Source organism: Microbacterium caowuchunii (assembly GCF_008727755.1).
GTDB classification, from domain to species: Bacteria; Actinomycetota; Actinomycetes; order Actinomycetales; family Microbacteriaceae; genus Microbacterium; species Microbacterium caowuchunii.
The window spans coordinates 512915-624420 of the sequence record NZ_CP044231.1 but is presented as its reverse complement, the minus strand read 5'-3'; the positions used below and the strand labels follow the sequence as shown (position 1 = coordinate 624420).

112 protein-coding genes and 1 tRNA gene (1 of these 113 cut by a window edge) are annotated in these 111506 nt (G+C 70.4%); 39 read left to right on the top strand and 74 right to left on the bottom strand.

The features are described 5' to 3' along the window. Positions 1-49: 49 nt before the first annotated feature. Complete coding sequence (locus F6J84_RS02900) at positions 50-604, bottom strand: DUF402 domain-containing protein (RefSeq protein ID WP_150971231.1); 555 nt, start codon at positions 602-604, stop codon at positions 50-52. Between the two features lie 22 nt (positions 605-626). Here F6J84_RS02900 and F6J84_RS02895 point away from each other — a divergent pair, with 22 nt between their 5' ends. Beyond that, entirely contained in the window at positions 627-1862 is a 1236-nt protein-coding gene (locus tag F6J84_RS02895) for an isochorismate synthase (protein ID WP_150971229.1), read from the top strand. Positions 1863-2035: 173 nt separating this feature from the next. Here F6J84_RS02895 and menD read toward each other — a convergent pair whose 3' ends face one another. Next, a complete protein-coding gene (gene menD / locus F6J84_RS02890; protein ID WP_150971227.1) occupies positions 2036-3838 on the bottom strand; it encodes a 2-succinyl-5-enolpyruvyl-6-hydroxy-3-cyclohexene-1-carboxylic-acid synthase in 1803 nt (600 codons plus the stop codon). A 1-nt stretch (position 3839) separates the two neighbouring features. Continuing rightward, positions 3840-4220, bottom strand: coding sequence for a PLDc N-terminal domain-containing protein (locus F6J84_RS02885; protein ID WP_150971225.1), 381 nt, complete (start codon positions 4218-4220; stop codon positions 3840-3842). Between the two features lie 88 nt (positions 4221-4308). Between F6J84_RS02885 and F6J84_RS02880 the strand changes: the two genes are divergently transcribed. Next, the gene (locus tag F6J84_RS02880) at positions 4309-4614 is read left to right on the top strand and encodes a DUF4229 domain-containing protein (protein ID WP_420846171.1); all 306 of its coding nucleotides are present in this window, start codon (positions 4309-4311) and stop codon (positions 4612-4614) included. A gap of 93 nt (positions 4615-4707) precedes the next feature. On the opposite strand, the gene F6J84_RS02875 is transcribed toward F6J84_RS02880, so the two are convergent. From F6J84_RS02875 to F6J84_RS02860, 4 genes are read right to left on the bottom strand one after another with little or no spacing between them, the layout of a single operon-like run. Then, complete coding sequence (locus tag F6J84_RS02875) at positions 4708-5685, bottom strand: 1,4-dihydroxy-2-naphthoate polyprenyltransferase (RefSeq protein WP_150971221.1); 978 nt, start codon at positions 5683-5685, stop codon at positions 4708-4710. 11 nt (positions 5686-5696) lie between these two features. Continuing rightward, complete coding sequence (locus F6J84_RS02870; RefSeq protein ID WP_420846190.1) at positions 5697-6854, bottom strand: AMP-binding protein; 1158 nt, start codon at positions 6852-6854, stop codon at positions 5697-5699. Further along, positions 6851-7753: a 1,4-dihydroxy-2-naphthoyl-CoA synthase gene (locus F6J84_RS02865; protein ID WP_150971217.1), complete on the bottom strand. Its 903-nt coding sequence runs from the start codon at positions 7751-7753 to the stop codon at positions 6851-6853. Before F6J84_RS02865 ends, F6J84_RS02870 begins: the two co-directional genes overlap by 4 nt. Next, entirely contained in the window at positions 7750-8556 is an 807-nt protein-coding gene (locus tag F6J84_RS02860) for an LLM class F420-dependent oxidoreductase (protein ID WP_150893102.1), read from the bottom strand. The genes F6J84_RS02865 and F6J84_RS02860 overlap by 4 nt, the downstream gene beginning before the upstream one ends. 83 nt (positions 8557-8639) lie before the next feature. Between F6J84_RS02860 and F6J84_RS02855 the strand changes: the two genes are divergently transcribed. Next, the gene (locus F6J84_RS02855) at positions 8640-9620 is read left to right on the top strand and encodes an o-succinylbenzoate synthase (RefSeq protein WP_150971215.1); all 981 of its coding nucleotides are present in this window, start codon (positions 8640-8642) and stop codon (positions 9618-9620) included. A 33-nt stretch (positions 9621-9653) separates the two neighbouring features. Here F6J84_RS02855 and F6J84_RS02850 read toward each other — a convergent pair whose 3' ends face one another. Continuing rightward, a complete protein-coding gene (locus F6J84_RS02850) occupies positions 9654-10295 on the bottom strand; it encodes a TetR/AcrR family transcriptional regulator (RefSeq protein WP_150971213.1) in 642 nt (213 codons plus the stop codon). 124 nt (positions 10296-10419) lie between these two features. On the opposite strand from F6J84_RS02850, the gene F6J84_RS02845 reads away from it, so the two are divergent. Both F6J84_RS02845 and F6J84_RS02840 read left to right on the top strand, forming a co-directional pair. After that, on the top strand, positions 10420-13200 hold the full coding sequence (locus F6J84_RS02845; RefSeq protein WP_150971211.1) for an efflux RND transporter permease subunit: 2781 nt from the start codon (positions 10420-10422) through the stop codon (positions 13198-13200). Next, positions 13197-15254: a YhgE/Pip domain-containing protein gene (locus tag F6J84_RS02840; RefSeq protein ID WP_150971208.1), complete on the top strand. Its 2058-nt coding sequence runs from the start codon at positions 13197-13199 to the stop codon at positions 15252-15254. Before F6J84_RS02845 ends, F6J84_RS02840 begins: the two co-directional genes overlap by 4 nt. Positions 15255-15379: 125 nt before the next feature. On the opposite strand, the gene F6J84_RS02835 is transcribed toward F6J84_RS02840, so the two are convergent. The 8 genes from F6J84_RS02835 to F6J84_RS02800 all read right to left on the bottom strand — a co-directional run bounded on the left by F6J84_RS02835 (position 15380) and on the right by F6J84_RS02800 (position 21772). Further along, the gene (locus F6J84_RS02835) at positions 15380-15598 is read right to left on the bottom strand and encodes a hypothetical protein (RefSeq protein ID WP_150971206.1); all 219 of its coding nucleotides are present in this window, start codon (positions 15596-15598) and stop codon (positions 15380-15382) included. Between the two features lie 40 nt (positions 15599-15638). Further along, positions 15639-16670, bottom strand: a complete 1032-nt coding sequence (gene ccsB, locus F6J84_RS02830; RefSeq protein ID WP_150971204.1) for a c-type cytochrome biogenesis protein CcsB — start codon at positions 16668-16670, stop codon at positions 15639-15641. A 4-nt stretch (positions 16671-16674) separates the two neighbouring features. Continuing rightward, positions 16675-18516 (bottom strand): cytochrome c biogenesis protein ResB, encoded by a 1842-nt coding sequence (resB, locus tag F6J84_RS02825; protein WP_150971202.1) that lies wholly within the window; start codon positions 18514-18516, stop codon positions 16675-16677. Next, positions 18497-19237, bottom strand: coding sequence for a cytochrome c biogenesis CcdA family protein (locus tag F6J84_RS02820; RefSeq protein WP_150893109.1), 741 nt, complete (start codon positions 19235-19237; stop codon positions 18497-18499). Before F6J84_RS02820 ends, resB begins: the two co-directional genes overlap by 20 nt. Then, positions 19234-19845: a TlpA family protein disulfide reductase gene (locus F6J84_RS02815; protein ID WP_150971200.1), complete on the bottom strand. Its 612-nt coding sequence runs from the start codon at positions 19843-19845 to the stop codon at positions 19234-19236. The genes F6J84_RS02820 and F6J84_RS02815 overlap by 4 nt, the downstream gene beginning before the upstream one ends. Beyond that, a complete protein-coding gene (locus tag F6J84_RS02810) occupies positions 19842-20471 on the bottom strand; it encodes a histidine phosphatase family protein (protein ID WP_150971198.1) in 630 nt (209 codons plus the stop codon). The genes F6J84_RS02815 and F6J84_RS02810 overlap by 4 nt, the downstream gene beginning before the upstream one ends. 9 nt (positions 20472-20480) lie before the next feature. Further along, a complete protein-coding gene (locus F6J84_RS02805; protein WP_150971196.1) occupies positions 20481-21212 on the bottom strand; it encodes a DedA family protein in 732 nt (243 codons plus the stop codon). Positions 21213-21307: 95 nt separating this feature from the next. Then, positions 21308-21772: a hypothetical protein gene (locus F6J84_RS02800; protein WP_150971195.1), complete on the bottom strand. Its 465-nt coding sequence runs from the start codon at positions 21770-21772 to the stop codon at positions 21308-21310. Positions 21773-21827: 55 nt separating this feature from the next. Here F6J84_RS02800 and aspS point away from each other — a divergent pair, with 55 nt between their 5' ends. Continuing rightward, positions 21828-23171, top strand: coding sequence for an aspartate--tRNA(Asn) ligase (aspS, locus tag F6J84_RS02795; RefSeq protein WP_150971192.1), 1344 nt, complete (start codon positions 21828-21830; stop codon positions 23169-23171). Positions 23172-23453: 282 nt separating this feature from the next. On the opposite strand, the gene F6J84_RS02790 is transcribed toward aspS, so the two are convergent. The 10 genes from F6J84_RS02790 to F6J84_RS02745 all read right to left on the bottom strand — a co-directional run bounded on the left by F6J84_RS02790 (position 23454) and on the right by F6J84_RS02745 (position 29341). Beyond that, complete coding sequence (locus F6J84_RS02790) at positions 23454-24815, bottom strand: NtaA/DmoA family FMN-dependent monooxygenase (RefSeq protein ID WP_150971190.1); 1362 nt, start codon at positions 24813-24815, stop codon at positions 23454-23456. Positions 24816-24902: 87 nt separating this feature from the next. Further along, positions 24903-25544: a TetR/AcrR family transcriptional regulator gene (locus tag F6J84_RS02785; RefSeq protein WP_150971188.1), complete on the bottom strand. Its 642-nt coding sequence runs from the start codon at positions 25542-25544 to the stop codon at positions 24903-24905. 86 nt (positions 25545-25630) lie between these two features. Further along, positions 25631-26647: an adenosine deaminase gene (gene add, locus F6J84_RS02780; protein ID WP_150971186.1), complete on the bottom strand. Its 1017-nt coding sequence runs from the start codon at positions 26645-26647 to the stop codon at positions 25631-25633. Between the two features lie 357 nt (positions 26648-27004). After that, complete coding sequence (locus F6J84_RS02775; protein WP_150971184.1) at positions 27005-27304, bottom strand: Dabb family protein; 300 nt, start codon at positions 27302-27304, stop codon at positions 27005-27007. Beyond that, positions 27301-27582 carry a glutaredoxin family protein gene (locus F6J84_RS02770; RefSeq protein ID WP_150893119.1) on the bottom strand — a complete coding sequence of 94 codons (282 nt, stop codon included), beginning with the start codon at positions 27580-27582 and terminating at the stop codon, positions 27301-27303. The genes F6J84_RS02775 and F6J84_RS02770 overlap by 4 nt, the downstream gene beginning before the upstream one ends. Positions 27583-27616: 34 nt before the next feature. Then, positions 27617-27910: a rhodanese-like domain-containing protein gene (locus tag F6J84_RS02765; RefSeq protein ID WP_150971182.1), complete on the bottom strand. Its 294-nt coding sequence runs from the start codon at positions 27908-27910 to the stop codon at positions 27617-27619. Between the two features lie 73 nt (positions 27911-27983). After that, positions 27984-28337, bottom strand: a complete 354-nt coding sequence (locus F6J84_RS02760) for a hypothetical protein (protein ID WP_150893121.1) — start codon at positions 28335-28337, stop codon at positions 27984-27986. Between the two features lie 116 nt (positions 28338-28453). Further along, positions 28454-28552, bottom strand: a complete 99-nt coding sequence (locus F6J84_RS02755; RefSeq protein ID WP_003792170.1) for a 30S ribosomal protein bS22 — start codon at positions 28550-28552, stop codon at positions 28454-28456. Positions 28553-28634: 82 nt separating this feature from the next. Beyond that, the gene (locus F6J84_RS02750; RefSeq protein ID WP_150971179.1) at positions 28635-28826 is read right to left on the bottom strand and encodes a helix-turn-helix domain-containing protein; all 192 of its coding nucleotides are present in this window, start codon (positions 28824-28826) and stop codon (positions 28635-28637) included. A 107-nt stretch (positions 28827-28933) separates the two neighbouring features. Then, positions 28934-29341 carry an ArsR/SmtB family transcription factor gene (locus F6J84_RS02745; protein WP_150971177.1) on the bottom strand — a complete coding sequence of 136 codons (408 nt, stop codon included), beginning with the start codon at positions 29339-29341 and terminating at the stop codon, positions 28934-28936. A gap of 86 nt (positions 29342-29427) precedes the next feature. On the opposite strand from F6J84_RS02745, the gene F6J84_RS02740 reads away from it, so the two are divergent. Both F6J84_RS02740 and F6J84_RS02735 read left to right on the top strand, forming a co-directional pair. After that, positions 29428-30870 carry a TrkH family potassium uptake protein gene (locus F6J84_RS02740; protein ID WP_150971175.1) on the top strand — a complete coding sequence of 481 codons (1443 nt, stop codon included), beginning with the start codon at positions 29428-29430 and terminating at the stop codon, positions 30868-30870. After that, positions 30863-31534 (top strand): potassium channel family protein, encoded by a 672-nt coding sequence (locus tag F6J84_RS02735; protein ID WP_150971173.1) that lies wholly within the window; start codon positions 30863-30865, stop codon positions 31532-31534. The genes F6J84_RS02740 and F6J84_RS02735 overlap by 8 nt, the downstream gene beginning before the upstream one ends. 47 nt (positions 31535-31581) lie before the next feature. Here the strand turns inward: F6J84_RS02735 and proC are convergent, their stop codons facing one another. Next, positions 31582-32412, bottom strand: coding sequence for a pyrroline-5-carboxylate reductase (proC, locus tag F6J84_RS02730; protein ID WP_150971170.1), 831 nt, complete (start codon positions 32410-32412; stop codon positions 31582-31584). A gap of 89 nt (positions 32413-32501) precedes the next feature. Here proC and F6J84_RS02725 point away from each other — a divergent pair, with 89 nt between their 5' ends. The 3 genes from F6J84_RS02725 (at position 32502) to F6J84_RS02715 (ending at position 35631) form a co-directional block, all read left to right on the top strand. Continuing rightward, positions 32502-33629 (top strand): alpha/beta fold hydrolase, encoded by a 1128-nt coding sequence (locus F6J84_RS02725; RefSeq protein ID WP_150971167.1) that lies wholly within the window; start codon positions 32502-32504, stop codon positions 33627-33629. 115 nt (positions 33630-33744) lie between these two features. Beyond that, a complete protein-coding gene (locus F6J84_RS02720; RefSeq protein ID WP_150971165.1) occupies positions 33745-34701 on the top strand; it encodes a cation diffusion facilitator family transporter in 957 nt (318 codons plus the stop codon). 3 nt (positions 34702-34704) lie between these two features. Next, positions 34705-35631 carry an LLM class F420-dependent oxidoreductase gene (locus F6J84_RS02715; RefSeq protein ID WP_150971163.1) on the top strand — a complete coding sequence of 309 codons (927 nt, stop codon included), beginning with the start codon at positions 34705-34707 and terminating at the stop codon, positions 35629-35631. 20 nt (positions 35632-35651) lie between these two features. On the opposite strand, the gene tadA is transcribed toward F6J84_RS02715, so the two are convergent. Then, positions 35652-36119 carry a tRNA adenosine(34) deaminase TadA gene (gene tadA / locus F6J84_RS02710; protein WP_224785944.1) on the bottom strand — a complete coding sequence of 156 codons (468 nt, stop codon included), beginning with the start codon at positions 36117-36119 and terminating at the stop codon, positions 35652-35654. A 35-nt stretch (positions 36120-36154) separates the two neighbouring features. On the opposite strand from tadA, the gene upp reads away from it, so the two are divergent. Then, entirely contained in the window at positions 36155-36787 is a 633-nt protein-coding gene (gene upp / locus F6J84_RS02705; protein ID WP_150971161.1) for a uracil phosphoribosyltransferase, read from the top strand. A 55-nt stretch (positions 36788-36842) separates the two neighbouring features. Here upp and F6J84_RS02700 read toward each other — a convergent pair whose 3' ends face one another. Beyond that, positions 36843-40394 carry a TM0106 family RecB-like putative nuclease gene (locus tag F6J84_RS02700; protein ID WP_150971159.1) on the bottom strand — a complete coding sequence of 1184 codons (3552 nt, stop codon included), beginning with the start codon at positions 40392-40394 and terminating at the stop codon, positions 36843-36845. Positions 40395-40475: 81 nt separating this feature from the next. On the opposite strand from F6J84_RS02700, the gene F6J84_RS02695 reads away from it, so the two are divergent. Next, positions 40476-42548 carry an NAD(+) synthase gene (locus F6J84_RS02695; protein WP_150971157.1) on the top strand — a complete coding sequence of 691 codons (2073 nt, stop codon included), beginning with the start codon at positions 40476-40478 and terminating at the stop codon, positions 42546-42548. Here the strand turns inward: F6J84_RS02695 and F6J84_RS02690 are convergent. Further along, positions 42535-43149 (bottom strand): 4'-phosphopantetheinyl transferase family protein, encoded by a 615-nt coding sequence (locus tag F6J84_RS02690; protein ID WP_150971155.1) that lies wholly within the window; start codon positions 43147-43149, stop codon positions 42535-42537. The genes F6J84_RS02695 and F6J84_RS02690 overlap by 14 nt on opposite strands. Before the next feature lie 161 nt (positions 43150-43310). Here F6J84_RS02690 and F6J84_RS02685 point away from each other — a divergent pair, with 161 nt between their 5' ends. Further along, positions 43311-44261, top strand: coding sequence for an aldo/keto reductase (locus F6J84_RS02685; RefSeq protein ID WP_150971153.1), 951 nt, complete (start codon positions 43311-43313; stop codon positions 44259-44261). A gap of 65 nt (positions 44262-44326) precedes the next feature. Continuing rightward, the gene (locus tag F6J84_RS15415; protein WP_191621819.1) at positions 44327-44488 is read left to right on the top strand and encodes a hypothetical protein; all 162 of its coding nucleotides are present in this window, start codon (positions 44327-44329) and stop codon (positions 44486-44488) included. A gap of 21 nt (positions 44489-44509) precedes the next feature. On the opposite strand, the gene F6J84_RS02680 is transcribed toward F6J84_RS15415, so the two are convergent. From F6J84_RS02680 to F6J84_RS02665, 4 genes are read right to left on the bottom strand one after another with little or no spacing between them, the layout of a single operon-like run. Next, on the bottom strand, positions 44510-46024 hold the full coding sequence (locus tag F6J84_RS02680) for an MFS transporter (protein ID WP_150971151.1): 1515 nt from the start codon (positions 46022-46024) through the stop codon (positions 44510-44512). Further along, positions 46021-46206, bottom strand: a complete 186-nt coding sequence (locus F6J84_RS02675) for a hypothetical protein (RefSeq protein WP_150971149.1) — start codon at positions 46204-46206, stop codon at positions 46021-46023. The genes F6J84_RS02680 and F6J84_RS02675 overlap by 4 nt, the downstream gene beginning before the upstream one ends. 9 nt (positions 46207-46215) lie before the next feature. Next, on the bottom strand, positions 46216-49191 hold the full coding sequence (locus F6J84_RS02670; RefSeq protein ID WP_150971146.1) for an AAA family ATPase: 2976 nt from the start codon (positions 49189-49191) through the stop codon (positions 46216-46218). Further along, on the bottom strand, positions 49188-50357 hold the full coding sequence (locus tag F6J84_RS02665) for an exonuclease SbcCD subunit D (protein ID WP_150971144.1): 1170 nt from the start codon (positions 50355-50357) through the stop codon (positions 49188-49190). The genes F6J84_RS02670 and F6J84_RS02665 overlap by 4 nt, the downstream gene beginning before the upstream one ends. Positions 50358-50439: 82 nt before the next feature. Between F6J84_RS02665 and F6J84_RS02660 the strand changes: the two genes are divergently transcribed. Together F6J84_RS02660 and F6J84_RS02655 are read left to right on the top strand one after the other, a co-directional pair. Beyond that, positions 50440-50943, top strand: a complete 504-nt coding sequence (locus F6J84_RS02660; protein WP_191905735.1) for an 8-oxo-dGTP diphosphatase — start codon at positions 50440-50442, stop codon at positions 50941-50943. 10 nt (positions 50944-50953) lie between these two features. Then, entirely contained in the window at positions 50954-51733 is a 780-nt protein-coding gene (locus tag F6J84_RS02655) for an alpha/beta fold hydrolase (protein WP_150971139.1), read from the top strand. Here F6J84_RS02655 and F6J84_RS02650 read toward each other — a convergent pair whose 3' ends face one another. The 3 genes from F6J84_RS02650 to F6J84_RS02640 form a co-directional block, all read right to left on the bottom strand. Further along, complete coding sequence (locus F6J84_RS02650; RefSeq protein ID WP_150971138.1) at positions 51734-52078, bottom strand: hypothetical protein; 345 nt, start codon at positions 52076-52078, stop codon at positions 51734-51736. It abuts the gene before it with no gap. Then, positions 52075-52263, bottom strand: coding sequence for a hypothetical protein (locus F6J84_RS02645; RefSeq protein ID WP_150971136.1), 189 nt, complete (start codon positions 52261-52263; stop codon positions 52075-52077). Before F6J84_RS02645 ends, F6J84_RS02650 begins: the two co-directional genes overlap by 4 nt. 86 nt (positions 52264-52349) lie before the next feature. Continuing rightward, complete coding sequence (locus F6J84_RS02640; protein ID WP_150893143.1) at positions 52350-52670, bottom strand: GNAT family N-acetyltransferase; 321 nt, start codon at positions 52668-52670, stop codon at positions 52350-52352. A 381-nt stretch (positions 52671-53051) separates the two neighbouring features. Here F6J84_RS02640 and F6J84_RS02635 point away from each other — a divergent pair, with 381 nt between their 5' ends. The 3 genes from F6J84_RS02635 (at position 53052) to F6J84_RS02625 (ending at position 55131) form a co-directional block, all read left to right on the top strand. Continuing rightward, positions 53052-53765: a winged helix-turn-helix domain-containing protein gene (locus F6J84_RS02635; protein ID WP_150971134.1), complete on the top strand. Its 714-nt coding sequence runs from the start codon at positions 53052-53054 to the stop codon at positions 53763-53765. Positions 53766-53812: 47 nt separating this feature from the next. Further along, on the top strand, positions 53813-54805 hold the full coding sequence (locus tag F6J84_RS02630; protein WP_191905734.1) for a DNA-3-methyladenine glycosylase family protein: 993 nt from the start codon (positions 53813-53815) through the stop codon (positions 54803-54805). Positions 54806-54906: 101 nt separating this feature from the next. Further along, complete coding sequence (locus F6J84_RS02625; RefSeq protein ID WP_150971132.1) at positions 54907-55131, top strand: hypothetical protein; 225 nt, start codon at positions 54907-54909, stop codon at positions 55129-55131. Between the two features lie 10 nt (positions 55132-55141). On the opposite strand, the gene F6J84_RS02620 is transcribed toward F6J84_RS02625, so the two are convergent. Next, entirely contained in the window at positions 55142-55975 is an 834-nt protein-coding gene (locus F6J84_RS02620) for an aldo/keto reductase (protein ID WP_150971130.1), read from the bottom strand. Positions 55976-56004: 29 nt separating this feature from the next. On the opposite strand from F6J84_RS02620, the gene F6J84_RS02615 reads away from it, so the two are divergent. Further along, positions 56005-56805 carry an ABC transporter ATP-binding protein gene (locus tag F6J84_RS02615; protein ID WP_150971128.1) on the top strand — a complete coding sequence of 267 codons (801 nt, stop codon included), beginning with the start codon at positions 56005-56007 and terminating at the stop codon, positions 56803-56805. Beyond that, positions 56787-58385 carry a hypothetical protein gene (locus F6J84_RS02610; RefSeq protein ID WP_150971126.1) on the top strand — a complete coding sequence of 533 codons (1599 nt, stop codon included), beginning with the start codon at positions 56787-56789 and terminating at the stop codon, positions 58383-58385. The genes F6J84_RS02615 and F6J84_RS02610 overlap by 19 nt, the downstream gene beginning before the upstream one ends. Before the next feature lie 37 nt (positions 58386-58422). Here the strand turns inward: F6J84_RS02610 and F6J84_RS02605 are convergent, their stop codons facing one another. Further along, positions 58423-59238, bottom strand: coding sequence for a Cof-type HAD-IIB family hydrolase (locus F6J84_RS02605; protein ID WP_150971124.1), 816 nt, complete (start codon positions 59236-59238; stop codon positions 58423-58425). 57 nt (positions 59239-59295) lie between these two features. Beyond that, positions 59296-60690 (bottom strand): MFS transporter, encoded by a 1395-nt coding sequence (locus F6J84_RS02600; RefSeq protein ID WP_420846170.1) that lies wholly within the window; start codon positions 60688-60690, stop codon positions 59296-59298. A 111-nt stretch (positions 60691-60801) separates the two neighbouring features. Here F6J84_RS02600 and F6J84_RS02595 point away from each other — a divergent pair, with 111 nt between their 5' ends. Genes F6J84_RS02595 through F6J84_RS02585 form a run of 3 tightly spaced genes read left to right on the top strand, consistent with a single transcriptional unit; the run spans position 60802 to position 63601 of the window. Beyond that, on the top strand, positions 60802-62076 hold the full coding sequence (locus F6J84_RS02595) for a sensor histidine kinase (protein WP_150971122.1): 1275 nt from the start codon (positions 60802-60804) through the stop codon (positions 62074-62076). Next, a complete protein-coding gene (locus F6J84_RS02590) occupies positions 62064-62759 on the top strand; it encodes a LuxR C-terminal-related transcriptional regulator (protein WP_150971120.1) in 696 nt (231 codons plus the stop codon). The genes F6J84_RS02595 and F6J84_RS02590 overlap by 13 nt, the downstream gene beginning before the upstream one ends. Beyond that, a complete protein-coding gene (locus tag F6J84_RS02585) occupies positions 62756-63601 on the top strand; it encodes a DUF4097 family beta strand repeat-containing protein (RefSeq protein WP_150971118.1) in 846 nt (281 codons plus the stop codon). The genes F6J84_RS02590 and F6J84_RS02585 overlap by 4 nt, the downstream gene beginning before the upstream one ends. A gap of 91 nt (positions 63602-63692) precedes the next feature. On the opposite strand, the gene F6J84_RS02580 is transcribed toward F6J84_RS02585, so the two are convergent. Genes F6J84_RS02580 through F6J84_RS02565 form a run of 4 tightly spaced genes read right to left on the bottom strand, consistent with a single transcriptional unit; the run spans position 63693 to position 67604 of the window. Then, complete coding sequence (locus tag F6J84_RS02580) at positions 63693-64496, bottom strand: ABC transporter ATP-binding protein (protein WP_150971116.1); 804 nt, start codon at positions 64494-64496, stop codon at positions 63693-63695. Further along, the gene (locus F6J84_RS02575) at positions 64493-65542 is read right to left on the bottom strand and encodes a FecCD family ABC transporter permease (protein ID WP_238702574.1); all 1050 of its coding nucleotides are present in this window, start codon (positions 65540-65542) and stop codon (positions 64493-64495) included. Before F6J84_RS02575 ends, F6J84_RS02580 begins: the two co-directional genes overlap by 4 nt. After that, positions 65539-66582 carry a FecCD family ABC transporter permease gene (locus F6J84_RS02570; RefSeq protein WP_150971114.1) on the bottom strand — a complete coding sequence of 348 codons (1044 nt, stop codon included), beginning with the start codon at positions 66580-66582 and terminating at the stop codon, positions 65539-65541. The genes F6J84_RS02575 and F6J84_RS02570 overlap by 4 nt, the downstream gene beginning before the upstream one ends. Further along, on the bottom strand, positions 66579-67604 hold the full coding sequence (locus tag F6J84_RS02565; RefSeq protein ID WP_150971112.1) for an iron-siderophore ABC transporter substrate-binding protein: 1026 nt from the start codon (positions 67602-67604) through the stop codon (positions 66579-66581). Before F6J84_RS02565 ends, F6J84_RS02570 begins: the two co-directional genes overlap by 4 nt. A gap of 201 nt (positions 67605-67805) precedes the next feature. Between F6J84_RS02565 and F6J84_RS02560 the strand changes: the two genes are divergently transcribed. Next, positions 67806-69260 (top strand): aldehyde dehydrogenase family protein, encoded by a 1455-nt coding sequence (locus F6J84_RS02560; protein ID WP_150971110.1) that lies wholly within the window; start codon positions 67806-67808, stop codon positions 69258-69260. 153 nt (positions 69261-69413) lie between these two features. Here F6J84_RS02560 and F6J84_RS02555 read toward each other — a convergent pair whose 3' ends face one another. Next, complete coding sequence (locus F6J84_RS02555) at positions 69414-70316, bottom strand: hypothetical protein (protein ID WP_150971108.1); 903 nt, start codon at positions 70314-70316, stop codon at positions 69414-69416. Positions 70317-70833: 517 nt separating this feature from the next. Between F6J84_RS02555 and F6J84_RS02550 the strand changes: the two genes are divergently transcribed. Continuing rightward, positions 70834-72315, top strand: coding sequence for an HNH endonuclease signature motif containing protein (locus F6J84_RS02550; protein ID WP_150971106.1), 1482 nt, complete (start codon positions 70834-70836; stop codon positions 72313-72315). A 3-nt stretch (positions 72316-72318) separates the two neighbouring features. Here F6J84_RS02550 and F6J84_RS02545 read toward each other — a convergent pair whose 3' ends face one another. Continuing rightward, positions 72319-72843, bottom strand: a complete 525-nt coding sequence (locus F6J84_RS02545; protein WP_238702573.1) for a MarR family winged helix-turn-helix transcriptional regulator — start codon at positions 72841-72843, stop codon at positions 72319-72321. A 119-nt stretch (positions 72844-72962) separates the two neighbouring features. Here F6J84_RS02545 and F6J84_RS02540 point away from each other — a divergent pair, with 119 nt between their 5' ends. The 4 genes from F6J84_RS02540 to F6J84_RS02525 all read left to right on the top strand — a co-directional run bounded on the left by F6J84_RS02540 (position 72963) and on the right by F6J84_RS02525 (position 77086). Beyond that, complete coding sequence (locus tag F6J84_RS02540) at positions 72963-74075, top strand: LLM class flavin-dependent oxidoreductase (RefSeq protein WP_150971102.1); 1113 nt, start codon at positions 72963-72965, stop codon at positions 74073-74075. 21 nt (positions 74076-74096) lie between these two features. Beyond that, positions 74097-75179: an LLM class flavin-dependent oxidoreductase gene (locus tag F6J84_RS02535; RefSeq protein WP_150971100.1), complete on the top strand. Its 1083-nt coding sequence runs from the start codon at positions 74097-74099 to the stop codon at positions 75177-75179. After that, positions 75176-75898, top strand: coding sequence for an NADPH-dependent F420 reductase (locus F6J84_RS02530; protein ID WP_238702572.1), 723 nt, complete (start codon positions 75176-75178; stop codon positions 75896-75898). Before F6J84_RS02535 ends, F6J84_RS02530 begins: the two co-directional genes overlap by 4 nt. Before the next feature lie 66 nt (positions 75899-75964). Further along, positions 75965-77086, top strand: a complete 1122-nt coding sequence (locus F6J84_RS02525; protein ID WP_150971098.1) for an ABC transporter ATP-binding protein — start codon at positions 75965-75967, stop codon at positions 77084-77086. A 19-nt stretch (positions 77087-77105) separates the two neighbouring features. On the opposite strand, the gene glsA is transcribed toward F6J84_RS02525, so the two are convergent. Then, positions 77106-78047 (bottom strand): glutaminase A, encoded by a 942-nt coding sequence (gene glsA / locus F6J84_RS02520; RefSeq protein WP_150971096.1) that lies wholly within the window; start codon positions 78045-78047, stop codon positions 77106-77108. Positions 78048-78176: 129 nt separating this feature from the next. Here glsA and F6J84_RS02515 point away from each other — a divergent pair, with 129 nt between their 5' ends. Next, positions 78177-78836, top strand: a complete 660-nt coding sequence (locus F6J84_RS02515) for a M23 family metallopeptidase (RefSeq protein ID WP_150971094.1) — start codon at positions 78177-78179, stop codon at positions 78834-78836. 23 nt (positions 78837-78859) lie between these two features. Here the strand turns inward: F6J84_RS02515 and F6J84_RS02510 are convergent, their stop codons facing one another. Genes F6J84_RS02510 through F6J84_RS02495 form a run of 4 tightly spaced genes read right to left on the bottom strand, consistent with a single transcriptional unit; the run spans position 78860 to position 81199 of the window. Further along, positions 78860-79624 carry an ABC transporter permease gene (locus F6J84_RS02510; protein WP_150971092.1) on the bottom strand — a complete coding sequence of 255 codons (765 nt, stop codon included), beginning with the start codon at positions 79622-79624 and terminating at the stop codon, positions 78860-78862. Beyond that, positions 79621-80466 (bottom strand): ABC transporter ATP-binding protein, encoded by an 846-nt coding sequence (locus tag F6J84_RS02505; RefSeq protein WP_150971090.1) that lies wholly within the window; start codon positions 80464-80466, stop codon positions 79621-79623. Before F6J84_RS02505 ends, F6J84_RS02510 begins: the two co-directional genes overlap by 4 nt. Next, a complete protein-coding gene (locus F6J84_RS02500; protein WP_150971088.1) occupies positions 80463-80843 on the bottom strand; it encodes a DUF1048 domain-containing protein in 381 nt (126 codons plus the stop codon). The genes F6J84_RS02505 and F6J84_RS02500 overlap by 4 nt, the downstream gene beginning before the upstream one ends. 2 nt (positions 80844-80845) lie before the next feature. Continuing rightward, positions 80846-81199 carry a PadR family transcriptional regulator gene (locus F6J84_RS02495; RefSeq protein ID WP_150971086.1) on the bottom strand — a complete coding sequence of 118 codons (354 nt, stop codon included), beginning with the start codon at positions 81197-81199 and terminating at the stop codon, positions 80846-80848. Between the two features lie 408 nt (positions 81200-81607). Between F6J84_RS02495 and F6J84_RS02490 the strand changes: the two genes are divergently transcribed. Then, positions 81608-82099: a hypothetical protein gene (locus F6J84_RS02490; RefSeq protein WP_150971084.1), complete on the top strand. Its 492-nt coding sequence runs from the start codon at positions 81608-81610 to the stop codon at positions 82097-82099. 165 nt (positions 82100-82264) lie between these two features. Beyond that, a complete protein-coding gene (locus F6J84_RS02485; protein WP_150971082.1) occupies positions 82265-83695 on the top strand; it encodes an HNH endonuclease signature motif containing protein in 1431 nt (476 codons plus the stop codon). 684 nt (positions 83696-84379) lie between these two features. Here the strand turns inward: F6J84_RS02485 and F6J84_RS02480 are convergent. Both F6J84_RS02480 and F6J84_RS02475 read right to left on the bottom strand, forming a co-directional pair. Next, positions 84380-85663, bottom strand: a complete 1284-nt coding sequence (locus F6J84_RS02480) for an MFS transporter (RefSeq protein WP_238702571.1) — start codon at positions 85661-85663, stop codon at positions 84380-84382. Positions 85664-85746: 83 nt separating this feature from the next. Beyond that, complete coding sequence (locus F6J84_RS02475) at positions 85747-87540, bottom strand: DUF2207 domain-containing protein (protein WP_238702570.1); 1794 nt, start codon at positions 87538-87540, stop codon at positions 85747-85749. Positions 87541-87579: 39 nt separating this feature from the next. Between F6J84_RS02475 and F6J84_RS02470 the strand changes: the two genes are divergently transcribed. Next, on the top strand, positions 87580-88017 hold the full coding sequence (locus F6J84_RS02470; protein ID WP_150971080.1) for a MarR family winged helix-turn-helix transcriptional regulator: 438 nt from the start codon (positions 87580-87582) through the stop codon (positions 88015-88017). Between the two features lie 19 nt (positions 88018-88036). On the opposite strand, the gene F6J84_RS02465 is transcribed toward F6J84_RS02470, so the two are convergent. The 10 genes from F6J84_RS02465 to F6J84_RS02420 form a co-directional block, all read right to left on the bottom strand. Further along, positions 88037-89035 carry a DUF2804 domain-containing protein gene (locus F6J84_RS02465; RefSeq protein ID WP_238702569.1) on the bottom strand — a complete coding sequence of 333 codons (999 nt, stop codon included), beginning with the start codon at positions 89033-89035 and terminating at the stop codon, positions 88037-88039. Positions 89036-89171: 136 nt separating this feature from the next. Then, positions 89172-90671, bottom strand: coding sequence for an L-serine ammonia-lyase, iron-sulfur-dependent, subunit alpha (locus F6J84_RS02460; protein ID WP_150971076.1), 1500 nt, complete (start codon positions 90669-90671; stop codon positions 89172-89174). A gap of 176 nt (positions 90672-90847) precedes the next feature. Beyond that, positions 90848-91696 carry a fumarylacetoacetate hydrolase family protein gene (locus tag F6J84_RS02455; RefSeq protein WP_150971074.1) on the bottom strand — a complete coding sequence of 283 codons (849 nt, stop codon included), beginning with the start codon at positions 91694-91696 and terminating at the stop codon, positions 90848-90850. Between the two features lie 19 nt (positions 91697-91715). Continuing rightward, positions 91716-92603, bottom strand: coding sequence for a VOC family protein (locus tag F6J84_RS02450; RefSeq protein WP_150971072.1), 888 nt, complete (start codon positions 92601-92603; stop codon positions 91716-91718). A 42-nt stretch (positions 92604-92645) separates the two neighbouring features. Beyond that, positions 92646-93464: an ABC transporter ATP-binding protein gene (locus F6J84_RS02445; RefSeq protein WP_238702568.1), complete on the bottom strand. Its 819-nt coding sequence runs from the start codon at positions 93462-93464 to the stop codon at positions 92646-92648. Positions 93465-93477: 13 nt separating this feature from the next. Beyond that, entirely contained in the window at positions 93478-94251 is a 774-nt protein-coding gene (locus F6J84_RS02440; protein WP_150971067.1) for an ABC transporter permease, read from the bottom strand. After that, the gene (locus F6J84_RS02435; protein WP_191905733.1) at positions 94248-95036 is read right to left on the bottom strand and encodes an ABC transporter permease; all 789 of its coding nucleotides are present in this window, start codon (positions 95034-95036) and stop codon (positions 94248-94250) included. The genes F6J84_RS02440 and F6J84_RS02435 overlap by 4 nt, the downstream gene beginning before the upstream one ends. 2 nt (positions 95037-95038) lie before the next feature. Continuing rightward, a complete protein-coding gene (locus F6J84_RS02430; RefSeq protein ID WP_150971064.1) occupies positions 95039-95452 on the bottom strand; it encodes a RidA family protein in 414 nt (137 codons plus the stop codon). Positions 95453-95621: 169 nt separating this feature from the next. After that, complete coding sequence (locus F6J84_RS02425; RefSeq protein ID WP_150971062.1) at positions 95622-97061, bottom strand: amidase; 1440 nt, start codon at positions 97059-97061, stop codon at positions 95622-95624. Further along, a complete protein-coding gene (locus F6J84_RS02420; RefSeq protein ID WP_150971060.1) occupies positions 97061-98023 on the bottom strand; it encodes an ABC transporter substrate-binding protein in 963 nt (320 codons plus the stop codon). The genes F6J84_RS02425 and F6J84_RS02420 overlap by 1 nt, the downstream gene beginning before the upstream one ends. Positions 98024-98198: 175 nt before the next feature. On the opposite strand from F6J84_RS02420, the gene F6J84_RS02415 reads away from it, so the two are divergent. Next, positions 98199-98879, top strand: a complete 681-nt coding sequence (locus F6J84_RS02415; RefSeq protein WP_191905732.1) for a GntR family transcriptional regulator — start codon at positions 98199-98201, stop codon at positions 98877-98879. A gap of 286 nt (positions 98880-99165) precedes the next feature. Here the strand turns inward: F6J84_RS02415 and F6J84_RS02410 are convergent. The 7 genes from F6J84_RS02410 to F6J84_RS02380 form a co-directional block, all read right to left on the bottom strand. Beyond that, positions 99166-99238, bottom strand: a tRNA-Arg gene (locus F6J84_RS02410). 99 nt (positions 99239-99337) lie between these two features. Further along, entirely contained in the window at positions 99338-99997 is a 660-nt protein-coding gene (locus F6J84_RS02405; protein WP_238702567.1) for an asparagine synthase, read from the bottom strand. A gap of 50 nt (positions 99998-100047) precedes the next feature. Continuing rightward, positions 100048-100428, bottom strand: coding sequence for a DUF5684 domain-containing protein (locus tag F6J84_RS02400; RefSeq protein ID WP_150971056.1), 381 nt, complete (start codon positions 100426-100428; stop codon positions 100048-100050). A 76-nt stretch (positions 100429-100504) separates the two neighbouring features. Further along, the gene (locus F6J84_RS02395; protein WP_150971054.1) at positions 100505-101449 is read right to left on the bottom strand and encodes an aldose 1-epimerase family protein; all 945 of its coding nucleotides are present in this window, start codon (positions 101447-101449) and stop codon (positions 100505-100507) included. Continuing rightward, complete coding sequence (gene araA, locus F6J84_RS02390; RefSeq protein WP_150971052.1) at positions 101449-102960, bottom strand: L-arabinose isomerase; 1512 nt, start codon at positions 102958-102960, stop codon at positions 101449-101451. The genes F6J84_RS02395 and araA overlap by 1 nt, the downstream gene beginning before the upstream one ends. A 58-nt stretch (positions 102961-103018) precedes the next feature. Then, a complete protein-coding gene (locus F6J84_RS02385) occupies positions 103019-104641 on the bottom strand; it encodes a xylulokinase (RefSeq protein WP_150971050.1) in 1623 nt (540 codons plus the stop codon). Beyond that, entirely contained in the window at positions 104638-105378 is a 741-nt protein-coding gene (locus tag F6J84_RS02380; protein ID WP_150974645.1) for an L-ribulose-5-phosphate 4-epimerase, read from the bottom strand. The genes F6J84_RS02385 and F6J84_RS02380 overlap by 4 nt, the downstream gene beginning before the upstream one ends. A 183-nt stretch (positions 105379-105561) precedes the next feature. Between F6J84_RS02380 and F6J84_RS02375 the strand changes: the two genes are divergently transcribed. Then, entirely contained in the window at positions 105562-106119 is a 558-nt protein-coding gene (locus F6J84_RS02375) for a DnaJ family domain-containing protein (protein WP_150971048.1), read from the top strand. A 33-nt stretch (positions 106120-106152) separates the two neighbouring features. On the opposite strand, the gene F6J84_RS15410 is transcribed toward F6J84_RS02375, so the two are convergent. Together F6J84_RS15410 and F6J84_RS02370 are read right to left on the bottom strand one after the other, a co-directional pair. Next, positions 106153-106290: a hypothetical protein gene (locus tag F6J84_RS15410; RefSeq protein ID WP_191621823.1), complete on the bottom strand. Its 138-nt coding sequence runs from the start codon at positions 106288-106290 to the stop codon at positions 106153-106155. Positions 106291-106563: 273 nt separating this feature from the next. Next, positions 106564-107394 (bottom strand): universal stress protein, encoded by an 831-nt coding sequence (locus tag F6J84_RS02370; RefSeq protein ID WP_150971045.1) that lies wholly within the window; start codon positions 107392-107394, stop codon positions 106564-106566. 54 nt (positions 107395-107448) lie between these two features. On the opposite strand from F6J84_RS02370, the gene F6J84_RS02365 reads away from it, so the two are divergent. Then, a complete protein-coding gene (locus tag F6J84_RS02365; protein WP_150971043.1) occupies positions 107449-108480 on the top strand; it encodes a glycoside hydrolase family 6 protein in 1032 nt (343 codons plus the stop codon). A gap of 117 nt (positions 108481-108597) precedes the next feature. Next, positions 108598-109569 (top strand): response regulator transcription factor, encoded by a 972-nt coding sequence (locus tag F6J84_RS02360; protein WP_150971041.1) that lies wholly within the window; start codon positions 108598-108600, stop codon positions 109567-109569. A gap of 59 nt (positions 109570-109628) precedes the next feature. On the opposite strand, the gene F6J84_RS02355 is transcribed toward F6J84_RS02360, so the two are convergent. After that, the gene (locus tag F6J84_RS02355; RefSeq protein WP_420846168.1) at positions 109629-111119 is read right to left on the bottom strand and encodes a glycosyltransferase family 2 protein; all 1491 of its coding nucleotides are present in this window, start codon (positions 111117-111119) and stop codon (positions 109629-109631) included. 219 nt (positions 111120-111338) lie between these two features. Continuing rightward, positions 111339-111506, bottom strand: the 3' portion of a protein-coding gene (locus tag F6J84_RS02350) for a fructose 1,6-bisphosphatase (RefSeq protein ID WP_238702566.1). 558 nt of this gene lie beyond the right edge of the window; 168 of the gene's 726 nt are visible here — the last part of the coding sequence; its start codon lies off the right edge, out of view — the gene reads right to left on this strand; its stop codon occupies positions 111339-111341.

The following is a 111506-nucleotide window of genomic DNA, read 5'->3' as shown; positions in this document are numbered from 1 at the left end:
GCCGCCTCCGGCCGGTGCGGGCCGGCGCACCGTACCGCCGCGGCGGCGCTCACAGCGCGGCGAGTCGGCCGAGCCAGTGCGCGGCCGTGGCGTCGTCGAAAGGGGCCTCGAAGGCCCCCACGCGCCGTTCCAGATCCACCGCCAGCGCCTCCAGCCGGGCGACCACGTCGAGCGGATACCCGTACCGGACGCGGTGCTCGTCCCACTCGTCCTCGTCGTCGATGAACAGTCCGCGTTCGTCGAGCGCCTGGACGACGTCGAGGTCCATGTCGATGCCCTCCAGCACGTCGCGCTCCGTCTCCGACCAGCGCACGTCCCAGGCGATGTCGATGTACACACGCACCCGGGGATGCGTGGCGTTCACGGTGCAGGCGTAGGTGCCCTCCGGGGGCACCAGGGTGACGTTCGGACCGGTGGTGATGATCTCCCGCCCCGGCCGCACGGAGCGCCATCCGGCCTGCTGTCCCACCCAGTCGCCCCACCGGTCGCTGCCGAGGTAGACGCATTCGTGGATCCAGTGCGGGGCGCCGTCCCATTTCCGCCATCGGAACGTCACCGGCGTCCCGGCGGGCGGGCGGACGGATGCGGACGCGGCCTCTGTCACGCCACGAGTCTAGGCTTGTCTGGTGACCCGATCAGATCTTTCCGCCCTGCTGGTCGAGACCCGCGAGATCGATCCGATCGAAGACCTCCTCGCCTACACCGACGCCGGGCATCCGCTGGTCTGGCAGCGCCGAGGCGAGGGCATGGTCGGCTTCGGCGCCGCCCTCACCCTCACGGCGGAGGACGACATCGCCGCGACCTGGCGCGAGGTCGCCGCGGCGGCCGTCGTCGACGACCCGCTGCACATCCCGGGCACCGGTCTGGTCGGTTTCGGAGCCCTCGCCTTCGATCCGCGGTCCTCGCGTGCCAGCACCATCGTGATCCCGGAGCTCATCCTGGGCCGGCGCCACGGCCGCTCCTGGATCACCACCATCCGCACCGCCGACGGACCCGTCCCGCGGCCACAGATGACGCCGTACGGAACGCACTGGTCCGCCACCCTGGGTCCCGGCGCACTCACCCCCGAGGGGTACGTCGCCGCCGTGCGCGGCGGCCTGGAAGCGATCTCGGCCGGAGAAGTGAGCAAGGTCGTCCTCGCTCGCGACCTCGTCGGCACGGCTCCTGCCGGCGCGGACCTGCGCCGGCTCGTGCGCGCCCTCGCGTCCGGATACCCGGACACGTGGGCCTTCGCCGTCGACGGGCTGATCGGGGCGAGCCCGGAGACCCTGATCACGGTCGAGGGCGGCGTCGTCACCGCGCGTGTGCTCGCCGGCACCGCCGCCCGCGGGGCGGACCCGGATGCGGACACCGCCGCTTCCCTCGCCCTGGCCACGAGCCCGAAGGACCAGGACGAGCACCAGTTCGCCGTGCGGAGCGTGCTCGCCTCGCTGCGCCCGCATACGAGCGCCCTGCGTGCCAGCGAACAGCCGTTCACCCTGAAGCTCCCGAACGTGTGGCACCTCGCCACGGACGTCGAGGGACGCCTCTCGGACGCCGCATCCGCCCTGGACCTCGTCGCGGCACTGCATCCCACCGCCGCCGTGGCGGGCACGCCCACGCCCCGAGCACGCGAACTGATCCGGCGTCTCGAGCCCTTCGACCGCGGCCGGTACGCCGGGCCGGTCGGCTGGATCGATGCGGCGGGCTCGGGCGAATGGGCGATCGCGCTGCGGTGCGCCCAGTTCGACCCCGGGGCATCCGAGGACCCGATCCCCCTCACCGCCTACGCGGGGGCCGGGATCGTGGCCGGCAGCGATCCGGAGTCCGAGCTGTTGGAGACCCGGGTGAAGTTCCGCCCGATCGTCGACGCCCTCGCCTGACCCCGCACCCCGCACCCCGGCCCGTCGCGCCGCCCGTCCCGGCCCGTCCCGTCCCGTCGCGCCGCCCGTCCCGTCCCGCGTCTTCTTCCCGCGAGACTGCATGGTGGCCACGAGACGGACGCAGCCACGCGCTGTCTCGTGCGGAGGATGCAGTCTCGCGGGGAGGGCGGGCCTCAGCGCTGGAGGGGAACCTCGATCAGCTGGCGCCCGCCGGCGGGCGAGGTCAGCGCCTGGTCGAGCGCCGCCCGGGTGGTGATCCGCTGGTACTCCCAGCCGTAGGCGAGCGCCAGGTGCTCGAGCCGGGCGGAGTGCGGCGTGTACAGCACGCGCTCCATGGCCTCCGGACCCGCCACCTGCGCAACCTCGAGCCCGTCGAAGATCGTGCCGCCGCCGTCGTTGCCGACGATCACCTGGATGCGGGGCTCGTCCTCGGCAGCAGGGAACAGGAGCGCCCCCACGTCGTGCAGCAGAGTCAGGTCGCCCAGCAGCACGCGGGTCATGCCGGCGCGACCGCCGGACTGGCTCGCGATCGCCACCCCGAGCGCGGTGGACACCGTCCCATCGATTCCCGCGAGACCGCGGTTCGCGTGGACCGGCACCTTCTTCCCGCCGAGCACCCGGTCCGCCACCCGCACGAGCCGCGACGACCCGAAGACCAGGCGGTCGTGCGGCCACGTCGCGCGCCACACCGCGTCCACGAGCACGTCCCGATCGAGGGGTGCACGGAGGACGTCGAGCTCGGCGGAGATCGCCCCCAGGCGCTGGGCGGGGACGACGGAGGCGAGCCCCTGGGCGTCCGGCGCGGGCGGGCTGAGGTCCACGGCGGCCGCGCGCGACGCCTGCATCCACTCCCCCAGCCACTCCCGGTCCGCCGGACCGGTCCCGACGGCGATCTCGTCGACCGCGGTCGACGCGCCGTTCAGGTTGAGCGGCTCGCCGGGGCCGCGCCGGGCGATCACCTCGACGTCGGTGCGGGACAAAAGGGCCGTCACCTCACGGCTGAGCGTCGGATGCCCCAGCACCACCGCGCGCTGCACGCGTCCACCGAGGGCCGGATCCGCGAGCAGTTCCCGGTAGCCGTGGATGAGGTTCCGACCGAAACGGGCACCGCTGACGATCTCCGCGATCAGCGGCCATCCGCCCTCGTGGGCGATCCGCTCGGCGTCCGGGCCGGCTCCGGCCCCGGCGATCACGACCGTGCGCGGGCCGCGCTCCAGCACGGTCGGATCCTCCGCATCCGGGGGCACGTCGGACTCCCCGATCCCGCCGCCGCCCTGGTAGAGCGCACCGGACAGAGCGGCTTCGTCCTCTGCGGGCGCGGCGGGATCGGCCTGGTCCTGAACCGCGGGCACCGCCGCAGCCGCCGGCACCGCCCACGGCGGGAGGGCGCCGGCCAGCGGCTCCCGGAACGGCAGGTTCAGATGCACCGGGCCGGCCGGTCGCGCGCCGCATCCGAGGGCGGCATCGAGGGCCTCGTCGGCGAGACGCCGCATCATGACGCTCTGCGCCCCCGTGCCGTCCGGATCCAGCTCGTCCGGCACGGGCGCATCCGCCTCGAAGCGCGTCGCGGCGGCGAACAGTCCCGGTTGGCGGGTGGTCTGGTTCGCTCCCACGCCCCGCAGCTCGGGCGGGCGGTCCGCGGTGAGGAGGAGGAGCGGGACGGCGGAGTGGTGCGCCTCCAGCACGGCCGGCAGGAGGTTCGCGACCGCCGTCCCGGAAGTGCAGACCACGACGGCCGGGAGACCCGATTCGCGCCCGATGCCCAGCGCCGTGAAACCGGCGACGCGCTCATCGATGCGCACGTGCACGCGGAGCGCGCCCTGGTGCTCCAGTTCGGCGGCCGCGAGGGCGAGCGCCTGGGAACGGGAACCGGGGCTCAGCACGATCTCCGTGACGCCGCGCTCGAGCAGCCGTTGAAGCAGGGCCGCAGCCGCATCCGTCGCCGGTGCACGCCCGGCGGTGTCGCTGCCGCTCATCTCAGCTGGTGCGGGTGTCGTCGTCGTCCGCGGGACGATGCGGCGCTGTGGGCCCCGCATCCGGGTCCTCTTCCGCGTCGAGCTGAGCGAGCTCCTCCTCCAGACGACGGATGCGCTCGTCCTGGTCGCTGATGGACCCGATCGTGCGCAGGAACTGCGGGTCATCGTCCGGCGCACGGCGCACGGGCGCCGCGGACCGGCGGCCACGGCCGACCACGAACCAGAGCAGTCCGCCGACCACGGGCAGCAGGATGACGATGGCCATCCAGGCGCCCTTGCTGACGCCCCGGTGCCTCGTCGCCGGCTGCAGCGCGCAATCGACCACGCTGTAGACCCAGAGGACGACGGCCACCAGCGCAAGAATGAGCAGGAGCCTCGCCATGCCCCCATCCTAGGCCGACTCGCGGGGACTCGGGCGGCCACCGCCACCCACACAGCACACGCACGGCCACACAGCAGCCGACCGTAGGATGAGGGACGTGAAAGCCCGTCCCGCGATCGTCTACTCGGTGCTGCGCATCCTCGCGTTCCTGGTCCCCTTCGGCATCCTGATGCTCTTCCCGATCTTCCGGGAGCTGTACTGGCTGGCCGCCGTGTTCGCCGCCCTCATCGGTCTGAGCCTGTCGCTGCTGTTCCTGCGTCGACCGCTCGCCGAGGCGACCGCCGATCTCGGGAACCGCCGCACTCCGCGCCGCCCGGCGGCAGAGGTGGACGCGGAGGCCGAGGACAGCGCCACCGACGAACCGGGCGCCGCGTCCGCCGGCGAGCCCCGCTGAGAATCCGCCCTCGGGACGATCAGACGGCCGTTCGCCGTGAGCGCGCCTGCCCTGAAGGCACCGCGCGTCGGCCGGTGACGGTGCGGGGACGCGTCAGCCGATGAAGGCCCAGAAGAGCAGCGCGCCGTACGCGAGGGACGCGAACGACGTCAGGCTCAGCGCCACCACGAGCTCGCGCGGCTTGCCGAACGTCCACACGATGAGGATGGCGGGAAGCGCGAGCAGCAGAGCCATGAGGGCGAGCCAGGCGATCGGGTAGACCAGGGCGAGGAAGCTCGAGATGGCGAACGGCACGAGGACGAAGATCGTGAACAGCGCCTGCGTGCCGCGCTTGCCGATCAGGACGCTGAGCGTGCGCTTGCCGGCTGCCCGGTCCTGATCGATGTCGCGCAGGTTGTTGGCCAGGAGCACCGCGCAGGCGAGGAGCCCCGCCGCGACCGCGCCGAACCATGCCTCCTGCGGCACCGCCTGCACCTGGATCCACGTCGTGCCGATCGTCGCGACCAGCCCGAAGAAGACGAAGACGAACACCTCGCCCAGCGCGTTGTAGCCGTAGGGCTTCTTGCCCCCGGTGTAGAACCACGCCGCGACGATGCACACCGCCCCGATGGGGATCAGGTACCACTGCTGCGTGCGGATGGTCAGCGCCAGTCCGGCGAGCGCGGCGAGGCCGAGGAAGGCGAAGGACACCGCGAGCACGGTGCGCGGGCGCGCCTTGCCCGCGCCGGTGAGACGGGCCGGCCCCATCCGGAAGTCGTCGGTACCGCGCACACCGTCGCTGTAATCGTTGGCGTAGTTGACGCCGATCTGCAGGAGGACGGCGACCGCCAGGCAGCCGAGGGCGAGCAGCCAGTGGAACTCGTCGTCGACGAGCCGGGCGGCTCCGGTGCCGATCAGGACGGGGGTTATCGCCAGGGGCAGCGTGCGCAGTCGTGCGGCGCCGATCCAGTCGCCGAGGGTCGCACGGGTGCGGGTGCGGGGGTCACGCGGGGCCTGCGCCCGCTGCGGATTGCCGCGGGGCTGAGGTCGCTTGGATCCCGTTCCGGAACGCTTCTTGGTCTTGCCTGCCACGGGGAGCAATCTTAGGCCCCTCGGTCCGCCCCCTCCGCCGCGAGGCGGCGGAGGGCCACCCGATCGGGCTTGCCACTGGGCAGCGCGGGCAGGTCGTCGACCCGGAGGATCCGGGTCGGGCGCGCCGGGGCGCCGAGTTCCCGCGCGACCGCGCTGCGGACCGCATCCAAGAGCCCGGGATCAGCGGCGCGGTCATCCGCGCGCGCCGGGAGCACCACCACGGACGCCTGACCCCAGCGCTCGTCCGCGACACCCACGACCACGGCGTCGACGAGCCCCGGGAGCGCCCGCACCACGCGCTCCACCCGGTCGAGCGAGACGTTGACGCCGCCCGAGATGATCACGTTGTCGATGCGGCCGGTCACCCGCAGCACGCCGTCCGTGATCTCCCCCGCGTCGCCGGTGCGGTACCAGCGGGTCCCTTCGGCGTCACGCACGAACACGGCGTCGGTCCGCTCCGGTTCGCCCAGGTACCCCTCGGCGAGGACGGGGCCGGTCAGCTGCACCTCGCCGCGCTCGATCCGCATCCGCACGCCGTCCAGCGGCACGCCGTCATAGACGCACCCGCCGCTCGTCTCGGTCGAGCCGTAGGTGCGCACGACATGTACGCCGAGTTCCGCGGCCCGCACGCGCGCCGGTTCCGGGAGCGCCTGCCCGCCGATGAGGAACGCCCGGAACGACCGGAGCGCCCACAGCACCTCCGCGTCGTCCGCCGCCTCGATGAGCCGGATGAACTGCGCAGGCACGAGCGACGTGTACGTCGGCACCCGTTCGCCGCCGACGCTCGAGGCCATCAACCGCGCCGCCGACGCGAAGGACTGCGCCGTGAACCGCCCCTCCAGCACCGCCGGTTCACGCCCCGACATGAGCGAACGCACGAGCACCTGCAGCCCCGCGACGTAGCTCGGCTGCACGGCCAGGAGCCACGTCCCCTCCCCCACGCGCGCGCTCGTCGCGAACGCACTGGCCAGCAGCGCGTTGCGTGAGAGCACGACGCCCTTGGGCACACCGGTCGATCCGGAGGTCGTCACCACGGCCGCCGTCCCCGCGGGGACGTCAACCGGTTCCGTGGACCCGAGCAGCACGGCCGGTCCCGGCCCCTCGATCGCGCGGCGGAGGGCGCGCAGCACGTCGCGCGCGCTCTGCCCCTCGGGCGGGACGGCCCTCAGTAGTGCCACGGGTAGGGCGACCAGTCCGGCTCGCGCTTCTCGAGGAACGAGTCGCGCCCCTCGACCGCCTCGTCGGTGCCGTAGGCGAGACGCGTCGCCTCGCCGGCGAACACCTGCTGGCCGACGAGGCCGTCGTCGACGGCGTTGAAGGCGTACTTGAGCATCCGAATGGCGGTCGGCGACTTCGTCAGGATGGTGCGGGCCATCGCGATCGCCTCCCGCTCGAGCTCGGCGTGCGGCACGACCCGGTTCACGGTGCCGATCTCGTAGGCACGCTGAGCGGAGTACTCCTCGGCGAGGAAGAAGACCTCGCGGGCGATCTTCTGGCCGGTCTGGCGCGCCATGTACGCCGACCCGTATCCCGCGTCGAAGGATCCGACATCCGCATCCGTCTGCTTGAACCTGCCGTGCTCCGCCGAGGCGATGGAGAGGTCGCAGACGATGTGCAGCGAGTGACCACCGCCCGCCGCCCAGCCCGGGATCACCGCGATGACCACCTTCGGCATGAAGCGGATGAGGCGCTGCACTTCGAGGATGTGGAGACGCCCCGCCCGTGCGGGGTCCTGAACGGCGGTCTCGTCCTCGGAGTACTTGTACCCATCGCGGCCACGGATGCGCTGGTCCCCTCCCGAGCAGAACGCCCAGCCGCCGTCCTTCGGGCTGGGGCCGTTGCCGGTGAGCAGGACCACCCCCACCCGGGGGTTCTGCCGTGCGGCGTCCAGCGCCCGGTACAGCTCATCGACCGTGTGGGGGCGGAAGGCGTTGCGCACCTCCGGCCGGTCGAACGCGATCCGGGCGATCCGGCCATCGAGCGACAGGTGGGAGGTGATGTCGGTGAACCGCTCCGCCCCGGGCGCGACCTCCCAGACGGTCTCGTCGAAGATCTCCGAGACGCTCATGCGCGCCCTCCGTTCTTGTCGTCGCGCCAGCGCAGCCAGTTGCGCACGGCGTCGTAGTCGTAGTCGGGCCCGGAGAAGCCGAGCGTGAACAGGCGCGTCCCGGCCGCGTGGAGCGCGTCCGCATCCGCCGTCCCGCGGCCCTTCAGATCGTTGGAGACGGTCAGACCGGAGACGTCGGTGCCCTCCGTCTCCGCCCAGCGCTCGATGACGCCCAGCTTGTGGGCCACCTCGTCCGGGGACACGAAGCTGTGCCAGATGTCGGCGTGGCGTGCGACGATGCGCAGGGTCTTCTGCTCCCCCTTGCCTCCGATGAGCACCGGGATGCGGCGGGTGGGCGCGGGGTTCAGCTTCGCCCAGCGGGCGGTCACCCGGTCGAGTCCCGCGGCGAGGTCGTTCAGGCGGGATCCGGCGGTACCGAACTCGTACCCGTATTCGTCGTAGTCCCGCTGGAACCAGCCCGAGCCGGTACCGAACACGAAGCGCCCGACGCCGCCCTTGGCGCTGATGTGGTCGATCGTGCGGGCCATGTCCGCCTGCAGGTCCGGGTTGCGGTAGCTGTTGCAGTTCACCAGGGCACCGAACTCGACCCGTTCGGTCTGCTCCGCCCATGCCGCGAGCATGGTCCACGACTCGAAGTGCGCGCCGTCCGGGTCTCCGTGCAGCGGGAAGAAGTGGTCCCAGTTGAACAGCAGATCCACCCCCATGTCCTCGAGACGCAGGACCGCGTCGCGCAGCTGCTCGTAGGAGACCTGCTGGGGTTCGAGCTGGACGCCGAGGCGCACCGGGGTGTCGAGAAGAGGCATACCGCCAGCCTATGACCGGGGACGACGGTGCCGTCTGTCGCGCCGCGCCCGTTCCGCCCGGCGCCCGGGTGCAGGATGGGGGCATGGTTCCGGATCTCGCCCAGGTGCGTGCCGAGGCGCACGTCGTGGCCCTTCCCCTGCGCACGCGGTTCCGCGGGATCGAGGTGCGGGAGGCCCTCGTCTTCGAAGGACCCGAGGGATGGGCCGAGTTCTCCCCCTTCGTGGAGTACGACGATGCGGAGGCCGCCGCGTGGCTCGCCGCTGCCGTGGACTTCGCCTGGCGGGAGCAGCCGCATCCGCTGCGCGAGAGCATCCCGGTCAACGCGACGATCCCCGCCGTCGACGCCGGACGCGCCGTGGAGGTGCTGTCGCACTTCGACGGCTGCCGGACCGCGAAGGTCAAGGTGGCCGAGCGCGGCCAGACCCTCGCCGACGATGTGGCGCGGGTGCGGGCCGTCCGGGAGGCGATGGGCCCGGAGGGGCGGGTGCGCATCGATGCGAACGGCGCCTGGAACGTCGACGAGGCCGAGCACGCCCTCTACGCTCTCGCCCCGTTCGACCTGGAGTACGCCGAGCAGCCCTGCGCCACGGTCCCCGAGCTGGCGGAGCTGCGCGAGCGCGTGCGGCATGCGGACATCCCCATCGCCGCGGACGAGAGCGTGCGCAAGGCCGAGGATCCCCTGCGGGTCGCCCGCGAGGGCGCCGCCGACCTGATCGTGGTGAAGGCCGCGCCGCTCGGCGGCGTGCGTCGTGCGCTCGAGATCGTCGCGGAGGCGGGCCTGCCCGCCGTCGTCTCCAGCGCCCTGGACACCTCGGTGGGACTCGGGATGGGGCTCGCCCTGGCGGCGGCACTGCCGGACCTGGAGTTCGACTGCGGCCTCGGCACCGCGTCTCTGCTGGCGGCGGACGTGACCTCCGCTCCGTTGCGCGCGGAGGGCGGATCCATCGTGGTGCGGCGCGCGGTCCCGGAGCCGGACCTGCTGCGCGCCTTCGCGGCCTCCCCGGAACGCCGCGACTGGTGGTTCGAGCGACTCGCCCGCTGCCACGCCCTGCTGGCGCGCTGACGCCGCACACGGGCCGGTCACGACAGCGCGGCTTCAGTCGATCGGGCCGTCCGCGATGGCGGAGGCCAGCAGTGCCGTGCGCTCGGCCACGAGCCGGAGTGTCGCATCCGCGTCCAGGTCGGCGATGACCGCGTGCACGGCGGCGGAATCCCAGTTCTGGATCAGCAGCCGCGCAGCGTCGGCCGCGGGCAGCCGCAACCGCAGCCCGTACCGGGTGGCCAGGTCGGCGATGATGCCGGTCACGCGCTCGACCATCGCCTCCTGCCATTCCAGGTATGCGGATGCGAGCCGCCGGTCCCGCATCGCGTTGGTGCGGATCTCGCTCATGAGCACGATCCCGGCACGGTCCTCGCCCTCGAGGTCCAGCACGCGCATCACGATGTCGGCGGGAGAGGCCTGCGCGGCACCCTCGTCCTCGAGTTCCCGGATCCGGGAGGAGACGCGCTCGAGCTTCTGCTCGGATACGCGCTGCATCATCCCCGCGAACAGCTCCTCCTTCGTCGCGAAGTTGGAGTAGAACGCGCCGCGGGTGAAGCCGGCACGCTCGCTGATCGCCTCGACCGAGGCGCCGTCGAGGCCCGACTCCGCGAAGACCTCGGAGGCGGCGGCCATGAGCCGCGCTCGGGTGTTCTCCCTGCTGCGCGGTGATGACGTCCCGACCGGAGCCTCGGTCATGCTCGCTCCCCTCCGCGGTTCCCATCCGACGCCCAGGGTGCGGTCGGATACGGAGATTAGGATACACACCTGTATCCGATACGAATCTGTATCGACCAGCGACATCGCAGCCCCGGAGGCGCCCGTGTCCACGCTCCTGTACTCGCTCGGCCGCTGGTCGTACCGGCACCCCTGGCGGGTCCTCCTCGGCTGGGTGCTCCTGCTCGCCCTCGCGGGCGCGGGCGCCGGGCTGTTCATGAAGGGCACGGACAACAGCTTCACCATCCCGGGCACCGAATCGCAGGCGGGCCTGGAGCAGCTCAACCGCACCTTCCCGCAGGTCAGCGGGACGAACGCGCAGTTCATCGTCGTCGCCGACGATGGACAGTCGGTGACGGACCCGCCCTACCGGGACGCGATCGGCGGGGCCATCGCCGACATCGAGGACCTCGACGGCGTCCTGGCCGTCACGGACCCGTTCGACGACATGATCAGCGGCAGCGTCTCGGACGACGAGGGCGCGGCGATCGTACGGATGCAGTTCGCCGGGCAGAGCACCGAGGTGCCGGAGGAGACGGTCACGGCGCTCGAGGACATCGTCGACGACTTCGCCGGGCAGCTGCCGGACGGCTCCCAGGTGCAGTTGGGCGGCGACCTCTTCGCGCTCTCCGTGCCGGGCGTCACCGTCACCGAGCTGCTGGGGCTCGCCATCGCCCTGGTCGTGCTCATCGTGACCTTCCGGTCGTTCGTGGTCGCGGGTCTGCCCCTGCTCACCGCGGTACTCGGCGTGGGACTGTCGATGGCGCTGATCTTCGTCGCCACGGCGTTCGCCTCGGTGTCCTCCACGACGCCCCTGCTCGCGCTGATGCTGGGGCTCGCGGTCGGCATCGACTACTCGCTGTTCATCATCTCCCGGCACCAGGATCAGACCCGCGACGGGACTGACCCCGAGGAATCCGCCGCGCGAGCGACCGGCACCGCCGGCTCGGCCGTGGTCTTCGCCGGCATCACCGTGCTGATCGCGCTCATCGGACTCGGCTTCGCCGGGATCCCGTTCCTCACCACGATGGGCGTGGCCGCCGCGGTCGCCGTCGCCATCGCGGTCGCCGTCGCCGTCACCCTCACCCCCGCCCTCCTCGGGCTCGTGAAGGGACGGGTCCTCGGATGGCGACGTCGACGCCCACGGAAGGACGCCGCCCCCGCCGCGCGCTCGCGCGGGTTCGCCGCACGGTGGGTCTCCCTCGTGACGCGCCATCCGGTCGTGACGACGATCACCGTGGTCGTGACGCTCGGCGTCATGGCGATCCCCGCGCTGAACCTCGCCCTGGCCCTGCCGAACGCCGGACAGCTCCCGAAGGACGACCCCGCCCGCATCGCCTACGACCTCACGAGCGAGCACTTCGGCCCGGGCGCCAACGGTCCGCTGATCATGACCGGCACGATCGTCACCTCCAACGATCCGCTCACCCTGATGACCGACCTCGGCGAGGAGATCGAGCGGATCCCGGGCGTGAAGGAGGTGGCCCTGGCCACCCCGAACGAGACCGCCGACACCGGCATCGTGCAGATCGTCCCGGAGACCGCCCCGGACGACCCGGCGACCGCAGACCTCGTACGCGAACTCCGCGCCCAGCACGACAGGCTGCTGGACGAGTACGGCGTCGACCTCCAGGTGACCGGCTTCACGGCAGTCGCGATCGACATCTCGGACCGGCTCGGCGGGGCGCTGCTCCCCTTCGGCCTGTTCGTGGTGGGGCTCTCGCTCATCCTGCTGATGGTGGTGTTCCGCTCGGTCTGGGTGCCCATCAAGGCGGCACTGGGCTACCTGCTGTCGGTCGCTGCCGCATTCGGCGTGGTCGCCGCCGTGTTCGAATGGGGCTGGTTCGCCGACGCGCTCCACGTCGCCCGCACCGGACCCATCATCAGCTTCATGCCGATCGTGCTGATGGGCGTCCTGTTCGGCCTCGCGATGGATTACGAGGTTTTCCTCGTCTCCCGGATGCGGGAGGACTACGTGCACGCCCGCCGTGCCGCCGGCGGCCGCGTCGGGCGCCGGATGGCGATCGAGGCCGTGCGCAGCGGCTTCACCGCATCCGCCCGCGTGGTCACGGCCGCCGCCGTCATCATGTTCGCCGTCTTCGCGGCGTTCATCCCGGAGGGCGATTCCAGCCTCAAACCGATCGCCCTCGGTCTCGCCGCCGGCATCGCGATCGACGCCTTCCTGGTCCGGATGACGCTCGTGCCCGCCGTCATGGCGCTGCTGGGCACGCGCGCCTGGTGGATGCCGCGCTGGCTCGACCGTCTCCTGCCGCACTTCGACATCGAGGGCGAGGCCGTCGAGCGCGAGCTCGCCCTGGCGAACTGGGAGGGCGACGGATCCACGGTCGTCGTGGTCTCGGAGGGTCTGGCGCTCCGGGACACCGCCGATGCACCGGTCTACGGCCCGGTCGATCTCCGGGTGCGTCCGGGCGACGCGCTCGTCGTCACGGCGGACGACCCGCATGCGGCGCGCGCGCTCGCGCTGACGATCGCGGGGCGCCTCTCCCCGAGCGACGGCCGCCTGCGCGTCGCGGGCCACCTGCTCCCCGAGCGCGCCGCCTGGGTGCGCGCCCGCGTCTCCCTCGCCCTGCTCGGGTCCACGGAGGATCCCGTCGCCGAACTCCGCCGCGCTCTGGCGGGGTCGCCCGTCCTCGTCGTCCTGGAGGGCTTCGACACGCTCGAGCGCCTCCCCCGCGCCGCCCGCGATCACGCGCTGGGGATGCTGCGGGATGCCGCATCCGGGCGCTCCCTCACCGTCGTCGCCACCGTCGCCGGGACCCCCGCCGACGTCGCGGCGGCACGCACTCTCCTCATCGACGCGGGCCTGCGCGGGATCGAACCGATCTCGCTGCCGACCGCGATCACCGACACAGAGGTCCTCGCATGAGTCTTCCCGTGGAACGCACCCGGTCCCGCCGGCCCATCACCTGGGTCACCCTCGTCGGCGTGCTGCTGCTACCGGTCATCATCGGCGCCATCCTCGTCGCCGCCCTGTACAACCCCACCGAGCGCCTCGGCAACATGAGCGCCGCCATCGTGAACCAGGACGAGGCGGTCGAGATCGACGGACAGCTCGTCCCGCTCGGCCGACAGCTCACCGGCGGTCTGGTCGCCGGGTCGGCTGAGCTCGACAGCAACATCGACTGGACGATCTCCAACGAGGAGGATGCGGCGTCCGGGCTCGCGGACGGCACCTACAGCGCGATCGTCACCATCCCGAGCGACTTCTCCGCGGCGGCGACCTCCACAGCGCCCGGATCGGTCCCGCAGCGCGCGACGATCGAGGTGGAGACGGCACCGGACGGCAGGATCGTCGATGACGCCATCACCGCGCAGATCGCGCAGACCGCCGCCGCGGTGTTCGGCAGCGAGCTCTCCAAGACGTACCTGCAGAACGTGTTCCTCGGCTTCACGACTCTGCAGGAGCAGCTGGGCGAGGCGGCGTCCGGCGCGGGCGAACTCGCCGACGGCGCCGGTGAGGCGGCCGCCGGTGCGGGAGCCCTCGCAGACGGCGCCGCGCAATTGGGCGACGGGGCCGGGCAGCTCGCCGGAGGCGCCCGGGGCGTCGCCGACGGCGCCGGGCAGCTCGCCGCCGGTGCCGGAGCGCTGGCCGGCGGCGCCGCCTCCGCGGCGAGCGGCCTGAACGACTGGGCGAACGGGGCCGACGAGCTCGCCTCCGGAAGCCGTGGCATCGCCGACGGACTGAACGCCGCAGCCGGGGCGATCCCCCCGGAGGTGGTCGATGCCGCCACCCGGTTCGCCGCGAACACGACCGCCATCAACGCCGCGTTGACGGAGGCGGCGGACGACCTCGCCCGCTTCGCTGCGGAATGCGACCCGGCGACCTCCTCACCGGAGTTCTGCGCCGCGCTCGCGACTGCGGCGGAAGACGCGCAGGCGGAGCTCCCGAACGCCACCGCCCTGGTGGACCAGGCGGGCGTCGTCGCCGCAGGAGTGGGCGGCCTGACGGCCGGCCTGCAGGAGCTCTCGGCCGGTTCCACCCGGATCGCAGACGGCGTCAGCGCGCTCGCCTCGGGTGCACGCGACGCCGCGAACGGGGTGGCCGGCCTCTCCGACGGAGCCGCGCAGCTCGCTGCGGGCGCCTCCGCGCTCGATTCGGGAGCGGACCAGCTCGCAGCGGGGACCGGCTCCCTCGCCGCCGGCGCCGGGGAGCTGTCGACGGGGGTGGACGCCTTCGGCACCGGGATCGGCCAGCTCGCCGACGGCACGCGGTCGCTCGCCGACGGTCTCGGTACGGCGGTCGAGGAGATCCCGGGCTACACCGACGACGAAGCGACGGATCTCGCCGCGGTGGTCGCCGATCCGGTGTCCACGGCGGGCCTCGGCACGAACCTGTTCGGCGCATCCGCCATCCCGCTGCTGGCCATGCTCGTGCTCTGGTTCGGCGGGCTGAGCACGTTCGTCGTCCTGCAGGCGGTGTCGCGCCGCGCGCTGTCCAGCCGCCGGCCGTCCGCGCTGCTGATGCTGCGCTCATTCCTGCCCGCCGCGGGCATCGGCGCCCTGCAGGGCCTGCTGGTGGCCGGGATCGTCCAGCTCGCGGCGTCGTACGACTGGGCGGAATGGTCGCTGTTCGCGGCGCTCTGCGTCGTGGCCGGTGTCGCGTTCGCGGCGGTCAACCAGGCCCTCGTGGCCGTCTTCGGCGGCGCGGGCCGGTGGATCGCGGCCGTAGCCGGAGCGCTCGCCCTCGCCACCGGCGTGGTGTCGACCGTGCCGACGGTACTGACCGAGGCGGCCGCGTTCCTGCCCACGGCTCCGGCGTACTCGGCGATGCTGGGCGCGCTCACCTCGTCCGGCGGCATCGCCGCGGGTGTGGCCGGGATGCTGGTTTGGACCGTCCTCTCGCTCGTCGCGACGACGCTCATGGTGGCGCGTCGCCGCACCGTGTCCGCGCGCGCGGCACTGTCCGCATCCGCGCTCTGACGAACCCCGCGCCGCGGGCGCCGGAGCGGCGGATGGCCGGCCCGGCCGGGTCACCTACTTCGCAGTTCCGCACGGCCTCCGCACGATCCGCCCGGGATTCTCCGTAGTCTGTGCGATCCTGCGCGTCAGCTCTCCGCGCGCGGACCGCGAGGCCGGGCCCGCGCGCGGGTCGTGCGAGACGTGCCGACCGGGATCATCGGAAGGGCGAGGCCGGCGAAGGCGAGCAACGGCCAGAAGCTGCCCGTGACGACGGCCAGCACGATGCCGAGGATGGCGAGACCGATCGCGAGCACCCAGGTGACCGCCCGCAACCACATCGGGACTCCCGCACGAGAGCCGTTCATGCCCTGAACCCTCACCGCACGCACGCCCGGCACGGAAGGGTCAGCTCAGACCGCTGTAGACGTGCAGGCCCTTGAAGAACATGTTCACGATCGTGAAGTTGAACATGACCGCGGCGAAGCCGATGATCGACAACCAAGCCGACCGGCTCCCGCGCCACCCGCGGGTCGCGCGGGCGTGGATGTAGCCGGCGTAGAGCACCCAGATGACGAAGGTCCAGACCTCCTTGGTGTCGAAGCCCCAGTAGCGGCCCCAGGCGTCGTTGGCCCAGATCGAGCCGGCGATGAGGGTGAACGTCCAGGAGATGAACCCGATGATCGCGAAGCGGTACGCCAGCGACTCCAGGTTGTCCGCGCTCGGCAGGGTCCGGAGGAACCCGGGTCCCGAGCTCTTTCCTGCGCCGACGCCGTCCGCGGCCATCGCCGCCTTGCGCTCGCGGCGGGCCTGCATGAGCTGCAGCACCGACAGCGCGAAGGCGAGGGCGAACAGCGCCGTCGCGAGCGATGCGACGAACACGTGCACGACCAGCCAGACGCTCTTCAGCGGATCGGACAGCGGCGTGATCTGCACGTAGAAGCCGAGGGTCGCGCCGCCGAGCAGGAGCACGACGAGGCCGGTGATGAACGAGCCGAGGAACCTCAGGTCGTACCGGAACAGCACCACCAGGTACACCGCGACGATGAGCATCGTGCCGGTCAGGGCGAACTCGTACATGTTCGACCACGGCACCCGCTCCGCGGCGATGCCCCGGGTGATGTCGCCGGCGAGGTGGAACAGGAACCCGAGCCAGGTGAGGGAGGTGCCGATCCGCGCCCACAGCGGACGGGAGCGCTCGCGGCCGCGCGCGGACAGGGATGCGGCGGCGGCCTCCTCGCTCGCGCGCACCTGCGCGATCGTCTCACCGCCGGCGCCGACGAGCTCTCGCTCGCGCACCCGGGAGTCCTGCCCGTCGACGGCCAGCGCGGAGCGCCGAGCCAGATCGATGGAGTATGCGAGGAACGCGAGCGCGTAGATCGCGATGGCCGTCCACACCAGGAGCACGGAGACCTGGTCGAGGGAGAGCTGATCCGTCATGCCGTCAGTCTACTTTCGGAGAGGATTCGGGGGCAGGGCCGGGCGCAGCCGCGGACTCCGCTGAGGTGGGCAGGGAGGTCGCGCCGAGTTCCTTCTGCAGGTCCTGGGCGTGACGGGCGGCGAGCTGGTCGATCGCCACGGCGAGTTGCGGGTCCTCCCCACGCGCCAGCGCGGCGTACTCGACGCGCAGCGTGCCGGCATCCGGAGTGATCCGCACCCACATGCGCCGGCGCGGCACGAACAGCGCCAGCAGCAGTCCGCCCAGCGCCAGCACCGCGAACAGCAGTACCCAGGGCGCCCCCACGTCGCGGTGAATGGAGAGGGAGACGAAACGCTTGACGGCGTCGGTGTAGTCCCCGCCGGCGGCGTCGGTGGACGCATCCACCGTTCCGTCGGTGGGCGTGACGGTCGGGTCGGCGGCGTTCTCGAAGGTGATCGAGCCGAGTCCGTCCGGAAGTTCGGCGCTCTGGCCGGGGAGCAGCTGGATGGAGTCCACCCCGGTCTTGCCGCCCGTGAGCTGGGTCATGCCCGTCGGGTCGAGGGTGTACACCGAGCGCGGCGTGCCGTCGTCGATGCCGAGGTCTCCCGCGTAGACGTTGAGGGTCAGTACGGGGAAGACGAGATCCGGGTACACCGACGTGAACGCACCGGAGTCGAGTTCCTGCATCGTGGGATAGAAGAACCCCACGAGCCCGACCTGCTCCGGGAGTCCGTCCGCGATCTTGACGACGCCGAGCGAGGTCATGTTGTTGTCCTGCGGGAGGAACGGCACGTTGTCGTGGAAGATCACGGTGCCCTCGGCGTCTCGCACCGTGATGGTGGGCGCGTAACCGTTCCCCATCAGGTAGATGCGGTCGCCGGCGATGTCGAGCGGGTGGTTGACCCGCACCTCGCCCTGCTGGGGTTCCTCGCCCGGCAACTGCGTGGTGACGTGCGCGACGAAGTCGCCCGCCTGCCCCGGGGCGGCGGAGCCGGCCGGCTGGTAGGTCAGGTCGAAGCGGTCCAGCACGATCGAGTACGGCGGCAGGTTGTCCGGGTCGACGAACCGGCCCGGATTGAACGACGAGTAGTCGGTCAGCGCGTTGACGAAGCTCTGACCCTGCACGATCGCCCGCTGACCCGTGTAGGTGAGCGCTCCGCCCACACCGACGGCGATGAGCACCCCGACCAGGGCGATGTGGAAGATGAGGTTTCCGGTCTCACGGAGATACCCCCGTTCCGCCGACACGGAGAGCGACCCACGCCCGTCATAACGGTGGACGCGGTAGCGCGCCCCGCGCAGCTGGGTGCCGGCGATCTCGATCGCGCGCTCCGCCTCCGCGGCGGCATCCGCCCCCTCGGGCAGGACGAAGGTGCGCTCGCGGTGGTCGTCGAGACGCGAGAGCCGGGCGGGCGTGCGCGGAGGAAGGGCGCGCAGAGCCTTCCAGTGGTGCTTGGCGCGCGGGATCACGCACCCGATCAGCGAGATGAACAGCAGGATGTAGATCGACGAGAACCACACCGAGGAGTAGACGTCGAACAGCTGGATCCCGTCGAGGATGGGGAACAGGTCCGGGTTGTCGGTGCGGTACTGCGTGACGCCGTTGGGGTCGGCGGACCGCTGCGGGAAGATCGATCCCGGGATCGCCGCGATCGCCAGCAGGAGCAGCAGCACGAGCGCCGTGCGCATGCTGGTCAGCTGACGCCATCCCCAGCGCAGCCACTCGACCAGGCCCAGCCTGGGACCGGTGACCGTGCCGTCATCACCCCCGAAGGTGTCGGGACCGGGCGCGGACGACTGCCCGTCCACGTGGTCGGTCGGCCGAAGCGGATCGGTCGTCCGGTCGTCAGAGCGGAGCCGGGACATTGAGGAACACCCCCTGCAGATAGGACATGAGGGATCCCCACACGCCTGAGACCATGAGCACGCCGAGTGCGATGAGCAGCACGCCGCCGATGATGTTGACGGCGCGGATGTGGCGCCGCAGGAACCCGACGGAACGGGACGCCCAGCCGAACCCCGCGGCGACGAGCAGGAACGGCACGCCGAGACCGAGCGAGTACGCGAGACCGAGGATGGCCGCCCGCCCCGGGTCGCCGAGGTTCCAGGAGACCGCGATGATCGCACCGAGGGTCGGTCCGATGCACGGCGCCCAGCCGATGCCGAGGGCGAGCCCCAGCAGCGGAGCGCCCACGAGCCCGACGTTTCCGCGAACGGCGGGCTTCAGCGTCCGCTGCGCGAAGCCGAACAGCCCCACGAAGACGAGACCGAGCAGCACCACGACGAGACCGAGCAGCCGCGTGATGAGGTCCTGGTACTCGATGAAGAAGCGGCCGAGGGTCCCGCCGAGGACCACCGCGGCCATGAACACCACCGTGAACCCGGCGATGAACAGCAGCACGCCGAGCATGAGCCGGCCGCGTCCGTTCTCCCCTCGACGAGCGCTGGACTCGACCTGGCCGCCGAGGAACCCGAGGTACCCGGGCACGAGCGGCAGGACGCAGGGAGAGAGGAACGACACGAGCCCGGCGGCGAGGGCGAGCGGGATCGCGATCCAGAGCGCCCCCTCGGCGACGATCCCGTTCACGAGGACTCCGCGAGCGCGTCGCGGACGAGCGTGGTGAGGATCGACGGCTCGGAGAGTTCTCCCACGATGCGGGCGGCCACCCGGCCTTGCTTGTCCAGGACGAGGGTCGTGGGCGTGGCGCTGAGCGGGGTCGCGGTGGCGAACGCGAGCTTGAGCTCGCTGTCGTCCACGGCGAGCAGGCTCGGGTAGGTGACCCCGTTGTCCCGGCCGAAGGCGGCGACCGTGGCGGCCTGGTCGTATGTGTTCACCCCGAGGAAGCGCACCGGCTCGTCGGCGACGGCCTGGTAGGCCTCCTCGAGACGCGGCGCCTCGACGATGCACGGTCCGCACGCGGCGTACCAGAAGTTGACGACGACGACCTCGCCGGCGACGTCGTCGCTGGTCACGGTCTCACCCGTCTCCGTGACGCCGGAGAACACCACCGGATCGGTGCGGTCCCGCTCGGCGATCTCCACGACCTGGAGGCCGTCCGCGCCGATGAAGCCCTTGTTCGACCCCTCGCGGTACTGGTCGGCCAGCGGGTCGCTCGAGCAGGCCCCGAGCGTCAGCGCGAGGACGGCTGCCGCGGTCACGGATGCGGCACGGGTCAGGAATGTCCGGGTGTTCATACCGCTCCCACATCGATGGCGCCGGCGGCGGTCGCCGGCTCGGCGTAGCCCACTTCACGCCAGCCCCCCGGCCCGCCTTCGAAGCTCGTCACGCTCGAGAGCGCGCATCGCCGACGACGCGGGTCGTGCCGGAGCCGCTCGCCCGCCACGGCGAGGTGGGTGATCCAGATGGGCAGCTGATGACTCACGATCACGACGTCACCGGCGGGAACCGCATCCCAGGCACGTCCCATGGCCCGCTGCATGCGCTCCACGACCTGCGCGTACGGCTCGCCCCAGCTGGGGACCTCCGGCCGGCGCAGGTGGTGCCAGTTCAGCGGGTTCATCATGGCGCGCTTCATCCGGCGCCCCTCGAAGACGTTCGTGGGTTCGATCACGTCCTCGTCGATCACGGGCGGGATGCCGAAGATCTCGGTGAACGGCTCCGCGGACTCGCGGGTGCGCTGCAGGGGCGAGCACACCAACGCGGTGACCGGGCGGTCGAGCCCGTGTACGTACTCGGCGGCCTGCCGGGCCATCCGTCGCCCGGCGACGCTCAGACGGAACTCCGGAAGCCGGCCGTAGAGCACGCGCGTGGGATTGTGGACCTCCCCGTGGCGCACGAGGTGGAGGCGATCGGCGGGCACCCGGCAAGTCTACGTGGGAGGGTTCTCCGGATTGCCTGAACGCGGGCCGTGAAGGCTGTTCAGCGCGGGGCCCTCCGCAGCACGACGGCGGTCGCGGAGGATTCCGCGGATGCGCACCGTGAGGAACCAGGCGAGTGCGCCGGCCACGGCGACGATCACGAGCAGCTGGAACGCCTCTGCGTACCGCTCGACGACGGGCCAGGCCTCGCCGAGCAGGAACCCGGCGAGGACGAAGATCGTGTTCCAGATGAGGCTGCCCGCCGCGGTGAGCAGCCCGAACTTCCACAGCGGCATGCGGGTGATCCCGGCGGGGATCGAGATCAGGCTGCGGAACAACGGGATCATCCGGCCGAAGAACACGGCCTTCCCCCCGTGCCGCACGAACCAGGCGACGGTGCGGTCGATGTCCTCGGGATGCAGCAGCGGCACCCGGGCCGCGATGCGCCGCAGCCGGTCCACCCCCAGCCATGCCCCGATGCCGTACAGCATGAACGCGCCGACCACCGATCCGAGGGTGGTCCACAGCAGCGCCTCGGTCAGCGTGAACGAGCCCCGGCTGGCGGCGAGACCCGCCATGGGCAGGATGGCCTCGCTCGGCAGCGGCGGGAAGAGGTTCTCCAGCGCGATGGCGATGCCGGCGCCGATGGGGCCGATCACCTCCATGAGCGTGACGATGGTCTCCATCAGGGAGGTCAGCCAGGACCCCTCGGACGTGTGCACGGGGACGGCGGCGGCGGTCATCGGGTGTCCTTGAGGGCTCGGTGATCGCGCACCCCGACGGGGCGGCGTTTCCGCGACGCTACCGAGCGAAGGTTAACCGCCCCTGGGAGCGGACCTCAGATCGCGGCCCACACCAGCACGGCGCCTGTCCCCCAGAGCACGGCCGCCACGAGAAGACCGAGGAGCGGCACCCAGTACCCACGACGACGGGCGACCAGCAGCGCGACGGTGGCCGCCAGGCACAGCACGAGCACCATCCAGGGGGTCGTCAACGCCGTCCAGACCCCGGCGTCGCGCTCGGCGCCCTCGCAGACTCGGCCGCCCCGCCCGCAGGATGCACCCGCGAGCGCGAGGAAGACGGCTGCGGCGGATCCGAGCGTCGCCGCGGCGGCGAGGAGCACGAGCAGCACCGAGCTCAGAGCGACATCCCAGGCCTTGCGCCTCCGGGCGGCCTGCGGCATCCGCGTGGCGGGTGCCGGCACCGGATCGCGCGGGGACGTGGGCGGATGGGTGCCGACGCGGTACGCCTCGGGGGGCATCGTGTACACACCCGCGTTCTCGTCCGGGACCGATCCGTTCACCTCGTCATCGTAGGGGCCGCGGCGTCCGCGCCTCGCGCACGTAGACTGATCCCTCGTGAGCGAACGAGCACTGGTAGAGCAGCTGAAGACCCTTCCCGCGGGCACCGTCACGGTGTCCGGGTGGGTCGAGACCGTCCGGGACCAGAAGAAGGTGCAGTTCGTCATCCTCCGGGACGAGACCGGTGCCGTGCAGCTGGTGAACCCGGCGACGCGGGAGATCGGCGAGGATGCGGACGATGCCGCCAAAGCCGCGCTCGCCCTGACCGAGACCATCTCGGCTCTCGCGACCGGAACCTTCCTGACCGTGACGGGCGAGCTGAAGCACGACGAGCGGGTCAAGCTCGGCGGTGTGGAGATCAAGATCCACTCCCTGGACATCGCCGCCGCGGCCAACCCGGAGACGCCCATCGCCGCCGACTCGAGCGTCGACAAGCGGATGGACTGGCGCTTCCTGGACCTGCGTCAGCGCCGCAACAACCTGATCTTCCGCGTGCAGACCACCCTCGAGCACGCCATGCGCACGTACTGGATCGAGCGCGACTACATCGAGGTGCACTCGCCCAAGCTGATGGCCTCGCCCTCGGAGTCCAACGCCGAGCTGTTCTCGCTCGAGTACTTCGGTGACCAGACCGCCTACCTCGCGCAGAGCCCGCAGTTCTTCAAGCAGATGGCGCAGGTCGCCGGCTTCGGCAAGATCTTCGAGATCGCCCCCGCGTTCCGTGCCGACCCGTCCTTCACCAGCCGGCACGCGACCGAGTTCACCTCGATCGACGCGGAGATCAGCTGGATCGATTCCCACGAGGACGTCGCCCGGATGCAGGAGGAGCTCATCCAGTTCGCCTTCCAGGCGGTCAAGGACAAGCACGGCGCCGAGATCGAGGAGCTCTTCGGGCTCGAGGTCCAGGTGCCCAGCATCCCGTTCCCCCGCATCCCGCTCGCGGAGGCCCGCGATATCGTGGCCTCCCGGGGATACGAGATCCCCCGCACCGACGGGGACCTCGACCCGGAGGGCGAGCGCCAGATCGCCGCGCACGTGCAGGAGACCTACGGCCACCAGTTCGTGTTCATCACGGACTACCACCCCGAGATCCGCGCGTTCTACCACATGCGCGATGAGGAGACCGGTCTGACGAAGAGCTACGACCTGCTCTTCAAGGGAGTCGAGATCACCACCGGCGCCCAGCGCGAGCACCGCGTCGACGTGCTCATCGAGCAGGCCAAGGAGAAGGGTCTCGACCCCGAGCACCTCGACTTCTACTTCGACTTCTTCCGGTTCGGCGCCCCGCCGCACGGCGGGTTCGGCATGGGCCTCGCCCGTGTGCTGATGCTGATGCTGGGCGAGTCCTCCATCCGCGAGGTCACCTACCTGTTCCGCGGGCCGACGCGCCTCGCGCCGTAGCCGCGACCGAAGGGCCGGGAGGATGCAGCATCCTCCCGGCCCTTTCGTCTGCCCCGTGCCCCCCCTGCCCCGGCGCCCCGCAGCACCCGCCCGCAGCGCCCGCCGCACAGCCCGCCGCACAACGGCGGAGAAGCCGCCCGACACCCCGACCCGGGACCCCCGAACCCCGGGTGTCGCCCACGATCCGTGCCGTTGTGCCGCACCACGAACGGGCGGATGCGGCGACGCACGCAGCGCGGGCGGGGCGGGGCGGATGCGGCGGCCCGAGCGGGCGGGAACCGCTCAGAGGGCGGCGGGCACCGAACGGTAGGCGGCCCCGGGGTGCTCGGGCGCGAGGTGGGGGCCCCCGCCCCCGAGACGTTCCCGGAGCGTCATCGCCGGCTGCTCGATCGGGGCGACCAGCCCGCGCCGGCGCATCTCGGGCATCACGAGTGCGGTGAAGCTCTCGAAGGTCCCGGTGTGGTCGGGCTGGACGAGGAACCCGTCCGCATCGATCCGCTCGATGACCGCGGCCGCCTCGTCCACCACCTGCTCGGGCGTACCGATGTACGGCTCCCCCATCACGCTGTTGCGCTGGAACTCCTCGAGGATCTCCCGCACCGTCGGGGCGCTCGGGCCGAGGAACCGCTCCACGTTCGTGCGCCCGGTCTGGGTGAGGCCCGCCTCCGGATCCAGCGGCTTCTCGGGATCCATGCCGGACAGGTCCAGTCCGGTGTAGAAGGCGTAGAGGGCCGCGGCCTCCTCGAGCGACCGGGTGGACGACTGCCTCGCCCGGATGCGCAGCGCCTCCTCCTCCGTCTCCGCGACGTAGAAGGTACCGGCGACCAGGCACTTGATCGAGCGCGGATCCCGCCCGTACGCCTCCGCCCGACGTCGGATGTCGGCGATCTGCTCCGCCATCGCCTCGGGCTCGGCCGCGAGGAAGACCGCCTCCGCGTATCGGGCGGCGAGGTCGCGTCCGGGCGCTGAGGTGCCCGCCTGGAAGAGCGTGGGGGTGCGCTGGGGCCCCGGGGGGATCGTGAGGACGCCCTTGGCGTCGAAGTGCGGTCCGTGGTGCTCGATCTCCCGCACCCGCTCCGGATCGGCGAACATCGGGCGCTCGCGGTCCACGACGAGCCCGCCCTCGTCCCAGCATCCCTCCCAGAGCTTGAGCGAGAGGTCGACGTGATCCGCGGCGATCTCGTACCGCTTGTCATGCTCGATGAGCGGGATGCCGAAGAGCCTCGCCGACGCGTTCTGCCCGGCTCCGGTGACGATGTTCCACCCGATCCGGCCGCGGGTGATGTGGTCCAGCGTCGCCATCTTGCGCGCCACCATCGGGGGCTTCTCCACCGTCGTCGAGAGGGTCACGACGAGACCGAGCTTCTCCGTGACCGTCGCGAGCGCCGGCAGCACCGCCATCGGATCGCCCTTCGGGAACTGCGCGGCCGTCCGCAGGGCCGCATCGGGGATGGCGTCATCGACGACGGGGTAGCCGTAGTCGTCGGCGAAGAAGAGAAAGTCGACCCCGGCCGCCTCGAGGCTCCGCGCCATCCTGACCCAGTGGTCGACGTCGAGGAAGCTCGTCGAGGTGTTCTCCGGGAGCCGCCACGCCCCCATGAGTCCCATGGATTGGAACATCCCGATCTTCCAGGGTGACGGCATGTGCGACCTCCGCGTGTTTTCTGAACTGAACGGTTCACACACTACGGAGGCCGTGTTTCCGTGGCGTCACGACGCCGAGACGTTCGGTTACGGAGCGAGCACCGACGGGAAATACGCGAGCAGCCCGCGGATGCCGGCGCGATACGCGGCGCGCAGGAGTCCCGGGTCCGCCCCCGCCAGCAGAGCGAACTGGAGGCCGCGCCACGTGGCGACGATCTGCGTCGCGGCCACGCGCGCATCATTCGCTTCCAGCCCCTCCGCCGCGAGGATCGCCGCCAGGTCCTCCGCCCAGAACCGGGTGGACCGATCGATGTGGGTCCGCCACTCCTCCCGATCGCGCATGGCCATGCCGAAGCGCTGGAAGAAGAGCTCGAGGTAGGGACGGTTCTCCTCCGCAGCGAGGTCCTCCCAGGCCTGATCGAGCCGATCGAGTAGCGGCCCCGGCGCGGCGATCCGCTCGAACAGGGTCACGAGCCGCGGGAACCGCTCGAGGGCGAGGACGGATGCCTCGTAGAGCACCTGCGCCTTCGAACCGAAGTAGTAGAGCATCATCCGGTTGTTCGAGCCCACCCCGCGCGCGAGGGCGCTGAGACTCAGGTCGATCGCCCCGTCGCGCAGGATGAGGTCGACGACGAGATCCAGCAGGCGCTCCCGTTCCGGGCTCGAGGTCGCCCGTCGCTCGGCGAGTTCACGATGATGCTGCGCCTGCTGCGTGCCGGAATCGACCATCCTGCTCCCCTGTCGGCCTGTGCCCGCGTCCTCGACGGACGACGGCGCGCCCGACTATTCTCCGCCACGCCGCGCCGGCGCCGCGCTCAGGACAGCCAGGAGTCGATGCGGTGCTTCGCCGCGCTCTTCACCGCATCCGACGCGAGGGTCGTCTCGATCGAGGTCCAGGCGCAGGCGGCGAGCTGCTCGTCCGTGAGTCCGAGGACGTCGCGGCACACCTGGTACTCGGCGAGGATGTTCGGGCCGAACAGGATGGGGTCGTCGGCGTTGATGGAGCATCGCACCCCCGCGGCGAGGAGGGTGGGAAGCGGATGCTGCTCCAGCACCTCGACGACATCTAGGAGGACGTTCGAGGTGGGGCACACGTCGAGCGGGATTCCGCGGGCGGCGAGCTCCGCCACGAGGGTGTCGTCCTCGATCGCCCGCACACCGTGGAGGACACGGTCCGCGCCGAGGAGGTCGAGGGCCTCCCGCACGGACTCCGGCCCCACCAGCTCCCCCGCGTGCGGCGCGGACTGCAGACCCGCGGCCTTCGCGATGGCGAACGCGTCGACGAAGTCCCGGCACGGGTAGCCACGCTCGTCGTTCGCGAGTCCCAGGGACACGACGCCCCTGCCCGCATACGCCGCGGCGAGCGTGGCCACCTCGATGGACTCCTCGACGCTCTCGGTGCGGTCCACGGTCGACATCAGCCCGTACGCGACACCGTGCGCGCGGGAAGCGGCGTCGGCGTAGGCGATGAGCTGCTCGAGCGCGGCGGCCGCCCCGCCGTACACGTCGGCGTAGAACGTGGGGGTGATCCCGAGTTCGACGTAGACGACCCCGTCCGCTGCCTGATCCTCGAACACCTCGTCGAACAGTCGCGCGAGGTTCGCCGGCACCTGGAGGACGGCCAGGAGCGCCTGGTAGCACTCGCCGAACTCGGTGAAGCCGCTGAACCCGCTCGTGCGGGGCGGTTCGAGCCCGAGCGCCGCGCACATCTCCGTCAGGGTGCCCGGCCGCATCGCCGCCTCGAGGTGCAGATGCAGGTGGCCCTTCGGCAGGAGGGCGAGGTCGCGGACGGCTCCGCCCAGGGCCGGAGGGGCGGTTTCAGTGGATGTCATGTCGTTCTTCTCTCGGGTGGGCGCCGTGCGCCGAGCACCGGACCCCCGGACCGGGTGGGAGGGGTGCGTGTGAATCGATCGATTCACACGCTATGGCCGCCCTGTTTCGACCCCATGACGCGGCAGTGCGCACCGTGTTACGTTCCGGCGCGACCTCCGACCGCCTCCGCCCCGCCCTGCGCGCGCAGAGTATTCCGGCCCGCGACGGGGGTGTCGAGCCGCCTCCGCCGTCCGCACCGAGGCCTTAGTGTGGGACACCACACCGAGGAGGACCATGCTCGATCCCTGGGTCCGGTTCGCCTCCTGATCGCCGTCTGGATCGCGTGCCGATGGTCGTGGATCCGGATGCGGGGACGCTCAGAGCTCGTAGTCGACCGCGACCCGGTCGGCGACCACGGAACGCACGTACCCCACGACCGCTTGGTGGGCGGGGTGGTTCTGGTAGGCGTCGAGTGCATCGGCATCGGCGAAGTCGGCCACGAGGGCGACGTCCCAGTTGCCACCGCCGAGCACGTCCGGCCCGACGTTGATGTCGATGATCGCGGGCACCACGTCACGCAGGGCATTCAGGTCATCGGCGATGCGCTGGGCCTGCTCGGCGCGCTCCGCCGCGTCATCCGTCGCGAGCTTCCAGGCGACGATGTGCCGGAGTGTCACCGGGCGACCCCCTTCACGCCGGCTGCCGCCATGACGGCCTCGCGGAGCCGTTCCGGCGCGACGCGCCAGTGCGCATGCACGCGGTCGTCGATGAGGACCACCGGGATCTTCTCCCACCATTCGGCGTAGAGGGCGTCGTCCTCGAGGATGGACTTCTCCACCACTTCCACGCGGTCCGCCGCGTCCTCCGGCATCTCTGCGAGTACATGCTCGACCACACCTCGCGCGACGTCGCAGAGGTGACAGCCGTCCTTGCCGATGAGCGTGATCGTGGTCACATTCTCATCCTAGAGCGCTGCGAGGGGGGCGGGGTCAGCGCTCCACGAGGTAGCCGGACGCGATCCACTCGCCCGTGCCGCCATCGACGTTCGTCGCGTCGTAGCCGCGCGCCTCCAATGCCTCGACCACACGGCCGGAGCGCCCGCCGGCCTGGCAGATCACGTCGAACGCACCATCCGGCAGCTCGTCGAGCCGGTCGCCGATGCTCGACATGGGGAGGTTGACCGCGCCGGGGACGTGACCTGCGGCGAACTCGTCGGGCTCGCGCACATCGATGAGGGGCACTCCGTCGCGCTCGTGCAACTGCTGGACGCTGATCGACTTCATGCGTCCAGGCTAACCGCAAAAGCGGCGCGCTCTCCCGGAGGAGGGCACGCCGCTTTCGCAGGCGAGCGGGCGCTCAGCGCCAGACGGTGGCGAGCAGGACGTTCACGACCGTCAGTGCTCCGATCGCGGGCAGCACCCAGGTCGCCACGGCCTCGCGCTTCCGGTTCACGAGCGCGATGACGATGATCGCGATCAGCACCGCAAGCTTCACCGTGATCTTGACGTTGTTGACATCGTTGCCCAGCGGGTACTGGAGACCGACCAGGGCGATGCCGGTCACGAGCATGGTCCAGGCGCCGTGCATCATGCCCGGCAGGATCCGTGCGGTGCGCGTGCGGATCGGGGCGATCTGGTACAGCACGCCACCGAGCAGGGCGACGACGCCGAGGATGTGCAGAGCGAGGACGACGTTCTTCAGGATCTCCATACCGGCCAGCTTACCGACAACACGTCGGTAACTTTACCGCGGCGTCCTCGCCGAGAACGGCGCCCATGAACACGAAGCGCCCGTCCACAGGGACAGGCGCTCGGTGTTCGATGCCGCTACTTCTTGTTGCGGCGCTGGTGGCGAGTCTTACGAAGCAGCTTGCGGTGCTTCTTCTTCGCCATGCGCTTGCGGCGCTTCTTGATGACAGAACCCACGGAAAACCTCACAGATCAGCGGTCTGGGCACAGGGTCGCCTACGCCCGGGAACGAGGCATCGAAAAAATGCCTCGGATCAGTCTAGCCGACGTCGGCCGCCGGCCGCTGCACGAGTGCTGTCACAGCCGACTCCGGCACCCGGTAGCTCCGCCCGAACCGCACGGCCGGCAGTTCGCCCGCGTGGACGAGCCGGTACACCGTCATGTTCGATACGCGCATGAGCTGCGCCACCTCGGCGACGGTGAGAAAGCGCACGTCGGACAGATCGGCCATGTGCATCCTCCGAGCGGTTGGGACTGCCGCAACTCTAGAACCCGCGACGGGCCCCTGTAAACAGCCGTGACGGAGGAGGCGGGTGTGGGTGCCGGCACACCGGGCGGTCAGCGGCCCGGGATCTTCCCGAACGCCGCGGTCATGGCGCGCCCGACCGAGGCGGCCGCCCGGCCGACGACTTCCGCCGCGTGCGCGGCGGGTTCGGGGAGCGTCGAGACGAATGCGGCATGCGCATCCGATTCGTCCTCGAGGAACGGGATGAGCCACTCGTCCACCTCGTCCAGCGGAGCCGGGGAGAGCGAGTAGTAGCGATGCTGGCCCTCCTCGCGCACGGAGACCAGTTCCGAGTCGCGGAGCACCTTGAGGTGCTTGGACACCGTCGGCTGGCTGACGCCGAGTTCATGCACGATGTGCGAGACGCTGGTGCCCTGTTCTCCGGATGCCGAACGATCCAACAACAGACGCAGGATGTCGCGTCGGGTCGCGTCCGCGATCACGCCGAAGATGTCCGCCATGAGCCTTAGGTTAGTCGGGCTCGCAGCGGAGTACCATGACACGGATTCGGGTCTATGACTTCGAGCGCATGTGAAAGGGGCCCCGGATGACGTCGAACCGCGCGGCGTCCCCCGCGCGGCAGAGATGGGCGGCGACGGTCGAACGCGTCCGGGATGCCGGGCGCACCTTCGCGACCTCCTCCCCTGCCCGCTTCGCGGTGCTCGTGTTCTCCTCGTTGATCCTGCTGTTCACGGCGCTGCTGTCGCTCCCGGCGGCGGCCGCCGACGGTCGCCACACGCCTCTCGCGGATGCCCTGTTCACGGCCGTCTCCACGATCTGCGTGACGGGGCTCTCCACCGTCAACATGGGCGAGCACTGGTCCCCGCTGGGCCAGGTGATCATCTACATCGGTGTCAACGTGGGCGCCCTGGGCGTCCTGACCCTCGCCTCCATCCTCGGCATGGCCATCTCGAAGCGGCTCGGCCTCCGCGCCAAACTGCTCGCGGCCGGAGACAGCAATCCGCTGCGCGCCCACGGCGGACCGGTCAACGAAGGCCAGACCATCCGGCTGGGGGAAGTCGCCCAACTGCTGCGCACGGTCGCACTCTCCACCCTCGTCATCGAGGCCGGTCTCGCGGTCCTGCTGTACCCGTCCCTGCTGCTGGGCGGTGTCGACCCGCTGACCGCCCTCTGGGAGGCGCCGTACTTCGCGGCCATGGCGTTCACCAACACCGGTTTCGTCCCCAACGCCGACGGCCTCGCGCCCTTCGCGCACGACTACGTTTTCATGACGGTACTGATGGCCGGGGTCTTCCTCGGTTCGATCGGCTTCCCGGTCATCTTCACCCTCTGGCGCCACCAGTGGCACGTCCGCCGCTGGTCGCTGCACACCAAGCTGACGCTGATCACCACCGTCATCCTGTTCTTCGCGGGTGCGATCGTGTTCGTCATCCTCGAGTACGACAACCCTCTGACGTTCGGCAGCCTGGATGCCTGGGACACCACATTCCAGTCACTCTTCCTGTCCGCGATGACCCGTTCGGGCGGGTTCTCCGTCGTCGAGATCGGGGATCTGCACGGGTCCTCACTCCTGGCCGGATCCATGCTCATGTTCGTCGGCGGCGGTTCCGCCTCCACCGCCGGCGGCATCAAGGTGACGACCCTCGCCGTGCTCGCCCTCGCGGTGTGGTCGGAGGCCAAGGGGCGGCCGGCGGTGCAGGTGTTCGGCCGCCGCATCCCCAGCGACGTGCAGCGGGTCGCGCTCTCGGTCGTGGCCTGGGGTTCGACGATCGTCGCCGTCTCGACCATCACGATCGCCCAGATCACCAAGGCGCCGGTGGACCAGATCCTGTTCGAGGTCGTCTCCGGATTCGCGACCGTCGGCTTGTCCACCGGCCTGACCCAGGAGCTCCCGGACTCTGCCGTCTATGTGCTGGCGGCCACCATGTTCATGGGTCGCGTTGGTACAGTGACCCTGGCCGCCGCCGTGGCCGCATCGTCGCGTTCGCAGTTGTACTCGATGCCCGTCGAAAGGCCGATCGTTGGTTGAGAAAGTCCGCAGCGACGCACCCGTCCTGGTCATCGGCCTCGGCCGGTTCGGTGCCGCATGCGCCGGTGAGCTCGACAGGCTCGACCGCGAGGTGCTCGCGATCGACGAGAGCCTCGACCTGGTGCAGAAGTGGTCGGAACGGGTCACCCACACGGTGCAGGCCGACGCCCGCAACCTGGAAGCTCTGAAGCAGATCGGCGCCCAGGACTTCCAGGTGGCCGTCGTCGCGGTGGGCTCCTCGATCGAGGCCTCCGTGCTGATCACGGCCAACCTCGTCGACCTCAAGGTCCCGCAGATCTGGGCGAAGGCCGTCACGCAGTCGCACGGCAAGATCCTGGCGCGCGTGGGCGCCAACCACGTCATCTACCCCGAGCGCGAGGCCGGCGAGCGCGTCGCGCACCTGGTCAGCGGACGGATGCTGGACTTCATCCGGTTCGACGACGACTTCGCCCTGGCGAAGATGTACCCGCCGCGATTCATCCGCGGCGTCGGTCTGAACGAGTCGGGCGTCCGGACGAAGTACCGCGTGACCGTGGTGGGCGTGAAGAGCCCGGGGAAGCCCTTCCGCTACGCCGAAGCGAACACCGTCGTCACCAACCACGATCTGATCATCGTGTCGGGCACCAACAGCGACATCGAACGCTTCGCCTCGCTGGATCGCTGAGCACCCGCCCACCGGGGCCGGCCCGCACCAGCCCCGGCGCGGCGCGCTCAAGAGCCCGCGGCGAGCTCCTTCGCCCTGGCCAGGGCGGCATCCGTCGCCTCGGCGAACACGACGTCGAGGTCCGCGGCCTGCAGGACGGCGATCGCCCGCTCGGTCGTCCCCTTGGGGCTCGTGACCCGGCGGCGGAGCTCGGCGGGATCCTCACCGGATGCCTCGAGCAGGGCGGCGGCACCGATGAACGTCTGCTCGGCCATCGTCCGGGCGTCGGACTCGTCGAAGCCCTTGCCGATCGCGGCCTTCGTCAGCTCCTCGATGAGCAGGAAGACGTAGGCAGGACCGGACCCGGAGATCGTCGACAGCGCATCGATCCGGTCCTCGGGTACCTCGAGCACCGTGCCCACCGTCTCGAAGACCTCGCGCACCCGGGCGACGTCAGCCGCCGTGGCGTTCGTGCCGGGTGAGATCCCGGTGACGGCCTTGCCCACGATCGCGGGCGTGTTGGGCATCGAGCGCAGCACGACGGCTTCGGGACCGAGGATGCGCTCGAACGTGGAGATCGTCACGCCGGCGGCGAGGCTGACCACGATCGCGCCGGCACGCAGGTGCGGCGCGATCTCGGTGAGCAGATCCGGGACCATCGCGGGCTTCACCCCGATCAGGACGACCTCGGCGGATGCCGCCGCGCGGGCGTTGCCGTCGGCGTCGTCGGCCAGCGCGATGCTGGTGACGCCGGCGAGCCCCTCGAGCGCGGCGGCCTTCTCCCTCGTGCGGTTGGTCACCGTGACCGTGGACGCCCGGGCGGAGGACACGACACCGTGCAGGATGGCGCCGCCCATGGAGCCGGCACCGAGGATCGCGATCGAGGGGAGTGAGCTCATCCCTCCAACCTATGCCCGGACGCCGCCGCACCCCGCGGTCTATCATCGGAGACGCCAGGGCGCTGGAGCCCGTCTCAGGAGGATCCGACATGACCGTACCCACGACCGACCTGCTCGACGGCCTCACGGCCCGTCTTGTGGAGACGCCGCGCCTGAGCGTCAACATCCTCGAACGCGAGGGCGACGACCCGGCCACCCCGCAGGAGCAGACCGTCGTGCTGGTCCACGGGGAGGTCGCCTCGGCGGCCTTCTGGGAGGAGTTCATGCAGGACCTCCCGAGCGACCTGCGCGTGATCGCGGTGGACCTGCGCGGCTTCGGCGGCACGGAGAGCCTGCCGGTGGACGCCACCCGCGGTGTCCGGGACTTCAGCGATGACCTGCACGCGACCCTCGAAGCCCTCGGGATCCCGGCGGCGCACCTGGTCGGATGGTCCCTGGGCGGGGCCGTGGTCATGCAGTACGCGCTCGATCACCCCGTACTCTCCCTCACCCTCCAGGCCCCCATCTCGCCGTATGGATTCGGCGGCACGCGCCGCGACGGCAGCCGCCTGACGCACGATGACGCCGGATGCGGTGCGGGCGCGGCCAATGCGGACTTCGTCCACCGGCTGAACGACGGGGACACCTCCGCGGACGCGCAGGCGTCCCCGCGGAACGTCTTCCGCGCCTCCTACGTCTCGTCTGCGTACACGAGCGAGCACGAGGACCGCTGGGTGTCCGCGATGCTCACCACCTCCACGGCGGCCGGGAACTACCCCGGGGACAGCATCCCGAGCGAGAACTGGCCCGGCTACGCCCCCGGCACGACCGGTGTGCTGAATGCGCTCGCGCCGAAGTACTTCGACGTCTCGGCGATCGTCGACCTCGATCCTCGCCCCCCGGTGCTCTGGGTGCACGGCAGCGTCGACGCGATCGTGTCGGACACGTCGTTCTTCGACCCGAACCACCTCGGCGCGTTGGAGATCCTGCCGGGATGGCCCGGGGAGGAGATCGCCCCGGCGCAGCCGATGGTGTCGCAGACGCGCGACGTGCTCGACGCGTACGCCGCGCGAGGAGGGAGCGTCCGGGAACTCCTGCTCGACGGCGTGGGCCACACCCCCCATCTGGAGAGCCCCGCCGAGGTCCGGCGCGCGCTGCTCGAGGTCATCGGCTACATCGGCCGGATGCAGGACCCGGCACCGCCGACCGAGACCATCATCCTGCGTTCCGCGGACTGACCCCGGCGCTCCGCGTCACCTGTCCCGCCTCCGCGTCACCCGTCCCGCATAAGCGCACGGACACGCCCGTGTCCAGCGCCCTCGATACCGTGCCCCGCTCCCTAAACTCCTCACCATGAGTGCATCCGGCGGTAACAAGGCGATCCTGGCCGCCTTCCTGGCGAACATGGGCATCGCGATCGCGAAGTTCGTCGCCTGGTTGCTGTCCGGGTCGGCATCCATGCTCGCCGAGGCCATCCACTCGGTCGCCGACTCCGGCAATCAGCTGCTGCTGATGCTGGGCGGCCGCCGGGCACGACGTGCCGCTGACGAGGAGCATCCCTTCGGATACGGGCGCGAACGCTACGTCTACGCGTTCGTGGTGGCCATCATCCTGTTCTCGGTGGGCGGCCTGTTCTCGATCTACGAAGGCGTCGACAAGCTGACCCACCCCCATGAGCTCGAGAACGTGTGGATCCCGATCGGGGTCCTCATCATCGCGATCGGCCTGGAGTCGTTCTCGCTGCGCACCGCGGTCAAGGAATCGAACCTCGTGCGGAAACCCGGCGAGAGCTGGGTCGCGTTCGTGCGGCACGCCAAGGCTCCGGAGCTGCCCGTCGTGCTGCTGGAGGACATCGCCGCGCTGCTCGGACTCGTACTGGCCCTCCTCGGTGTCGGGCTGACGGCCATCACCGGCAACTCCACCTTCGACGCCATCGGCACCCTCGCCATCGGTGTACTCCTCATCCTCGTGGCCGTCACGCTCGGGATCGAGACCAAGAGCCTCCTGGTCGGCGAGGGCGCGACCCGGGCGGACGCCGCGGCGATCACCGCGGCGATCGGCGGGGCCGCGGGGGTCCGCCTCATCCACATGAAGACGCTGTATCTCGGTCCCGACGAGCTCCTGGTCGCCGCCAAGCTCGGATTCGACGCGGACAAGCCGCTCGCGGACGTCGCAGCGGACATCAACGAGGTGGAGAACCGGATCCGATCGGCCGTCCCGGTGGCGCGGGTGATCTACCTCGAACCGGACCTCTATCGTGCGGATGCGGCCGCCCCCTCCGCGGCCGCTCGCCCGACGAGCGGCCACTGAGCCGTGCAGTACTGCATCTTCACGGAACCGCAGCAGGGCTTCTCGTACGACGACCAGCTCGCCTTCGCGCAGCTGGCCGAGCGCCTCGGCTTCACCGGCTTCTTCCGCTCCGACCACTACCTGCGCATGGGACCCGGTGACCCGCTCCCGGGACCCACGGACGCGTGGACCGCACTGGCCGGCCTGGCTCGGGAGACCTCGCGCATCCGGCTCGGCACGCTGGTCTCGTCGGTGACCTATCGCACCCCCGGCATCCTCGCGATCCAGGTGGCCCAGGTCGACGCCATGTCGGCCGGGAGGGTCGAGCTCGGGCTCGGCACGGGCTGGTTCGAGGCCGAGCACCGCGCATACGGGATCCCGTTCCCCGAGAAGCGCTTCGCGCTCCTGGAGGAGCAGCTCGCGATCGTGACGGGCCTCTGGCGCACGCCCGTCGGCGAGACGTTCCGGTTCGACGGTGCGCATTACCGGCTGGAGGACGCCCCCGCGCTTCCCAAGCCCGTGCAGTCGCGCGTCCCGATCATCGTCGGCGGAGCGGGCCCCCGCCGGACGCCGGCGATCGCCGCGCGGTTCGCGACCGAGTTCAACATCGGCTTCCAACCGGAGGACGTCATCGCGGAGAAGTTCACCGTCGTCCGGGACGCCTGCCGGTCCATCGACCGGGACCCCGACGACCTCCTCCTCTCCGTCGCCCTGCCGACGATCGCCGCCGGATCACGCCGCGACCTGGAGCGCCGCGCTGGAGCGGTGGGAATCGACCCGGAGACCGCCGGGGGCACCGACATCCTCGGCGACGCCGCCGCGATCTCCGCCAAGGTCGAGCGCCTGCGGGCATTGGGCGCCCAGCGCATCTACTTCCAGCTCATGGACATGCGCGACCTCGCCCAGCTGGAGTACCTCGGTACCGAGGTGCTGCCGCTGCTGCCCCGCTGACGCGGATCCTCGTCGGGCCCTCAGCGACGCGCGTCGAAGAACGCGCGGAGGACGGCGGACGCCTCCTCGTCGCGGACCCCCGCGACGACCTCGACTCGGTACGGCAGGCGCCGATCCCGAACCACGTCGTACATCGAGCCGGCCGCGCCGGCCTTGTCGTCCCAGGCCCCGAACACGAGCCGCGGGACGCGGGACTGCAGCACCGCCCCCGCGCACATCACGCAGGGCTCGAGAGTGACCACCAGCGTGCAGCCGTCCAGGTTCCATGATCCGGTCGCCTCCGCTGCCCGGCGGAGCGCGACGACCTCCGCGTGCGCGGTGGGGTCGCCGGTGGCCTCCCGCTCATTGCGGCCCTCTCCGATGACACGTCCGGATGCGTCGATCACCACGGCACCGACCGGCACATCACCGGCCGCTCCCGCTTCCTCCGCGAGCACCAGCGCCCGGCGCATGGCGGCGTCGTCGGACGTGGTCACGGGCAGGGTCATCACATCAGGCTAACCGTGTGCCGTAGCCTGGAACCATGCGCCTGCACGTCGCGGACCACCCGCTCATCACCCACAAGCTCACGGTCCTCCGCGACAAGTCGACTCCTTCCCCGGTATTCCGGCAGCTGACGGAAGAGCTGGTCACCCTCCTCGCCTACGAGGCGACCAGGAACGTGCAGGTGGAGTCGGTCGAGATCGAGACCCCCGTCACCGCCACGACCGGGGTTCGGATCAGCGAGCCGCGTCCGCTCGTCGTGCCGATCCTCCGCGCCGGACTCGGGATGCTCGAGGGCATGGTGAAGCTCCTCCCCACCGCCGAGGTCGGCTTCCTCGGGATGCTGCGCAACGAGGAGACACTCGAACCCGCCACCTACGCGGAGCGCCTGCCGGACGACCTGAGCGACCGCCAGTGCTTCGTCCTGGACCCGATGCTCGCAACCGGAGGCTCCCTCGGCGCGGCCGTGGAGTTCCTCTTCGCCCGTGGCGCTCAGGACGTCACCGCGATCTGCTTGCTCGGCGCCCCCGAGGGGGTGGCTTCGATGAAGCGCAAGGTCGGCGACCGCGACGTCACGCTCGTCCTCGGAGCGCTCGATGAGCGCCTCACCGACAAGGGCTACATCTTCCCCGGACTCGGCGACGCCGGCGACCGCCTCTACGGCACCGTCTGAGCGCGCGGCCGACGGCCGCCACCCCGCACGTCGGCCCCGGTTCGTCGACCGCGTCTCAGCCGTCCTCGCCGACCAGCCGCGCGAAGGCGCTCAACCGTGCCACGCCCTCCGGCGTGCGCGGCAGGTCGTCCAGCAGGCCCGGGGAGTAGACGACGAAGGCGGCGTACTGCGCGCGTGACACGGCGACGTTGAGTCGATTCTGCAGCAGCAGGAACTCGAGCCCGCGCGGCGCGTCTCGCCCGGACGACGCGGCGAGGGAGACGATCGCCACAACCGCCTCCTGCCCCTGGAAGCGGTCGACCGTGCCCACCCGCACCCCGGTCAGCCCCGCCGCCGCCAGCGCTTCCTCGACCTCCACCTGCTGCGCGTTGTACGGGGTGACGACGATGATGTCGTCGAGGGTCAGCTCACGGGACGGCAGGGTCTCGATGACCCCGTCGCGCTCGTCCGACGACGTCCACGTCCGTCCCTGCATGTCACGGACGATGCGCACGACTTCCGACGCCTCCTCGGCGGAGGAGACCGCGTTGCCGGTGTGCACGACGGGCACCGGATGCACGCCCGCGGCCACACCGGTCAGGTGGCGTTCCGCGGTACACGGCGCGGAGGCGAGCTCCCCGGCGTAGGACAACAGTGATACCGGCCGCGCCACGGCCGGATGCATCCGCCAGGAACGCGAGAGGAACGTGCCGAAGGAGCGGGGCAGCACGGCCGCACCGTCCATCACCCACCCGAGCGCCGAGGTGTCCACCGGCTCCGGATGCGTGCCCTGACTGACCTGCGGGAGTTGCTGCGGGTCCCCGAGCAGGAGCAGACGCTGGGCCGACACGGACACGGCGATCGTCGAGGCCAGCGAGAACTGCCCGGCCTCGTCGATCACCAGGAGATCGAGGCTGCCCCGGGGGATCCGGCCCTGGTGACTGAAGTCCCATGCGGTCCCGCCCACCACGAACCCGCCCGGCCGGGCTTCCGTGAAGGCCGCCAGGCCGTTCTTCTCGATCGCGGTGAACGACACCGACGGCGCGGCTTCGGGATCCTTCAGCGCCTTGCCGACGAACGCCTTCGGCACACCGGCCGCGACGACCCGGTCGAGCATGTGCTCCACGACCGCGTGCGACTGTGCGACCACGCCGACGCGGTACCCGTGCTCACGCACGAGGCGCGCGATGACGTGCGAGCCGACGTACGTCTTGCCGGTCCCGGGAGGTCCTTGCACGGCGAGGTAACTGCGATCCAGGGCCAGGATGCTGCGGGTGACGGCGGCCACGTCGTCACCGTCCGAGACCGCGAGACCCCGCCCGCCGGTCCGCGGCGGCACCCGCCGCAGGATGTCGGTCGCCGCATCCTCGGGGAACCCGGGTGCCGCATCGAGCACGGTGTCCGCCCACGCGTCGATGGCGGTCTGCTGGTTACCGGCCGACGGCGGAGCGGACGGCGTCAGGGCGATCGGCAGGTCCCGCCATGTCTCCCCGTCCGCGGCGAGCTCCTCCACGATCACACCGTCCTCGAGCACCTCGATCACTCGCACGGTGCGCGCCGCGTGGATCCAGCGCGGTGAGGGGACCACGGGGAACGGAGCGGGAAGCGGATAGAGCAGGAACGGCTGCCCGCCCACGCTCAGACGGGTCCCGGGGGCGAGGTCGCCGTGCAGCTCGATCCGGCGGCGGAGCGATCTGGCCCTCCCCTCCCCCGCACGCCAGTCCTCCACGACGCGGCAGCGCGCCGCGTCCAGGACGATGACGTCCCTGGTGTCCTCCCAGACGGAGATGGGCTCGCGCAGCCGCAGGAAGTGCGACGCCCAGAAGGTCTTCGCCTCCCGGGGGTAGTAGTCGATCGCAGCGGCGGCGAGCCGGAGAGCCACGGTGTCGGCGTCCGTCTCCTCGTCGCCGCCCGCCGCGATCACCTGCGCGGCCGTCTCCTCGGCGCGGCGGGAGAGGGCGACCGAGCGCGGCGACGCCTCGTAGGTGAACTCTCCGGCGGACGGATCCGCGGCGGGGAACAGACCCGCCTCGCGGGCGCGGTCGACGAGCCAGTCGCGCAGCCGCAGGGTCGAGACGCAGTCGTCCCGGTTGTACTCGGCGAGGTCGTCGAGGATGGCTTTCGCCGCGGCCTCGTCACCCGCGTCGCGCAGCAGACGCGCTTCGACGTAACGGACGATCGAGTCGTCCCCGCGCTGCACGTCACTCGTGCGCAGATCGTCGCCCATGTACAGCGGCTCGAGCTTCTTGATCGAGTAGGACCGCGACCCGACCCGGAGGGCGCGGCGGACCACCGGGTACAGATCCACGAACACGCCGTCCCGCAGCATCCGGTCGATCTCCGCCTCGCGGGTCCCGTAGCGGCTCGCCATCGCCAGGAGATGGGTGGGCTCGTAGGGCGCGTAGTGGTAGATATGCATGCCGGAGAACTGCCGACGCCGCATCTCGATGATGTCGACGAAGGTCTCGAACGTCGTCTTCTCGTCCGCGAAGCTGTGCGCCCACAGCGCGGTGTACTGCTCGCGGGAGTCCACCCAGCCGAACAGGTAATCGATGCCCCAGTCCGTCCCGGACCCCTCGGTGTACAGGGGGTCTCCCTCGAAATCGAAGAAGAGATCGCCCGGATCGCGCCGCGGCAGGGCACCGAGCGCCTGCGGCAGCACGACCTCGTAGGTGGGAGCAGCCGTCGGGGTCGCCCCGTCCGCGGTCGGCACGCCGGCCGGGCTCGCCAGCTGCAACCGGGCCTGCGTGCGCAGGGACCCGAAGACGTCGGCGCTCATGCGCTCGGGCGGTTCCGTCGCCTCGGCGAGCTCGTCGATCGTGCGGATGCCCGCGTGACGCAGACGCTCCCGCTGCACCGGACGCATCCCGGCCACGAGCAGCAGGTCGCGGGAGGCCACGACCTCGAGCTCGCAGGTGGGGCACCGCCCGCACGCGATGACCTGCAGGCCCCGGTCGTCACCCCAGGCGATGGGCTCGCCGGCGGCACCGGCAGGGAGGTCGCGGTCGGCGACCAGGGCGGCGAGACGCCGCCGGCGCAGCGCGTAGACGGGCGACAGGTCGTCGACCCGGTGCACGCTCACGCTGCCGTCGCCGAGCAGTAGTTCGACGACCCCGGCCCTGGGCACCCCCAGGCGATCCAGCTGATCGGCGTATGCCGCGAGCTGCATGAGCGCCGTCACCCGCGCATGCCGGGCGAGCTTGGTGTCCTGCACCACCCAGGCCCGGTTCTCGTCGCGCACGAGGAAGTCGGCGAAGCCGACGAAGTCCGAGGTCTGGAAGGCCGCCTGATAGACGACGTCGGTATCGGAGTCGGCGAGCGCCGCGACGGTGTCCGCGACGGCCGCCGCCATTCCCGCCGCATCACCCGAACGCGCCTCGCGGATCTCCGTCACGCGCGCGCCGTACGTCGCACGGTAGCGCTCCAGGACGGCCACCTCGTGCTGGGTGCCCAGGCGTGCGGCACGCTCCAGCATCAGGTCTTCCGGGTCGGGAACTGCGGGCAGGCGCCCCAGGCGCGCGTCGATCTGGCGCATCCATGCGAACTCGCACTCCGCCGCGGCCTTCAGATCACTCGCACTCCAGACGATCCTGCCCGGCTCGCCCTCGTGGGGCTCGATGTAACGCATGCATTCCCTTCCTCCTCGACACTAGCCGCGGCCCCCGACAACCCCCCGGACTGCCGACGGCAGACCTGACAGACTGGGCGGATGAGCACCGGTCTGCCCTTCGAGAGCTCCTATCGCCATGGATTCGCCCGGATCGCCGCCTGCACGGTGCCGGTCAGCATCGCCGACCCCGCCACCAACGCGGAGTCGGTCCTCGCCGAAGCGCGCCGGTGCCACGAGGACGGGGTCGCCGTCGCCCTGTTCCCGGAACTCGGCCTGAGCGGGTACTCGATCGAGGACCTCGTCCTGCAGGACCCGGTGCTGGACGCGGTGGAACGCGCCGTGGAGCACCTCGTCGAGGCATCCGTGGACCTCCTTCCGATGCTCGTGGTCGGCGCTCCCCTGCGTCACCGCAGCCGGCTGTACAACTGCGCCGTCGTCATCCATCGGGGTGAGCTCCTCGGCGTCGCCCCGAAGTCGGCGATACCCACGTACCGGGAGTTCTACGAACGCCGCTGGTACGCACCGGGCGACGACCAGGCCGGCCAGGACATCCGGGTCGGGTCCCTGTACGCACCGTTCGGCCCGGACCTGCTGTTCGAGGCGCTCGACGTCGACGGGCTCGTCGTGCACGCCGAGGTGTGCGAGGACTTCTGGGTGCCGATCCCGCCCTCGGCGGAGGCCGCGCTCGCGGGCGCGACGGTGCTGCTCAACCTCAGCGGCAGCCCGATCACGATCGCCCGCGCCGACGACCGCGGACTGCTCGCTGCATCCCAGTCCCTCCGTTGTCTCGCGGCCTATGCCTACGCCGCGGGCGGCACGGGCGAGTCGACGAACGACGTGTCCTGGGACGGCCAGACGATGATCTACGAGGGGGGCCGGCTCCTCGCCACGACCGAGCGGTTCCCGGACGGGCCACGCCGCTCCGTTGCGGACGTGGACCTCGACCGGCTGCGTCAGGACCGGTTGCGTCAGGGCACGTTCGACGACAATCGCCGCACGCACGCGGATCGGGTCAACGCCTTCCGCACGGTGCACTTCCGGGTGGACCCGCCCGCCCGCGACATCGGCCTGCGCCGGGAGCTCGACCGCTTCCCCTTCGTTCCGGACGACCCGGCGCGCCTGGCCCAGGACTGCTACGAGGCGTTCAACATCCAGGTCTCCGGGCTCGAGCAGCGGCTGACCGCCATCGGGCAGCCGCGGCCCGTCATCGGGGTCTCCGGTGGCCTCGACTCGACCCACGCCCTCCTCGTCGTCGCGCGTGCCATGGACCGGCTCGGCTGTCCGCGCAGCGACATCCTCGCCTACACGATGCCCGGGTTCGCGACGAGCGACCACACCCGCAACAATGCGGTGGAGTTGGCGCAGGCGATCGGAGCGACGATCGAGACGATCGACATCCGCCCCGCGGCGACGGAGATCCTCTCCGGCATCGGCCACCCGGCCGCGAACGGCGAGAAGGTCTACGACGTCACCTTCGAGAACGTGCAGGCGGGGGTCCGCACGGACTTCCTCTTCCGGCTCGCCAACCACCGGAACGGCATCGTGATCGGCACCTCGGACCTGTCCGAGCTGGCGCTGGGATGGGCGACGTACGGCGTCGGCGACCACATGAGCCACTACTCCGTGAACACGGGCGTGCCGAAGACCCTCATCCAGCACCTCATCCGCTGGGTGATCTCCGCACGGGAGGGGGTGGACGAACGCACGATCGACGTCCTCCAGTCCGTCCTGGACACCGAGATCAGCCCGGAGCTCGTCCCCGCGGGCGAGGACGGCAAAGTGCAGTCCACCCAGGACACCATCGGCCCCTACGCGCTGCACGACTTCACGCTGTTCCACGTCCTGCGATTCGGGATGCGGCCCTCGAAGATCGCCTTCCTCGCAGCCCAGGCGTGGCGGGATCCGGATGTCGGCGCCTGGCCCGCGGGATTCCCGGAGGACGAGCGCTACACCTACGATCTGGAGACCATCGCGCGCTGGCTGCGGGTGTTCCTGCGTCGTTACTTCGGGTTCGCGCAATTCAAGCGCAGCGCTCTGCCCAACGGACCGAAGGTCACCCCGGCGGGGTCGCTGTCGCCACGCGGCGACTGGCGGGCGCCGAGCGACGGCAACGCCCGGGCCTGGCTCGCCGAACTCGACGCCGCCCTGCCCGAGACGGTCACCTCCGCTTGAGCGCTCCGTCCGGCCGGGAATCCTCGGCGTTCCCGGCGGCGTAGGCCAGGGTGATGACGTAAGCGTTCCGGGAGAGATCGACGATGTGGTAACGGGTCGGCCGGTCGGGGGTCCAGCCGCGTGTCCCGCCCTGGTCCAGCACCACGAGCTCCGGGCGCACCCGCATCCCCCGCCCGTCAGCCGCCAGCACCGCCTGGACCCTCGTCCAGTGGTTGAGGTAGTCCAGGTCGGTCGACCCCTCCCAGAGGCGACTGTGGGACCGGATGGCGGCGCGCAGATCGGCGTCCGGATGCATGTCCCGTAGGTCGATCCCCACCCGGATGCCGTGGTCACTGACGGCGACGACGGTGGCGGCGCGGAACTCGGCCACGGTCACGACGAGGGGCAGTTCCTTCCCGTCCACCGAGGCGATCAGACGGGTGTGGTGGCCGAAGGTCGTGGGAGGCTCGCGCTCCAGGCGCACGGAGGCCGGATCGATGCCCAGGCGGGCGCCGATGATGCCGCGCGCCAGGATGCGCTTTCGATCGTGCGGGGTCACCGCGGGATCCCACCCGAGACGCGCATCGATGCCGGCGGGGGCTTTCAGGACGACGGGTTCCATCGGGACCTCCGGGGCTCTGCGGTGGGGGGAGACCGCGTGTCACCAGCCTACGGCCGGCACCCTCCGCGGGCCATCCCGCCACCGTGCGGAAGGGGCTCCCCGGACGGGCCCACTGCCTGCTTGACTGGGACCGCAGAGCCCCCTCCACGCAGAAGGACATCATGACCCGCATCGGACGCAGCGACCTCGACGTCTTCCCGCTCTCCCTGGGCGGCAACGTGTTCGGCTGGACGGCCGACCGGGAAGAGTCCTTCCGCATCCTAGACGCGTTCCACGGCGGAGGGGGCGACTTCATCGACACCGCCGATTCCTACAGCGCCTGGGTCCCCGGTCACCGGGGCGGCGAGAGCGAGACCATCATCGGGGAATGGCTCGCCGCGCGCCGGCCGCGCAACGTCGTCGTCGCCACGAAGGTGAGCCGGCACCCGGAGTTCCCCGGTCTCTCCCCGCGGAACGTGCGCGCAGCGGCGGAGGCCTCGCTCACGCGGCTGGGCGTGGACACGATCGATCTGTACTACGCACACTACGACGACCCCGACGTGCCCATGGAGGAGATCGTCGCCGGTTTCGACGACCTCGTCCGTGACGGGCTCGTCCGCTACGTCGCGCTCTCCAACTTCACCGCGGACCGCATCCGATCGTGGGTCGAGCTCGCCCAAGCGGGTGGCGCCGACCTCCCCGTCGCCATCCAGCCGCACTACAACCTCGTCCACCGCAACGTGGTGGAGGAGACGATCATCCCCCTGGCCGAGGAGTTCGGCCTGTCCCTCGTGCCCTATTACGGCCTCGCGATGGGGTTCCTGACCGGGAAGTACCGTTCCACGGTCGCCGACGAGCAGTCCTCCCCCCGCGCACGGGGAGCCGCGAAGTACGCGACGACGGAGGGCCTGCGGATCATCGACGCGCTCGAACGGATCGGCGCAGCGCACGATGCATCCATCGCCGCCACGGCGCTGGCATGGCTGCGCGCACAGCCGACGGTGGCCGCACCCATCGCCAGTGCGTCGAAGGTCGAGCAGGTGGAGGACCTGCTCGCGAGCGCCCGCATCGAGCTCACCGGCGAACAGCTCGCCGAGCTGGACCGCGTCTCGGCGTGGTCGCCCTCGTCCTGATCGCCGCCTGACGGCTCTGCACCCGGCGCGCGGGGGTGCGGCGCGGCTCCGCTACGCTCGGACACGTGAGTTTCCTCGGTGGTGGACCCGGTGATCCGACCGGCGGCCCCGGCGACGGCCCCAAGAAGCCGTCGCCCGCGCGCGTCGGGGTCTGGCTGGTCGTGGGCGCCGTAGGGGTCTACATGCTCGCCTCGGGCATCATCGGGATCGTCTCCAACGGCGGCTGAGCCGCAGCGGTCACACCCGGGTCAGGATGCGGCGTGGGCCAGCTTGTCCGACCGTCGGCGCGCCGACAGGTCGATGAGCGCCACCACGAACGCGAGGGCGAGGGCGATGCCGGCGATGAGCATCCCGAACCCGTAGGCGTCGTGATAGACGACCGCGTCGGGGACCTCGCCCTGTTCCCGGTAGATCGTGGCGTAGAAGAGCGCCAGGGCGATCGCGATGCCGACGGCGGTTCCGATGCGCTGCGCCAGCTGTCCGACCGAGCCGGCGAGGCCGCCCTGGCGGACCGGGATGTCGGCGAGGGTCAGGGTCTGGTTCGGCGAGATGACCAGCCCTCCGCCGACTCCCGCGACGACCATCACGGCCGCCATGACGTAGGGCGTCGCCTCGTCCGGGACGTAGATCGCGGTCGCCACGAGCCCGGTGACCCCGACGAGGACGAGTCCCAGCCCCCAGACGACGATCGCCCGCCCGAATCGGTTGACGAGGATGCCGCCGAACCAGCTCGAGAGCGCGCTGGCGAGGGCGAAGCCGATCGTCACCATCCCGGCGAACACCGGCTCGATGTGGAGTCCGCCCTGCAGGTAGAGCGTGGTGAGCAGGAACATGGGCGGAGCCGCGGCGAAGTACATCGCCTGCAGCAGAGTGCCGTTGCGATAGGACTCGACCCGGAACAGTTGCAGCGGGATCAGCGGGTCCTTGCCGAGGCTCGCGTAGCGGCGCTCCCAGGCGACGAAACCGGCTGCCACGAGCACGAACAGCACGAGGAGCCACCACCGCCGAGGATCGTCGTCGCGTGCTCCGGTCGTGAACAGGAACGGCAACATGAGCGCCACGACCGCGACTCCGAAGAGGACGACACCGACCGGATCCAGGGCCAGCGGGCGACGCGAGCGCGTCCGCGTGTTCGGCAGCATCCAGGCGGCGAGCGCGATCGCGATCACCCCGAGGGGCAGGTTCATCCAGAAGATCCAGCGCCACCCGTCCGCAGGTCCGCCCAGGGCGATGAGCAGTCCCCCGAGAGTCGGGCCGAACGCGGTGGCCACCCCGATGGTCGCGCCGAAGAGCCCGAAGGCTCGGCCGCGCTCCTTGCCCTGGAACAGTTGCTGGATCAGCCCCAGCACCTGCGGCATCTGCGTGCCCGCAGCCATGCCCTGCACGAGCCGGGCGACCAGGAGGACGGTCGCATTGGGGGCGACGGCGCAGGCGGCGCTGGCCAGCGTGAAGACGGTGAGGCCGATGATGAAGAGCGCCCGCCGGGACCGCTGATCGCCGATGCGGCCCATCGGGACGAGGAAGAGCCCGAAGGTCAGCACGTAGCCGGACACGATGAGCTGGAGCTCCGTCGCGCCCGCCCCGAAGGCCGCCTCGATCGAGGGCAGCGCGACGTTGACCTTGCTGAGGTCGAGGATCGTGATCGCGGCGACCGTGACGCACACCCAGAAGGCGCGCCACCGGCGGGCGGGCGTCAGCGCGATGTCGGACGTGACCGGGTGTGCCCCGGTCACCCGATCGGGAGCGGTGCCCCCGTCCGTCATCGGCGATCGTCCCTTCCGCCGACGAACACCCGCATCACGACGTACACGATGACGGCGACGATGGCCACCAGGATGAGCTTGACGACGAAGGCGACCAGCGAGAACAGCACGTTCACCAGGAACCAGGCGATCACGATCGCTCCGATGACGGCCAGGATCGTCCACACAGAGTTCTTCGTCATCCCCCCACCCTAGGACCGCCGGATCACGCTGGGCCCCTGCGGCGTCGCTTCCACGATGAGTCTCGCGGGAAGCTGCTCCTTCATCGCCTCCACGTGACTGATCACACCCACGGTGCGCCCGCCGGCGCGCAACTCGTCGAGCGCACGCATCGCGAGTTCGAGCGTCTCGGGGTCCAGCGAGCCGAACCCCTCGTCGACGAACAGGGTGTCCAGCCGGATACCGCCGGCGCGGCTGGTGACGACCTCGGCGAGCCCCAGGGCGAGGGCCAGCGAGGCGAGGAACGTCTCACCTCCGGAGAGGGACTGGGGCGAGCGGGACTGCCCGGTGTGGGCGTCCATGACCGCGATGCCGAGCCCCGAGGCCGCGCCCCGCGCGGCCAGGGAGTCGGTGTGCTGCAGGGTGTACCGGCCCGACGACATCTCCCCCAGCCGCACGTTCGCCGCGGCGACGATCTCTTCGAGCTCCGCAGCCAGCACGAACGTCTCCAGGGTCATGCGTTTGGTGTTGGGCGCCTTGCCCTGCAGCGTGTCGGCGAGGCGCACGACCGCGGTGGCGTCGGCGTCCAGAGCCGCGACATCGGCGTACGCGGCGTCCGCGCGCTCGACGAGGTCTCGCAACCTCTCGGCGGTGGAGCGGGCGACGCTCACCGCCGTGATCGCCGACGAGCGCGCGGCGGCGGCAGCCGCGCGTGCCGTGTCGGCGTCGGTCGGATCGACGAGTTCGTCCGGTGCTCCGACGAGTTCGAGCTGCAGGTCGAGCAGCCGGGCCTTCTCGACGGCCGTCTCCTGTTCGTGCGCGGCGATGCGTTCGCGCAGCTCCTTCGCTGCGCCCGGTGCGAGGAGTGCCGCCCGGCACTCTTCGGCCGTCCGGAACGACGAGGCCGCGAGTGCTTCCGCGAGGGCGGCGTCCGCCGTCGCGGCTGCCGTCGCCGCGGCGAGCCGGAGGCGCTGCGCGTCGCGGAGGCTCCGTGTGCGCTCCCGCCGGGCCGTGGCCTCGCTCACCCGGTCGGCGACGCTGGCATGCGCGCCCCGGGCGGCGGCGACCGTCTCCCGCAGGCGCTGCGCGGTCGCGGCGACACCGGCGGCGGCGGCCCCGATCCGTGCGGCCTCCGCGGCGAGGGCGTCGTGCTCGCGCGCGAGCTGATCGTCGAGCTGTGCCAGCGCCTCCCGCCGCTCACGCAGCTCGGCGCTCCGGCGCTCGGCGGCGAGCGCATCGGCGAGCACGGTCTCGGCGTTCTCGAGACGCGCCTCGAGCTCCGCGGCGGCCTCTCCCCCCGCTCGCGCCGTCAGCGCGGCATGCTCCGCACGCAGCCGGCGTGCCTCCTCGGCGGAGGTCCGCTCGGCAGCCACCGCACGTTCCCGGCGCGCCTCGGCGTCGGCGATCATCTCGTCGGTCACCGGATCGCCGGTCGGGCGTGCCGGGTCCGGATGCGTGGGGGAACCGCACACCGCGCAGGCCTCGCCCTCGACGAGGGCGGAGGCGAGCTCCCCGGCGTGATCGGCCAGTCGGCGGCGCAGGTGGTCCGTGAGCGCGGCCCCCGCCTCTCCCGCCGCCACCACCGCATCGGCGTACGCGGACTCCGCGGCCGTGACACGTGGCGCGAGCGCGTCGGCGGCACGGGCGGCCTCGAGCCGGGTCCGCATCGTGTCACGGACGACGAGAGCGGCCGGCGCGCCGCCGGCGACGGATCGCACCCGGTCGGATTCCTCGGTGATGCGCTCCCGCTCCGCCGGGAGCGCGGCCCGGCGTTCCGCGAGCCCGGCGAGCGCCGTCTCCTCCTCCGCGAGGCGCCGTGCGAGGTCCGCGTGCTCCGCCTCGGCGGCGGCGAGTTCGGCTTCGGCGGCGCGGGCGACCTGCCAGCGCGCGAGGTCGCCGGTGATCTCCTCGTCGATGCGGTCGAGGTCCGCATCGACGGCCTCACCGGACGCCACCCAGGCGTCCCGGGCGACGCCCTCCGCGCGTGCGGCCTCGTCGAGCGCCTCCCGGGCGCGGGCGGCGGCGTCCAGGGGAGCACGCAGCGCCTCCGCCTCGGACGCCCGCTCCGCCCGCAGACGATCGATCGCGATCTCCGGCTCCGCCGCCTCCAGTTCGGCCAGACGCGCCTCCGCCGACATGCGCGCGGTCTGCTTCACGCGTATCGCGCTCACCCGGGTGAACTCCGCCGCGGCCCCCTCTGCTGCGCTCTCCGCCGCCCGCCGCTCCTGCTCGAGTGACTCCACCCGGTACTCGGCACGCTGCACGGCCAGCACCGCCGCCTCCAGGCGTGCACCCAGATCCGCCTCCGGGGGCGGGGCGTGATCGCCCTGCAGGTCCGCCTCCCCGATCAGGCGCTCCGCCTCGGCCATCAGCGCATCGACACCGACCCGCCGGTCCCGGAGCACCTGCGTCGCCTCCTTGCGGCGGGCGTCGACCGCATCCGCGTACTCCTGGTACCTGCGGGTCCCGAACAGCGTCCGCAGCAGAGTCTGACGCTCGTCGTTCTTCGCGAGCAGGAAACGGGAGAACTTGTTCTGCGCGAGGAGGATGACCTGCTGGAACTGCTGCAGGTTCACGCCCAGCACACCGTCCAGGACCTCGGCGACGTCGCGCGGCTTGCCGGCCCGTCCGACCCACTCGTCACCCACCCGCTCGAACAGCTCGGCACGGGCGGCCTCCACCGTCATGCCGTCGCCGCGCAGCTTGGGACGCTCGTACTCCGGCGCGCGCACCACGCGCCATCGCTTCTCGCCCACCGTGAACTCGAGCCGTACCTCGGTCGGATCCTGCGGGCGACAGTGATCACTGCGCAGGCGCTTGTCCGGGCCGTCGTATCGCGGCACGTTGCCGTACAGGGCGAAGCACACGCCGTCGAGGACACTGGATTTGCCGGCGCCGGTCCGCCCGGAGATCAGGAAGATGCCGTCGGCCTCGAAAGCGTCGAAGTCGACCGTCTGCGTATCGCGGAAGGGGCCGAAGCCGGTGAGCTCCAGGCGGTGGAGTCTCACGAGCGCGCCTCGGCGAGCACCTTCTGGATCGGGCGGTCGTCGGCGATGAGGTCGGCGATGAGGTCGCGTTCCCGCTCCGTCGCCCCCTCGCCCTCCCGCACGTGCACGAGGAAGGCGTCCAGCAGCTCGCGGTCGCTGCGGGCCGCGCGGACGCGCTCGACGTAGCTGAGGGTTCCCGGCGCACCGACCCGCTCCGGGACGTGACTGACCGTGGCGCAGTGCGGGAACCGCTCCTGCAGGCGGCGCATCACGTCGCGCTGCGGCAGCGTGTCGGTGTACTCCGCGCAGACCCAGTCGGCCTCGGCGTCGGAGAAGCGCTCGTCGGTCAGGAGCTCCTCCAGCGGCGCGCGCAGCACCCGGAGCGGACGCGGCACGGGCAGATCGAGCCAGGTGACGTCGGCGAGGCCCGTGGCGTCCAGCTCGACGAGCCATGAGCCGCGCAGCCGCCCCTTCTCACCGAAGCTGTAGTGCAGCGGCGCCCCCGCGTAGCGCACCCGCTCGGAGAGACGCTGCCGTCCGTGGATGTGGCCGAGCGCGACGTAGTCGGGACCGTCGAAGACCGAGAGCGGCACCACGTCGAGGTTGCCCTGCCGGATCTCGCGCTCCACGCCCGGGGTCGCCTCGATCCCGGCGGCGAAGCAGTGCGCGACGGCGACGGAACGACCGCCGCGCACGGCCTGGTCCGCACGCACGAGGTCCATGGCGTGTGCGAGCGTCTGCGCCTGGGTGCGCAACTCGACCTCGCTCCACAGGTGACGCACCCGGGCGGGCTCGAGATACGGGATGCCGTACACGTGCACGGGGCCGTGGGCGTCGGTGAGGGTCAGCGGCGTGCCCACCGACAGCGGGTCGGTGATCACGTGGATGCCGTCGCGCAGGAGCCCGGCCTGGAATCCGAGCCGGGCGGCGGAGTCGTGGTTGCCGCTGGTCACGACGACCCGCGCGCCGGTGTCGGCGAGGCCGCGCAGGGTGTCGCTGAGCAGCGTGTAGCACTCGGCGGCCGGGGTCGCGGAATCGAAGACGTCGCCGGCGACGATCACCGCGTCGACCTCGTGCTCGCGCACCTGCTCGACGAGGACCGCGAGCACTCCGCGCAGCGCCTCGAGCGTCGAGTACCCGTGGAAGGTACGCCCGATGTGCCAGTCGGAGGTGTGCAGGATCCGCATGCTGACAAGGCTAGGCGGCACCTCCGACACGGCGTCCAGCCGCGCCACAGAGTCGAAACATAGCGGGCGTAGGGTGCCCGTCATGGCTCTTCCCGACGTCTGCGTCGTCTACATCCTGCGCGAGGGCGCCGCGGGGACGGAGGTGCTGCTGGGATACAAGCGCACCGGCCTCGGCCTCGGCCGGGTGGTGGGCATCGGCGGCAAGGTGGAACCGGGTGAGGGCATCCTGGCGGCCGCCGTCCGCGAGGTGCGCGAGGAGACCGAGCTGAGCATCGCACCGGGGGATCTGGAGCCGGCCGGAGTGTTCGACTACCTCTTCCCTTCCCGCCCGGCGTGGTCGCAGCGCTCGCACGTGTTCCTGTGCCGGCGGTACCGGGGCCGGCCCGTCGAGACCGAGGAGATCGTGCCCGCCTGGTTCCCGGTGTCGGAGATCCCGCTCGACCGGATGTGGGACGACACCCGCAGATGGCTCCCACAGGTCCTCCGCGGCGAGCGGGCCGGGGCCACCTATGTGTTCGGCGACGACCTCGCGACCGTCGCCTCCGAGACGGCGGGACTGCCCGGAGGGACGACCGGGATCCGCTAACGTCGCGGGGATGCCCCGACACACACCGCCCCAGCCGGCAGCGGACGCCCCGCCCCTCTCCTTCTCCTTCGCCGGGGCGACGCTCGTCGCCGACGAGCGGGGCGCTCCCCCGCGCACCTTCCTGCTCGTGCACGGGATCGGGATGGGACGGACCGTCTTCGAGGGGCTCGCCGAGCATCTCGGCGGGCACGGTCGGATCGTGCGGGTGGATCTTCCCGGCTACGGCGAAGCGCCGGAACCGGTGCGCACCCTCACCATCGAGCGCACCGCGGACCTGCTCGCCGCATTCATCCGTGAGCGCGGCTACCCGGGTGAGCCCGGTGGCCTCGTTCTGGTCGGGCACTCCATGGGCACGCAGGTGGTCGCCGAGGTCGCCGCGCGGCACCCGGGTCTCGCGGACCGCGTCGTGCTGATCGCCCCCACGGTCGACCCCCGGGCCCGGTCCGCCGGCCGCCAGTGGGTGCGCCTGCTGCAGGACCTGGCAGTGGAGAGCCCCCGGGTGATCGCAATCGGTGCGCGCGAGTACCTGCGCGCCGGCCCGAACCTGCGCGGGAAGATGCGGGCCATGCTCGCCCACCGGCCCGAGGAGGCCTATCCGCGGATCACGGTGCCGACCCTGGTGCTGCGCGGCGGACAGGACACGGTCTGCCCGCCGGCGTGGTGCCGGGAGGTCGTGACCCTCCTCCCCGACGGCTGCCTGAGCGAGATCGACGCCCATGGGCACGAGACGATGATCCGGGATGCGGAACCTGCCGCATCCCGGATCATCCGGTTCGCCGAAGGGTGCTGATCAGTCCTGGGTGACCTGCCGGCCGAGGTCCTCGATCAGCCGCTCGTCGGCCGAGATCCCCGCGTCGAGGAGGCGCTGCCGGAGGACATCCACGATGCGCTCGTGCGACTGCCCGCCGACGTCCACCCTCGTCTGCGCGACGATGCCGTCGATCTTCTCCTGGATGCTGGGCTGGTCCATGTCCATCGCCGGGGCGTCCTGCGTCTCGCCGGGCCGCACCGGGGCCTCCCGCGCCTCCGGGTCGGGATCCGGGTCGGAACGGTTCGGATCCGAGTACGTGGGCTCCGGGATCGGGTCGCCGGAGTCCGTCCCGTCACCGGCCACGTCCTCCTCCCGCGCGCTCACCGGTCGTCTCCCACCGCGAGGTCGGGGTCCAGGTCCTTGCCGGGCTCATCCGAGGCGATGAGATCCGGGGAATCGATCGCGGCGGCGTTCTGCTCGGCGGTCTCGCCGTCCGCGGCATCGGAGCTCTCCCATCCACCGGGCGGGTCGGCGTCGATGACGCCCTCGGGAAGGTCACGGTCGTCCATGGGCACGTCCTTTCGTCGCCTCCAGCTTGCGCGGGCGGTGCCCCCGGGCGCAGGGGATTGACGATGCCTGACGGCGGGGCTAGATATCAGCGGGGCTGCGGGGCGCCGGGCGCCGGGCGCCGCTCCTCGAGGATCCCCGCCCGCTCCGGGTGCTCCGCGAACCAGTCCGCCACGTACCAGCACACCGGCAGCACGCGGCGGTCCCCACGCTCCTCGAGCAGGGCCACCGCGCGGTCCACGACGATCGCGGCGTACCCGTGCCCGCGGAAGGTGGGGATCGTGAAGGCGCGGGTCATCGCCACGGTACGGCCATCGTCGCGGTAGTCCAGCACGCTCACGAGGTCGTCCCCGCGATGGAGCGTGTAGCGCGACGCGTCCTCGTCATCGGTGAATCGCAGATCGGTCACCCGCCCAGCGTAGGCCGTGTACAGACGCCGGGGGCCGCCGTCACACTTCGTCACAGAGCGTCCGGCACGCGCCGGCGAATTGACGCGACACGCCCGGCTCCGCGATAATCGGGCCCATGACTGACAACGCACGTCTTATGTCCGCCTTGGAGGCGAGCGGGACTGCCGGCACCATGATGGCCGGTCGCGTTGTTCTGTGTTGTCGAATGTGCCGCTGAACCGGTGATCCCGTCAGACTCGCCAGCTGGATCTGAATCGCTGCGAGTCACCGGCGCCTCTCCCGGGGGGATGCGCCGCGCACCCGGTCCCACCATGGACCGCGACCAACAACACGAAGAGTCGGGCACAGCGCGCCGGCTCCCTCTCGCAAGGACTTCTCGCATGTCGACCACCGCTCTCCTCGACCGCACCCCCCGATCCCCTCGTCCGGCGCTGCGCATCGTCGACGACGCCCCCGCCGCGTCGACCCCGCCCGCCGACCGCAGCATCCCCGCCGGCACCGCTCCGCGCGGCTTCGGGCTCTACGTAGGGTTCGACGAGGCCAAGGCCGCTGCCTCGGGCGTCTCGCTGGCCACCATCGTGGAGGCGCTCCGGCGCACCCTGCACGAGGTCGCCCCGGAGGCGGAGACCTACGCGACGGTCGCCCTCGCCCCCGTCGGGGCGGGCGGGCGGGACGTCGACGTCGTCCGCCTCGCGCTGCACGAGCCCTCGGCCGTCGCCCGCACCAAGCCCGAGATCGAGGTCGACGAGCGCGCCGAGGCCGGCGTCGTCGTGGACATCTCCCGCAAGCGCGTGCTCATCGACGGCGAGTCCGCCTCCTTCACCTTCAAGGAGTTCGAGCTGCTCCAGTACCTCGTCCTCCGCGAGGGGCGCACGATCGAGCGGGCCGAGCTCGTCGGCTCGCTGTGGCAGATCGGCGAAGAGGGCGCGCCCGGCGAGCGCACGATCGATGTGCACGTGCGCCGGCTGCGCGCGAAACTCGGCCGCTTCGAGGACATCGTGCGTACGGTGCGCGGGGTCGGCTACCGCTTCGACCGTCATGCGGACGTCGCCATCCGGTACGGTCACGGCACGCCCTCGCCCGACCGGTTCTGACGCAGCGCACCCAGCCGATGTCGGAGGACGCCGCGTAGGGTGATGCGGTGATCTCCCCCCGCCCCGCCACCGCGCAGCGGGACCCCGCGCGCGCATCCGGGACGCGGCACGACGTCACTCCCCCGCGCCCGGCGCTCGAGACGACCTACACCCCGCGGCACCCGCTGGATCTGCACCGCACGGTGGTCTTCCAGCGCCACGGGGCGAACGACCCCACCCTGGTGGTCGAGGGAAGCGTCATCTGGCGCGCGAGCCGCACCCCGCGGGGAGTCGCCACGCTCGCCCTCCGCTCAGTCGGTGGCACGGTGCGAGTGGCTGCGTGGGGCGCCGGGGCCGAGTGGGCCGTCGCGCACGTCCCCGCCCTCTGCGGCGCCGAGGACGACCCGAGCGGGTTCGACGCGACGCGTCACCCGCTGATCGCCTCTGCCGCGCACCGCAACCCGGGGCTCCGGCTCGGCCGCACCGACGAGGTCTTCGATGCCCTCGCGAGCGCGATCTTCGAGCAGAAGGTCACCGCCCTCCAGGCGTTCTCCGCCTGGCGACGCGTCGTGACCTGGTTCGGGGAACGTGCGCCCGGACCGACGCCCCGTCCCATGTTCGCCCCTCCCTCCCTCGAAGGCTGGCGCCGCATCCCTTCCTGGTCCTGGCACCGCGCGGGGCTGGAGCCGCCGCAGTCCCGCACGGTCGTGGAGGTCGCGGCCCGCGCTGAATCGCTCGTCCGCGTCCTGGATGCGGCCGCGGACGGCCTCGCGCGGGAGGCGGTTCTGACGAGCCTGCGCGGGATCGGTCCGTGGACGTCGGCGGAGACCCGCATCCGGGCATACGGGGACCCGGACGCGGTCAGCGTGGGCGATTACCACCTGGCGCATCAGGTCGGCCATGCCCTTGCCGGCGCACGCACGGACGATGCCGGGATGCTGGAGCTGCTCGCCCCGTGGTCGGGTCAGCGTCAACGCGTCATCCGGCTCCTCGCAGCCAGCGGCGTGAGCGAACCGCGACGGGGGCCGCGCCTGCATCCCGAGGACCACCGCCGCCGCTGACGGTGTCCTTGGCTCGCCGATCCGGCATGGTCACCGACCGGTTCGGCACGGGATGATCGCCGCCGAGGCGTGGGACCGCTCCATCCCCCTACGCTGTGAGCATGACGACACCCGGAACCGGCTGGCCCCGCGGCCGCACCACCTGGATCCTCGGCACGGTCCTGCTCTTCGCCGCAGGGGTCCTCATCGGCATCCTGCTCGGCAGCGTCTGGATCGGACTGCTGATCGCGGCCGCGGTCTCCATGGGCTGGCTGCTCGCCTACGAGTCGTGGCGGGGGCGGAACGTCGGGATCTACGATCGCGACGACGACGGCGCCCAGCTCTGAGCCGCCCCGACTAGAACTCCTCGTGCGTGTCCGGGTCCCCACCCCACAGCCGGCCGCGTTCGAGCGCCGACAGCGCCGCGACCTCCTCGTCGGCGAGCGCGAAACCGAAGATCTCGGCGTTCTCGCGCTGGCGTGACGCATCGGCCGACTTCGGGATCGGCGTGCTGCCCAGCTGCACGTGCCACCGCAGCACGACCTGCGTCGGCGAGACCCGGTGGCGTCCGGCGATCTCCTGCACGACGGGCTCGGTGAGCAGCTCGCTGCGGCGGGCGAGCGGGCTCCAGCTCTCGGTACGGATGTCGTTGCGGGCGTGGAAGGCGCGCAACTCCTGCTGAGGGAAGTAGGGGTGCAGTTCGACCTGGTTGATCGCCGGCACGACCCCGGTCTCGTCGATGAGCCGGGTCAGCAGCGGGATCGTGAAGTTGGAGACGCCGATGGTGCGCACGAGCCCTTCGTCACGCAGGGCGATCATGGCGCGCCACGTGTCGACGAAGCGGTCGACCCGGGGGTTGGGCCAGTGGATCAGATACACGTCGATGCGGTCGAGTCCCAGGCGCTGCAGGGATCCCCTCGCGCTCGCGATGGTCTCGTCGTAGCCGTGATCGCGGCCGGGGATCTTCGTGGCCACGAGCAGGTCGTCGCGGTCGAGTCCGCTGCGGCGCACCGCCTCGCCGACTTCGTGCTCGTTCTCGTAGTTCACGGCGGAGTCGAGCAGGCGGTATCCGGTCTCGATCGCGGACACGACCGATGCGATCCCGGATTCCCCGGTGAGCCGGTAGGTGCCGAGCCCCAGCTCGGGGAAGGCGGTCTGGTCGTTCAGGGTGACGGTGGGGATGTTGACCATGCCCCCATCCTGCTCCCTAGGATGGTGCGGTGACGACCCCGGACAGCACCCTTCCCCATTCCCGTCCCGCCGCCACCGAACCCGCTCTGCGTCTGACCGGACTGGTCAAGCGCTTCGGGGAGAAGGTCGCGGTCGACGGGATCGATCTGACCGTCCCGGCCGGATCGTTCTACGGCCTGGTCGGCCCTAACGGGGCGGGGAAGACGACGACCCTGTCGATGGCGACCGGCCTGCTGCGGCCGGATGGCGGATCGGCCGTGCTGCACGGCGTGGACGTGTGGACGGATCCGGTGACCGCGAAGGCGATGATCGGCAACCTCGCCGACGGGGTGCGCCTGTTCGACCGGCTCACCGGCGAGCAGCTGATCACTTACACCGGCATGATGTTCGGGCTGCCGCGCGAGGAGATCACGGCCCGCACCGCCGACCTGCTCGCGCTGATGGATCTCCGCGAGGCGGCGGGCACGCCCGTGGTCGACTACTCGGCCGGTATGACGAAGAAGGTCTCGCTGGCCTGCGCCCTGGTGCACGCGCCCCGCATCCTCGTCCTCGACGAACCCTTCGAGTCGGTGGACCCGGTGTCCGCCGCGAACATCGAGGACGTCCTGCGCGGGTACGCGGGCAGCGGCGGGACCGTCATCGTCTCCAGCCATTCCATGGACCTCGTGCAGCGCATGTGCGACCACGTGGCGGTCATCGCCGCCGGACGGGTCCTGGCCGCCGGCACCGTGGACGAGGTCCGCGGCGGGCAGACCCTGCAGGACCGTTTCGTCGAACTCGTCGGCGGACGCCACCACTCGGAGGGCCCGCAGTGGTTGCGACTCTCCTGAGGATCCGGTTCCGCGTCCTCGGCAACACGCTCGCATCCAGCCCCTGGCAGCTGGTCGGCTTCATCCTGGGCACCCTCGGAATGACAGGCATGCTCTTGTTCGCCTGGGTCGGATTGTTCTTCCTGGGGTTCACCGGGCCGGAGGTGACCGCCACCGTCGTCACGATCGCCGGCGCCCTGCTGCTGCTCGGCTGGACGCTCGGACCGGTGTTCGTCGCCGGCGTCGACACGACGCTCGACCCGGTCAAGCTCGCGCCGTTCCCGATCACGACCCGCCAGATGATGCGGGCGCTGACGGCCGCCGGGCTCACCGGGGTGCCGGGCATCGTGACAGTGGCGGGGACCCTGGGTCTCCTGCTCGTGTTCATCCGCTGGCCGGCCGCCTCGGCGGTCGCGCTCCTGTGCATCCCCGTCGGGGTGCTCACCTGCGTGGTCGCCTCGCGTCTGGTCGCCGCGCTCACGAGCGGAATGGGCGGCAACCGCCGCACACGCGAGCTCGTGGGGGCTGTCCTCTTCCTCGTCGTCCTCCTCGCCGGTCCGATCTCGATCGGCATCGTGGAACTCATCGAAGCCGGGGTGTCGTCATCGTCCGATCCGCTCGGGCGCATCCAGGGCGTGGTCGGAGCCCTCTCGTGGACCCCTCTGGCGGCGGCCTGGGCGGTCCCCGGAGACGTGGCCGTCGGGGCGATCCTGCCTGCGGCGGCGAAGTTCCTGATCGCGGTCGGGACGCTCCTCGTGCTCTGGTGGCTCTGGCGTCGGGCGCTCGAGGCGGCGCTCACCTCTCCCGCGCGGGCGCGCAGCGCACGGGCCAAGGCCGGCAAACTGGGCTGGTTCGGACGAATGCCGACCGGGCCGACCGGCGCGACCTGGGCACGCGCCCAGACGTACTGGCTGCACGACGGGCGGTACCTCCGTCAGCTCCTGGTCGTGCCCATCTTCCCGGCGCTCATGATCTTCTACTCGGGCGGCAGCACCTCGAACCCGCTGCTGTGGTTCTCCGGCGTCCTGGTGGCGTACATCCTGGCGGCCGTCTCCTACGTCGACGTGTCCTACGACGGCACGGCGTTCGCCGGAGTCCTGGCCACGGGCATCCGCGGCCGCGCCGACCGCGCCGGCCGCATCCTCGCCGCCGGATCCATCGGGGTGCCGCTGTTCCTCGCGGTCGCGGTGCTCACGCTGGCGATCGCCGGCGAATGGCGGTTGCTGCCCGCCGTGACGGGCGCGGGTCTCGGGCTCCTCCTCGCCGGCTACGGGGTCTGTGCGATCAGCTCCGCGCTCCTGGTCGTGCCGGTCGCCGCGCCCGGCTCCAGTCCGTTCGCCCGCGTCCCCGGCAGCGGAGCGATCACCACTCTGGCGATGCTCGCGGTCTGGGTGATCGTCGCCGTGCTCGGGTCCCCCGCGCTGGTGCTCGCCTTCCTCGCCGCGGCGACCGGCGACGCCCTGTACGGATGGCTGGCGCTCGTGGTGGGCGTGCTCCTCGGCTCGGCGGTGCTCGCGGCCGGGACGGTGATCGGAGGGCGGATCTTCGATCGGAACGCTCCGGCCCTGCTGGCCCGGCTCCGCACCTTCAAGGCGTCCTGAACCGCGCGGCGGGGAGCCACGGCGGGCCGAGCGGCGCTCAGCCGCCGAGGAGACCCTCGATCACCCGGATGACGCCGTGCTCCCGATTGGAGGGCGCACGGTGCCGAGCGCGGGCGACGACATCCGCGTGGGCGTTGGCCATCGCATAGGAGTGCTCGGCCGCGTCCATCATCTCCAGGTCGTTGAGGTAGTCGCCGAAGGCCATGGTCTGGGCGGCCGTGATACCGAGCGCTTCCTGCAGGCGCCGCAGCGCGCGGCCCTTGTTGACACCGGGATTCATGATGTCCACCCAGTGGGCGCCCGAGACGACCACCTGGTGGGACGCGGCGAATCGGGCGAGGGCGGGGGCCGTCGTCGTCTCCGCATCCGCGAAGTCGAACACCGCGATCTTCAGGATGTCGTCCTCCACCTCGTCGAGGTCGGCCACCTCGTCCAGCCGGGCGTAGTACCGATCTGCCTCGGCCCGGAACGCCTCGTCCGTGCGCTCGATGTAGGCGGAGCGCTTGCCGCAGAGCACGACGCCCACGTCGTGGGTGAGCGTCCGGGCGAGGGCGACCACCTCCCGTACGACGGATCGGTCCATGACGTCGGAGCTGAGCTCCTCGTCGTCGCGCACCACGTAGGTCCCGTTCTCGGCGATGAACACCATGTCGTCCCCGTGCCCGCCGAACTCACGGCGAAGCGTCGCGTACTGCCGCCCGCTGGAGGGCGCGAAGACGATCCCGCGCTCGCGCAGTCGGTCCAGGAGAGGCCACAGGTCCTCCGGCACCCGGCCGTGCTCGTCGAGCAGGGTCCCGTCCATGTCGACGGCGATCAGTCGGATGTCGAGGGAGGTCAGGACGGGAGCGCTCATCCCTCCATCCTCTCCCGATTCCCCCCGCCACCCGGCCCGCGGCTCCGGCCGGCGCGCTCACGCCGGGAGCGGACCGTCGGCCAGCGGAGCCGGTGTCTGCGCGTACGACGCGGACAGCCGCCGATACGGGGCGGACAGGAGCGCGAGCACGACGACGACGAGCATCACGAGACTCGCGGCGGTGAACACGAGCGCGATCCCGCGCGCCTCGCCCTCCCCGAGCAGCCACCCCCAGGTGCGCTGTCCGTCGGCGGTGTTCATATAGGGAATGAGCCAGAACTGCGCGAGCGGGCCGATCAGGAAGGCCGACACCGGCGACGCCGCCGCCTCGATGCTCGCGGCGAAACCGAACACGCGCCCCTGGGTCTCGAAGGGCACCACCCGCTGGATGATCGTCTGCTCGGCAGCCTCGGCGATCGGCATCAGGCACATGAAGACGAACAGGCCCGCCGCGTAGAGCCACCACCACTCCCGGAGCCCGAACGTCAGTCCCAGGACGGACACCCCGACATTGACCCACAAAAGGGTGCGGACCGGGTTCTCGCCCAGCCCGAACTTCGCCACGAGAGCGCCGCCGACGATGAACCCGATGCTCGTGACACCGAGGACGACACCCCACAGCTCCACGGAGAACAGGGTGAGCCCGTAGGGGTCCATCAACGCCATGAAGACGCCGCCGATGAGGTTGTTGAACGTCGTGAAGACGATCAACGGCATGAGACCCGGTACGGACCGGATGGCCGGGATCGCGCCCCGGAAACTGATCTTCGCGCGGGCCGCCCCCGGGGCGCGCACGACACCGGGCTCCGGGATGGACACGAACAGGATGTGGACGAACGCGACGGCCGTCGCGGCGATCGCGATGAGCACGGTCGGCCCCATCCCGAGCAGCCCGATCGACAGCCCGGAGAAGACGCTCGTCACCAGGAAGGCGAGCCCCTGCACGGTGCCCACGAGTCCGTTGGCGCGGTCCCGCCGGTCCGCGGGCACGAGCAGCGTCACCGTGGTGGACAACGCGATGTTGCGCAGGTTCTCGACCACGCCGCCGATCAGGATGACCCCCGCGAACAACCAGAACCACGGCCGCCCCCAGTCGACGAGGGTGGCCTCGGGGAAGGCCAGGTAGAGCGCCCCGGCGAGCAGGTACGTCGCGAGCGTGACGGCGCTCGAGAGGACCATCACCGCCTTCTTCTTCATGTGGTCGACGATGGCGCCGAACACGACACCGAAGACCGCGACCAGCAGCATGTAGCTCCCGCCGATGATCGAGGTCGCCAGCACGGAGCGGGTCTCGAGGTACGCCCAGAACGTCAGAGCGAACCACAGATAGCTCGTCGTGACGTTCGCGACGAGCGTGTTCAGCAGCACCTGGTAGAAGTTGCGCAGAGTGGTGCGGTCGGGACGGATGGCGTGGTCGGTCATGGCGCGGTCCTCCGGGAGTGCGACAATCATCGCCCCGACCTCCCCCATCCGTCGAGGAGGTCCGCGGATTCGGGTTTTCCCGAAACCGGATGTCGGGATGGCTCGGGTGTGCGGCCCCGGCCGCGGTCCTACCGTGGAGATATGACTTCCGCCGCCCTCCCGTCCCCGACTCGCACGTGGACGTTCTCCCCCGGCCCCGTGGCCGGGGCCATCGCCCAGCTCGCCGCCCTTGCGCTCGTCGGGCCCGTCGTCTTCACCGTTCTGTTCACCCTCCTCGCGACCGGGGTCGGCCTCATCCCCCTGCTCGGGATCGGCCTCGTCCTGCTCGTCGGCGTCGTGTACGCGCTCTTCGGCGTCGCCTGGCTCGAGGTCGCCCGCGTCGACGGCCTCTACGACCTCGGGCTCCCCGCGCTCCGCCCCCGCGCGCGCCCCCGTCCCGGGTTCGGCGGGTTCCTGCTCGTGCTGTGGCAGCAGTTCATCGACCCGCAGATGTGGCGGGCCGTCGCCAACTTCTCGATCGCCACGGTGCTCGGCTTCATCGTGCTGCCGCTGGTCTCGGTGTTCGCCGCATCCGTGGCGCTCGCCTTCGCCCCGCTCTACGCCGGCGGCGAGGGGACCGTGGAGGTGTGGCTGACCGGCTTCGAGGTCGTCGTCGCCTGGGCTCCCCTGATCGGGATCCTCGGTGCGCTCGTATCGCTCGCGGCGATCGTGGGACTCGGGATGCTGCACGGCGTGCTCTCCCGCGCGATCATGGTGCCCTCCCGCGAGGCGCAGTACGCCGAGGCCGCCCGCACCTCCGACGCCCAGCGCGCCGGGGCCCTGCGCGCCTCCGACCTGGAACGGACCCGGATCGAACGCGATCTGCACGACGGCGTCCAGCCCCGCCTGGTCTCGGTCGGCATGACGCTCGGGCTCGCTCAGCAGAAGATCGACGAGGACCCCGCGGCCGCGAAATCGCTGATCGAGGAGGCGCACACCTCCACCAAGGCGGCCATCACCGAGCTGCGCCAGCTCGCCCGCGGCATCCACGCGTCCGTCCTCGACGACCGCGGGCTCGACGCCGCGTTGTCCGCCCTGGCGGCCCGCTCCCACGTGCCCGTGCACCTCGACGTCCGTCTGAACGGCAGATGCTCGCGCGAGGCGGAGACGGCCGTGTACTTCGCGATCGCCGAGTCCCTCACCAACGCCGCCAAGCACTCACGCGCCGCGGAATGCCGCGTCGTGGTCCGCCTCCGGGACGAGAACGTCCTGTGGGCACGGATCGAGGACAACGGCATCGGCGGGGCCCGGGTCCTGCCCGGTGGCGGGCTCGACGGCATCTCCAACCGGGTGCTCGCCGCCGGCGGCACCTTCCGGCTGGACAGCCCGCAAGGCGGTCCCACGGCACTGGAGGTGAGCGTCCCGTGCGCATCCTGATCTGCGAGGACTCGGTCCTGCTGCGCGAAGGCCTCGTCCGTCTCCTGGAGGACGCCGGCCACCAGGTGGTCGCGGCCCTCCCGGATGCCACCGCCCTCGACGAGACCGTCGCCGAAGTCGCACCGGAGCTCTGCATCCTCGATGTGCGCCTCCCGCCGACGTTCACCGACGAGGGCATCCGAGCCGCCCTGCGCCTGCGCTCTGCCCACCCGGACCTGCCCGTGCTCGTCCTCTCGCAGTACGTCGAGGAGCGCTACGCCAGCGAAATCGTGATCGGACGCGGCGGAGCCCTCGGCTACCTCCTCAAGGACCGCGTCGCGGACGTGCGCGACTTCCTGGAGACGATCGAACGGATCGGCTCCGGCGCGACGGTCCTCGATCCCGAGGTGGTGGCGCAACTGCTCAACCGACGCACCCGCGACGAGCGGATGCAGCGGCTCACCCAGCGGGAGGCGACCGTGCTCGCCCTCATCGCGGAGGGGAAGTCGAACCAGGCGATCGCCGGGACGCTGTTCCTCTCCGAGGCATCCGTCGAGAAGCACATCACCGCCATCTTCCAGAAGCTCGAGCTCGAGCCCGACGAATCCGGCAACCGCCGCGTCCTCGCCGCCCTCGCGCACGTCGAACACGGCTCGTCTCCCGCGGACGCGCCCCACCCGCCCCAGACAGGAGCAGCACGATGACCACCCTCACTCCCCCGCCCGAGACGTCCCCCGTGGCCGAGGTCCCGGCTCCGCGGCCCCCGCGCAACGGTTCCGCCCGCGTCATCGCCATCCTCACGATCGCCCTCGGCGCGGCGCTCATCCTCGGCGCCGTCACGGCGGGGATCGTCCGCACCGTGGCCGCCTCCGCCACCACGTCGGAGACCCGCACGCTGGCGGTGGACGGCGTCTCCGACCTCGACATCGTGGCGAGCGCGGTCGACCTCACGGTCGTCTTCGCGGACGTCGACGAGGCGACGCTCGACATCGTCGAAGGCCGGGGCGGATGGCGCTTCGAACGAGAGGACGACGAGCTGCGGGTGGAGAGCCCGCGCGGACCCTGGTTCGGCGGCTTCTGGTTCGGCGGGAACGGACGGGCGACCCTGACTCTCCCCACCGAGTTGGACGGCGCGGACGCGGCCATGCGCCTGTCGGCCGGATCCCTCACCGCGGGCGGCTCGTTCGGCGACCTCGACCTCGAGGTGTCGGCCGGCGACCTCAGCGTGACCGGCGAGGCGCGCTCCCTCTCGACCGACCTCAACGCGGGCAGCGCGGAACTGCGTCTGGACGGCGTGACGGAGGCGGACTTCTCCCTGTCGGCCGGCCGCGTGGACGCCCGGCTGGCGGGGACCGTCCCCCGGTCCGTGCAGATCGACGTGAGCGCGGGATCCCTGTCCCTGGGGCTGCCGTCGGGCGATTACGACGTGCGCTCCGATGTGAGCGCGGGGAACCTCGACAACAGGCTCGAGCGCGGTTCCGGGGCCCGGGGCACGATCGACGTCACCCTCTCCGCCGGCGAGGTGCGGCTGGGCTCCGCCCGCTGACCCGGACCGGGACGCGTCCACGACGCGGGATGCCGCATCCCGCGTCGTGGACGTCGGTCGTTCTGCGCCGCCGCCCGGACGGGCGCGGCGCTCAGGCGATCCGGTGGTGGCGGCCGATCGGGAGCATGAGCGGCTTACCGGACACCGGATCGACGATCACCCTGCTGTCCAGACCGAACACCGCGCGCACGCAGTCCTCCGTCAGCACCCGCTCCGGCGCTCCCGCGGCGTGGATCGCACCGTCCTGGATCGCCACGAGGTGATCGGCGTACCGGGCCGCGAGATTCAGATCGTGGAGCACCATCACGATGGTGGTCCCCCGAGAGCGGTTCAAATCGGTCAGCAGATCGAGCACCTCGACCTGGTGGCTCACGTCGAGGAACGTGGTCGGCTCGTCCAGCAGCAGCACATCGGTGCGCTGTGCGAGCGCCATCGCGATCCACACGCGCTGGCGCTGTCCCCCGGAGAGCTCGTCCACCGCGCGGTCGGCGAGCCCGGTGGTGTCCGTGGCGGCCAGCGCGTCGGCCACCGCGACGTCGTCCTCGCGGGTCCACCGCGAGAGGATCCCTTGATGGGGATGTCTCCCGCGGCCGACCAGGTCGGCGACGGTGATCCCCTCGGGCGCGATCGGCGACTGCGGCAGCAGGCCGAGCGTCCGGGCGAGTTCCTTCGCCGGCATCCGGTGCACGTCCGCCCCGTCGAGCAGCACGTGACCGCCCTTCGGCGCGAGCAGACGCGACATGGAACGCAGCAACGTGGACTTGCCGCAGGCGTTGGCACCGACGACGGCGGTGATGCGTCCGGGCGGAACGACGAGGTCGAGGTCGCTGATCACCGTGCGATCGGCGTACCCGAGGGCGAGCCGTTCGGCGACGAGCGTGTGGTCGGCGGTCATAGCGAGCCTCCCGCGCGGTTGGTACGGATGATGAGGTAGACGAGGTAGGGGGCGCCCAGCACGCCGGTGACGATCCCGACCGGGTAGCGCAGCCCCAGCAGGTGCTGGCCGACCAGATCCCCGGCGAGCACGAGCAGCGCGCCGACGAGAGCGGCGGGGATGAGCGGGGAGCCGTGGGGGCCGACGATGCGGGCGGCGATCGGCCCCGCGAGGAACGCGACGAAGGCGATCGGACCGGTCGCCGCGGTCGCGAAGGCGATGAGGCCCACGGCCGCGACGATGACGATGAGACGGGTGCGCTCCACCCGCACGCCCAGCGCACCCGCCGTGTCGTCGCCGAGTTGCAGCACGGAGAGGTCGCGCGTACGCGCGAGCAGCACCGGTCCGAGCACCAGCAGCGCGATGAGCACGGGCCAGGTCTGCTCCCAGCCGACACCGTTGAGGCTCCCGGTCAGCCAGCGCGCGGCCTCCTGGAGGTCCCACTGGCCCGCCTGCGAGAGGACGTACTGCGTCACGCTCTCGAGCATGGCCGCCATGCCGATCCCGATGAGGATGAGGCGAGTGCCGGCACCCCCGCGGTGCGACGCGAGCAGGTGGATGAGCAGGGCGACGCTGAGGCCCGCGACGATCGCGAGCGCGGACACGGCCGCTCCGCTGAGCCCCAGCATGACGATCGCGAACGCGGCGGCGGCGCTCGAGCCGGCGCTGATCCCGATGATGTCGGGGCTGGCGAGCGGGTTGCGCAGCATCGTCTGGAACGTGACGCCGGCCAGCCCGAAGCACAGTCCGACGAGCACCGCCAGAACGGCCCGGGGCAGTCGCAGCCTGCCCACCGTGAAGGTCGCCCCGGCGATGTCCTGACCGAGGATCACCCCGACGACGTCGCTCGGGGGGTAGAACGTGTTGCCCACCATCAGGCTCGTCGCGAAGAGGACCGCGATCAGCCCGACCAACGTCGCCATGACGCGACGCCGGCGCCGGGCACGCCGGATGCGGCCCGCGGCCACGTCGTCGGTGCGCGCCGTAGCGACCCCCGGCGCGCTCACAGCGACCTGACCTTCCGCGACCGCACGATCCAGATGAAGAAGGGCGCGCCGATCAGCGAGGTGATGATGCCCACGTCGATCTCGCTGGGCCGGGCGACGATGCGGCCGACGATGTCGGAGGCGACGAGCAGGCCCGCGCCGGTCAGCGCCGAGAAGGGCAGCAGCCAGCGGTGATCGATGCCCACGAGCAGGCGGCAGGCATGCGGGACGAGCAGGCCGACGAAGGCGATCGGTCCGGCCACCGCCGTCGCCGCACCGCACAGCAGAACCGCACCGAGCGCGGCGACCGCCCGGACGACCGCGACCCGTTCGCCGAGCCCGGCGGCGAGGTCGTCGCCGAGGGCCAGGGAGTTCAGGCTCCGCGCCGAGAGCAGGCTGATCACGAAACCCGCGACGACGAACGGCAGGACGAGCATCGTGGTGTCCCAGGTCGCACCCCCCACACCGCCGATGAGCCAGGAACGGACGGACCCGGCGATGTCGCCGCGGGGCAGCCAGACCGCCGTGACGAACGAGGCCAGCGCGGCGGAGGTGGCGGCGCCGGCGAGGGCCAGCTTCAACGGAGTGGCACCGCCACGGCCGAGGGAACCGACCGTGTAGACGAAGACCGCGGCGAGCGCGGCACCCAGGATGGCTACCCAGACGAAACCCGAGGCGCTGGCCAGACCGAACCAGGCGATCCCGATGACGACGGCCAGGGCCGCTCCGAGGTTCACCCCCAGGATGCCGGGGTCCGCGAGCGGATTGCGGGTCACGCCCTGCATCACGGCGCCCGATACGCCGAGCGCCGCTCCGACGATCAGGGCGAGGACGGTACGGGGCACGCGGGTGACCACCGCCGCCTGTCCCAGGTTCTCGGTACCGCCCAGCACCCCGGCGATCGCATCCGTCCAGGACACCTCCCGGGAACCCACGAGGATGGACGCGACGCAGAGCAGCACCAGGAGGACGACGACCGCGCCGAGCCACAGCAGGCGCACGCGGTTCGGGCGCCGCACGATGGCGACGCCCGAACCGGACCGGGGGGAGGTCGTGGTCACTTCACCTTGTCGGCGGCAGCCGCGAGAAGCGCGAGGTAGTCGTCGAGCACCCACGAGATGGCCAGCGGAGTCGGGTTCGCAGCGGTGCCGAGGGGGCCCGCGCCGTCCAGCGAGACGATCGCACCATTGGCCACAGCGGGCATCTGCGCCAGCAGCGGGCTCGACTCGAGGGTGCTGATGAGCGTGTCGTCACCGTAGGTCACGATCAGATCCACGTCGGCGAACTGATCGATCTGTTCGGCGCTGATCGTTCCGGAGAACTTCTCGTTCTCCGCCGATGCGTCCGCGACGCTCTGGGGCGTCGTGAGCCCGAGGTCGGTGAAGAACGCGGCGCGGGTGTCATGCGCGGTGTAGAAGCTGACCTCGCTGAGATCGCTCGGGTCGACGTGGGTGAGGAACATCGTGGAGGTCCCCTCCAGCTGCGGGTACTCGGCGACCGCATCCGAGATCTGCGACTCGATGTCGGTCACGAGCACCGCACCCTCGGCGGCCATGCCCATGCCGGCGGCGTTCAGCTCGATCGTGTCCCGCCAGGAGGTGGCCCACGGCTGCTCCGGGTAGGCGATCACCGGGGCGATCTCGCTCAGGGTGTCGTAGTCCTCCTGGGTCAGGCCCGAGTAGGCGGCGAGGATCACGTCGGGCGCGGTGTCCGCGACGGCCTCGAAATCGATTCCATCGGTCTCGTCGAACAGCACCGGGGTCGCCCCGCCGAGCTCCTCGAGCTTCTCCTCCACCCAGGGCAGCATGCCGTCGCCGTCGTCGTCGCCGAAGTTGGCCGCGGCCATGCCGACCGGCACGATACCCAGGGCGAGCGGGACCTCGTGGTTCGCCCACTGCACGGTCGCCACGCGCTCCGGCTTCTCGGTGAGCGTGGTGGTGCCGAGCGCGTGCTCGATCGTGATCGGGTACTCGTCGCCGGCTCCGGCGGCGGCGGCATCCGTGTCGGACGATCCGGCGCAGGCGCTGAGCAGGAGTGCGGCGACGGCCGTGGCGGCGACGGCCGCGAAGCGACGTGAACGCATGAGTGGGCTCCAGGTGTGTGCGGTGGGGATGTCTCACCTGTTCCGGATTCCACGCGGGAGCATCCGTGGTTAGGTGAGGCTTACCTGACCACCGTAGACCGCGGCAGTGTCGCGGCGCAAACCGCCCCGCCCTCCCCCGCCACGGCCCACGGTGGGCCACCGTGGTGGCAAGATGTCGGCACGACGACGACGGGAGAGACGATGACGTTCTTCGCGCAGGACCTCTGGAATGGGCGGGGCTATTCGGGCGGCTGGGTGCACTTCCACGAGACCGTGGGGGTGACCTCACCCTCGACCGGCGCCGCACTGGCCGAGATCGGCATCGGCAGTCCGGAGGACATGGCCGACGCGGTGGACCGCGCCGACACCGCCCAGCCTTCCTGGGCGGCGGTATCGGCGGAGGAACGCGCCACCGTGATGCGGCGCGCCGCCGCGCTCGTCGAGGAGCATGCCGACGTGCTCATCGGCTGGCTCGTCACCGAGGCGGGATCGGCCCAGGGGAAGGCTGCGTTCGAAGTCGGACTCGTCGCCGCCGAGCTGCACCAGGCCGCGGCGACCGCGCTCATGCCCTACGGGCAGCTGCTCACGTCCGCCCAGCCGCGGCTGAGCATGGCACGTCGCCGTCCGGTCGGCGTGGTCGGGGTGATCTCGCCCTTCAACTTCCCGGCGATCCTGGCCGCACGCTCGGTGTTCCCCGCGCTCGCGCTCGGGAACGCGGTCGTCCTCAAACCCGATCCGCGCACCGCGATCTCCGGCGGGCTCTTCCTCGCCGCCATCCTGGAGGAGGCCGGGCTTCCCGAAGGGGTGTTCGCCGTCGTCCCGGGCGGCGTGGAGGCCGCCGGGGTCCTCGTCGACCACCCCGCGGTGCCCGTGATCTCGTTCACCGGGTCGACCAGCGCCGGTCGCGCCATCGGCGAACGAGCGGGTCGACACCTCAAGCGTGCGCACCTGGAGCTCGGCGGCAACAACGCCATGATCGTGATGCCCGATGTGGACGTGGCGGCAGCCGCATCCGCCGGCGCGTGGGGGTCTTTCCTGCATCAGGGACAGATCTGCATGACGACCGGGCGCCACGTCGTGCACGCGGACGTCTACGACGAGTACACGACACTGCTGGCACAGAAGGCCCGCGCCCTCGTCGCCGCAGACCCCTCCACCGGTGCGCCGCTCGGGCCCGTCATCGACGCGCATCAGCGCGACCGCGTCCATGATCTCGTCACCGCAAGCGTGGAAGCCGGGGCGAATCTGCTGGCCGGAGGGAATTACACCGGCCTCTTCTACCAGCCGACCGTGCTCGCAGACGTCCGCACCGACCATCCCGCTTTCACCGAGGAGGTCTTCGGCCCGGTGGCACCCATCCTGCGCTTCGAGGATGCAGACGAGGCCGCCGACATCGTGAACGGCAGCGAGTACGGGCTGTCGGTCTCGATCCTGGCCGGAGACGCCTTCGCGGCACTGGAGTTCGGCGATCATCTGCGCTGCGGCATCCTGCACATCAACGATCAGACGGTGGACGACGAGGCGCAGGCCCCCTTCGGCGGCACGGGTTTCTCCGGCAACGGCGCCCGCTTCGGCGGCCATGAGGCCAACATCGAGGCGTTCACCGACACCCAGTGGGTGACGGTGCAGTCCCGCATCCGGCCGTATCCATTCTGAGTTCACCGCCCGGGGACGCTCGGTCTTCGGGATCCGCGATCTCGGTCGCGGCGCCGGGACGAACGGACGCGGAGAAGACGAGGACCCCGGCCCGCGTTCGGGCGCGGGCCGGGGTCCAGAGTGGCCCTCGCACCCCGGCGAGGGCGGAGCCGGTCATTCTCGGGCGAATCGACGGATTCCCATGAGCAGCAGACCGAGGGCGAGCGCTCCTGCGCCGCCGAACAGGACGGGGAGTCCGGCGTTCGTGCCCGTCACGGCCAGAGCCGTCGGCTGGGCGGGCGCGGCCTTCTCAGCCGCCGCCGTCGTCTTCGTCTTCGTGATCACCGCAGGAGTTGCCGTGCACTCGACTGCGGGGTGCTGGATCTCCTCGGTGACGGCCGGAATCGCCGGCTTACCGGGGACTCCGGGGATACCGGGGACGTACTCCTGGTCCACGACCTTGACCTCTTCCGTCACGGCCGGGTGCTCGACGGTGTGCGTCTCCGCCTCGTGATGCACGGTCTTGGTGACCGCTTCGAGGTAGAACCAGTCGCCGTTGCCCGCGTTGCCGTGGGAACGGAAGTACGCGCCCGCGACACCGATGCCGTGCGGGTCACCCTGCACGTTCGCCTGCCAGTCGCCGCTCGGGAAGGTCGGAGCGCTGTCGGAGGTGTGCGGACCGCCGGTCCACGAGTAGTGCTGCCAGTGATCGAACACCTCCTCGTCCCAGGCCTCCTTGTCGATGACCGTCTCGGTCCACGCCTCCTGGATGACGACGATTTCGATGTGGCTGATCTCGGGGATTTCGGGAACCGCCGGGATGGCGGGAACGGCCGGCACCTCCGGGGTGATGACGACCGTCTCGGTCCAGGCCTCGCTCGGAACGCACACGGCGTTCACCCCGACGTTCGCGGCGGGGGCATCGAGCGTGATCTCGGCGCCCTCCGCGACGTTCGCGGCTGATGCAGTGAGCGTGAACCCGGCGCCGTCCGCAGCGTTCGCGGCGGATGCGCCGAGCATGAGCGGGCTCGCGCCGATGAGGAGTGCCGCAGCGGCACTCGCAACGAGCTTCCTCATGGGATCTCCTTTCGAACCGGTGGCTGCGGAGGCTCTGGGCGGCAATGCCGCATCTCCTGCGGCGACCGCTTCGCCTCCGGTGGCTCGGCCCACCACGCACACCGGCCGGTAGTGCGCCCAGGGAGACCTCGACGTCCTCGGTCATCCCGTGCACGCTCACCTCCTCCTGTGCGGGCGGCTGCCGCGATCCATCCCAGCCGCTGAGGGCAGGCGCATTGACGTCCCCGACGGGAATGGAGCACGTCTGCTCGGGGGAAACCCGCACCCCGCCCGCACGCGCTGAGTATCGATGGCGCGGGTCCTGAGCACTGGCGGTGGCGGTGGCGGTGGCGGTGTCGGTGTCGCGCTTGGTCGATGGCGGTGTCGGTGACGCGCTTGGTCGATTGCGGTTTCGGTGACCCGTTCTGTCCTCCTCCACAGGGGACGATTTCGCGAGTTATCCACGGGTTTGAATCAGCTCCTGATCTGGGGCTTCATCGGGGCGGGGAATGTCGGTGGCCCTCACCAGAATGGGGGTATGACATCGAGACTCCCCTTCGGCACCAGCGACGCGGACGCCGCTGTGCTGGCCGGGTTGGTGTCGACATCGCGGCAGGTGCTGGCGCAGAAGAACGCCGGTGATGCGGGCGAGGTCCGGTTCCTCGCCGACGCCGGTACGTTCGCGCTCCGGCAGGCCGGGAAGAACTCCGTGCAGGCCAAGGAGATGGCACTGCGGTCCGTCGCAGCGGAGATCGCGGCGGCGTGGCACGACTCGGACCGGTCCGTGCTCTCCCGGATGAACCGGGCGATGACCCTCGTCGACCACTACCCGGAAACGATGGCCGCATTCGAGCAGGGCCGGATCCTCCGCCGGCACGTCGACCTGGTCGTGGAATGCGGCGCCCCGTTGGATACGGAAGCGCGGGCGTTGTTGGATGCGGCCGCGGTCGTGCAGTGCGAGCAGAACTCCCCCAACCGGGCGAGACCCCTGCTGCAGATGCTCGCGGAATCGCTGCAGCCCCGCACACTCACCGACCGGCACCAAGACGCGAGGGAACACCGCCGCGTCCGCATCCTCCCGTTGGACGACGGCATGGCCGAACTGATCGTCACCCTCCCGGCCACGCTGGCACACGCGATCCTGGACCGGCTCACCCGACAGGCCACCGCGGTGAAGGACGTCCGGGAACGCGCGCGGGTGACAGCAGGAGAGCAGCGGGAGAATGCGGCTGCGGTCGCGGCACAGGACGGTCTGGGCGGGGTGGATGACGATCCCTCACCGGCGGAAGTCCTCGCATCGGATGAGCGGACCACCGATCAGATCCGCGCGGACCTGCTCGCGGACATGCTCCTCACCACCACCCCTGGTGCGGACCCCCACCTCCCCGGCGACGGGGCCGACGGGTTGGGGGCGATCCGGGCCGTCGTGCAGGTCACCGTCCCCGTGCTCACCCTCCTCGGGCAAAGCGACCTCCCCGCCGACCTCGCCGGGATGTCCCCCATCGACCCGGCCACCGCTCGCACCCTCGCCGGGAACAGCACGGGGCTGGACCGGATCCTCACCCACCCGATCACCGGGGCCGTGCTCACCACCGACCGATACCAGCCCACCGCCGACCTGAAACGATTCCTCCGCGGCAGAGACCACCGCTGCCGATTCCCCGGCTGCCGGATGCCCGCCATCCGCTCCGACATCGACCACACCCGCGACCACGCCCACGGCGGACCCACCGACGCCGGAAACCTCGCCCACCTCTGCCGCGGACACCACACCCTCAAACACGCCACACCCTGGAAAGTCAGACAACTCCCCCACGGGATCCTGGAATGGACCTCCCCCGCCGGACACACCTACACCGACCACCCACCCGGACCCGCCCTCCCCGGCGCCACCGCGGCATCCCTCGTCGGCACCGGCACGCCACCAGACGCCCGCGGACCACGCGACGCCGACAGGCCATCCGTCGCCGGCAGACCACCCGTCACCTTCACGCCCGACGGCGACCCGCCGCCCTTCTGACGGTCAGCCTGCGCCGGCTCCTGCCTGAGCTTCCAGCCCGGCCGGTTCCCGCGGGGGCCCGGCCGGTTCCCGCCGGGGTCCGGTCGGTTCGAGCTGAAGATGCCGGCGCAGGGCGGAATCGATCTCATCGAGGCTCGCCAGGAGGTCGGGGGTCAGCGCGTCGAGGAACAACTCCCGCACGGCGCGCAGGTGCGGGACGGATCCCGCCCGGAACGTCTCGCGACCGTGCTCCGTCGCGGTCACGTCGATCCCGTGCACGTCGTCGGGGCAGGGCTCCCGACAGATCAGCCGGCGTTTCTCCATCCGACCCAGATGATGCGACAGCCGACTGCGCTCCCACCCGATGAGGGTCGCCAGCTCCGACGACCGCAGCGTGTACCGGGGCGCCTCCGTGAGGGCGAGCAGCACCTGGTAGTCGCCCGCCGACAGGGACGACTCGCTCTGCATCCGACTCCCGAGGCGCGTGCGCAGGACCTCCGCCGTCTCGACGTAGTCCCGCCAGATCCGCAGCTGCTCACCGGTGGGCATGGTCCTGCGCGTCTCGCCCATTTCGCTCGTCTCCGTCCGAGGGAATTGATACGTCAACGTCGATGTTACTCATTGACACGTCAATCCGGACGGACCGGAGACGGGACGGGACACGGACCATGGCCATTCGGATCGAGGATGTCGAGTTCGGCCTCGACTCATTCGGTGACGTCGCCACGGACGGCGGACGGGTGATGTCGGATGCGGAGACGCTCCGCCTGCTCGTCGACGAAGCGCGACTCGCGGAGCACGTCGGTCTCGATTCTTTCAGCGTCGGTGAGCATTACCGGGACGGAATGGTCGACTCGGCCACTCCGGTCATCCTGGCGGCGATCGGACAGGCGACCTCGACGATCGGTCTCGGCACGTCGGTGACCGTCCTGTCGACGCAGGATCCGGTACGGCTGTACCAGCAGTTCGCGACCGTCGACGGACTCTCCGGCGGGCGCGCGCATCTGGTTCTGGGCCGCGCCTCGGCCACGGAATCGTTCCCGCTGTTCGGCTACGACATCGCCGAGTACGAGCAGCTGTTCGAGGAGAAGCTCGACCTGTTCCTCCGGCTGATGCGCGAGGATCGCGTGACCTGGACAGGCGGATACCGCGCTCCCCTGCTGGACGTCCGCCTGCACCCGCGGATGCCGGAGGGCGGCATCCCCGCCTGGATCGGCATCGGCGGCAGCCCCGACTCCGTCATCCGCGCCGCCCGCCACGGTCTGCCCCTCATGATGGCGATCATCGGCGGTCGCCCTGAGCGCTTCGCCGGGCACGCCGAGCTGTACCTGCGTGCACTGGAGCGGTTCGGTCACCCCGAGCTCCCCATCGGGCAGCACTCCCTCGGCTTCATCGCCGACACGGATGAGGAGGCGAAGGACACGCACTGGCGGTATTGGGAGCCCGTCGTCGAGGCGCTCGGCAGGGAGCGCGGGTTCTACCCGCCGACGCTGGAGCGCTACCGGCAGGAGGTCGACTCGGGTGCGCTGTACGTCGGATCACCGCAGACGGTGGCCCGAAGGATCGCGGCGGTCGTGCGCGCCAACCACCTGTCCCGATTCGACCTGAAGTACGACGTGCTGCACCTGCCGCGCGACGCCCGCGAGACCAGCATCCGTCTCTTCGGCGAGCGGGTCGTTCCGCTCGTGCGCGAACTGCTCCACGACGATCCCGGTGAGTGGCGGCTCACTGGCCGCGCACCGGCGGAGATCGTCAAGGGCGGCACCGCCGTCCACGCCTGAGACCCACGAAAGGAAGACATCATGATCGACCCCACCCGCTTCGAGTTCGGCATGGACACGTTCGGAGACCTGCCCCGCGACGATCACGGCGCCGTCGTGTCCTACGGCGAGGCCATCCGCGCCACGCTCGCCGAGGCCGTCCTCGGCGACGACATCGGCATCGACGCGATCGCCATCGGCGAACACCACCGCCCCGAGTTCGCGATCTCCTCGCCGGAGACGGTGCTCGCCGGCATCGCCACCGTCACGAACCGCATCCGCCTCGGTTCCGGGGTGACCGTGCTCTCCTCCGACGACCCCGTGCGTGTGTTCGAGCGCTTCGCCACGGTCGACGCCCTCTCGCGCGGGCGCGCCGAAGTGATCCTCGGCCGCGGGTCCTTCACCGAGTCGTTCCCTCTGTTCGGATACGACCTCTCCGACTACGAGGTGCTCTTCGACGAGAAGATCGACCTGTTCCACGCCCTGCTCGACGAGAAGCCGGTCACCTGGGAGGGGACGACGCGCGCGGCCCTGCACGAGGCTGATGTGTTCCCCAAGACCGAGTCCGGACACTTGCGCACCTGGGTCGGCGTCGGCGGGACGCCGCAGTCCGTGATCCGCACCGCGCACTACGGATTCCGGTTGATGCTCGCCATCATCGGCGGGGCGCCCGCCCGATTCGCGCCGTACGTGGACCTCTACCGCCGAGCCGCGGATCAACTGGGCACCACCGCACATCCCGTGGGGATGCACTCCCCCGGCTTCATCGCCGAGACGGATGCGGAGGCGAAGGAGCTCTTCTACCCCGGCTACAAGGTGATCCGGGACCGGATCGGGGCCGAGCGCGGCTGGGCGCCGCTGCAGCCCGCGGAGTTCGAGGCCGACGTCGCGCACGGCTCGCTCTACGTCGGTTCACCCGAGACCGTCGCCCGCAAGATGGCCGACGCCATCCGGACGCTCGATGTCGGCCGGTTCGATCTCATCTACACGGCAGGCGGCGCCCTGGCGGCGAGCACCCGGCTGCGTGCGGTCGAGCTGTACGGCACGAAGGTGATCCCGATGGTCCGCGAGCTGCTCGCCGAGACGCCCCGGCCGGCCATGACCGGAGCGGCGTTCCGGCGATGAACGAGAGGAACGACATGCACCCGCGAGCCGGCACGACCGTCGGCATCCTCGGAGCCGGCAAGGTCGGCACCGTGCTGGCGCGCCTGGCGGTGTCCGCGGGGTACCGGGTCCTCATCGCAGGCTCCGGCGACCCTGACCGGATCGCCCTGACGATCGACGTGCTCGCGCCCGGCGCGACGGCCGTCCGCCCCGCGGAGGCCGCCCGGGAGGCCGACATCGTCGTTCTCGCCCTCCCGCTGGGCAAGCACCGGCTCGTCCCGGTCGGAGAGCTCGCGGGCAAGCTCATCGTGGACGCCATGAACTACTGGTGGGAGACCGACGGCATCCGCGACGACCTCGACGATCCTCGCACCTCGACGAGCGAGATCGTGCAGGACTTCCTCGCGCGCTCGCGGGTCGTGAAAGCACTCAACCACATGGGCTACCACGACCTCCAGGAGGAGGCACGTCCGGCCGGAACACCCGGCCGGAAGGCCATCGCGATCGCGGGCGACCACGCTCGCGACCTCGTCCGCATCGCAGACTTCATCGACGCGCTGGGCTTCGACCCCGTCGTCGTCGGACCGCTCGCCGCGGGCGTCGTCCTGCAGCCCGGTCACCCCACCTTCGGCGCGGATCTCCCCGCCGGAGACCTGCGCCGGCTCATCGACGCGATCTCAGCCGCGGCGCGGACCGACGCCGAGTCGGAACGCGTCGACCTGACCGCGCCCCCGGCCTGAGCGCCGGGCCCCTCCCTCACCACGACATCCCGGCCGCCAACCGGCGCCGGCGAAAGGAAAGAAGAAATGGCAAGTGTGACGTTCGACCGTGCGACGCGGGTCTATCCCGGCGTCGCACGCCCTGCGGTCGACGAACTCGACCTGCACGTCGACGACGGCGAGTTCCTCGTCCTGGTCGGCCCCTCGGGCTCAGGGAAGTCCACCTCCCTGCGCATGCTCGCGGGTCTCGAGGAGGTGGGCGCCGGGCGCATCCTGATCGGTGACCGCGACGTGACCGACGTGCCCCCGAAGGACCGCGACATCGCGATGGTCTTCCAGAACTACGCGCTCTACCCGCACATGACCGTCGCCGAGAACATGGGCTTCGCGCTCAAGATCGCCGACGTCGGCAAAGAAGAACGCGCCACCCGCGTCCTCGAAGCCGCCAAGCTCCTCGACCTCGAGCAGTACCTCACCCGCAAACCCAAGGCCCTCTCCGGTGGTCAGCGTCAGCGCGTCGCGATGGGCCGCGCCATCGTCCGCCAGCCCCAGGTGTTCCTCATGGACGAACCCCTGTCGAACCTCGACGCGAAGCTGCGCGTGCAGACCCGCACCCAGATCGCGTCCCTGCAGCGGCGCCTCGGCGTCACCACCGTCTACGTCACCCACGACCAGACCGAAGCCCTCACCATGGGCGACCGCATCGCCGTCCTCAAGGACGGCCTCCTCCAGCAGGTCGGCACCCCCCGCGACCTCTACGAACGTCCCAAGAACGTCTTCGTCGCCGGCTTCATCGGCTCCCCCGCCATGAACCTGTTCGCCGCGGACGTGAACGAACAGGGGGTTCGCTTCGGCACCGGAACGGTTCCCGTCGACCGCGTCGCGCTCGCACCCGCCGGCCGCCGCGTCACCCTGGGCGTCCGGCCGGAGGACGTGATCATCGGGGAGGCGAGGGATGCGGGTCTCACCGTGACCGTGGACCTCGTCGAGGAGCTCGGCGCCGACGGCTATCTCTATGGACACGCGGAGGTCGATGGTGAGCGCGTCGACATCATCGCGCGCGTGGACGGACGGATCCACCCCGATGCGGGTGACACGGTCTCCGCGATCCCCCGACCCGGACGCATCCACCTGTTCGACGTGGACAGCGGGGAACGGCTGGACTCCGCCCTCGCGGAGCGGCTCGTCGGTGCGCCCGCATCCACCTAGTTGCGATCGATGCGCTCGGTCAGTGGCCCGTCGCGGAACCGAAGACGTGCAGGCCGAGGTCGTCGCTCAGTCGCTGACTGGCCGCGCGGCCGCGGACGCTCGTGCCCTGCTCGTCCAGCGGCGGGCTGACCGCGGCCGCGCCGAGCCGACCAGGGGCGGCCAGCACGATGGCCCCCGAGACGCTCGACTTGGCAGGGATCCCCACGGCCCGCATCCATCGCCCGGAGCCGTCGTACACGCCGCACGTCGCCATCACCGACACGACGTCGCGGGCCACCCGGCCGGGGATCACCTGCTCGCCGGTCACGGGGTTGCGCCCGCCCAGCGCGAGGGTCGCGCCCATCACCGCGAGGGACTCGGCATCCACCAGCACGGCGCACGCACGGGCGTAGACGGCGACGGCGTCATCGGCGCTGACGTTCAGAGTGCCTTCGGCGCGCATGAGGTGGGCGAGGGCGTGATTCCGGTCCCCGAGGAGGTGCTCGTCACGCGCCACCCCCTCGTCGACGTCGAGCGCGCGGCCGGCGAAGGCCGAGAGCCCCTCGAGGATGCGCTCGTCACGCGCCTGGACGTCGTCGCCGTGCACGAGCGCTGCCGTCAGGAGCGCACCGGCGTTGACCATGGGGTTCGGCGGCCGACCCGTGCTGCTTTCCAGCTTGATCGCGTCGAAGGCCTCGCCGGTGGGCTCGATCCCGATGCGGTCCAGAGCCGCGCCGTCCGTGTCGAGCAGCGCGAGCGCGAACAGGAAGGGCTTCACCGCGGACTGCACACTGAAAGCCATCCGAGCCTGCGTGCTTCCGCGCACCTCGCCATCGGGCAGCGCCAGCGCGATCGCGCAGAACTCGTCGTCGGCGGCGGCGAGCTGCGGGATGCTGTCGTCGACCTCACCCCCGCGTTCCTCGAACACCGCGGCTCGCAACCGCTCCATGTCGTACGTGCGGGGGTCGCGGCGGCTGCTCATGCCCCTACCCTGACACGGCTATCGAACGCGCCGGACGGGGTGGACGGACACGACGATGGGGCCTCTTGCTCTCGTAACCTCCCGCTTATAGATTCTTCGCACTCATAGATTCTTCGCACGGAAGTTGCGATGCCCGATCCCCTCGTCCTCGAACCGCCGTTCCGCGGACGCTGGCTGACACAGAACAGCCCGGCCCACCGCATCCCGAGCCACGGCACCCATCTGTTCGGCCTCACGTATGCCGTCGACTTCGTCGCCGTGGATGCGCGCGGCCGCTCCGCTCAGCCCTCGTGGCGCAGCCGACTATCGGTCGAATCGCCGGAGCACTTCACGGGCTTCGGCCAACCGATCCTCGCGCCCGCCACAGGCGTCGTCTTCTCGACGCTCGACGGCGAGGACGATCATGTCGCGCGGCGGTCGGTCATCGCGCTCCTCTCCTACGCTACGACCCAGCAGATGCGCATACGGTCAGGTCCTGCCGCGATCGCGGGAAATCACGTCGTCATGTCCCTCGGCGAGGGCGGGCCGTTCCTGACGATCGCGCATCTGCGCCGGGGCAGCGTGCGGGTGCGGGCGGGCGATGCCGTCTCGGTGGGCGACCAGGTCGGCGAGTGCGGAAACTCGGGCAACAGCACGGAGCCGCACGTGCACCTTCACGCCACCGATTCGGCGGACTGGTCGCTCGCGCGGGGCCTACCCATCTCATTCCGTGATTATCGACTCGCAGGGTCGAGCACGCTCGTGACGCAGGGAATGCCCGGCGAGGGCGAGATCATCGACGTCGGGTGAGGCATCCGAGGGGAGGTCTCCCCTCAGCTGATCTTCCTGCGGTAGATGGCGATAGCGAAGGTGTAGGCGACGACGAGGATGCCGACCAGCCAGGCCAGGGCGATCCAGATGCCGGACCCGACCGGCACCTGCGCGAACAGCGCGCGGATCGTGTTCACGATCGACGTCACCGGCTGGTGCTCGGCGAACCAGGCGACCGGGGCAGGCATCGTCTCCGTGGGCACGAACGCCGAGCTGATGAACGGCAGGAAGATCAGCGGGTAGCTGAATGCGCTCGCCCCATCCACCGTCTTCGCCGAGAGTCCGGCGATGACAGCGAGCCAGGTCAGCGCGAGCGTGAACAGGATGAGGATGCCTGCGAGGGCACACCATGCCCCGACCGAGGCGCCCGTACGGAACCCCATCAGCAGCGCGACACCGACGACGAGGACGATCGAGGCCAGGTTCGCGACCAGTGAGGTGAGCACGTGTGCCCAAAGGACGCTCGAGCGCGCGATCGGCATCGACTGGAAGCGATCGAAGATCCCGCCCTGCATGTCCAGGAACAGCCGGTATGCCGTGTACGCCACGCCCGACGCGATCGTGATGAGCAGGATGCCCGGGAGCATGTAGTTGATGTAGGACTCGTCGGATCCTGTGTCGATCGCGCCGCCGAGCACGTAGACGAAGAGCAGCATCAGCGCGACCGGCGTGACCGCGGTGGTGAGGATGGTGTCAGGGCTGCGGAGGATGTGACGCAGCGAACGGCCGGTCAGGACACCGGTGTCGCCGACGACGTGGGTGGTCATCGCGGTTCCCTTCCTGTGGACGCCGCGGTGCCGCCCGCGGTGCCGGATTCTCCGGTGTCTCCGGCGTCTCCGGCGTCTCCGACGTCTCCGACGAGGGAGAGGTACACCTCCTCGAGGGAGGGCTGCTTCTCGACGTACTCGACCTCGGCCGGTGGCAGGAGCTCCTTGAGCTGGGCGAGGGTGCCCGTCTGGATGATCGCGCCCTTGTGCAGGATGGCGATCCGGTCGGCCAGTTGCTCGGCCTCGTCGAGGTACTGCGTCGTCAGCAGCACGGTCGTACCGCCCTGGGCGAGCGTCTGAACCGTCTGCCATACCTCGAGGCGGGCCTGCGGATCGAGCCCGGTCGTCGGCTCGTCGAGGAAGATGATGGGCGGGTTGCCGATCAGGCTCATCGCGATGTCGAGCCGTCGGCGCATACCACCCGAATACGTGCCGGCTCTGCGGTTGCCCGCATCAGTGAGCGAGAACCGATCGAGCAGCTCGTCGGCGATCGCAGCGGGACTCTTCAGGTGGCGGAGCTGGGCGATCAGGATGAGGTTCTCCCTGCCGGTGAGAACCTCATCCACCGCGGCGAACTGGCCGGTCAGGCTGATCGACTCGCGCACGTAGTTCGGCGCTGCGGCCACATCGAAGCCATTCACAACGGCGCTGCCCGAATCGGCTTTCAGCAGCGTCGCCAGGATCCGCACCAGCGTCGTCTTGCCCGCACCGTTGGAGCCGAGGAGGGCGAAGATGGTGCCCGCCTCTACGTCCAGGTCTATGCCCTGCAGCACGTGGAGGTCCGTGAAGGACTTCGTGATGCCCCGCACCCGGATCGCGGGCTCGTGGGTCCGGGCGGTCATGCCTTCGTCTCGTCTTCCCGATCGCCGACGGCGGCGTCGATCGACTTGGCGAGACGGGCACGCTCCTTGTCGATCCATTCCTTGCGCGCGTAAGCGCGGATGAAGGACTCGGCGAACTCCACGGGTTCATCGCCCACGATGTCCCGCACGGGCGTGCCATCCAGTGCGGCGCGCTCCCACAGGTCGGCGTGGTCGCCGATCATCACGGTGAGGGATTCGCCGTCGGTGTATCCGCCGGCGTACATGAAGTATCGATTCAGTGCCTTCGCGGTGCTGCGGTACGGCTCGGGCAGCGCCTCGATCCGGGCGATCGCCTCCTTGTACTGCTTCTTCTGCTCGAGCGACCCGGTGAGGGCCTCGATCCACTTGGCGGCCATGCCTACTCTCCCTCTCCTTCGTGGTGCGTGTGTGTGTGACGGTGGAGCTGTTCGATCCGGCCCGCGAGGAAGCCCCACGTGTGCCAGAACTCGCGGAGCTGTGCCCGCCCCTGGGCGTTGAGGGAGTAGACCTTGCGCGGCGGCCCCTTCTCCGACGGGACTTTCTCCACGTCCGCGAAGCCGCGTTGCTCGATTCGGACCAGCAGCGCATAGACCGTTCCCTCCGCGATCTCAGAGAATCCTTCCTCTCGCAACCGCGCCGTGATCTCGTAGCCGTACGCGGGCTGCGTGGCCAGGATCGCCAGCACGATTCCCTCGAGGGTGCCCTTGAGCATTTCGGTCATCTGGTTGCCCATCGGATCCCCTCTCCTCTGATGTACCTAGTGGTATTGACTACTGGTAGTAGGTAACACTAGGTACCGGCCATTTGCAACACCGATGCCGAAGCTTCTTCCCGAGAAGGGCGTTGCTCGACGGCCGAGCGGTGCAACCCCTGCCGTCCGCCGACGACGAGGCGCAACGAGACCGGAAGAAAATCACGAAAAGATAACGATGAACCCTTCCCTCCGTTACCTCGCCGTTATAGAGTGCTCGCACGGAAGTTGTTTGCTGTGGCAGCTTTCGACATGTGATTGCAGGACACTCTTGGTGCAAAGGGACAAGGGCCGGCCGGAAGCCTCTCCGACCGGCCCTTCACCATTCCTGCACCACGGACGCGCGGTCATCCACGTCCGCAGACCTTCCGGCGGGGTACTGTCACCGCCATGACCGACTACGAGTCCGCTGCGCTGGCCGCGCAGTGGGTGGGCTCCGTCTCGAGCGCCCTCGCCGTCGTGGTGGCGGCGGTCTTCGGGTACCTGACCCTCCAGAACAACCGCCGGGCACGGGATGCACAGCAACGCGCGAGCCTTGCCGCAGCATCCGACGGCGTAGAGAGCCGGCAGGGCCTCGTCTCCGGCGCGAGAGCGGGCGGATCGACGCTCAGGGTCGTGCACCGGTCCGGGGAGACGTGGGCTCTCGTGAACAGCGGGCCGAGCACGGTGCACCTGGTGCGGATGGAGGGCCTCACCGATCTGGACAAACGCCGCTTGCGTGAGGTGCCACCCGAACCGACGCCGCTGGAGGCGGGCCAGTCGACGGAGTTCGTGCTGACCTCGCGGTACACGATGTCGGGCCCCGCCAACGTGGTGGCCTGGTTCAGCGATCGCCCTGGCGGGACCGCTGTCCGCACGGTGCTCCAGGTTCCCGCGCCCTGAGGGGACGTTGCACCGCCGGAGCGCGCCGCTCGAGCTACCGGATACGCCTGTCGTCTCATCCTCCCCAGGGGGTAGTTTCGCGACTTGTCCACGGGTTTTCATTCGGCCGCTGATCTGGGCTTCATCGGGGCGGGGAATGTCGGTGGCCCTCACCAGAATGGGGGTATGACGACCTCGAGACTCCCCTTCGGCACCAGCGACGCGGACGCCGCTGTGCTGGCGGGGCTGGTGTCCACCTCGCGGCAGGTGCTGGCGCAGAAGAACGCCGGTGATGCGGGCGAGGTCCGGTTCCTCGCCGACGCGGGAGCGTTCGCGCTGCGCCAAGCCGGGAAGAACTCCGTGCAGGCGAAGGAAATGGCACTGCGGTCCGTCGCAGCGGAGATCGCGGCGGCGTGGCACGACTCGGACCGGTCCGTGCTCGCCCGGATGAACCGGGCGATGACCCTCATCGACCACTACCCGGAAACGATGGCCGCATTCGAGGAGGGCCGGATCCTCCGCCAGCACGTCGACCTGGTCGTGGAATGCGGCGCACCCCTGGATACGGAAGCGCGGGCGTTGTTGGATGCGGCCGCGGTCGTGCAGTGCGAGCAGAACTCCCCCAACCGGGCGAGACCCCTGCTGCAGATGCTCGCGGAATCGCTGCAGCCCCGCACGCTCACCGACCGGCACCGGGACGCGAGGGAACACCGCCGCGTCCGGATCCTCCCTCTCGAAGACGGGATGGCGGAACTGATCGTCACCCTCCCGGCCACGCTGGCGCACGCGATCCTGGACCGGCTCACCCGACAGGCCACCGCGGTGAAGGACGTCCGGGAACGCGCGCGGGTGGCAGCAGGGTCGGGTGCCGGTGCGGCGGGTGCGGGCGCGGAGCAGGAGAGTCTGGGCGGAGTGGAGGAGGAGCTCTCACCCGCGGAGGTCCTCGCGTCGGATGAGCGGACCACCGATCAGATCCGCGCGGACCTGCTCGCCGACATGCTCCTCACCACGACCCCTGGTGCGGACCCATACCTTCCCGGCGACGGGAACGGCGGACTCGGCGCGATCCGCGCGGTCGTGCAGGTCACCGTCCCCGTCCTCACCCTCCTCGGGCGAAGCGACCTCCCCGCCGACCTCACCGGAACCTCCCCCATCGACCCGGCCACCGCTCGCACCCTCGCCGGGAACAGTGCGGGGTTGGACCGGATCCTCACCCATCCGATCACCGGAGCCGTGCTCACCACCGACCGATACCAACCCACCGCCGACCTGAAACGATTCCTCCGCGGCAGAGACCACCGCTGCCGATTCCCCGGCTGCCGCATGCCCGCCATCCGCTCCGACATCGACCACACCCGCGACCACGCCCACGGCGGACCCACCGACGCCGGCAACCTCGCCCACCTCTGCCGCGGACACCACACCCTCAAACACGCCACACCCTGGCGGGTCAGACAACTCCCCGCCGGGATCCTGGAATGGACCTCCCCCGCCGGACACACCTACACCGACCACCCACCCGGACCCGCCCTCCCCGGCACCACCGCGGCATCCCTCGTCGGCACCGGCAGACCGCCGGTCACCTTCACCCCCGACGGCGACCCGCCACCGTTCTGACCATGGCCGTCCGATGACAGCGACTTTGACCGGGAGGCAGATGTGCCTGCTGCGAATTCCCAGGAGTGACCTGGACCGCGCTCGCCCGCGCGGCGACCGAAGCACAACTGGCGTCAGCGCTTGCTGACTCTCCAGGCCTTGTCTACGGCGGCTACTCAGCGGGCGCATGCCTCACCTCAGTCGACCTCCACGGAATCGACCCGATCGACGACCCATCGGCTCAGCCCGCTGGCTACCACACGGCGATGCGAGCTGAGGCCCTGAACCTTATTGGTACACGAATCATCCCCACGCCTCCTCAACGGGGCGCACGCGGCAGCCGCGTATCTCCGCGAACAAGATCTCGACTTCACCGAACTCGCGGACGGTGACGACCACCTGATCGGCATGCGGTAGCGCATAAGGCAGTCGGCAGCACCAGAACGTTCTGAGGACAGCACGACGCCCGAAACTTCCACCCCACGGGAGATAACGGAAAGATAACGCCGAAGTCTTCCCTTGCGTTATGTGTTCGTTATACAGTGTGGGCACGGTAGTTGTTTTGCTGTGGCGGCTACCGACATGTGATTGCAGGACTCTCTTGGTGCAAAGGGAAAAGGGCCGGTCGGAAGCCTCTCCGACCGGCCCTCTCCGCATCCACCATGGTGTGCGTCTGCGTCCGCCATGGGTGTGCGCCTGCGTCCATCACGGGTGCGCGCGACGGCGGCGACGGGATTCGACGGCGATCCCGACCAGGCCGACGAGCCACAGCACGCACACCGAGGCCATGGCCCAGCGCAGTTCCACGCGGGTGTAGGCGGCGGGGTCCGCGCCCTGGAGATCCAGCACCAACCCGATGAGGTACACGGCCACGAGCGCCGCGATGAACCCGCCCATGTTGACCACGCCTGTCGCCGTCGACAGCCGCGAGAGCGGATTGTCCCGGCGGGCCACGTCGAACGCCAGCATGGACGCGGCCGCCCCGCTGGAGATCATCAGCACCCACACCACGAGCAGCCACAACGGCGCCGGTCCGGGGATGAGCAGAACGGCCCCGAGGGCAGCGGCTTGCAGCAGGACCGACACCACCGCGATCGTCGCCCGCCCACCAGGATGCGCACCGGAGATCAGGCCCATCAGCGGAGCGAACACCACACCACCGAGGACGAACACGACGAAGACCACGCTCGCGGTCTCGCGGGAGAGCCCCTCGCCCGCGGTGAGGAAGGGGATCCCCCACAACAGCGAGAACGCCGTCCCCGCGAACGGCGTCACGAAATGGATCCAGAACGCCAGCCGGGTCCCCGGCTCCCGCACCGCGTCCCGCAACAGCGCGAACTGCGACGGGCTGCCCGCCGAACGCGCGGGACGGCGATCGCGCTCCCGGATGAGGGCGGCGTCCAGCAGCGCGAACACGACGAACGTCGCCGCCAGGACGCCGAAGGCGAACTCCCACGACGCGACGTGCACCAGGAGCGTCAGGACCACGACGCTCAGCACCTGACCGAGCTGCCCGATCTGCGCCGTGATCTGCTGCAGGAAGGGCACCCGCCGGGCCGGGAACCAGAGGGCGAGCAGCCGCAGGATGCTGGGGAAGATCAGCGCGTCCCCGGCCCCGGTCAGCACCCGCGCGGCGATCGCGGTGGTGGCGTCCCCCGCGAACGCGAGCCACACCGAACCGCCCGCCATGATCAGCATGCCCGCCGTCACCACGATCCGCGCCCCGAACCGGTCGAGCAGAAGCCCCGCGGGAACCTGGAGAGCCCCGTACACCGCCAACTGCAGCGTCGCGAACAGGGCGAGGGTCGCCGACCCCGCATCGAAGCGGACGGCGACGTCGGTGCCGAGCCCGGCGAGGGAACTCCGCCCGACGATCGCGACGAGATAGGTCAGCGTGCCCAGCACCCAGACGATCCAGGGCAATGCCCCGCGCACCCGCTGCGGCGCGACCGTCGAAACCGTTCCGGTCGCCGCCCCGAAGTCCGTCACCCTGTGCTCCCGGCCGCGTCCCCGCGTAGGCGGAGCGCAGGCACGAGGTTCATCGCACCGACTCTACCCGCGCTCCGATGGGCTCAGACCGCTCCGCCGCCCCCACCGCCGCCACCGCCGCCCGCGTACCCGCCGCCCTTGGACCCGCCCGACGAGCTCGACGAGGAACTGGCCTCGGCGGAGAGCTTGCCGATGCTGGAGGAGAATGCCGCCGCGTTGAACATGGCCGTCCCCACGTACCAGCCGGGCGTGCGCCCGTCGTCGTAGAACGTCGCCAGTCGCTCCGCCCACGCCTTCTCCTGGCCGAACACCACGGCATAGGGAAGCAGGGGTTCGTAGATCGCGAGCATCTGCGTCGGGTCGTTCGTGTCGACGGCCACCCGCTCGGCTCCGCGGGGGGACTGCAGCATCCGGATGCGGTCCGCCTCCGCCCAGGCGATGAACTCCTTCAGCCCGGCCAGATGATCGCGCATCTCCGCGCCCGCCGCGCTCAACGGACGGTGCGCGAGGAGGAGCGCCGCAGCGACGGCCGCGACACCGACCACCAGGATGAGCAGGATCGGGACCGCCTCCCCCACGTACTCCGAGATCGCGGTGAACCCGAAGACCGCGGTTCCCGCGACCCCGGCCCCGAGCGCGACCAGCGGCCACGTCCGCGTCCCCTTCGGGACCGCCCGGTAGACGCCGCGGCGACGGAGCTCCTTGCCCGCCCACGCGATGATCTTCTGCGACGCGGACGCCAGCTTGTCGTTCGATGACTCGAAGACATAGACGGCGCCCGGCTGGGCGTCTTCATCGAACAGCGCGTCGAGCAGCTTGCGCCCGTCCAGGTCCGCCCGGGACCGATCCACCAGGACGGCTCGGAGCTTGGTGCCGCCGAAGAACCCCGGCTCCCCCTCTTCGATGCGGATGCTGCCGACCACGGCCTGCTCCAGCACCTCCGCCGCGATCGCCTTGCCCGACTTGCCGAGCAGCACCGCACTCGTGAGAGCGTCGATGCCGGTCGGCGGCGTGTACTCGGCGATGATCACGGACCGGCCGGGGGCATTGCGCAGAACGCCCGCGCGCAGGACGACGGCCCACGCCAGCGCGCCCAGGGCGACGAGGACGGACACCGCCTGCAGCCACCCCCAGACCGACGCGAAGTATCCCGTGTCGTACAGGACGAAGGTGCCGGGAGCGAAGCCGATCGCCACCGAGACGGTCTCGTGCGGACGGACGTCCTGGGCGTTCGCGGTGAAGGTGTCCCCCTCCGCGGAGATGTCGCACGGGGTGCTCTCGCCGTACGCGCCCACGTAGCACGCCGCGTCACCGGTCAGCGCGCCGGCCAGCGACTCGTCGACGTGCACCGTCGCCGTGATCTCGGGGAACGATTCCGGCCAATCGACGCCGTTCACGTCCCAGTAGAACTCGTCGCCGGTGTCCTCGAACGTCCACGTGACGTTCTCGAGCTCGTACGTGAAGACGTACACCTCCCGCCCGTGCACGAACCCGCTCACCCGCGAGGTCATGGAGAACGCCTCGTCCTCCGAGTCGGTCTCGGCCGGACGGGCCCGACCCTCCCCATCGGTGATGGAGACGAGCTCCGGATGCAGGGGCTGACCGTTGTACACGTCGGGGATCGTCCGGCGCATCCCGTGGTTCTCGTCGGACGTCGGGAAGTCCACGGTGAACGTCTCCACGACCCGCAACCGGCTGGTGCCGTCCTCTGCACGACTGAGCGTGTAATCCACGTCGAGGGATTCGATCGTGAACTCGTCCGCGGCCGCCCGGGCCACGGACGGACCGGGCAGGGCCAGCAGCAGCATCAGGATCGCGGCGAACGCGACGCCCAGAATCGGCCCGGTCGGAGAACGCCGCATCCATCCCCAGCTCATGCCCACAGCCTAGAGGGAGCGGGCCACTACGCTATCGACATGACCGACCGGCGGCTTGCCATCGACGCCTGGGAGAGCCTCTTCCGTGCCCAGCACGAGATCTTCGAGGACATCTCCCGAGACTTCGACGACAGCGGGCTCCTGCAGGCCGAGTACGACGTCCTGCTGACGGTCTCCCGCGCGCCCGACATGACTGCGCGCCTACGCGACATCACGCGCAACATGCTCATCAGCCAGCCGAGCGTGTCCCGCTTGGTCGATCGGATGGTCACCCGCGGACTGGTGTCCAAATGCGCCGACCCCGAGGACGGACGCGGCACCCTCGTGCGGGCCACGGAGGAGGGCAATCGGGTCTTCCGCTCCGTCGCCGCCGTGCACGGTCGGTCGATCGCCGAACGCATGAAATCCCTCGACGACGCCGAACTGCGCACCCTCCTGCGGCTCACCGCGAAGCTCCGGCCCACGCAGGAGGACTGACCGGCTCGGCCTCTCGGGCTCACCAGCGGTTGTGCACCTCTTCCGCCCAGCCCACGACGCCCTCGAACGGCACGGTCTCGCCCTCCGCGCTGCGGAAGGTGCCGCTCCACTGACCGAAGCACTGGTCCGTGGCACTGGAGAGCACGGCCAGGTTCGTCCGGGTCACCTTGTTGAAGAACGGGACGAACGTCGCATCGAGCCCGCCGCCGTGCACCCGCCAGGGTTCGCGCCAGCGCGCGATGTCGTACTCCCACACCACCTCGCCGTGGATCTTGTGCAGGCGCCCGTCGACGAAGAACGCGTTCTCCGAGACCCCGGTCCCGGCCGTCCATTCCCCGCCGACCTGGATGCCGATGACCCGCCCGTGGGAGACCCCCGAGCCCGCTCCCCAGTTCCATCCGATGTCGTACGGCCAGCGCCCCCGCCCATGATCGAGCACCGCCCACGACTCGCCGGCGGGGACCTCGTGGGTCCGGCCCGCTGTCGTGACCGTGCCGTGGGCGGGACGGGCGACGTCCTTGACGGTGTACTGGAAGCGGGTGTCGCTCCAGGGGACGACGACGGCGAGACGCTCGTGCCCCGGCGGGAGCGCCGCGATCACGTCGAACTCGGCATCCGCGATGCGGGCGCGCAGGCGCGTCCCCCCGGGGACCTCCTCGATGTCGATCGCCAGCCCCTTGGCGCGCGCCCGTGCGGGCCCGTCGCCGAGGGAGCCGGGCAGCTCGACACCGCGGGCCGGCAGCACGGTCGCGCCCTGCTGCCACACCCGCTCGGTCCGCCGGTCGAACACCCACACCTCGTGCACGGCCGCGTAGTCGATGGACGACACGGTCAGGGCGAGGATATGCGTGGGCGTGACGACGTTCCAGTACTCCCAGCGCTTGTTGCGCCCCCACGGCCGCCCGGGGATGCCCGTCGTGTCGACGATCGGCTGCCGGGCCCAGCCGACGGCGGCACGGTTCAGGCGGCCGGTGGGCGCGGTGAGCGCGACGGGGACTGTCAGCTCGGGTTCGGTCACGGATCCTCCTGGCCACGGGGCGGGCGCGGCGGAACGGGCGGTCATCGGCATCCTCGCTGACGGTCCCTCGGGTCGGGGTCAGTCGATCCTATGGGGCCCGCGACCGCCGCTGCCACACGGCCGGCCCGGTGCCGATTCAGCACTCGATGACGTTGACGGCGAGTCCGCCCTCGCTGGTCTCCTTGTACTTGTGCGACATGTCGATCCCGGTCTGCCGCATCGTCTCGACCACCGTGTCGAGCGACACGTAGTGGGAGCCGTCCCCGCGGAGGGCGAGGCGTGCAGCAGTGACCGCCGTCGCCGCCGCGATGGCGTTGCGCTCGATGCACGGGATCTGCACCAGGCCACCGACCGGGTCGCAGGTCAGCCCCAGGTGGTGTTCCATGGCGATCTCGGCGGCGTTCTCGATCTGACGGTTGGTCCCGCCCATCACGGCGGTGAGCCCTCCGGCCGCCATCGCGCACGCGGAACCGACCTCGGCCTGGCATCCGCCCTCCGCACCGGAGATGGACGCGTTGGCCTTGAACAGGGATCCCAGCGCCGTGGCGGTCAGCAGGTAGCGGCGGATCCCGCGGCGGCGGTTCGCCTCGGCGACGACGGCCTGATCGAGTTCGTCGGGGAGCACGGGGCCGAGCTGCCGGTGCGCTCCGAACCCGAGCAGGGCGCTTCCGACGAGCTCTCCGTGCGGCGTGACCGCGTTGCCGACGCCGAGTCCGGAGTCGGCGAGGAAGCGCCACCAGTACATCGCCACGGCCGGGACGATCCCGGCTGCTCCGTTGGTGGGCGCCGTGACCACGCGGCCGCCGGCCGCGTTCTCCTCGTTGACGGCCAGCGCGAACGCGCCCAGCCACTCGCCCGGGAGTTCCCGACCGTTCTCGCGCTCGGCCTGCTCCAGCTGCACACGGATGGCGGCGGCGCGGCGCTTGACCCGCAACATCCCGGGGAGTTCCCCGTCCGCGGCGAGTCCCGCCTCGACGCAGGCGCTCATGGCATCCCAGACCCGATCGAGTCCCTCCGCCACCTCGACCTCGCTGCGCAGCGCCTCCTCGTTGCGCCGTGCCGCCTCCGCGATCGTGATGCCCAGCTCGTCGCACAGGGCCAGCAGCCCCGCGGCGTCGCTGAACTCGAGCGGGAACGCGTGCGTCGCGACCGCGGCGGGCGCCCCGTCCCGCTTGATGAACCCGCCCCCGACGGAGTAGTAGGTCTCCTCGGCGAGGATCGCGCCCGCCGCATCCGTAGCCGTCAACGTCATCGCGTTGGGATGGCCGGGCAATCGGGTGCGCGGTGCGAAGGTGATGTCGTCCTTGCTGAAGCGGATACGGTGCGTGCCGGCCAGGGCCAGCTCGCCGCCGTCTGGCCACTCCGTCCAGGCGTACCGCACCTCGGCCGGGTCGACGGTCTCCGGGGCCGCGCCGCGGAGCCCTGCCACCACCGCATCCGGCGTGCCGTGACCGATACCGGTTGCGCCGAGCGAGCCGTAGAGCACGCACGCGACCCGATGGGTGGCCGTCAACGAAACCGCTTCCCGCAGACGCATCGCGAAATCGAGGGCCGCCCGCATGGGGCCGACGGTATGGGAGCTCGAGGGTCCTACTCCGATGGAGAAGAGCTCGAACGCGGAGACATATGCGCTCACACCGACACCGTACGCCGCCTGACGCCGACGCGGGCAGCCTGCATCCTGCCGTGTCGGGGGGCCGCCACGGAGCGACCCGTGGCCTGAGCGACGGCCACGGCCTCCCGCGGGGGTCTGCCCGGATACGGAAGAACCCCGGCCACGAGGACCGGGGTTCTTCCGTCGATGGCCGAGTGTCAGCCGCTGACGACCTCGTTGCGCAGGACACCGAGACCGGTGATCTCCACCTCGACGACGTCGCCGACCGAGAGCAGCCCCTGGGGCTCCATGAAGAGGCCGACGCCGCCGGGAGTGCCGGTGACGATGACGTCACCGGCCGCAAGCGGCGTGAATGTCGACACGAACTCGATCAGGCTCGGGATGTCGAAGACCAGATCGTCCAGAGTCGCGTTCTGGCGGACTTCGCCGTTCACGCGGGTCTGCAGGGTCACCTGGTCCAGCGGCGCCAGCGCGCCGGCCTCGATCAGCCAGGGCCCGAACGCGCCGGTGGCGGGAAAGTTCTTGCCGGGCACCCACTGCGTGCTCGCCCGCTGCCAGTCGCGCACGCTGAAGTCGTTGTACGCGGCGTATCCGGCGACGTACTCCATCGCCCGATCCGCGCTCACCTTATAGGCCGGCTTACCGATGACCAGAGCCATCTCACCCTCGTAGTCGAACTGCGACGACTCGGCGGGGTACACCGCGGGGGCGAGGTGCCCCATCTGGGAGTCCGCGAACCGGGTGAAGATCGTGGGCGCCTTCGGAGCCGGCTTCCCGGTCTCCTCCTGATGCGTCCGGTAGTTCACGCCCACGCAGATGATCTTTGCCGGAGCCGGGATCACCGGAAGGTACTCGATGTCCGCGACGTCGTAGGACGGTGCTGCGGTCAGATCCAGGTCACGCCGACCGAACGACCCGTTCTCGATCGCGTCGACGATGTCAGCCGCGAGCGCGAGGCCGGTAGGCCCCAGGTCGTACACGCGGTCGTTGTCCAGCACACCCCAGGTGTCGCCGTTGTTGGGCGCACGGAACGAAACGTACTTCATTGCTTCTCTCTCTCTCGGCCTAGTGTCCTGCGGGGCGCTCGACGGGGAAGATCCCGAAGTCGCGGAAGTCCATCGGACGGTAATCCATCCACCGGTTCACCCAGCCGAAGTCCTCGCCACCGGGCCAGACATTGGGTTCGCGGGCGTCGTCATAGATCTGCTCCATGTCGGCATACAGCTCCACGACGGCACCGCTGGGCTCTTCGTAGTACGCGGCGATGTTGTGGCCGGCGCCATGACGCACGGGACCCCACAGCAGCTTCTGCCCCATCTGGTCCACGCGGTCGGCCATACGGCCGAGGTCCGCGATCGACTGCGTCTGCCACGCGTGGTGGTGGAACGACCCGCGACCCTTGATCAGCGCGACGCCGTGGTGGTCGGAGTTGCAGCGCAGGAAGTAGCCGAACTCCGTGCCGATGACGTCCGAGACCCGGAACTCCAGGATGTCGACGAAGAAGTCCTTCATCCGCACGACGTCGCTCGGGTGCATGTTGATGTGGCCATAGCGCTCCGGCCCAGCGGGCCGCGCCGGATTCCAGGTGCGCACCATGTCCACGTAGATCTCGAAGATGTAGCCCTCGGGACCGACGAAGGAGAATGCCTCCCCGATGCCGATCCCCAGCGGCTGGTCCGAGAGGATCGTCATCCCGGCGTCCTTCACACGCTGCCGGATCACATTCAGTGCATCGACATCGCGCGCCCGGAAGGAAAGATGGTCGATGCCGTCGCGCTCCCCCGCGATGTACACGATCTCGTGGTGCATGTCGGATGCGGCGAAGTACGCCGCGTTACCGACCCGCGAGACTTCGCGAAGACCCAGCAGGGTCTTCGTGGCCGCGATCTGTTCATCGAGCCTCGTCGTCTGGATGGTGATGAAGCCCATCTCAGCGATCAAACCCCAAGACATAGGGTCGCCTTTCTGATTGGTCGTTTCAACCGAAATGATCGGTCAGGATTGCTTCGACGCCGCGCTGGCCGACTGCTGGTAGTGCTTCGCTTCCTGGATCAACGCGTAAACGCGCGTCCGGAGTTCGGCGAAGCGTGGCAGGGCACGCGTTTCGAGCTGGTTGCGGTCCTCCGGCAGGTCGACGACGACGTCGTCGGCCAGCACGGTGGGGGCACCGGAGAGGACCAGCACGCGCTCACCCAGGTAGACGGATTCGTCGATGTCGTGGGTGACGAAGAGGACGGTGACGCCGAGGTCCTTCCAGATGCGTCGGATCAGGTCCTCGAGCTCCGCACGAGTCTGCGCATCGACGGCCGCGAACGGTTCGTCCATCAGCAGGATCTCCGGCTTGTATGCGAGGGCGCGAGCGATCGCGACGCGCTGTTGCATACCGCCGGAAAGCTGCCACGGATACTTCCGACCCGCGTGCTCGAGGCCCACGGCGTGCAGCGCCTCGGACACGGCCTTGTTCCGCTCCGCGGTGCGCACGCCGGCCACCTTGAGCGGCAGGCCGACATTGCCCTCCACCCGCATCCAGGGAAACAGCGAACGGCCGTACTCCTGGAACACGACCGCCATCTTCCGCGGTGCGCCGGAGATCACCGTCCCGGACAGGCGCACCTCGCCCCGCGTGGGTGCCATCAGACCGGAGATGCACTTGAGGAGAGTCGTCTTGCCCGAGCCGGAGGGACCGACCAGGCAGACCAGTTCCCCGGCCCGCAATTCGAAGCTCAGGTCGCGGATGGCTTCGTAGTCGCCCGAGGACGATGCGTAGGTCTTGTTCAGACCCGAAACCTGAAGGAGCGGCGGACGCGAATCCATCGCGCCAGGATTTTCAACTGCCATTAGTGACCTCTCGCAGTCCGAAGTACCAATTGAGGATTCGTCGCTCGAGGAAGCCGAAGACGACGAAGAGGAGAACGCCGATGAGGCCGAGCAGGAGGATTCCTGCCCACATGTCTGCGATTGCGAACATCCGCTGGAACTGGATGATGCTGTAGCCGATGCCCGACGACGAGGCGAACATCTCCGAGATGACCATCAGGATGAGGCCGACCGAGAGGCTCTGCCGGACGCCGGCGATGATCCGCGGCGACGCCGAGGGCAGGACGAGGTACCGCATCCGGCTCCATCCGGAGATCCGGTAGGTGCGCGCGGTGGCGGTCATCACCTCATCCACCGACCGGACGCCCTCCACTGTGTTCAGCAGGATCGGCCAGAGGCAGCCGATGAAGATGAGTACGACCTTCAGCAGGTCCGTCGGGCCGAGGAACAGCATCAGGATCGGCAGGAGCACCGCTGCCGGGATCGCCCGGAAGAACTCCAGGAGGGGCTCCAGGAAATCGCGCAGGGCCGGTGTGGTGCCGATCAGTACACCGAGTGCGACGCCGCCGATGACAGCGAGCAGCAGACCCGCGACGAGACGCGCCACGCTGGGCACGACGTCGACGAAGAAGCGCTCGCCGAACCAGGTCGCGAAGAAGCGCTCGAGGATCTCACCCGGCGGCGGGACGAAGAAGTTCCCACCGTCGCCGGCGACGACCCACCAGATGCCGACCGCGACGACCGGAAGCGCAAGCGCGAAGAAGACGCTCTTCAGAAAGTTCATGCGTTCACCTCAGATCGAATCGACGGGTGCCACGCGAGCGACTTGCGCTCGACGAGTCGCATCACGATGTTCGTCGCCGTGCCGAGGAGACCGGCGACCACGACCAGGGCATACATGCGGGCGATGGCTCCACCGGACTGCGACACCGCGATCTCGAAGCCGAGACCGGGTGACCCGATGATCAGCTCGGCGGTGATGGCGAGGACCAGTCCGACCGTGCTGGAGAGCCTCAGGCCCGTCATCAGGTAGGGAAGAGTCGTCGGCCAGACGAGGTAACGGAAGCGTGCCAGGACACCGAAGCGGTACGACCGAGCCGTCTGCTCGGCCACCGCGTCGACATCCGCGACACCGTAGAGAACCTGGACATAGACGGGCCAGATGCACCCGTAGACGACGAGCATGATCGTCGCTTCGATCTGGAGACCGAACAGCAGGACCGCGAGCGGGATCAGCGCGACGGCGGGAACGGGGCGCAGGAGCTCGACGAGCGTATTGGTCAGCCGCCGCAACAACCTGCTGGAACCGATCACGAAACCGAGGACCACAGCACTGACTGCCGCGATCGCGAGACCGAGCAGCCATGCGGTGGCGGTTTCGCCGAGCGACGCCCAGAATCCTGCGTCGATGAGGAGTTCACCGAACGCGCCCACCACCTGCCAGGGCGTCGGAAGATGACGGGGGTCGGCGAGCCCGGTCACTGAGGCGAGCGCCCACAGTGCAACGAAGCTCGCGACCCCCGCAACCCCTAGCAAGTTGCGGCGACGCAACCCAAGGGATCTGGTCATCGTCAGGCGGATTCGCCCTGGACCGCCGGCAGCGCGGCGATAGCGTTGATCTCGATGAGGTAGTCCTTGTGGACGAACTTCGAGATCTCGATCATCGTCGAGGCGGGCGGGTCGCTCTTGAAGTACTCACGACGGACCTCGTGGATCGCCTTGAAGTCCTCCATGTTGCGGACGAACACGTCCACGCGGGCGATGTCGTCGAGCGTGCCACCGGCAGCCTCGACGACGGCCTTCAGGTTCTGGCACACCTGGTGAGTCTGGGCGGCGACGTCGCCGACCCCGGTGATTCCACCCTCGGAGTTCTTGGCCGTCATTCCGGAAATGAACAGCAGTCGCGGCGAATCGGTAATGATCGCATGCGAAAAGTGCCCGATCGGCTCAACTAGCTGGTCACTGACAAGACGCGTCTTCGGCATCCTTCATCCTTTCCACGGCTGGGATAACCCAGATTATCTACTGTTTCTATAATAGTCGATTTTCGGAGGATTTCATAGTTTTCTTGCCCTGCCCGGATAAGCACACGAACGGGGCAGGGGCGGCGAAGAGTCCTTCCGGTGCGCCTGGCGCCGGACTGCGCCAGGCGACCTACGCCCGCCGCGGATCGATCGGCTGCCGCGACACGAGCCCGGCGCGCGCGATCGCGTCGTGTGCCGCGTCGGCGACGCGCAGAACGGCGGCATCGGCGTGCAGCCGGCCCACGATCTGCAAGCCCACCGGAAGCCCGCGCTCACCCGTGCCGCACGGCACGGTGATGGCCGGGTTGCCCGTTTGATTGAACGGATAGCACAGGTAGCTGCGCGCGAAGGCGTCGTCACTGAGCTCCACGTCGGTGATCTCGGCGGGCTCCGAATGCAGCGGCCACGCCGTCACCGGCATGGTGGCCGTGATCAGGAAGTCGATCCCGCTGTCGAAGAGATCGTTCAACGCGTCGGTCATCGCTCCGCGGTCGGCGAGATATCGCGCCATGTCCACACCCGAGAAGCGTTCTCCCGCCCTGATCATGGCGGCGAGCGTCGAGTCGATCGACTCCGGGTCCTTCTCCAGCAGCCCGCTGAACGAGGCAGCCATGGCGGTGGCCCACCGGGCCTCGTGCATCCTGGCCGGGTTCGACCATCCGGGCCCACCCGACACCAACGTCCAACCCTCGTTCCGGAGCACGTCCAGAGCGGCATCCAGGGCAGCACGGACGCCGGGGGAGATCCGGCCGTAACCGAGATCGTGGGAGACCGCGAACGTCACATCTCGGCCTGGCGCCGTCGGCGCGCCGAGCGCGTAGCCGCCGGCGGGCACCGGGATGTTCGACATGGGGTCGCGGTGGTGCGGGCGTGCCAGGACATCCATCGCCATGGCGACGTCACCCACCTCACGCGCGAGGATCCCGCTGTGGATCGTCGAGCCGTGGTAGAAGCGCTGGGGCCACACCGGGATGGCCCCGATCGAGGCCTTGAAGCCGACCACTCCGCTCAGCGCACCGGGAATGCGCACCGAGCCTGCGGCGTCCGATCCGATGTGAATCGGACCGAAGCCCACCGCCGCCGCGGCAGCGGAACCGGCGGACGATCCGCCGGGCGTCCGGGACAGGTCGTGGGGGTTGGCCGTGATGGGCCCGACCAGATTCTCGGACGAATCGAGGTGCCCGTACGCCGGCGTCGTGGTCTTGCCCAGCATCACCGCCCCCGACTCGCGGACGCGACCGGCGACGACGGAGTCGCGGGTGGGGATGTTGTCGCTGAGTCCGCGGTACCCGAAGGTCGTACGCACCCCGGCTGTTTCATCCAGGTCCTTCACCGTGATGGGCACACCGTCCAGGCAGGACAGCGGCTCTGACCGGCGCCAGCGCCGATCAGCGTCACGCGCCTGCTCGAGTGCGAGCTCCCGGGTCACCGTGAAGAACGCACCGACGGAGGCCTCGTGCTCTTCGATCCTGTCGAAGACGGCGCGCGCGACCTCCGTCGGCGTGAACTGCTGCGCACGATAGCCGTCTACGATTTCTCGGGCGGACAGCGCCCACAGCAGTTCGCTCATCAGTAGACCGTGATCTCCGGCACGGACTTGATGAGCCCCTGCGTGACCATCATCTCGGCGATACCGTCGAGCATCGAAACGTCGAGTTCGCCGCTCATGTACTCGAAGGGCAGGGTGGCTGCGACCTCTTCGGGCATCTTCAGCAGGGACGGCAGCAGTGCACGCACCGCGTCCTGGTCCTCCTGCACGAAGGCGAGACCCTCATCCATGGCCGCCTTGAAGGCAGCGAGCGCCTCGGGACGCTCCTGGGCGAACTTCCCGCCGGTGAAGGTGACGAGCGTCATCTGTCCGGGCAGCGAGTCCTGGAACGGGTACGAGATGACCTTGTTCCCCTCCGCCGTCAGCGAGGCGAGGAAGGGCTGCACGACGAACGCAGCCTCCACGTTTCCGGCAGCCAGCTGACCGCCGACATCCGGGAAGCCGACCTCGACCATGTTGATCGCGGAGCCGTCCCCGCCAGCCAGCTCGGTCGCCTCGCGGATCGTCACCTCGGCGTGCCCCTTGAGGGTGTTGACCGCCACGGTGGCACCGGTCAGGTCCTTCACGGAGGTGATGGGCGAGTCGGCCGGCGCGATAACGGCGACGACATCCTCACCCTCGGGCAGCGAGTAGCCGAAGCCACCGGTGAATCCGACGTCCAGCCCCTGCTCCTGCGCCAGGATGACCGAGACCGGGTTGCCGATCGCGATGTCGAGGCTTCCGCTGGACAGCGCGGGAAGTGCGGCGGCGCCGCCCTGTGCGGTCTGCGTCTCGATCTCGAGACCGTGCTCCGCGAAGATGCCCTCATCCTCGATCGCCTGCATGATCGCGAGCATCGCCGTGGGTAGCACCCCGACGGAGACCTTGTGCGTGACATCCGCGTCCGACGACGACGCTTGCTCCGACGAACCGGCACATCCGGTCAGTGCCAGGGCGGCGACGGCGGCAAGCGTGATGCTGCCGGTGTAGAACTTTCGCTTCATTGGGAGTCCTCTCTCGGAACGACAAAATCGATTATTACGCTATAGCCGACTATCGCGTCAATAGTGTCTCATCGATTTCGCGCACGTTACGCAGCACGCAGGACGCGAGCGATCCGGGGATGAAGGCAATCTTGGCACTATGCACGACTATGGATCGCAGAGTATATTCTTAAGAATGCGTACCTCTCCGCGTCACAACGGCGAACGCGTCCGAGACCAGATCCGGATCGGCCTGCTGAACGGTCAGTGGGAACCCGGCACCAAGATCCAGCCCGCAGCGCTCGCTGCCGACTACGGCACCAGCACGACAGTGGTGCGCGAGGCTCTCACCCGTCTGACCGGTGAGGGCCTGCTCTTCGTCGAACCGAACCGTGGTTTCTTCGTGCAGGACCTCACCCGGACCCAGTTGCGCGACCTCACCGAACTGCGCTGCCGCGTCGAAGAGCTCGCCGTCAGCCTCGCCATCGAGCGCGGCGATCTCACCTGGGAGTCGGAGTTGATCGCCAGCCACCACACCTTGGCGCACACAGAACGACGCGACCCCGCCGATCCCCAGCATGTATCCCCCGCCTGGGCGGAGGCGCATCGGCACTTCCACGCGGTCCTCCTCGAGCCGTGCGGACTCCCCCTGATGCTCAATCTCTCGGGCCAGCTGGCGGACGCCACCGAGCTCTACCGACAGTGGGCCGCACCCACCTCGGCTGCGTCGAACCGAAACGTCGAGAAGGAGCACCAGGACATTCTGGATGCGGCGGTGGCCCGGGACGCGGAGCGCGCCGCCGCGTTGCTGCGCCTCCATTACGAGAAGACGCTCGAGGTCATCACCAGCTCGGGCGTCCCCAAAAGCGACGCCTAGCCTGCGCGGAGCCGACAACGCCCCTCCGGGACGGAGGGGCGTTCGCCTTTCGCTGACGCCTCTCCGGAACGTGCCCCGGACACCCCCGGCCTGCGGGCCGAAAACGCAACATCAACGCTGCCAGTTCGCCCCTGCAGATGAACGTGACCCGCCACCTGACCCGCAATCTCCGAACCAACGCCTGGTTGATCGTCCGCTACGGCAACCCACGCAGGGCACAATCCGGAAAAGGAGAAAGCCCCGGTCGCGGGACCGGGGCTTTCTCTACTACTGTCTCAACACAGTGTGCGCCCGAAGGGACTCGAACCCCTAACCTTCTGATCCGTAGTCAGATGCTCTATCCATTGAGCTACGGGCGCTCGTGCCGCGTCCGAACCGGCGCGCGGGCACTAGAAAAGCGTACCCCACACCCGGCGTCGGTGCGAAATCGAGCCAGCCCGCGGCGCGCCTTCGGGCGGTCACGCGCCGTCGACGGCGTCGTCCTGCGTGGGCTCCATGCTCTCGCGTTCCCCGGACCGCCGCCGGTGCGCGGCGAGCCTCGGCAGGTCCACCAGGCGCAGGCTCTGCATCCGGGCCTGTCGCATCTTCTCGTAGTCCGGTTCGAGGTCGGGTCGGGCCGCCTCGATCCGCAGGTTGCTGTCGATGTTGCGGGCCACCTCGGCCCACGCGGCTTCCCTGGCCGCTTCGACCAGCGTGCGCAGCTCCGCGTCGTCCTCGGCGCGCTGGCGCAGTTCCTTCGCGATCCGCTCGGACTGCTTGCGCCGGCGGCGCAGGTTCCGCACGTCACGGCTGCGGTAGTCGTGCGTCCCGCCGGAATCGCTGAACCGTCGCCGGGCGAGCTTCCGCTCCCGCTCCGCACGCTGCGCGTCCGCCTCCGCCTCATCGGCGAGCGCGAGCAGGGTCGCACGCGCGTCGGGCACGAACCGATCGGCGTCGAACCCCTCCCCCGCCGAGAGGATGTCGACGAGGATGTGGTTCTTCAGCGTCAACCGCGTGGCGGCCGCCGCGATGTACACGCCCTCCGCGACGACATCCGCGAGCTTGGGCCGGAGCAGTCGCTTCGCGGACATGGCGCCGTCCGGGCTCGGCCCGGCGGTTCCGTCCTGTTCAGATGCCACGACACCCCCTCCCTCGACTCTACCCGGGGAGGGGGCGTGTCATGCGTGGGTCAGACCGGCTTGGAATAGGTGGCGCGGCCATAGCCGATGATGAAATAGCCGATCACCGGGATCAGCCACAGCAGGAAGAAGCTGAACGCCCCGCCCTTGCCGAACCCGCGCCCCACGCGCACGGCGACGACGATCGAGAAGATCCACCCGACGATCGGGATGATGTACAGCAGGGTCATCCACGCGGAGTAGCCGGCGATCTTCACCAGGATGAAGACGTTGACGATCGGGATGATCGCGAGGATGCCGGGCCATCCGGCCTTGCTGAACACGCGCCACAGTGCGATCGCGATCAGGACGTAGACGATGATGCCGAAGATCGTCCCGGTGGTGCTCAGGCCGGACAGATCGGCTTGATCCGTGATGGAGGTGAAGGTCATGGTCGTCATCGTAGGGCGGCCGACACCCCCGTCCCGGCCATATGACGCCGGTCACACGGCGGGGGTCGGGCACCCCTCAGAGCGCGGCGATCCGCCAGCTCGCCTCGACGGTGGCACCGGGTTCCACCGTGAGCAGTCCGGTGTCGAACGGATAGCGCGCCGCGTTGAAGGCGTCCGGCGCGCACGTCATGGGTTCGACCGCGAGCCCGGCACGGGTACCGGGGCGCCCGTCGGGCAGGTCGGCGGTGTGCACCTGCACCCAGCCGCACGCTACGTCCCAGCACATCTCCACACCGGAGCCGGATGCATCCGTCAGGCGCACGGACGCATGGCCGTCCTCGCCGCGGGCGAGGTCGGTGAACGCGTGGTCCAGTTCCACCGCACCGATGCGTCGCGCGGCACGGAAGTCGAAGCGCGCCGCGTCGTCCGCATCCACCGCCCGCAACGCGGTCGGAGCGAGCCGGTCCTCTGTCACGTGCAGCACCTGGGATGCGGGAAGCTCCAGCGTCCACTCGTCCAGGGCGCTCTCCCCCGCCACGAGGTAGGGATGCGGGCCGGTACCGAATGGTGCGGCGGTGTCCGCCTCATTCGTCGCCCGCACGGTCTGGGTGAGCCCCTGCGCGTCCAGCTCGTACCGCGTCTCGATCCGCACCCGCCATGGATAGCCGGTCTGCGCCTGGATGTCGGCGCGGACCGTGACGTGGTCGGGCCCCTTGTCGATCGCCTCGTAGTCGAGCCAGGCGGCGAGCCCGTGCAGCGCGTGCCCGCGCTCGGGTTCGGTCAACGCCAGACGCTGCTCCACCCCATCGAACACGTATCGCCCATCGACCACCCGGTTCGGCCACGGCGCGAGGGTCACACCGCGGAAGGCGGGGCGCACCTCGTCCGGGGCGAAGGGGACGACGAGGTCCCGGCCGTCGAAGGTCAGGGATCGCAACGACGCCCCGACGCTCGCGATACAGGCCTCGTACCTGCCGGCACGCAGCAGGTGCTGCGTGCCGGACAGCGCGACACCGGCCATCAGAGGCCCTGCGCCAGCCGGTAGTACGCCTGGTTCCAGCGCAGTTCGCGCTGGAAGTCGCGGACGTTCGTGGACTCGTCGATCACGAGCAGCTCCGTTCCCGCGATCTCGGCGAAGTCGCGGAAGACCTCGATGCCGACGGATGTCGTCATGACCGTGTGGTGGGCGGCACCGGCGGCGAGCCAGCAGGCCGCCGACGTGGCGAAGTCCGGCGCCGGCTTCCATACCGCCCGGCCGACGGGCAGGTTGGGCAGATCGGGCGCGTCCACGTTCTCGACGACGTTCGCGACCAGCCGGAACCGATCGCGCATATCGCTCATGGCCACCACGACCGCGGGGCCGGGGTCGGCGGTGAAGACCAGGCGCACCGGGTCGGCCTTGCCTCCGATACCGAGCGGATGGATCTCCAGGCGCGGCTTCGTGGTCGTGAGGGACGGCGCGACCTCGAGCATGTGCGCGCCGAGGATCTTCTCGTCGCCCGCGACGAGGTCGTAGGTGTAGTCCTCCATCAGGCTCGCGCCACCGGGAAGCCCAGCACCCATCACGTTCGCGACCCGGACGAGGATCGCCGTCTTCCAGTCGCCCTCTGCGCCGAAGCCGTAGCCCTCCGCCATGAGCCGCTGCACGGCCAGGCCGGGCAGCTGTGTCAGCGATCCGAGGTCCTCGAAGCTCGTGGTGAACGCGCCGAAGCCGCCCTCCTCGAGGAAGGAGCGCAGGCCCAGCTCGATGGCCGCGCCGTCGCGCAGCGAGCCGTGCCGCTCGGCGCCTCGGCGAAGCTCCGGCGCCACGTCGTAGAGCTCTTCGTACTCCGCCACGAGCGCATCGATGTCGGACGCGGATGCGGCCGCTACGGCCTCCGCCAGCTCGTTCACACCCCAGGTGTTCACCTGCACGCCGAAGCGGAGCTCCGCCTCGGTCTTGTCGCCCTCGGTCACCGCGACGTACCGCATGTTGTCACCGAAACGCGCGAGCTTGAGCGTGCGGGCGGCCGCCCAGCCCGCCGCGGCCCGCTGCCAGTCCTCGATCTGGGCGCGGACGGCGGGGTTCGAGACGTGCCCGACGACCGTCTTGCGCGCCACGCCCAGGCGCGTCTGGATGTACCCGAACTCACGGTCGCCGTGCGCGGCCTGGTTGAGGTTCATGAAGTCGAAGTCGATGTCCCCCCAGGGCAGCTCGACGTTGGCCTGGGTGTGCAGGTGCAGCAGGGGCTTGCGCAGGGCGTCGAGCCCGGCGATCCACATCTTGGCCGGGCTGAAGGTGTGCATCCAGGCGATGATCCCGATGACGTCGTCGCGGGCGTTCGCCTCCAGGGCGAGTCGCCGGATGGCGTCGGAGTCCTTCAGCACGGGCTTCCAGACGACCTCGACGGGCAGCCCGTCGAGGCCGGCGACGACGGCCTGGGACTGCTCGGCGACCTGGCGGAGCGTCTCCTCCCCGTACAGGTTCTGACTTCCCGTGACGAACCACACCTCGTAGCGATCGAGGGATGTGGACAGTGGCGTACTGCTCATGGGCGTTCCTTCTTTCCTCGCGCGTGCGCGCACGCGCGCGACAGCATGGTCGTGGTGATCACAGGGCGGTGACGGCGGCGGCTTCCACCGCGAGACCGGCCCGGTAACGGTCGAGATAGGCGGCGAAACCGGCGACGTCGTCCGGATCGGGCGCGATGGTCGGGATGTCCTGACCGGCGAACACACGCTCGGTCAGGTAGTCGTCGAGTTCCGTGGTGGGCGCGGCCGAGAGGTAGGAGGCGAGAACCGCGATTCCCCATGCCCCGCCTTCCGAGGCAGTCGCCGCGACGGCGACCGGCGCGTCCAGGGCACCGGCGAGGAACCGCTGCGCGACACCCGCGGTACGGAACATGCCCCCGTGCGCATACATCCGATCGATCTCCACGCCCTCGTCCACGAGCGCACCCATGCCCAGCGCGAGCGTACCGAAGACACCGTAGAGCTGCGCGCGCATGACGTTGCCCAGGGTGAACCGGCTGTCTGGGGTGCGGACGAACAGGGGTCGTCCCTCGCTCAACCCGGCGATGGGCTCGCCGGAGAGGTGGTTGTAGGCCAGGAGCCCACCCGCATCGGACTCACCGGCGAGCGCCTCCCGGAAGAGGGTCGCGAACACCACGTCCGCCGCGAGCGGCGTTCCGGCCGCCTCGGCGAACCGGACGAACATCTCCACCCATGCCGCGAGCTCACTCGCGCCGTTGTTGCAGTGCACCATCGCGACCGGGTCCCCTGCCGGGGTGGTCACGAGGTCCAGTTCGTCGTGCACGCGTTCCAGCGGCCGCTCCAGCACGACCATCGCGAAGATGCTCGTGCCCGCGCTGACGTTGCCGGTGCGCGGCGCCACGGCGCAGGTCGCCACCATCCCGGTCCCGGCGTCGCCCTCGGGCGGGCAGAACGGGATGCCGGGGCGGAGGCCGCCGGTCGGGTCGAGCAGCGACGCGCCCGCCGCGGACAGTTCTCCGGCCGGCGCTCCCGCGATCAGGATCTCGGGAAGCAGCTCGGCCAGGCGCATGCCGGGCGCGCGATCGGCCACCAGGGCGTCGAACCTCGCGACTGCCTCCGTGTCGTAGTCCTTCGTCTCGGCGTCGACCGGGAACATCCCGACCGCGTCCCCGATCCCGAGCACCCGACGCCCGGTGAGCTGCCAGTGCACGTAGCCGGCGAGCGTCGTGAGGAAGCGGACGTCGGGCACATGCGCCTCGTCGTCGAGGACGGCCTGGTACAGGTGGGCGATCGACCAGCGGAGCGGGATGTTCGTGCCGAACAACTCCGTGAGCTCCCTGGCTGCCGGGCCCGTGCTGGTGTTCCGCCAGGTGCGGAACGGGACGAGCAGCTCGCCGTCCGCATCGAACGGCAGGTATCCGTGCATCATCGCGGACACGCCCATGGCGCCGAAGACGACGGGTTCGACGTCCCACCGTTCGCGCACGTCCCGGACGAGGTCCGCGTAGGCAGCCCGCAGACCCGACCAGACGTCCTCCAGGGCATAGGTCCAGACACGGTCGACGAACAGGTTCTCCCAGTCGTGCGCACCCACGGCCAGGACCGTCGCGGGGTCGTCGTCGGCGATGAGACAGGCCTTGATCCGGGTCGAGCCGAGCTCGATCCCGAGCGAGGTGCGCCCCTCGCGGATGGCTGCACGAACCGCCTCGTCCGGCATATCCGCCTGCGCGTCTGCGATCATCGCCGCTCATCCCCGCTCTGTCCGTAGACGTTCTGGTACCGGTCGTAGAGCCGGTCGATGGCCTCCTGCGGAAGCGGGATGAGAGGTCCTGCCTCACGGGCGATGTGCACCGTGCGGGCGACGTCCTCCACCATGACAGCGGCCTTCACCGCGTCCGTGGCCGACACCCCGATCGTGAAGGGTCCGTGGTTCTGCATGAGCACGGCCCGGGATCGGTGCCCCCTGAGCGTCTCCACGATGCCCCGCCCGATCGAGTCGTCGCCGATGGTCGCGAAGGGACCGACCGGAACGGGACCGCCGAACTCGTCGGCCATCGCCGTGATCACGCAGGGGATCTCCTCGCCGCGCGCAGCCCAGGCCACCGCATATGTGGAGTGGGTGTGCACGACTCCGCCGACCTCGGGCATGTGCCGGTACACGTACGCATGCGCGGCGGTGTCACTCGAAGGGCTGCGCTCGCTGCCGGGCGTGCCCGGGACGACGATGCCGTCGAGGTCGCAGAGGATCATGTCCTGCGCACGCAGGTCCGCGTAGGAGACACCGGACGGTTTGATGACGAACAGATCCGCTCCGGGGACGCGCCCGGACACGTTCCCGCCGGTCCAGACGACGAGACCATACCGCACCAGCTCCGCGTGCAGGCGCGCGACCTCCGCGCGCACCTCGCCGATCGCGGCATCGATCTCCGCGCCGAAGGAGGACCCCTCCGGATGCGGCGCGGCAGGGTCGGGAGTCATCACGCGGTCCTCCATCGGGTCTCGTGGTCGGGGCGCGGAGCTCCCGGTGGTCGTCGCAATGTTACCGGTCACATTCATGTCCTGCAATGAATCCCGTACCGCTGGATGCGCAGGCGGGGCTCCCGTGGTCGGCGGGTGGCGTGATGGACTTGCACCGTGGCGCACGCGTGAAGGAGGCATGCGATGGACGACGATCCCCGCCTGGCCGCGGCTCACTACCGGGTGGCACGGGATGATCCCTCGGCAGCGGAGTCCGAGGCCGGCACGCAGGAGGAGCAGGAACGCACGCCGACGGCTGCCGACCGGGCCGCGTACGTCGAGACCGCCATCCAGCAGGCCATCCGACGCGGGGAGTTCGACGACCTGCCGGGAGCCGGGAAGCCCCTCGAAGGCCTCGGCGACCGCCATGATCCGGACTGGTGGATCAAGCGCAAGATCGAGCGGGAACAGTTGCGCGGACTGGGTCCGCCGGCGTTGACTCTGCGGGTCGAGGACCGGGAGCTCGAGCAGCGCCTGGACGCCCTCTCCCGGGAAACCGACGTGCGGGAGGCGCTCGAGGACTTCAACCGTCGCGTGCGCCTCGCCCGAATGCAGCTGCTCGGCGGGCCGCCCGTGGTCACCCCGCTTCGGGACGTGGATTCGGAGATCGAAGCATGGCGGCGTCGGCGGGACGAGCGCTCGCGACGCGACGAGGCGGAGGCTCCTCCACGGCGGCGTGGATGGCGCCAGCGGAAGGGATGACGGCCTCGTGGGCGCCAGCCCCGGAACCTCGGCTCAGAGGATCGCGTTCAGGTAGCTGATGATCGACGCGTATACGAGCGCGCCCACGCCGCCGGCCAGAAGGATCACCCCGAAATAGACCAGCCATCTCGTGGACTTCTCTTCCGGGTTGCGTTGCCCCTGACGCGCCATACGCAGCATCGTAGTGATAGTTGCCGGTCGTCATGCGCACACCGCGCGCACTGTGCCTCAGGGTCGTCGCGCTGTCAAGCCCCCGAGGAGACGATCGCGTTGGCCGATACTTGATTCAGCAGAACCGCGCATCCGCGGGTGTTCGGGTCACCCCGGTGAGCGAAGGCACGGCGAGGCGGAAGCCCCGTGTGCGAAGAGCCCCCTTCCGGTCCCCCCGCCGGTACGGGGGCTCTTCCTCGTCCGGCACGCTGTGCGCCGACGGCGCACAGCGTGTCACCGCACGATCGCCGTGGCGCTGACGAGGTGACCGACGACCTCTTCGCTCACCGAGCCGAGCAGGAAACGGGCGAACGCGCCGCGCCCGTGCGATCCCACGACCGTGAGTCGCGCCGATCGCGCCTGCTCGCCGATGACGAAGGCGGGCTCCCCCTCCGAGACGACCACGCGGACCTCCAGCTGCGGGTGGTCCGCCCGCACCCGCTCGGCGACCCGATCGACGCCCGCGCGGGCGATGCTCTCCAGGTCGGCGAGATAGAGGTCGGGATACATGCCGAAGTCGCCCGGCACCGCCACCGGCATCCACGCCGATACGAGCGTGAGCGGCTCGCCGGCGCGGTCGGCCTCTGCCGCGGCGAAGTCGATCGCGGCATCCGAGACGTCGGAGCCGTCCACACCGACGACGATCCCGGCGCGGGCTACACCGTCGTCCTCCGGCACCACCACGACGGGGCAGTGCGCCCCGGCGGCGATCCGCCGCCCGTGCTGACCGCGGTGCCCCTGGCCCCGGGGTTCTCCCCCGATGACGAGCAGCTCCGCTTCGGCCGAGGCCTCCACCAGCCGCTCCACGGGATTCCCGGAGTCGACACGGACCTGGACGTCCACTCCTGCGGCGCTCAGCTCCGCGGCGTCGCGCTCGAGCCGCGCTCGGGCCGCTGCCACGACGCGCGCCACGACCTCATCCTCGCCGACGGCGCCGACGGCTCCGCCGACCACAGCCAGCAGCAACAGGCTCCGCCCGGTCTCGCGCGCCCGCCGCGCGGCCCACTCCCGCGCGCTGCGCGAGGAAGCCGCATCCGTCACTCCGACGATGATCGTTCCCGACATGGTCGTGTCCTTCCCGTCTCCGCTCACAGTAGCGCCCCACGATAGAGTCCTTCCGTGGCAACATCCCCCGCGCCGGCATCGGCTCCACGCCGGCGACGTCGCGGATTCCCGCGCTGGGCGCCGGCGGCACTTCTCGGATCGGCCGTCGTGATCGTGCTGGTGCTCATCGGATGGGTGGGATGGCTCGTGACGACAGGACTGCAGGCCCTCGGGGCCGAACCGCCGGGCGTCGGGACCACCATCGTCGCCCCGGAGGAGTCGAAGGCTGCCAAGGCAGCCGCATCCGGCACGCTCAGCACGATGGAGCAGGCGGCCGCCGAGTACCTCGCCGGCCGGCCCACCGCCTACTGGCTGACGCCGGAGGTCGATCCCGTCGGCGAAGTGGGTGCGCGGGTACTGGCGCTCGCCGCCGAAGCCCGCGAGCAGTCGGCTGCCCTCGCGCTCGTCGTGTACGGCCTGCCTGAACGGGACTGCGGCAACCACTCCGCCGGCGGGCTCGACGACGACGACTACGACGTCTGGACCGCGCAGATCGGTCAGGCACTGGACAGCATCAAAGACGTGCAGAAGATCGTGGTGCTCGAACCCGACAGCCTCGCCCTGGCACCCGAGTGCGGGAACGTCGCGGAGCGGACGGCCCAGTTGCACGACGCGGTCGATCGCCTCGCCGGCGTCGACACGTGGATCTACCTCGACGGCGGGCACTCGAGCTGGTTGAGTGCCGGCGAGATGGCCGATCTGATCCGCCGAGTGGATGCATCCGACGCGCGCGGCTTCGCCCTCAACGTCTCGAACTACAACCCCACGTCCGCCGAGTTCGCCTATGCGCACGAGATCGCGCAGATCCTCGGTGGCGGCCACGCACTCATCGACACCTCCCGCAACGGCGCAGGCGCCACGTCGGACTGGTGCAACCCTCCGGGGCGACTGGTGGGCGATGCCGGCGGGACGTACGGCGACGACGTGGTCGACACCAACCTCTGGATCAAACCGCCCGGCGAGAGTGACGGCGAATGCAACGGCGGCCCGCCCGCAGGCGCCTGGTGGCCGGCGGCATCGGTCGAGCTGACCCGGGACGTGCGCTGATCCCACGTCCGCGACACGGACGCGCCTCGGCGGGCGATGTATGAAAGAATCGGCAGCGCGCGACACTCCCACACCGGGATGTGTCGCGCTCGAGTCAGGGATGGGGACCTCGGGTACATGAGCGACGCTGCGGGTGGGCAGAAGACGGCCGTCATCGTCGAGGACGATCCGGATGTGCGCCACCTCCTGGCCGAGGTCCTCGAAGCGGCGGGATTCTCGACCGTCTCGGTGGGCAACGGCATCGACGGCGTGCGGGCGGTCCTCGCCTATCAGCCCCTGATCACCACGCTCGATGTGAACATGCCCGGCATCGACGGCTTCGAGGCGGCACGCCGCATTCGCGAGAAGTCGAACACGTTCATCATCATGCTGACCGGTCTCGCCGACGAGGCCGACGTCGTCCTGGGTCTCGGCGCCGGCGCGGACGAGTACATCGTGAAGCCCTTCCGGCCCCGCGAGTTCCGCGCCCGCGTGGAGGCACTGCTCCGCCGACCGCGTCCGGAGTCCGGCGTCCACGTGAACCCACGCCAGGAGAGCGTCGGACCCTCGTTCCCCGGGGCCCGACCGCAGACCCAGTCCATCCCGGTCCAGCAGGACCCCCGCGCCGCGGTGACCCCCGGGTACCCGGACATGCGCGATCACCCGGCTGTCGCCGCGAGGCCGGACCCCGCGGCCCGTCACATGGCGCCGGTCGTGGTCGCCCACACGGCGGGCAACGGGCTGGTCCCGGCCGCCCAGGCCCCCGGCGGCGGCTACTGGATGACCCACCGCGACCTCCAGCTGAACCCGGAGACGCGCACCGTCCTGACCGGCGGTCAGGACGTGGAGCTCACCCGCACGGAGTTCGATCTGCTCGCGACACTGCTGGAGTCCAAGCGCCGCGTCCGCAGCAAGGCCGATCTGACGCTGGTGCTGCGCGGCGAGTCCTACGTCACCTCGTATTACGTGGGCGAGGCGGACAAGCGCGCGGTCGAGGCGCACATGACGAACCTCCGCCGGAAGCTCGGCGACAACCCGACGAACCCGCGCTACATCGAGACAGTGCGCGGCGTCGGCTACCGGCTGACGACGGAGCTCGCCGCCCCCTGAGCGCCGTGAACGAGAAGGACCCCCGACACGATCGTCGGGGGTCCTTCTCGTTCACGGGATCAGACCTTGTAGCCCTGGTACCGGCGGAAGAGCTTCGTCGCCATGAACAGCGTCTGCAGCACGGTCACGACTCCCACGATGGGCCAGCCGATCCAGAGGATGGTGGACTGCACGACCGGACCGAGCATCGTCCAGATGACCGCCATGGCGATGAGCACCAGGATCAGGATGATGAACGGGGCCCAGTGCCCGATGGATCCGCCGCCGCGCTCGGCCCTCGCCTGCATCGCCCAGTTGTCGACCTTCTTCCGCGACAGGAAACGGGTCCACGACCGTACGAAGTGGCTGAGGCGGATCCACATGAAGATCTCGGCGGGGAAGACCAGCGCGGCGAAGAGCACGTCGCGCTGGGTGCAGTTCTCCATGGTGCGTGCGATGCGCACGTTCAGCAGGATCGCCACGACGGGCGGGATCAGCCAGAGCGGCGAGAACACGAACGCCCCCAGCGAGAGCGATCCCGCCAGCAGGATCAGGAAGGCCACCCGCACGAACAGGTTGGTCAGCATGCCGAAGTTCTCGAACCAGCGCAGCCGCAGGTTCGGGTGGAACGGCTGCCCCTTGGTGTCACCGCGCTGTCCGGGCCACATGAGCTCGATCGCCCCGTAGGTCCACTTCACCTGCTGGGCGTCGTACCCCTTGATGGTGGTCATCCCGCCGACGTTGGCGCGGGCGTAGGGGCTGATCTTGGTCAGGTAACCGGCACTCTTGATCTGCAGTGACAGCAGGGAGTCCTCGACCTCGCTGTCCTTCACCCACGGCGTGCTCTGGTGGTTCGCCTTCATCGCGTCCCGCAGCGCGTTGGTCGAGAAGATCGAGAACTGACCGCCCAGCACGGCCATGTTGCGGCCGCGCAGCAGGTTCTGCAGGTTGAAGGCGGCGAACTGGGTGCGTTGGCCGGCGATGAGCCACTTCGCCACGAGACCCTGGATGGGGCGATCGTCGATCGAGTAGATGGCGGAGATCCCGCCGATACGGGAGTCGCTGACCGCCTCGGTCTCGAGGTACTCGACCGCACGCGGGTCGGCGATGGTGTCTCCGTCGACGCCCAGCAGGTAGTCGCATCCCTCCACGAGGGAATAGCCGTAGTTGAGGGCGCCCACCTTCTTGTCCGGGTTCTTGCCGATGTCGTGCACGAACACCTCGGTGAACTGCTCGCCGAGGTCGGTCATGACCTCGTGCGGACCGGCGTACTCGGAGGCGATCTTCACCGTGTTGTCGGAGGTGTTGTTGACCACCACATGGATGACGTCCGGGACACGCGTCTGGCGCAGCAGCCCTTCGAGGACGTCCGCGATGGACTCCTCCTCGTTGTACGCCGGGATGATGCAGCCGATCGTGGAGCGGTGGACCGTCGCGCTCTCCAGCACCGACATGAAGTCCTGATCGAAGTGCGTCTCGGCTCCGGGCATCATGTCGTCGTAGCCGAAGTCGGCGGCGGCCTCGATCTCACGCGAAGAGCTCCGGGGGTACGCCATCCGAGAGTCGGTCATTTCGCCCATTTCCATCCGGGAGGGGTTCCGCCCCTCGTCCCGGCGCCGCAGTGGCGCCTGAATCCAGACTCGCGCAGCCACCGCAAGAGCTCCGCCGGTATCGGCGGCACGAAGCGCAAGGTTTGCGCAAGATTGCGCGAGGACGGCCGTTCCGGCGGCGACTCGGTGCCGGATGGGCGAATCAGTCCGGGAAAGGCGACTCAGTCCTGGAAAGGCGACTCAGTCCTGGAAGATCGCGATCGGGACGTACTGGTAGACCGTCTGCTGCTGGAAGGACGTGTCCGTGTTGGCCGTCCCCTCCACGGTGATGGTCATGGCGAACTCGAGCGTCATCCCGAAGGTGTCCGCAGGCAGCTGGCGGATCGTCTGCTCGGGCACGAGCAGACC

What these genes read in the sequence shown, in the direction of transcription:
- F6J84_RS02545 (WP_238702573.1), bottom strand. Translation starts at nt 72,843, where the DNA reads ATGCCCACCGGTGAGCAGCTGCGGATCTGGCGGGACTACGTCGAGACG.
- F6J84_RS02515 (WP_150971094.1), top strand. Translation starts at nt 78,177, where the DNA reads ATGCCCGATCCCCTCGTCCTCGAACCGCCGTTCCGCGGACGCTGGCTG.
- F6J84_RS02580 (WP_150971116.1), bottom strand. Translation starts at nt 64,496, where the DNA reads ATGACCGCCGACCACACGCTCGTCGCCGAACGGCTCGCCCTCGGGTAC.
- F6J84_RS02680 (WP_150971151.1), bottom strand. Translation starts at nt 46,024, where the DNA reads ATGACGGACGGGGGCACCGCTCCCGATCGGGTGACCGGGGCACACCCG.
- F6J84_RS02885 (WP_150971225.1), bottom strand. Translation starts at nt 4,220, where the DNA reads ATGGCGAGGCTCCTGCTCATTCTTGCGCTGGTGGCCGTCGTCCTCTGG.
- menD (WP_150971227.1), bottom strand. Translation starts at nt 3,838, where the DNA reads ATGAGCGGCAGCGACACCGCCGGGCGTGCACCGGCGACGGATGCGGCT.
- F6J84_RS02495 (WP_150971086.1), bottom strand. Translation starts at nt 81,199, where the DNA reads ATGGGCAACCAGATGACCGAAATGCTCAAGGGCACCCTCGAGGGAATC.
- F6J84_RS02645 (WP_150971136.1), bottom strand. Translation starts at nt 52,263, where the DNA reads ATGGACGACCGTGACCTTCCCGAGGGCGTCATCGACGCCGACCCGCCC.
- F6J84_RS02865 (WP_150971217.1), bottom strand. Translation starts at nt 7,753, where the DNA reads ATGAGCGTCTCGGAGATCTTCGACGAGACCGTCTGGGAGGTCGCGCCC.
- upp (WP_150971161.1), top strand. Translation starts at nt 36,155, where the DNA reads ATGCGCCTGCACGTCGCGGACCACCCGCTCATCACCCACAAGCTCACG.
- F6J84_RS02840 (WP_150971208.1), top strand. Translation starts at nt 13,197, where the DNA reads ATGAGTCTTCCCGTGGAACGCACCCGGTCCCGCCGGCCCATCACCTGG.
- F6J84_RS02535 (WP_150971100.1), top strand. Translation starts at nt 74,097, where the DNA reads ATGATCGACCCCACCCGCTTCGAGTTCGGCATGGACACGTTCGGAGAC.
- F6J84_RS02375 (WP_150971048.1), top strand. Translation starts at nt 105,562, where the DNA reads ATGGACGACGATCCCCGCCTGGCCGCGGCTCACTACCGGGTGGCACGG.
- F6J84_RS02690 (WP_150971155.1), bottom strand. Translation starts at nt 43,149, where the DNA reads ATGGAACCCGTCGTCCTGAAAGCCCCCGCCGGCATCGATGCGCGTCTC.
- F6J84_RS02505 (WP_150971090.1), bottom strand. Translation starts at nt 80,466, where the DNA reads ATGACCGCCCGGACCCACGAGCCCGCGATCCGGGTGCGGGGCATCACG.
- F6J84_RS02665 (WP_150971144.1), bottom strand. Translation starts at nt 50,357, where the DNA reads ATGCGGATCCTGCACACCTCCGACTGGCACATCGGGCGTACCTTCCAC.
- F6J84_RS02420 (WP_150971060.1), bottom strand. Translation starts at nt 98,023, where the DNA reads ATGAAGCGAAAGTTCTACACCGGCAGCATCACGCTTGCCGCCGTCGCC.
- F6J84_RS02595 (WP_150971122.1), top strand. Translation starts at nt 60,802, where the DNA reads ATGACTTCCGCCGCCCTCCCGTCCCCGACTCGCACGTGGACGTTCTCC.
- F6J84_RS02440 (WP_150971067.1), bottom strand. Translation starts at nt 94,251, where the DNA reads ATGAACTTTCTGAAGAGCGTCTTCTTCGCGCTTGCGCTTCCGGTCGTC.
- F6J84_RS02530 (WP_238702572.1), top strand. Translation starts at nt 75,176, where the DNA reads ATGAACGAGAGGAACGACATGCACCCGCGAGCCGGCACGACCGTCGGC.
- F6J84_RS02485 (WP_150971082.1), top strand. Translation starts at nt 82,265, where the DNA reads ATGACGACCTCGAGACTCCCCTTCGGCACCAGCGACGCGGACGCCGCT.
- F6J84_RS02400 (WP_150971056.1), bottom strand. Translation starts at nt 100,428, where the DNA reads ATGACCTTCACCTCCATCACGGATCAAGCCGATCTGTCCGGCCTGAGC.
- F6J84_RS02600 (WP_420846170.1), bottom strand. Translation starts at nt 60,690, where the DNA reads ATGATTGTCGCACTCCCGGAGGACCGCGCCATGACCGACCACGCCATC.
- F6J84_RS02540 (WP_150971102.1), top strand. Translation starts at nt 72,963, where the DNA reads ATGGCCATTCGGATCGAGGATGTCGAGTTCGGCCTCGACTCATTCGGT.
- F6J84_RS02550 (WP_150971106.1), top strand. Translation starts at nt 70,834, where the DNA reads ATGACATCGAGACTCCCCTTCGGCACCAGCGACGCGGACGCCGCTGTG.
- F6J84_RS02360 (WP_150971041.1), top strand. Translation starts at nt 108,598, where the DNA reads ATGAGCGACGCTGCGGGTGGGCAGAAGACGGCCGTCATCGTCGAGGAC.
- F6J84_RS02555 (WP_150971108.1), bottom strand. Translation starts at nt 70,316, where the DNA reads ATGAGGAAGCTCGTTGCGAGTGCCGCTGCGGCACTCCTCATCGGCGCG.
- ccsB (WP_150971204.1), bottom strand. Translation starts at nt 16,670, where the DNA reads ATGACGGATCAGCTCTCCCTCGACCAGGTCTCCGTGCTCCTGGTGTGG.
- F6J84_RS02385 (WP_150971050.1), bottom strand. Translation starts at nt 104,641, where the DNA reads ATGATCGCAGACGCGCAGGCGGATATGCCGGACGAGGCGGTTCGTGCA.
- F6J84_RS02475 (WP_238702570.1), bottom strand. Translation starts at nt 87,540, where the DNA reads ATGAGCTGGGGATGGATGCGGCGTTCTCCGACCGGGCCGATTCTGGGC.
- F6J84_RS02660 (WP_191905735.1), top strand. Translation starts at nt 50,440, where the DNA reads ATGGCTCTTCCCGACGTCTGCGTCGTCTACATCCTGCGCGAGGGCGCC.
- F6J84_RS02395 (WP_150971054.1), bottom strand. Translation starts at nt 101,449, where the DNA reads ATGGCCGGTGTCGCGCTGTCCGGCACGCAGCACCTGCTGCGTGCCGGC.
- F6J84_RS02850 (WP_150971213.1), bottom strand. Translation starts at nt 10,295, where the DNA reads ATGACCGAGGCTCCGGTCGGGACGTCATCACCGCGCAGCAGGGAGAAC.
- F6J84_RS02675 (WP_150971149.1), bottom strand. Translation starts at nt 46,206, where the DNA reads ATGACGAAGAACTCTGTGTGGACGATCCTGGCCGTCATCGGAGCGATC.
- F6J84_RS02625 (WP_150971132.1), top strand. Translation starts at nt 54,907, where the DNA reads ATGACGACACCCGGAACCGGCTGGCCCCGCGGCCGCACCACCTGGATC.
- F6J84_RS02695 (WP_150971157.1), top strand. Translation starts at nt 40,476, where the DNA reads ATGAGCACCGGTCTGCCCTTCGAGAGCTCCTATCGCCATGGATTCGCC.
- F6J84_RS02605 (WP_150971124.1), bottom strand. Translation starts at nt 59,238, where the DNA reads ATGAGCGCTCCCGTCCTGACCTCCCTCGACATCCGACTGATCGCCGTC.
- F6J84_RS02620 (WP_150971130.1), bottom strand. Translation starts at nt 55,975, where the DNA reads ATGGTCAACATCCCCACCGTCACCCTGAACGACCAGACCGCCTTCCCC.
- F6J84_RS02370 (WP_150971045.1), bottom strand. Translation starts at nt 107,394, where the DNA reads ATGTCGGGAACGATCATCGTCGGAGTGACGGATGCGGCTTCCTCGCGC.
- resB (WP_150971202.1), bottom strand. Translation starts at nt 18,516, where the DNA reads ATGTCCCGGCTCCGCTCTGACGACCGGACGACCGATCCGCTTCGGCCG.
- glsA (WP_150971096.1), bottom strand. Translation starts at nt 78,047, where the DNA reads ATGAGCAGCCGCCGCGACCCCCGCACGTACGACATGGAGCGGTTGCGA.
- F6J84_RS02725 (WP_150971167.1), top strand. Translation starts at nt 32,502, where the DNA reads ATGACCGTACCCACGACCGACCTGCTCGACGGCCTCACGGCCCGTCTT.
- F6J84_RS02455 (WP_150971074.1), bottom strand. Translation starts at nt 91,696, where the DNA reads ATGAAGTACGTTTCGTTCCGTGCGCCCAACAACGGCGACACCTGGGGT.
- F6J84_RS02470 (WP_150971080.1), top strand. Translation starts at nt 87,580, where the DNA reads ATGACCGACCGGCGGCTTGCCATCGACGCCTGGGAGAGCCTCTTCCGT.
- F6J84_RS15410 (WP_191621823.1), bottom strand. Translation starts at nt 106,290, where the DNA reads ATGGCGCGTCAGGGGCAACGCAACCCGGAAGAGAAGTCCACGAGATGG.
- F6J84_RS02585 (WP_150971118.1), top strand. Translation starts at nt 62,756, where the DNA reads ATGACCACCCTCACTCCCCCGCCCGAGACGTCCCCCGTGGCCGAGGTC.
- F6J84_RS02430 (WP_150971064.1), bottom strand. Translation starts at nt 95,452, where the DNA reads ATGCCGAAGACGCGTCTTGTCAGTGACCAGCTAGTTGAGCCGATCGGG.
- F6J84_RS02355 (WP_420846168.1), bottom strand. Translation starts at nt 111,119, where the DNA reads ATGACCGACTCTCGGATGGCGTACCCCCGGAGCTCTTCGCGTGAGATC.
- F6J84_RS02445 (WP_238702568.1), bottom strand. Translation starts at nt 93,464, where the DNA reads ATGGATTCGCGTCCGCCGCTCCTTCAGGTTTCGGGTCTGAACAAGACC.
- F6J84_RS02745 (WP_150971177.1), bottom strand. Translation starts at nt 29,341, where the DNA reads ATGGCGGACATCTTCGGCGTGATCGCGGACGCGACCCGACGCGACATC.
- F6J84_RS02500 (WP_150971088.1), bottom strand. Translation starts at nt 80,843, where the DNA reads ATGGCCGCCAAGTGGATCGAGGCCCTCACCGGGTCGCTCGAGCAGAAG.
- F6J84_RS02785 (WP_150971188.1), bottom strand. Translation starts at nt 25,544, where the DNA reads ATGGTCGATTCCGGCACGCAGCAGGCGCAGCATCATCGTGAACTCGCC.
- F6J84_RS02435 (WP_191905733.1), bottom strand. Translation starts at nt 95,036, where the DNA reads ATGACCAGATCCCTTGGGTTGCGTCGCCGCAACTTGCTAGGGGTTGCG.
- F6J84_RS02855 (WP_150971215.1), top strand. Translation starts at nt 8,640, where the DNA reads ATGGTTCCGGATCTCGCCCAGGTGCGTGCCGAGGCGCACGTCGTGGCC.
- F6J84_RS02740 (WP_150971175.1), top strand. Translation starts at nt 29,428, where the DNA reads ATGACGTCGAACCGCGCGGCGTCCCCCGCGCGGCAGAGATGGGCGGCG.
- araA (WP_150971052.1), bottom strand. Translation starts at nt 102,960, where the DNA reads ATGAGCAGTACGCCACTGTCCACATCCCTCGATCGCTACGAGGTGTGG.
- F6J84_RS02525 (WP_150971098.1), top strand. Translation starts at nt 75,965, where the DNA reads ATGGCAAGTGTGACGTTCGACCGTGCGACGCGGGTCTATCCCGGCGTC.
- tadA (WP_224785944.1), bottom strand. Translation starts at nt 36,119, where the DNA reads ATGACCCTGCCCGTGACCACGTCCGACGACGCCGCCATGCGCCGGGCG.
- F6J84_RS02835 (WP_150971206.1), bottom strand. Translation starts at nt 15,598, where the DNA reads ATGAACGGCTCTCGTGCGGGAGTCCCGATGTGGTTGCGGGCGGTCACC.
- F6J84_RS02750 (WP_150971179.1), bottom strand. Translation starts at nt 28,826, where the DNA reads ATGGCCGATCTGTCCGACGTGCGCTTTCTCACCGTCGCCGAGGTGGCG.
- F6J84_RS02635 (WP_150971134.1), top strand. Translation starts at nt 53,052, where the DNA reads ATGTCGACCACCGCTCTCCTCGACCGCACCCCCCGATCCCCTCGTCCG.
- F6J84_RS02765 (WP_150971182.1), bottom strand. Translation starts at nt 27,910, where the DNA reads ATGAAGTCGATCAGCGTCCAGCAGTTGCACGAGCGCGACGGAGTGCCC.
- add (WP_150971186.1), bottom strand. Translation starts at nt 26,647, where the DNA reads ATGACATCCACTGAAACCGCCCCTCCGGCCCTGGGCGGAGCCGTCCGC.
- F6J84_RS02510 (WP_150971092.1), bottom strand. Translation starts at nt 79,624, where the DNA reads ATGACCACCCACGTCGTCGGCGACACCGGTGTCCTGACCGGCCGTTCG.
- proC (WP_150971170.1), bottom strand. Translation starts at nt 32,412, where the DNA reads ATGAGCTCACTCCCCTCGATCGCGATCCTCGGTGCCGGCTCCATGGGC.
- F6J84_RS02425 (WP_150971062.1), bottom strand. Translation starts at nt 97,061, where the DNA reads ATGAGCGAACTGCTGTGGGCGCTGTCCGCCCGAGAAATCGTAGACGGC.
- F6J84_RS02380 (WP_150974645.1), bottom strand. Translation starts at nt 105,378, where the DNA reads ATGACTCCCGACCCTGCCGCGCCGCATCCGGAGGGGTCCTCCTTCGGC.
- F6J84_RS02720 (WP_150971165.1), top strand. Translation starts at nt 33,745, where the DNA reads ATGAGTGCATCCGGCGGTAACAAGGCGATCCTGGCCGCCTTCCTGGCG.
- F6J84_RS02860 (WP_150893102.1), bottom strand. Translation starts at nt 8,556, where the DNA reads ATGCCTCTTCTCGACACCCCGGTGCGCCTCGGCGTCCAGCTCGAACCC.
- F6J84_RS02760 (WP_150893121.1), bottom strand. Translation starts at nt 28,337, where the DNA reads ATGGAGATCCTGAAGAACGTCGTCCTCGCTCTGCACATCCTCGGCGTC.
- F6J84_RS02880 (WP_420846171.1), top strand. Translation starts at nt 4,309, where the DNA reads ATGAGGGACGTGAAAGCCCGTCCCGCGATCGTCTACTCGGTGCTGCGC.
- F6J84_RS02450 (WP_150971072.1), bottom strand. Translation starts at nt 92,603, where the DNA reads ATGTCTTGGGGTTTGATCGCTGAGATGGGCTTCATCACCATCCAGACG.
- F6J84_RS02415 (WP_191905732.1), top strand. Translation starts at nt 98,199, where the DNA reads ATGCGTACCTCTCCGCGTCACAACGGCGAACGCGTCCGAGACCAGATC.
- F6J84_RS02815 (WP_150971200.1), bottom strand. Translation starts at nt 19,845, where the DNA reads ATGAACACCCGGACATTCCTGACCCGTGCCGCATCCGTGACCGCGGCA.
- F6J84_RS02560 (WP_150971110.1), top strand. Translation starts at nt 67,806, where the DNA reads ATGACGTTCTTCGCGCAGGACCTCTGGAATGGGCGGGGCTATTCGGGC.
- F6J84_RS02700 (WP_150971159.1), bottom strand. Translation starts at nt 40,394, where the DNA reads ATGCGTTACATCGAGCCCCACGAGGGCGAGCCGGGCAGGATCGTCTGG.
- F6J84_RS02565 (WP_150971112.1), bottom strand. Translation starts at nt 67,604, where the DNA reads ATGCGTTCACGTCGCTTCGCGGCCGTCGCCGCCACGGCCGTCGCCGCA.
- F6J84_RS02805 (WP_150971196.1), bottom strand. Translation starts at nt 21,212, where the DNA reads ATGACCGCCGCCGCCGTCCCCGTGCACACGTCCGAGGGGTCCTGGCTG.
- F6J84_RS02490 (WP_150971084.1), top strand. Translation starts at nt 81,608, where the DNA reads ATGACCGACTACGAGTCCGCTGCGCTGGCCGCGCAGTGGGTGGGCTCC.
- F6J84_RS02685 (WP_150971153.1), top strand. Translation starts at nt 43,311, where the DNA reads ATGACCCGCATCGGACGCAGCGACCTCGACGTCTTCCCGCTCTCCCTG.
- F6J84_RS02790 (WP_150971190.1), bottom strand. Translation starts at nt 24,815, where the DNA reads ATGCCGTCACCCTGGAAGATCGGGATGTTCCAATCCATGGGACTCATG.
- F6J84_RS02655 (WP_150971139.1), top strand. Translation starts at nt 50,954, where the DNA reads ATGCCCCGACACACACCGCCCCAGCCGGCAGCGGACGCCCCGCCCCTC.